Annotated in this window: 101 protein-coding genes, 3 tRNA genes, 4 pseudogenes and 1 riboswitch (2 of these 109 cut by a window edge); of the genes and pseudogenes, 46 read left to right on the forward strand and 62 right to left on the reverse strand. The window is 70.2% G+C overall.

The features are described 5' to 3' along the window. A pseudogene (locus AQJ67_RS11010) lies at window positions 1-3 on the reverse strand (SAM-dependent methyltransferase) (its annotated part extends 408 nt beyond the left edge of the window); the annotation flags it as partial. A 40-nt stretch (window positions 4-43) separates the two neighbouring features. Between AQJ67_RS11010 and AQJ67_RS11015 the strand changes: the two are divergent. Next, window positions 44-1573: a recombinase family protein gene (locus AQJ67_RS11015; protein WP_107122862.1), complete on the forward strand. Its 1530-nt coding sequence runs from the start codon at window positions 44-46 to the stop codon at window positions 1571-1573. Between the two features lie 519 nt (window positions 1574-2092). Here the strand turns inward: AQJ67_RS11015 and AQJ67_RS11020 are convergent. After that, window positions 2093-3544, reverse strand: a complete 1452-nt coding sequence (locus AQJ67_RS11020; protein ID WP_062717951.1) for a replication initiator — start codon at window positions 3542-3544, stop codon at window positions 2093-2095. Window positions 3545-3807: 263 nt separating this feature from the next. Between AQJ67_RS11020 and AQJ67_RS11025 the strand changes: the two genes are divergently transcribed. Next, window positions 3808-4611 (forward strand): GntR family transcriptional regulator, encoded by an 804-nt coding sequence (locus AQJ67_RS11025; RefSeq protein WP_062717953.1) that lies wholly within the window; start codon window positions 3808-3810, stop codon window positions 4609-4611. A gap of 533 nt (window positions 4612-5144) precedes the next feature. Here AQJ67_RS11025 and AQJ67_RS47590 read toward each other — a convergent pair. Then, window positions 5145-5261: transfer RNA gene (locus AQJ67_RS47590), tRNA-OTHER, on the reverse strand. Between the two features lie 1476 nt (window positions 5262-6737). Here AQJ67_RS47590 and AQJ67_RS11035 point away from each other — a divergent pair. Next, window positions 6738-7601, forward strand: a complete 864-nt coding sequence (locus AQJ67_RS11035) for a helix-turn-helix domain-containing protein (protein WP_062717957.1) — start codon at window positions 6738-6740, stop codon at window positions 7599-7601. Further along, window positions 7598-7807 carry a DUF397 domain-containing protein gene (locus tag AQJ67_RS11040; protein ID WP_062717960.1) on the forward strand — a complete coding sequence of 70 codons (210 nt, stop codon included), beginning with the start codon at window positions 7598-7600 and terminating at the stop codon, window positions 7805-7807. The genes AQJ67_RS11035 and AQJ67_RS11040 overlap by 4 nt, the downstream gene beginning before the upstream one ends. Before the next feature lie 142 nt (window positions 7808-7949). Here the strand turns inward: AQJ67_RS11040 and AQJ67_RS11045 are convergent. Then, window positions 7950-8333 (reverse strand): annotated as a pseudogene (locus tag AQJ67_RS11045) (class I SAM-dependent methyltransferase); the annotation flags it as partial. A gap of 100 nt (window positions 8334-8433) precedes the next feature. Between AQJ67_RS11045 and AQJ67_RS11050 the strand changes: the two are divergent. Then, window positions 8434-9063 (forward strand): CGNR zinc finger domain-containing protein, encoded by a 630-nt coding sequence (locus AQJ67_RS11050; RefSeq protein WP_062717962.1) that lies wholly within the window; start codon window positions 8434-8436, stop codon window positions 9061-9063. On the opposite strand, the gene sodX is transcribed toward AQJ67_RS11050, so the two are convergent. Beyond that, window positions 8967-9401, reverse strand: coding sequence for a nickel-type superoxide dismutase maturation protease (gene sodX, locus AQJ67_RS11055; protein WP_062718547.1), 435 nt, complete (start codon window positions 9399-9401; stop codon window positions 8967-8969). The genes AQJ67_RS11050 and sodX overlap by 97 nt on opposite strands. Window positions 9402-9546: 145 nt before the next feature. Here sodX and sodN point away from each other — a divergent pair, with 145 nt between their 5' ends. From sodN to AQJ67_RS11070, 3 genes are all read left to right on the forward strand, one after another. After that, a complete protein-coding gene (gene sodN, locus AQJ67_RS11060; protein ID WP_030928916.1) occupies window positions 9547-9942 on the forward strand; it encodes a superoxide dismutase, Ni in 396 nt (131 codons plus the stop codon). A 238-nt stretch (window positions 9943-10180) separates the two neighbouring features. Further along, a complete protein-coding gene (locus tag AQJ67_RS11065; RefSeq protein ID WP_062717964.1) occupies window positions 10181-10783 on the forward strand; it encodes a class I SAM-dependent methyltransferase in 603 nt (200 codons plus the stop codon). A 282-nt stretch (window positions 10784-11065) separates the two neighbouring features. Next, on the forward strand, window positions 11066-12514 hold the full coding sequence (locus AQJ67_RS11070; protein ID WP_062717966.1) for a glycosyltransferase family 39 protein: 1449 nt from the start codon (window positions 11066-11068) through the stop codon (window positions 12512-12514). Window positions 12515-12583: 69 nt separating this feature from the next. On the opposite strand, the gene AQJ67_RS11075 is transcribed toward AQJ67_RS11070, so the two are convergent. Next, on the reverse strand, window positions 12584-12817 hold the full coding sequence (locus AQJ67_RS11075; RefSeq protein WP_062717968.1) for a hypothetical protein: 234 nt from the start codon (window positions 12815-12817) through the stop codon (window positions 12584-12586). Window positions 12818-12933: 116 nt separating this feature from the next. Further along, on the reverse strand, window positions 12934-14088 hold the full coding sequence (locus tag AQJ67_RS11080; protein WP_062717970.1) for an inorganic phosphate transporter: 1155 nt from the start codon (window positions 14086-14088) through the stop codon (window positions 12934-12936). A 131-nt stretch (window positions 14089-14219) separates the two neighbouring features. Between AQJ67_RS11080 and AQJ67_RS11085 the strand changes: the two genes are divergently transcribed. Next, complete coding sequence (locus AQJ67_RS11085) at window positions 14220-14999, forward strand: VOC family protein (protein ID WP_062717972.1); 780 nt, start codon at window positions 14220-14222, stop codon at window positions 14997-14999. On the opposite strand, the gene AQJ67_RS11090 is transcribed toward AQJ67_RS11085, so the two are convergent. The 6 genes from AQJ67_RS11090 to AQJ67_RS11115 all read right to left on the reverse strand — a co-directional run bounded on the left by AQJ67_RS11090 (window position 14986) and on the right by AQJ67_RS11115 (window position 18225). Then, window positions 14986-15198, reverse strand: coding sequence for a hypothetical protein (locus tag AQJ67_RS11090; protein ID WP_079055922.1), 213 nt, complete (start codon window positions 15196-15198; stop codon window positions 14986-14988). The two genes, AQJ67_RS11085 and AQJ67_RS11090, sit on opposite strands and share 14 nt — an antisense overlap. A gap of 26 nt (window positions 15199-15224) precedes the next feature. Then, window positions 15225-15557: a DUF952 domain-containing protein gene (locus AQJ67_RS49200; protein WP_062717976.1), complete on the reverse strand. Its 333-nt coding sequence runs from the start codon at window positions 15555-15557 to the stop codon at window positions 15225-15227. Between the two features lie 9 nt (window positions 15558-15566). Beyond that, window positions 15567-16793: an RNA polymerase sigma factor gene (locus tag AQJ67_RS11100; RefSeq protein ID WP_062717978.1), complete on the reverse strand. Its 1227-nt coding sequence runs from the start codon at window positions 16791-16793 to the stop codon at window positions 15567-15569. A gap of 50 nt (window positions 16794-16843) precedes the next feature. Continuing rightward, a complete protein-coding gene (locus tag AQJ67_RS11105) occupies window positions 16844-17257 on the reverse strand; it encodes a YciI family protein (protein WP_062717980.1) in 414 nt (137 codons plus the stop codon). Between the two features lie 93 nt (window positions 17258-17350). Continuing rightward, a complete protein-coding gene (locus tag AQJ67_RS11110) occupies window positions 17351-17614 on the reverse strand; it encodes a hypothetical protein (RefSeq protein WP_062717982.1) in 264 nt (87 codons plus the stop codon). Window positions 17615-17640: 26 nt separating this feature from the next. Continuing rightward, complete coding sequence (locus AQJ67_RS11115; RefSeq protein WP_062717984.1) at window positions 17641-18225, reverse strand: dihydrofolate reductase family protein; 585 nt, start codon at window positions 18223-18225, stop codon at window positions 17641-17643. Between the two features lie 124 nt (window positions 18226-18349). Between AQJ67_RS11115 and AQJ67_RS11120 the strand changes: the two genes are divergently transcribed. Continuing rightward, window positions 18350-18940, forward strand: a complete 591-nt coding sequence (locus AQJ67_RS11120; RefSeq protein WP_062717987.1) for a TetR/AcrR family transcriptional regulator — start codon at window positions 18350-18352, stop codon at window positions 18938-18940. Between the two features lie 16 nt (window positions 18941-18956). On the opposite strand, the gene AQJ67_RS11125 is transcribed toward AQJ67_RS11120, so the two are convergent. The 3 genes from AQJ67_RS11125 to AQJ67_RS11135 all read right to left on the reverse strand — a co-directional run bounded on the left by AQJ67_RS11125 (window position 18957) and on the right by AQJ67_RS11135 (window position 22506). Continuing rightward, the gene (locus AQJ67_RS11125; RefSeq protein WP_062717989.1) at window positions 18957-19550 is read right to left on the reverse strand and encodes a GNAT family N-acetyltransferase; all 594 of its coding nucleotides are present in this window, start codon (window positions 19548-19550) and stop codon (window positions 18957-18959) included. A 268-nt stretch (window positions 19551-19818) separates the two neighbouring features. After that, window positions 19819-20946, reverse strand: coding sequence for a family 2 encapsulin nanocompartment cargo protein polyprenyl transferase (locus AQJ67_RS11130; RefSeq protein ID WP_244190429.1), 1128 nt, complete (start codon window positions 20944-20946; stop codon window positions 19819-19821). A 153-nt stretch (window positions 20947-21099) separates the two neighbouring features. Continuing rightward, entirely contained in the window at window positions 21100-22506 is a 1407-nt protein-coding gene (locus AQJ67_RS11135; protein WP_062717993.1) for a family 2B encapsulin nanocompartment shell protein, read from the reverse strand. Between the two features lie 330 nt (window positions 22507-22836). Here AQJ67_RS11135 and AQJ67_RS11140 point away from each other — a divergent pair, with 330 nt between their 5' ends. Both AQJ67_RS11140 and AQJ67_RS11145 read left to right on the forward strand, forming a co-directional pair. After that, complete coding sequence (locus tag AQJ67_RS11140; protein ID WP_208614942.1) at window positions 22837-23427, forward strand: N-acetylmuramoyl-L-alanine amidase; 591 nt, start codon at window positions 22837-22839, stop codon at window positions 23425-23427. A gap of 20 nt (window positions 23428-23447) precedes the next feature. After that, window positions 23448-24374 carry a 1-aminocyclopropane-1-carboxylate deaminase/D-cysteine desulfhydrase gene (locus AQJ67_RS11145; protein ID WP_062717995.1) on the forward strand — a complete coding sequence of 309 codons (927 nt, stop codon included), beginning with the start codon at window positions 23448-23450 and terminating at the stop codon, window positions 24372-24374. On the opposite strand, the gene AQJ67_RS11150 is transcribed toward AQJ67_RS11145, so the two are convergent. Continuing rightward, window positions 24356-25951: a Na+/H+ antiporter gene (locus AQJ67_RS11150; RefSeq protein WP_062717997.1), complete on the reverse strand. Its 1596-nt coding sequence runs from the start codon at window positions 25949-25951 to the stop codon at window positions 24356-24358. The two genes, AQJ67_RS11145 and AQJ67_RS11150, sit on opposite strands and share 19 nt — an antisense overlap. A gap of 63 nt (window positions 25952-26014) precedes the next feature. Between AQJ67_RS11150 and AQJ67_RS11155 the strand changes: the two genes are divergently transcribed. The 3 genes from AQJ67_RS11155 (at window position 26015) to AQJ67_RS11165 (ending at window position 28086) form a co-directional block, all read left to right on the forward strand. Further along, entirely contained in the window at window positions 26015-26275 is a 261-nt protein-coding gene (locus AQJ67_RS11155; RefSeq protein ID WP_062717999.1) for a UBP-type zinc finger domain-containing protein, read from the forward strand. Between the two features lie 249 nt (window positions 26276-26524). After that, window positions 26525-26938 carry an ATP-binding protein gene (locus AQJ67_RS11160; protein ID WP_004925829.1) on the forward strand — a complete coding sequence of 138 codons (414 nt, stop codon included), beginning with the start codon at window positions 26525-26527 and terminating at the stop codon, window positions 26936-26938. Between the two features lie 17 nt (window positions 26939-26955). Then, a complete protein-coding gene (locus AQJ67_RS11165; RefSeq protein WP_079055923.1) occupies window positions 26956-28086 on the forward strand; it encodes an RNA polymerase sigma factor SigF in 1131 nt (376 codons plus the stop codon). A gap of 10 nt (window positions 28087-28096) precedes the next feature. Here the strand turns inward: AQJ67_RS11165 and AQJ67_RS11170 are convergent, their stop codons facing one another. After that, window positions 28097-28543 carry a hypothetical protein gene (locus tag AQJ67_RS11170; RefSeq protein ID WP_062718003.1) on the reverse strand — a complete coding sequence of 149 codons (447 nt, stop codon included), beginning with the start codon at window positions 28541-28543 and terminating at the stop codon, window positions 28097-28099. Between the two features lie 295 nt (window positions 28544-28838). Between AQJ67_RS11170 and AQJ67_RS11175 the strand changes: the two genes are divergently transcribed. Together AQJ67_RS11175 and AQJ67_RS11180 are read left to right on the forward strand one after the other, a co-directional pair. After that, window positions 28839-29807: a diacylglycerol/lipid kinase family protein gene (locus tag AQJ67_RS11175; RefSeq protein WP_062718005.1), complete on the forward strand. Its 969-nt coding sequence runs from the start codon at window positions 28839-28841 to the stop codon at window positions 29805-29807. Between the two features lie 320 nt (window positions 29808-30127). Then, window positions 30128-30385, forward strand: a complete 258-nt coding sequence (locus AQJ67_RS11180) for a WhiB family transcriptional regulator (protein WP_016639615.1) — start codon at window positions 30128-30130, stop codon at window positions 30383-30385. Between the two features lie 189 nt (window positions 30386-30574). On the opposite strand, the gene AQJ67_RS11185 is transcribed toward AQJ67_RS11180, so the two are convergent. Continuing rightward, window positions 30575-32041 (reverse strand): sensor histidine kinase, encoded by a 1467-nt coding sequence (locus AQJ67_RS11185; protein ID WP_062718007.1) that lies wholly within the window; start codon window positions 32039-32041, stop codon window positions 30575-30577. A gap of 528 nt (window positions 32042-32569) precedes the next feature. Continuing rightward, complete coding sequence (locus tag AQJ67_RS11190; protein WP_062718009.1) at window positions 32570-33658, reverse strand: SIS domain-containing protein; 1089 nt, start codon at window positions 33656-33658, stop codon at window positions 32570-32572. A 239-nt stretch (window positions 33659-33897) separates the two neighbouring features. Between AQJ67_RS11190 and nagB the strand changes: the two genes are divergently transcribed. Continuing rightward, window positions 33898-34683, forward strand: coding sequence for a glucosamine-6-phosphate deaminase (gene nagB, locus AQJ67_RS11195; RefSeq protein ID WP_062718011.1), 786 nt, complete (start codon window positions 33898-33900; stop codon window positions 34681-34683). Between the two features lie 44 nt (window positions 34684-34727). Here nagB and AQJ67_RS11200 read toward each other — a convergent pair whose 3' ends face one another. The 6 genes from AQJ67_RS11200 to AQJ67_RS11225 form a co-directional block, all read right to left on the reverse strand. Further along, on the reverse strand, window positions 34728-35264 hold the full coding sequence (locus AQJ67_RS11200; RefSeq protein WP_062718013.1) for a hypothetical protein: 537 nt from the start codon (window positions 35262-35264) through the stop codon (window positions 34728-34730). Continuing rightward, window positions 35261-35509 carry a helix-turn-helix transcriptional regulator gene (locus AQJ67_RS11205; RefSeq protein WP_031479464.1) on the reverse strand — a complete coding sequence of 83 codons (249 nt, stop codon included), beginning with the start codon at window positions 35507-35509 and terminating at the stop codon, window positions 35261-35263. Before AQJ67_RS11205 ends, AQJ67_RS11200 begins: the two co-directional genes overlap by 4 nt. Before the next feature lie 79 nt (window positions 35510-35588). Beyond that, window positions 35589-37103, reverse strand: coding sequence for a glycoside hydrolase family 3 protein (locus tag AQJ67_RS11210; RefSeq protein WP_062718015.1), 1515 nt, complete (start codon window positions 37101-37103; stop codon window positions 35589-35591). A gap of 8 nt (window positions 37104-37111) precedes the next feature. After that, a complete protein-coding gene (locus AQJ67_RS11215; RefSeq protein ID WP_062718017.1) occupies window positions 37112-37942 on the reverse strand; it encodes a carbohydrate ABC transporter permease in 831 nt (276 codons plus the stop codon). Then, complete coding sequence (locus AQJ67_RS11220; protein WP_062718019.1) at window positions 37939-38925, reverse strand: carbohydrate ABC transporter permease; 987 nt, start codon at window positions 38923-38925, stop codon at window positions 37939-37941. The genes AQJ67_RS11215 and AQJ67_RS11220 overlap by 4 nt, the downstream gene beginning before the upstream one ends. A 116-nt stretch (window positions 38926-39041) precedes the next feature. After that, the gene (locus AQJ67_RS11225; RefSeq protein ID WP_062718021.1) at window positions 39042-40328 is read right to left on the reverse strand and encodes an extracellular solute-binding protein; all 1287 of its coding nucleotides are present in this window, start codon (window positions 40326-40328) and stop codon (window positions 39042-39044) included. Between the two features lie 309 nt (window positions 40329-40637). On the opposite strand from AQJ67_RS11225, the gene AQJ67_RS11230 reads away from it, so the two are divergent. The 3 genes from AQJ67_RS11230 (at window position 40638) to mctP (ending at window position 43508) form a co-directional block, all read left to right on the forward strand. Continuing rightward, window positions 40638-41402, forward strand: coding sequence for a GntR family transcriptional regulator (locus AQJ67_RS11230; RefSeq protein ID WP_062718023.1), 765 nt, complete (start codon window positions 40638-40640; stop codon window positions 41400-41402). A gap of 217 nt (window positions 41403-41619) precedes the next feature. Next, window positions 41620-41883, forward strand: a complete 264-nt coding sequence (locus AQJ67_RS11235; RefSeq protein ID WP_062718025.1) for a DUF3311 domain-containing protein — start codon at window positions 41620-41622, stop codon at window positions 41881-41883. Further along, window positions 41880-43508, forward strand: a complete 1629-nt coding sequence (mctP, locus tag AQJ67_RS11240) for a monocarboxylate uptake permease MctP (RefSeq protein WP_062718027.1) — start codon at window positions 41880-41882, stop codon at window positions 43506-43508. The genes AQJ67_RS11235 and mctP overlap by 4 nt, the downstream gene beginning before the upstream one ends. Window positions 43509-43609: 101 nt before the next feature. Here mctP and AQJ67_RS11245 read toward each other — a convergent pair whose 3' ends face one another. Beyond that, window positions 43610-47224 (reverse strand): NACHT domain-containing protein, encoded by a 3615-nt coding sequence (locus AQJ67_RS11245; protein ID WP_062718029.1) that lies wholly within the window; start codon window positions 47222-47224, stop codon window positions 43610-43612. 203 nt (window positions 47225-47427) lie between these two features. Here AQJ67_RS11245 and AQJ67_RS11250 point away from each other — a divergent pair, with 203 nt between their 5' ends. The 3 genes from AQJ67_RS11250 to AQJ67_RS11260 all read left to right on the forward strand — a co-directional run bounded on the left by AQJ67_RS11250 (window position 47428) and on the right by AQJ67_RS11260 (window position 51639). Further along, window positions 47428-47934 (forward strand): GNAT family N-acetyltransferase, encoded by a 507-nt coding sequence (locus AQJ67_RS11250; RefSeq protein WP_062718552.1) that lies wholly within the window; start codon window positions 47428-47430, stop codon window positions 47932-47934. Between the two features lie 52 nt (window positions 47935-47986). Then, window positions 47987-48122, forward strand: a riboswitch (cobalamin riboswitch). A gap of 125 nt (window positions 48123-48247) precedes the next feature. Further along, window positions 48248-50623 (forward strand): ribonucleoside-diphosphate reductase subunit alpha, encoded by a 2376-nt coding sequence (locus AQJ67_RS11255; RefSeq protein ID WP_062718031.1) that lies wholly within the window; start codon window positions 48248-48250, stop codon window positions 50621-50623. Continuing rightward, window positions 50623-51639, forward strand: a complete 1017-nt coding sequence (locus AQJ67_RS11260) for a ribonucleotide-diphosphate reductase subunit beta (RefSeq protein ID WP_062718033.1) — start codon at window positions 50623-50625, stop codon at window positions 51637-51639. The genes AQJ67_RS11255 and AQJ67_RS11260 overlap by 1 nt, the downstream gene beginning before the upstream one ends. Here the strand turns inward: AQJ67_RS11260 and AQJ67_RS44970 are convergent. Continuing rightward, on the reverse strand, window positions 51552-51806 hold the full coding sequence (locus AQJ67_RS44970; protein ID WP_079055883.1) for a hypothetical protein: 255 nt from the start codon (window positions 51804-51806) through the stop codon (window positions 51552-51554). The genes AQJ67_RS11260 and AQJ67_RS44970 overlap by 88 nt on opposite strands. Window positions 51807-51898: 92 nt before the next feature. On the opposite strand from AQJ67_RS44970, the gene AQJ67_RS11265 reads away from it, so the two are divergent. Beyond that, complete coding sequence (locus tag AQJ67_RS11265) at window positions 51899-52864, forward strand: helix-turn-helix domain-containing protein (RefSeq protein ID WP_062718035.1); 966 nt, start codon at window positions 51899-51901, stop codon at window positions 52862-52864. 1 nt (window position 52865) lies between these two features. Here the strand turns inward: AQJ67_RS11265 and AQJ67_RS11270 are convergent, their stop codons facing one another. The 9 genes from AQJ67_RS11270 to AQJ67_RS11310 form a co-directional block, all read right to left on the reverse strand. Then, complete coding sequence (locus AQJ67_RS11270; RefSeq protein WP_062718037.1) at window positions 52866-54251, reverse strand: bifunctional albaflavenone monooxygenase/terpene synthase; 1386 nt, start codon at window positions 54249-54251, stop codon at window positions 52866-52868. Next, complete coding sequence (cyc1, locus tag AQJ67_RS11275) at window positions 54248-55333, reverse strand: epi-isozizaene synthase (RefSeq protein ID WP_107122844.1); 1086 nt, start codon at window positions 55331-55333, stop codon at window positions 54248-54250. The genes AQJ67_RS11270 and cyc1 overlap by 4 nt, the downstream gene beginning before the upstream one ends. A 298-nt stretch (window positions 55334-55631) precedes the next feature. Next, window positions 55632-56282 carry a peptide deformylase gene (def, locus tag AQJ67_RS11280; RefSeq protein ID WP_062718040.1) on the reverse strand — a complete coding sequence of 217 codons (651 nt, stop codon included), beginning with the start codon at window positions 56280-56282 and terminating at the stop codon, window positions 55632-55634. A gap of 168 nt (window positions 56283-56450) precedes the next feature. Next, window positions 56451-57431, reverse strand: a complete 981-nt coding sequence (locus tag AQJ67_RS11285) for a tetratricopeptide repeat protein (protein WP_062718042.1) — start codon at window positions 57429-57431, stop codon at window positions 56451-56453. 109 nt (window positions 57432-57540) lie between these two features. After that, entirely contained in the window at window positions 57541-58782 is a 1242-nt protein-coding gene (locus AQJ67_RS11290; RefSeq protein ID WP_062718554.1) for an HD-GYP domain-containing protein, read from the reverse strand. Continuing rightward, complete coding sequence (locus AQJ67_RS11295; RefSeq protein ID WP_062718044.1) at window positions 58779-60080, reverse strand: HD-GYP domain-containing protein; 1302 nt, start codon at window positions 60078-60080, stop codon at window positions 58779-58781. Before AQJ67_RS11295 ends, AQJ67_RS11290 begins: the two co-directional genes overlap by 4 nt. A 107-nt stretch (window positions 60081-60187) precedes the next feature. After that, window positions 60188-60490 (reverse strand): mycothiol system anti-sigma-R factor, encoded by a 303-nt coding sequence (gene rsrA / locus AQJ67_RS11300; RefSeq protein WP_030052446.1) that lies wholly within the window; start codon window positions 60488-60490, stop codon window positions 60188-60190. Then, on the reverse strand, window positions 60487-61182 hold the full coding sequence (gene sigR, locus AQJ67_RS11305; protein WP_062718046.1) for an RNA polymerase sigma factor SigR: 696 nt from the start codon (window positions 61180-61182) through the stop codon (window positions 60487-60489). Before sigR ends, rsrA begins: the two co-directional genes overlap by 4 nt. A 257-nt stretch (window positions 61183-61439) precedes the next feature. Next, on the reverse strand, window positions 61440-62069 hold the full coding sequence (locus AQJ67_RS11310; protein WP_062718047.1) for an alpha/beta hydrolase family protein: 630 nt from the start codon (window positions 62067-62069) through the stop codon (window positions 61440-61442). 130 nt (window positions 62070-62199) lie between these two features. Between AQJ67_RS11310 and AQJ67_RS50960 the strand changes: the two genes are divergently transcribed. Continuing rightward, window positions 62200-63264 carry a helix-turn-helix transcriptional regulator gene (locus AQJ67_RS50960; RefSeq protein ID WP_482258141.1) on the forward strand — a complete coding sequence of 355 codons (1065 nt, stop codon included), beginning with the start codon at window positions 62200-62202 and terminating at the stop codon, window positions 63262-63264. Window positions 63265-63276: 12 nt separating this feature from the next. Here AQJ67_RS50960 and AQJ67_RS11320 read toward each other — a convergent pair. After that, window positions 63277-64356 (reverse strand): annotated as a pseudogene (locus AQJ67_RS11320) (benzoate/H(+) symporter BenE family transporter); the annotation flags it as partial. A 253-nt stretch (window positions 64357-64609) separates the two neighbouring features. Between AQJ67_RS11320 and AQJ67_RS11325 the strand changes: the two are divergent. Genes AQJ67_RS11325 through cuyB form a run of 3 tightly spaced genes read left to right on the forward strand, consistent with a single transcriptional unit; the run spans window position 64610 to window position 67107 of the window. Continuing rightward, window positions 64610-65632, forward strand: coding sequence for a TauD/TfdA family dioxygenase (locus tag AQJ67_RS11325; protein ID WP_062718049.1), 1023 nt, complete (start codon window positions 64610-64612; stop codon window positions 65630-65632). After that, window positions 65625-66401, forward strand: coding sequence for a sulfite exporter TauE/SafE family protein (locus AQJ67_RS11330; RefSeq protein WP_062718052.1), 777 nt, complete (start codon window positions 65625-65627; stop codon window positions 66399-66401). Before AQJ67_RS11325 ends, AQJ67_RS11330 begins: the two co-directional genes overlap by 8 nt. A gap of 1 nt (window position 66402) precedes the next feature. Beyond that, complete coding sequence (gene cuyB, locus AQJ67_RS11335) at window positions 66403-67107, forward strand: cysteate racemase (RefSeq protein WP_062718054.1); 705 nt, start codon at window positions 66403-66405, stop codon at window positions 67105-67107. 100 nt (window positions 67108-67207) lie between these two features. On the opposite strand, the gene AQJ67_RS11340 is transcribed toward cuyB, so the two are convergent. Beyond that, the gene (locus tag AQJ67_RS11340) at window positions 67208-68023 is read right to left on the reverse strand and encodes an SOS response-associated peptidase (protein ID WP_062718056.1); all 816 of its coding nucleotides are present in this window, start codon (window positions 68021-68023) and stop codon (window positions 67208-67210) included. 50 nt (window positions 68024-68073) lie between these two features. On the opposite strand from AQJ67_RS11340, the gene AQJ67_RS11345 reads away from it, so the two are divergent. The 4 genes from AQJ67_RS11345 (at window position 68074) to AQJ67_RS11360 (ending at window position 71698) form a co-directional block, all read left to right on the forward strand. Next, window positions 68074-68796, forward strand: a complete 723-nt coding sequence (locus AQJ67_RS11345; RefSeq protein WP_062718058.1) for a M50 family metallopeptidase — start codon at window positions 68074-68076, stop codon at window positions 68794-68796. A 120-nt stretch (window positions 68797-68916) separates the two neighbouring features. Continuing rightward, on the forward strand, window positions 68917-70236 hold the full coding sequence (gene aroA / locus AQJ67_RS11350; RefSeq protein WP_062718060.1) for a 3-phosphoshikimate 1-carboxyvinyltransferase: 1320 nt from the start codon (window positions 68917-68919) through the stop codon (window positions 70234-70236). 18 nt (window positions 70237-70254) lie between these two features. After that, the gene (rsgA, locus tag AQJ67_RS11355; RefSeq protein ID WP_062718062.1) at window positions 70255-71265 is read left to right on the forward strand and encodes a ribosome small subunit-dependent GTPase A; all 1011 of its coding nucleotides are present in this window, start codon (window positions 70255-70257) and stop codon (window positions 71263-71265) included. Window positions 71266-71374: 109 nt separating this feature from the next. Further along, window positions 71375-71698 carry a DMT family transporter gene (locus AQJ67_RS11360; RefSeq protein ID WP_062718064.1) on the forward strand — a complete coding sequence of 108 codons (324 nt, stop codon included), beginning with the start codon at window positions 71375-71377 and terminating at the stop codon, window positions 71696-71698. A gap of 26 nt (window positions 71699-71724) precedes the next feature. On the opposite strand, the gene AQJ67_RS11365 is transcribed toward AQJ67_RS11360, so the two are convergent. Then, complete coding sequence (locus AQJ67_RS11365; RefSeq protein ID WP_062718065.1) at window positions 71725-72324, reverse strand: TetR/AcrR family transcriptional regulator; 600 nt, start codon at window positions 72322-72324, stop codon at window positions 71725-71727. A gap of 551 nt (window positions 72325-72875) precedes the next feature. Here AQJ67_RS11365 and hisN point away from each other — a divergent pair. The 3 genes from hisN to AQJ67_RS11375 all read left to right on the forward strand — a co-directional run bounded on the left by hisN (window position 72876) and on the right by AQJ67_RS11375 (window position 75580). Beyond that, window positions 72876-73676 (forward strand): histidinol-phosphatase, encoded by an 801-nt coding sequence (hisN, locus tag AQJ67_RS11370; RefSeq protein WP_062718067.1) that lies wholly within the window; start codon window positions 72876-72878, stop codon window positions 73674-73676. A gap of 266 nt (window positions 73677-73942) precedes the next feature. After that, complete coding sequence (locus tag AQJ67_RS47600) at window positions 73943-74689, forward strand: hypothetical protein (protein WP_159058754.1); 747 nt, start codon at window positions 73943-73945, stop codon at window positions 74687-74689. 498 nt (window positions 74690-75187) lie between these two features. Then, window positions 75188-75580, forward strand: a complete 393-nt coding sequence (locus tag AQJ67_RS11375; RefSeq protein WP_062718069.1) for a CBS domain-containing protein — start codon at window positions 75188-75190, stop codon at window positions 75578-75580. Between the two features lie 70 nt (window positions 75581-75650). On the opposite strand, the pseudogene AQJ67_RS11380 reads toward AQJ67_RS11375, so the two are convergent. Next, window positions 75651-76933: pseudogene (locus tag AQJ67_RS11380) on the reverse strand (catalase). Between the two features lie 136 nt (window positions 76934-77069). Between AQJ67_RS11380 and AQJ67_RS11385 the strand changes: the two are divergent. From AQJ67_RS11385 to AQJ67_RS11400, 4 genes are all read left to right on the forward strand, one after another. Further along, a complete protein-coding gene (locus AQJ67_RS11385) occupies window positions 77070-77486 on the forward strand; it encodes a Fur family transcriptional regulator (protein ID WP_048582111.1) in 417 nt (138 codons plus the stop codon). Between the two features lie 262 nt (window positions 77487-77748). Then, window positions 77749-78516, forward strand: a complete 768-nt coding sequence (locus AQJ67_RS11390; protein WP_062718071.1) for an ABC transporter ATP-binding protein — start codon at window positions 77749-77751, stop codon at window positions 78514-78516. Then, window positions 78513-79343 carry an ABC transporter permease gene (locus AQJ67_RS11395; RefSeq protein WP_062718073.1) on the forward strand — a complete coding sequence of 277 codons (831 nt, stop codon included), beginning with the start codon at window positions 78513-78515 and terminating at the stop codon, window positions 79341-79343. Before AQJ67_RS11390 ends, AQJ67_RS11395 begins: the two co-directional genes overlap by 4 nt. Window positions 79344-79393: 50 nt before the next feature. Next, window positions 79394-80569, forward strand: coding sequence for an ABC transporter substrate-binding protein (locus tag AQJ67_RS11400; RefSeq protein WP_062718075.1), 1176 nt, complete (start codon window positions 79394-79396; stop codon window positions 80567-80569). 72 nt (window positions 80570-80641) lie between these two features. On the opposite strand, the gene AQJ67_RS11405 is transcribed toward AQJ67_RS11400, so the two are convergent. From AQJ67_RS11405 to AQJ67_RS11420, 4 genes are all read right to left on the reverse strand, one after another. After that, window positions 80642-80715, reverse strand: a tRNA-Met gene (locus AQJ67_RS11405). A 217-nt stretch (window positions 80716-80932) separates the two neighbouring features. After that, the gene (locus AQJ67_RS11410) at window positions 80933-82852 is read right to left on the reverse strand and encodes a tetratricopeptide repeat protein (protein WP_062718077.1); all 1920 of its coding nucleotides are present in this window, start codon (window positions 82850-82852) and stop codon (window positions 80933-80935) included. Window positions 82853-83080: 228 nt separating this feature from the next. After that, window positions 83081-83154 (reverse strand) — tRNA-Met (locus AQJ67_RS11415). A gap of 57 nt (window positions 83155-83211) precedes the next feature. Beyond that, the gene (locus AQJ67_RS11420) at window positions 83212-86196 is read right to left on the reverse strand and encodes a UPF0182 family membrane protein (RefSeq protein ID WP_062718079.1); all 2985 of its coding nucleotides are present in this window, start codon (window positions 86194-86196) and stop codon (window positions 83212-83214) included. Window positions 86197-86360: 164 nt separating this feature from the next. Between AQJ67_RS11420 and AQJ67_RS11425 the strand changes: the two genes are divergently transcribed. Beyond that, a complete protein-coding gene (locus AQJ67_RS11425; RefSeq protein WP_062718556.1) occupies window positions 86361-86903 on the forward strand; it encodes a PPA1309 family protein in 543 nt (180 codons plus the stop codon). Between the two features lie 106 nt (window positions 86904-87009). Here the strand turns inward: AQJ67_RS11425 and AQJ67_RS11430 are convergent, their stop codons facing one another. From AQJ67_RS11430 to AQJ67_RS11440, 4 genes are all read right to left on the reverse strand, one after another. After that, a complete protein-coding gene (locus AQJ67_RS11430; RefSeq protein ID WP_062718081.1) occupies window positions 87010-88107 on the reverse strand; it encodes a YlbL family protein in 1098 nt (365 codons plus the stop codon). A gap of 87 nt (window positions 88108-88194) precedes the next feature. Next, window positions 88195-88359, reverse strand: a complete 165-nt coding sequence (locus AQJ67_RS48185; RefSeq protein ID WP_167366200.1) for a hypothetical protein — start codon at window positions 88357-88359, stop codon at window positions 88195-88197. Window positions 88360-88512: 153 nt separating this feature from the next. Beyond that, on the reverse strand, window positions 88513-88974 hold the full coding sequence (locus AQJ67_RS11435) for a molybdenum cofactor biosynthesis protein MoaE (protein ID WP_062718084.1): 462 nt from the start codon (window positions 88972-88974) through the stop codon (window positions 88513-88515). A gap of 131 nt (window positions 88975-89105) precedes the next feature. Then, complete coding sequence (locus AQJ67_RS11440) at window positions 89106-90224, reverse strand: SDR family oxidoreductase (RefSeq protein ID WP_062718086.1); 1119 nt, start codon at window positions 90222-90224, stop codon at window positions 89106-89108. A gap of 192 nt (window positions 90225-90416) precedes the next feature. Between AQJ67_RS11440 and AQJ67_RS11445 the strand changes: the two genes are divergently transcribed. Further along, window positions 90417-91868: a zinc-dependent metalloprotease gene (locus AQJ67_RS11445; protein WP_062718088.1), complete on the forward strand. Its 1452-nt coding sequence runs from the start codon at window positions 90417-90419 to the stop codon at window positions 91866-91868. After that, window positions 91865-92380 carry an NUDIX hydrolase gene (locus tag AQJ67_RS11450; RefSeq protein WP_062718090.1) on the forward strand — a complete coding sequence of 172 codons (516 nt, stop codon included), beginning with the start codon at window positions 91865-91867 and terminating at the stop codon, window positions 92378-92380. The genes AQJ67_RS11445 and AQJ67_RS11450 overlap by 4 nt, the downstream gene beginning before the upstream one ends. Window positions 92381-92445: 65 nt before the next feature. Here AQJ67_RS11450 and AQJ67_RS11455 read toward each other — a convergent pair whose 3' ends face one another. The 4 genes from AQJ67_RS11455 to AQJ67_RS11470 form a co-directional block, all read right to left on the reverse strand. Beyond that, on the reverse strand, window positions 92446-93201 hold the full coding sequence (locus tag AQJ67_RS11455; RefSeq protein WP_062718092.1) for an AIM24 family protein: 756 nt from the start codon (window positions 93199-93201) through the stop codon (window positions 92446-92448). Between the two features lie 17 nt (window positions 93202-93218). After that, window positions 93219-93899 (reverse strand): AIM24 family protein, encoded by a 681-nt coding sequence (locus tag AQJ67_RS11460; protein WP_062718094.1) that lies wholly within the window; start codon window positions 93897-93899, stop codon window positions 93219-93221. 11 nt (window positions 93900-93910) lie between these two features. Beyond that, a complete protein-coding gene (locus tag AQJ67_RS11465) occupies window positions 93911-95632 on the reverse strand; it encodes a TerD family protein (RefSeq protein ID WP_062718096.1) in 1722 nt (573 codons plus the stop codon). Between the two features lie 128 nt (window positions 95633-95760). Beyond that, complete coding sequence (locus tag AQJ67_RS11470; RefSeq protein WP_062718098.1) at window positions 95761-96357, reverse strand: M48 metallopeptidase family protein; 597 nt, start codon at window positions 96355-96357, stop codon at window positions 95761-95763. A 275-nt stretch (window positions 96358-96632) separates the two neighbouring features. On the opposite strand from AQJ67_RS11470, the gene AQJ67_RS11475 reads away from it, so the two are divergent. Then, entirely contained in the window at window positions 96633-97853 is a 1221-nt protein-coding gene (locus tag AQJ67_RS11475; RefSeq protein WP_062718557.1) for a TOMM precursor leader peptide-binding protein, read from the forward strand. Continuing rightward, window positions 97846-99216 (forward strand): ABC1 kinase family protein, encoded by a 1371-nt coding sequence (locus tag AQJ67_RS11480; RefSeq protein ID WP_062718100.1) that lies wholly within the window; start codon window positions 97846-97848, stop codon window positions 99214-99216. The genes AQJ67_RS11475 and AQJ67_RS11480 overlap by 8 nt, the downstream gene beginning before the upstream one ends. A 5-nt stretch (window positions 99217-99221) precedes the next feature. On the opposite strand, the gene AQJ67_RS44975 is transcribed toward AQJ67_RS11480, so the two are convergent. The 5 genes from AQJ67_RS44975 to AQJ67_RS11500 all read right to left on the reverse strand — a co-directional run bounded on the left by AQJ67_RS44975 (window position 99222) and on the right by AQJ67_RS11500 (window position 103177). Continuing rightward, window positions 99222-99431 (reverse strand): hypothetical protein, encoded by a 210-nt coding sequence (locus tag AQJ67_RS44975; RefSeq protein ID WP_079055886.1) that lies wholly within the window; start codon window positions 99429-99431, stop codon window positions 99222-99224. A 137-nt stretch (window positions 99432-99568) separates the two neighbouring features. After that, a complete protein-coding gene (locus AQJ67_RS11485) occupies window positions 99569-99892 on the reverse strand; it encodes a hypothetical protein (protein ID WP_062718102.1) in 324 nt (107 codons plus the stop codon). Then, window positions 99889-100257 (reverse strand): WhiB family transcriptional regulator, encoded by a 369-nt coding sequence (locus tag AQJ67_RS11490; RefSeq protein WP_062718104.1) that lies wholly within the window; start codon window positions 100255-100257, stop codon window positions 99889-99891. Before AQJ67_RS11490 ends, AQJ67_RS11485 begins: the two co-directional genes overlap by 4 nt. A 175-nt stretch (window positions 100258-100432) precedes the next feature. Beyond that, on the reverse strand, window positions 100433-100759 hold the full coding sequence (locus AQJ67_RS11495; RefSeq protein WP_062718106.1) for a hypothetical protein: 327 nt from the start codon (window positions 100757-100759) through the stop codon (window positions 100433-100435). 165 nt (window positions 100760-100924) lie between these two features. Beyond that, a complete protein-coding gene (locus AQJ67_RS11500; RefSeq protein ID WP_244190431.1) occupies window positions 100925-103177 on the reverse strand; it encodes an ATP-dependent DNA helicase UvrD2 in 2253 nt (750 codons plus the stop codon). Window positions 103178-103304: 127 nt separating this feature from the next. Between AQJ67_RS11500 and AQJ67_RS11505 the strand changes: the two genes are divergently transcribed. Continuing rightward, window positions 103305-103547 (forward strand): mycoredoxin, encoded by a 243-nt coding sequence (locus tag AQJ67_RS11505; protein ID WP_037886733.1) that lies wholly within the window; start codon window positions 103305-103307, stop codon window positions 103545-103547. A 61-nt stretch (window positions 103548-103608) separates the two neighbouring features. Here the strand turns inward: AQJ67_RS11505 and nudC are convergent, their stop codons facing one another. The 4 genes from nudC to AQJ67_RS11525 form a co-directional block, all read right to left on the reverse strand. Next, window positions 103609-104550, reverse strand: coding sequence for an NAD(+) diphosphatase (nudC, locus tag AQJ67_RS11510; RefSeq protein WP_062718110.1), 942 nt, complete (start codon window positions 104548-104550; stop codon window positions 103609-103611). A 156-nt stretch (window positions 104551-104706) separates the two neighbouring features. Then, the gene (locus tag AQJ67_RS11515) at window positions 104707-106110 is read right to left on the reverse strand and encodes a dipeptidase (RefSeq protein ID WP_062718559.1); all 1404 of its coding nucleotides are present in this window, start codon (window positions 106108-106110) and stop codon (window positions 104707-104709) included. Window positions 106111-106120: 10 nt separating this feature from the next. Further along, window positions 106121-109672 carry an ATP-dependent DNA helicase gene (locus AQJ67_RS11520; protein WP_062718112.1) on the reverse strand — a complete coding sequence of 1184 codons (3552 nt, stop codon included), beginning with the start codon at window positions 109670-109672 and terminating at the stop codon, window positions 106121-106123. A gap of 116 nt (window positions 109673-109788) precedes the next feature. Beyond that, on the reverse strand, window positions 109789-111829 hold the 3' portion of the coding sequence (locus tag AQJ67_RS11525) for an ATP-dependent helicase (protein WP_079055888.1). 1367 nt of this gene lie beyond the right edge of the window; only the last 2041 of its 3408 coding nucleotides appear in the window; the start codon falls outside the window, past its right edge — the gene reads right to left on this strand; its stop codon occupies window positions 109789-109791.

Below are 111829 nucleotides of genomic sequence, written 5' to 3' on the forward strand. Positions count from 1 at the left end.
CGCTCCCTAAACGCACATGCGTGCGGAACGGAGAGCGGTCATCATGGATCAGGTGATCACCACCGACTATGACGGATGCGGGAAGTGCCTGGTAGGCGTACGGCGGCTCTCGCGGATGAAGGACGCGAGCAACAGCCCCGAGAAGCAGCTGAACCAGGTTCTGAGCGCGGCTGAGTCCGTCGGCGGTCACATCATCACGTGGGCCGATGACTGGGAAGTCTCGGGCGCTACAGACCCCCTCACGCGCCCGGGGCTCGGCCCGTGGCTCCGGGGCGAGGCAGGCCCGTACTCAGGGATCGTGGGCGCCGCCGTCGACCGGATCGGCCGCAACCAGCGGGACGTGTTGAACACCGCCTACACGATCCACGAGTCCGGCCGCCTGCTGATCACGCACGGGCATGACGGGCCGTGGGATCTGGACGACCCCACCGACGAGATGCGCCTTTCCATGGAATCCTTCGGCGCACAACTGGAGTTGAGGGCGGCTCAGAAGCGCAATCGAGAGGAAACAGAGCGAGCGCGCGCCAACGGAACACCGAAGCAGAAGAACCAATACGGCTACCGCTACGTGCGACTCACCCCCGACGGGAAGGTCGATCACGTAGAGGTCGACACTGTTCCGGCTGACATTCTCCGAACTGCCGCCGAACGCATCCTTGTCGACGAAACAGGAGAGATCACGGTGCACACTGAGGCGGCACGCCTCAGCCGGGAAGGCGTACCGACCCCGGAGGATTACCGCGCCATTCAGAAGGGCCGAAAGCCCAAGGGATTCCGATGGAATGCAAAGACCCTAAAAAGGCTTCTCGTCAGCGAGGGGTCCTTGGGGTACTTGATGCACAAAGGCCGCCCGGTAATCGGGCCAGACGGCCACCCCAGGCGCCTAGCTGATCCATTGTGGGACCGAGCGACTCGGGACGCCCTGATCAAAAAGACGGCCCCTAAGCGCGAAGTAACCGAAGCGCAGCGCCGAGCCCCGAGGACAACTTATCTCGCCTCCGGCCGTAGCTATTGCGGAAACTGTGGACAACCCCTACACATTCTGTCCCGAACGACCCAGCACAACGCTTACGGTTGCGATGGGCGCGTTCTCGGCGTTGTCGCTTCAAAGGACTGCTCACCCGCACCGACCATGTCCATTCCGAAGCTCGACAAAATTCTGACCGCCTGGTTCCTGGAGAGGTACGGAAACGGTCAGGTCATGAAGCGCCAATACGACCCCGGCACCGGCTATGCCGCACGAATTGCCGAACTAGAGGCAGATCGAAAGCGTCTCCGGGACGACCGTTCAGCAGGCCTCTACGATTCCGAGGACGATGCGGAATGGTACCGGGAAGAGTACGCCCGCATGGGACGGGAAATTGTCGAGCTCAAGAAGCTCCCGGAGCGCCCCGCCGGAATGCGAATGGTACCCACCGGAAAGACCGTGAAGGATGAGTGGGCAGCAGCCCTCGACGACGCGGCCCGTCGTGAGCTTCTGAGCGGATTCAACGTACGCGTGACCCTGTTCCCCGCAGCGGTCAAGGAACGAGTCCGGATTACGGGAGTCGACCTTTGGAGCCAAGCCGCCTAATACCTCACAACCCATAAGATCACGAGTGATCCCCAGCGAGGACACCAACTCGCCGGGGCTCACTTGCACCCAAAAGACCTTAAACACCCGAGGTCAGCAATTCGATTGAAGGCAAAATATAGAGAACCGTTAGGCCCGTTCGCGTTTCGAATTCGACAGGCTTTAGCTTTAGTTCACATCGCACGGAATAGGGTTCCCCGGTAATCGACAACTGGGATATCTCTTCAGGATTCCACATGGCAGAACTAAAGAAGAACGACCCGATATCGATTTCTTCGGATAGAAAGAAGGTAATGCCCCCCGTCGACAGCATCGCTAACCAGAATCTCAACAGCAGGGGACTGCGTCAGCACTTCCCATTGACCATTATGGGAATCTTCGGCTCTCTGCACGTCGCCACCCAGTCGCCGAGCTGCCGCCTGTGCCGCGTTCCGGGAATCTGTCGTTACCCGCCATTCGCGCAGAATATCAGTCCGGCCGTTTATTGGACGATCCAAATGGAAGCACCCTGCGTGGCCCTTACGCGGCATACTTCCACCCCTCGGCGATCATGTCTCTTCTGATTTCACGGAGGGCGGCGAGATCTTCGGCTATGCCGACTGCGACGTCGGATTCGGCCGGGGAGTGTCCGGAGCCGATGTAGCGCCAGGCGGATTCGGTGACGGTGTCACTGTCTTCCAGGACGAGGGGGCCGCCGCCACTCTGGTGTTCCGCGCGGACGGCGCGGAGTGCTCCGTATGTGGTGGAGTACTGGCGGGATTTGGTGAGGACGTGGCCCCGGTAGCCGAGCGTGTGTGCCCAGGCCCGGAGCCTGAGTTCCTCCAGTTCCACCAGGCCGCCCAGGCGCCAGCAGGCAGCCATCAGGGCGCGTAGGTGGGCGTTGACCGGGGCGAGGCGGATGCTGTCGAAGTCTCGTATGCGGTAGTCGATGCCGCCAGCGTCGCCGACGCTCTTGGAGACGTATTTCGCGACGTAGGCCGCAACGGCGTTGTCCGTCACTGCCGATGATTCGGTGAATGCGTCGCTGCGGATCGGGTGGACGTCGAGCTGTTTCCCCCACTTGACGGCCCGCTCGCCGGTTGCCGGGGAGTAGGGCGTGTTCACCTCTACCAGGTCGGCAGCCGACCGCACGGCGCCTTCAAGGAGTTCGGTCGTGGCCCACGGTGGCGGAGGCGAGGAAGGGCCGTCAGGCCCGTCGAGCCGGATCACCGCATGGAAGTGCACGGCCCCGCGCTTCTGGTATTCGGCGACCTTCGCGAAGGACACCGTCAGGTGTTCACGCAGACGGGTTTGCGTGATCCCTGCGGCGGTCGCCAGATGCCGCCTGAGCATGTGGCAATAGCGGTTCCACAAGGTGCCGGCCGAAGCGTGCCACAGGACGTGTCCGGCGTAGTCGTAGCAGTCCGGGCAGAGCGGCTGGCCCACCGCGGAATCGGCGTCAGCGTGCTGGTGGCCACAGCCCAGGGGCCGCCCGTGTTCGCACATGCCGCCGTCTCGTCGAGGGCGACACACGGCCGTATCAGGGCCGCTGACGCGGTGCACGGCGCCGAACGAGGGGGCGGTGAGGGTGACGAAGAGCCGGGGGTGACGCTGCACGTCGTCTGTGACGCCCTTGCCGCCCAGGAGGCCGGAGCGGACCAGGTGGAACGTATCGCCCGCATGCAGATACGAGCACGGCTCACAGCGCGTCTCCCTGCGGTTGCGGCAGCGCACCGGCATACGACCTCCAGGTTCGTCCCTGGTGTCGTAGTGCCGCAGTACCTCACCCGTGACCGCGTCATGGGTGGTGGTGTGTCCGGCGAGGTAGATCGGGTGCGCGCACCCGCCAATGGACTTGATCTGTTCCAGCCAGCGCGGGAAACCAGGTTCGTGGACGAGCCGGATGAGATCACGCTCGGTGGGTGACAGACGGCGCAGGCGCTCAGCCTCGCCGAGGACTGAGCGCCGCGCCTCGTTCGACAGCGGATACACAGCAAGGCCCCCTTTCGCGAGGGACAGGCACAGCGGACACAGACCAACCCACACCCGGGCCAGCCACTCATCCGGATGAGTTGGGCGGCCATCGTCACCCGGACATCACTTTTGAGTCAACCACTTATCCGGATGAGTGGGGCGGCAGGTCAGAGGGCGACCACATATCCTCATGAGTGGCCGCACCCGTCCACAGCACCGACAGCACCGACAGCACCGACAGCAGCGCGGCACACCGACGCCACCCAAGGAGGGCATGAGCCATGGCAGTGCGAGAGCACATCGAACGCGCCCCGTCCATGTACATGCAGGTGGCTCAGCGCATGGCCGAGGACATCCGCAAGGGCCGCTACCAGCCCGGAGACCTCCTGCCGTCCGAGAGCCAGATGGTCGAGATGTACGGAGTCGGCAAGCACACCGCGCGCAGCGCCGTGGCCGAGTTGCGTCGTATGGGGCTGGTCGAGTCGCAGCAGGGCAAGGGCAGCATCGTCCTTGCCGGTAGGGGGGATCTTCCGGTCACCCGCCTGGATCGCTCCATCCGCCGTACAGCAAAGGGGAGTTGGAGCCTGCCAGGGATGACGGAGACGGAAGCGCCCACTGTCAGCAGGACGACGCTGGACGGGCCGCCCGCAGTGCTGTTGGAGCAGCAGGACCAGGACGCGATCAGCGTCGACCGCACGCTGTACGACCTGGCGACCGGCGCCCGCATGGCACACCGTGTGCTGATCCCGCTTGCCACCGCAGCCGACGTTCCCACGCTCGCAGAGCAGCCCGACGCCGAGGTCGCCGACTTGTACCGGCAGCTGGCCGAAGCCGGACTCACCCTTGCGTTCACCGAGCATGTCACCGCCCGCACCCCCTACCCGGACGAGCGCACAGCCCTCGGGCTCGGCGACGCAAGCCCCCTGCTGATCACCTATCGCGTGACCGCCGATGCGGACCAGGAGCGCCCGCTGTTGTGTGAGGAGCTGAAGGCCCCCGCCGCTACCTGTCAGCTCACCTTTCCCGTGACGCCGACGAAGGCAGCCGCCCAGCGCAGCACCCGGCGCCGATCCCGATCGGAGTGACTTCTCTTTACTTGTTCAAGGGCGCGCCTTCGGCGCGCCGGGCGGCCTTGGCCGCCTCGGCCGGGCATGCGGCCTTCGGCCGGTCCCGTCCGGACGGCCAACCGCCCGACACCCCCAGTCCGACCCGGACCAAGCAGAGAAACCCCTGCGTGATCGTCGCGAGTGTGACTAGCCGTCTGTCCCGTCAGTCACCGGGAAGGCGAGCAACACGACCGACACGGCCCACGCTCTACGGCACGGGCGCCAGCTCCGCTCGCTCACACGCTGGGTTCTCCAAGGGATGCCAGCCCCGCCCACCGTCCTGCACAAGGCCAGGACAAACATCCATCAGGCCGGTGGTACCAGGGACGCTATAGCGCGCCCCTGGACCCCGCCCAGCGTGGCAACCTCACGCGCGAATGCGAGTTTCGTCGTAGCTGATGTCCGTGCGCGCGTGAGGTCACCACGCACGTGACCTGCACCTTTCCCTCGTCGAGGGGTACTGATTCGGCCGCCCGCCATGCGCCGGCGAACGCTCGTCCAGGGCGCCGCAGTCCCCTTGCCCGGACTCGAACCGGGGTCTCTCCCGGGCGCTGCGGTGGTCTCGCGCGCCAGCGACGTTAAGTCGCCTCAAGGAGCAAGGAGGCTCTTCCTGACTGAGCTACAAGGGGATGGTGCCCGTGTCCGGGTTCGGACCGGATGGCAGCCGACGCGGCCGTTGGATGTTCGCGATTCGACTGCGGTTCACGGGCCCTCCATCGGTCAACGAGAGACCCTGGTTGGGGATCGCCCACCAGGACCACCGACAGAGGAAGTGGAACCCGCTCCGACCGGAGATGGGGGGAAGGGGATCATCCGGCCAGAGCGGGGGCCTACGGGGACCTGGTGCCACTCACGATGGCCGACACGATGACGGTGACTGCGGACCCCCAGATCACCAGAAGCAGCACCCCGCCCCAGAAAGGGCCGTCGGCGCTGAAGCGCCAGGTTCGTAACCGGCGATGGGTACCGGTCGTCCGGTAGTCGAGTTGCGGAGGCCACTTGGTCATCGCTCAGCCGCCTTTCCTGAGGTCTGCGCGGAGGCCGCGCGTTGCGTCCGCCGGTCGTCCGGGTGGCCATGGATCATGTGTGCGTGTGCGGCACGCACGACGTTGCCCGCTGCCTGCGGATCACCCAGCAGAACGGCCGCCCCCAGCACCTCGCGGAGCCCTGCACACAGCGGGCAGCTTTGGGGGTCCACCAAGCCAGGGCGAGGGGTCTTCAGGTCAGTGGTCACGCGCACCACTCCCAGGTGTGGCGGCCACGATGAGCGTCAGGCAGCCAACACAGCGCGTCAGACAACGGGACCCCTCCATCCGACGAGCGGAATGACTGGCAGTAGGTGATGGGCCGAACCTTGATGTCGCCGCCCTCCCACGTGACCCACACGGCCCCGTCGAACAACTCCCGCAAACGCGCGGTGTGCTCCCCGTGCTCGTGCTGGCCGAGTTCACATGTGGCCGAGTCCGGCAACGGCGCCTCATCGGGCAACCCGCCCGGGAAGTCCAGAGCCGTCGCACGCATCCCTTCGGACACATCCAGGCACTCACCGCACGTCATCACTCCCCCTCTCTCTTTGCATCGCTCGCAGTCCGGGAAGCGGCACGGCGGAAGCGATCCGGGCGGGAAAGAGACGACGCCGGAACCCTGGTCCACTGCCCCGCCGTACTTCACCCACCAGCCTCGCGAGCCGTCCTCACCAGTCACTTCCGCCTCAGCTCTGCCAAGTGCGCCTCAATCCGCGCCCCGAGCCTCTCCACCTCGGCGGCCAGCCCTTCCTGAGTCGGCTGTCCCTGCGACGCCTCAGACTTCCCTTGCGGATCAGTCGGCGCCGCCGCCGGAGACTCCGCGCCCGAGCTCACAGACACCGCCTCAATGCAGCCTCAACATCACGCAGTTGAAGGGCAGTTGGCGCCGCATAACCACTACGAGGCACCCATGCCGGGGCGAGCCGCCAAAACTCCCGCCTGAGCCCTTCCCGCTCCGCCACATCGTCAGCCAGGGGCGGAGCCGACCACTGATCAGACACGACTGTTCCTCTCCGTAGCGCCTCCACTACCAAGCAGGTTCAGCGTGGCCCGGTCCGGGGAACCGTTCAACTTGTTGGAATGGAACGGAAGGATCGTGAACAGCCCTTGAACCGCAACGAGTTGAACCCGGACGCCTCACCCCAGGCGGCCTACGGGGCGCGTTTACGCAGCCTGCGAGAAGCACGCGGCTGGACTCAGGAGGATCTTGCCGAGCAGACGGAATATTCCAGTGTGCATATTTCAGCCGTTGAAAACGGTCGGAAGCCTCCAACCCTCCGTTTCTCGCGTAGCGCGGACGGAGCCTTCGGTATCGAGGGCACGGCAGACTCGTTCGAGCGCGAGTATCGCGAGATCAAACACGGCAGCCTGTTGGAAGGTTTCCCGGAGTACGTCGGGTACGAGGGCAGGGCAGTAGAGATCCGGTTGTTTGAGATCGGTCTGATCCCTGGCCTGTTGCAGACGCCGGAGTACGCGCGGACCGTCGCGGACGGTGACGTACAGCGAGGGGCTATCACTCCCGAACAAGCTGAGGAGCGTGTCTCCTTCCTTGCCGAGAGGCAAGCAGCCCTAGTACGACCTCGACCACCCATGGTGCTTGTGGTGATGGATGAAAGCTGTCTCCGCCATGAAGTCGGTAGTGCCGAGGTCAGGGAAGGCCAACTCCGACGCCTGATCGAAGTTGCTTCCCTCCCCAACTGGGTGCTTCAAGTGGCACCCTTCGACATAGGAGCACGGCGACCGTTCAACCTGCCGGTCAACCTCCTGACTCTGGCTGACCGATCCGTTGTCGCGTATGCCGAGTCCCAGGCGCGGGGGCGCCTGGAGCGCGAAGGCACCGCCGTGTTCCCCATGATGACGGCATACCATCAGTTGCAGGCCGAGGCGTTGTCGCAGGCAACGTCTGTGGCCATGATCGAGAAGTTGCGAAAGGGCATCCCGTGACGACCGAGTCCCCCCGCTGGTTCAAGTCCTCGTACAGCAGCAACGGCGGCAATTGCGTCGAGGTTGCCGCCAACCTTGCCGCCTCGCGCGGCACGGTCCCCGTCCGTGACTCCAAGAACCTGAACGGTCCGGTCGTGGACGTACCCGCCAACGCTTTCGCGTCGTTCGTGGCGGGCATCAAGACCGGAAAGCTTGGCACCCACTGAGCCCCGTGCAGGCCCGCAAGGGCCAACCAACTACCAAGCCCCGTCCGGCACTTGCCGGGCGGGGCTTGATTCTTTGTTGATGCGACCAGCTACCACGTCAGCCAGGCTTCCAGAGGGGGCACGCGATACAGTGTGGTTAACGAGCGCTCCTGGTCAGGACCGCGTCGTAGGAGTCGTACGGCAGCTTCGCCCGCCAGTCGGGGTCCTTGAGGTCGGCGGTGACGAAGGAGACCCGGTCGTCGTCCGCGAAGGTGCCCTCGGCGATGGCGAGGAGGGCGGGGTCGAGGTCGACGCCGGTGCTGGTGGCCCCCGGGAACCGGGCGAAGAGCCGGGCCGTGATACTTCCCGTGCCGCACGCGAGATCGAGCACGCGCGGGGCGGGGCCGACCAGGGCCTCGACCATGTCGAGCATGATCCGGAAGCGTTCCTCGCGGTCGGGCATGTACCACTCCTGCTGGCGGTCCCAGCTCTGCTGCCAGGCCGCCCAGTCGGTTCCGGCCGTGGTGGTGATGTCCGTGTCCGTCATCGAAACCCCTCCGTCGCGCAACATCACGTAATACCCTGGAAGCACGATCAGCTGTTACCGACCGCAACACGACGATAGAACGCCTCCGTAAGGACTACAAGTGGAACTGGCCTATTACTCGGATTACGCCGTACGCCTCGTCAACAGCGAGGACCCGGCCCGGGGCAAGGACTCGCTGACCTCGGTCGAGGCCGTCCGCGATCTGTTCGGCGGCAGCCAGGAGGCGGCCCGCCGCGCCACCGACGGGGACGTCACCCGCTTCCGCTCGGTGCGCGCGCGGCTCAGGGCGGTCTTCGAGGCGGCCGACCAGGGCGACGAGGCGCTGGCGGTGAACCTGCTGAACGCGCTCCTTCTGGAGTTCCCGGTGAGCCCGCAGATCTCCGGCCATGACTTCCGGGACGACGACGGCCGCCCCCTGTGGCACATGCACCTCGCGGACCACCCGTCCAACGCGACCGCCGGCTACGCGGCCATCGCGGCGATGGGCCTGGCCTTCCACCTCACCGAGTACGGCGTGGACCGCCTGGGCCTGTGCGAGGCGTCCCCGTGCCGCAACGCCTACCTCGACACGTCCACCAACCGCTCACGGCGCTACTGCTCGGACCGCTGCGCGACCCGCGCCAACGTGGCCGCCTACCGCGCCCGCAAGCGCCTGGAGGCCGACCGGTCGGCGAAGACGGGCCGCACGGCCGACAGCGCCCAGCGCGCCACCGCGAACGGCGAGCGCTGACCCGGCTTGCGCGGCCGGTAGCGCAGCCGGACCCGGCCCAGGATCAGCTCGTCGGGCACGACGCCGTAGTCGGTGCTGTCCCCGCCGGCGTACGCGTTGTCGCCGAGCACCCACCAGCCGCCCTCGCGCCGCTCCGCCGCCCGCTTGACGACGAGCAGGTCCTGCTGGAAGGGATGCCGCAGCACCACCACGGCCCCCGGCCTGATCCGACCCCGGTGCCACACCACGAGCAGGTCGCCGTGATAAAGCGTGGGCACCATCGACGGTCCCGTCACCTCGGCCCACCCGAAGGGCTGAGCGGCCCGCCCGCGCTCGGCGTCCTGCGACAACTCCGGCATCCCCGGCACCTCCCCGGTACTGTCCTCCACCAGTCTCAGTCTGACCCTGGACTTTTGTCCTAAGCCCATGGGGGCACTCGCGAAAACCCGTCTCGCAGGGAGTAATGTCCAACCTGAGAAGACGATCACGAGGAAGGAATGCTCCATGCTTTCCCGCCTGTTTGCCCCCAAGGTCAAGGTCAGCGCACACTGCGACCTGCCCTGCGGTGTGTACGACCCGGCCCAGGCCCGCATCGAGGCGGAGTCGGTGAAGGCCGTCCAGGAAAAGATGGCCGGCAACGACGACCCGCACTTCCAGGCGCGCGCCACCGTCATCAAGGAGCAGCGCGCCGAGCTCGCCAAGCACCACGTCTCGGTGCTCTGGAGCGACTACTTCAAGCCCCCGCACTTCGAGAAGTACCCGGAGCTGCACCAGCTGGTCAACGACGCCCTGAAGGCCCTCTCGGCCGCCAAGGGCTCGACCGACCCGGCCACCGGTCAGAAGGCTCTGGACTACATCGCCCAGATCGACAAGATCTTCTGGGAGACCAAGAAGGCCTGACCCCGGTCAAGCCCCCTTGGACCCGCGATCTCTTCGATCGCCGCTCCACCTCCCGCACCCGGCCCGCAGGCCGCCGAGAACGGCGGTCGTGACGGTCCGGGTGCGGTCTGGTTCGAGGGCCCCGACCAGCGGACTCAAGTCTCCCGCGGGGGGAGACACGAAGGTGGGGTCATGCGTGACGGCACCCTCATCGACTGGGCCGTCACGGCGCTGCGCGCCCGCGCGGCAGGATGACCGCATGACGGAGAAGAACGGCAGGCGATGGAACCACAACATCCACTACCACCCCCGCATCCTCCGCGCGGTCCCGGGCGGAGCCCAGCGCGCCCTGGACGTCGGCTGCGGTGAGGGCATGCTCGCCCGCGCGCTGCGGCGGACCGTCCCGCACGTCACCGCCATCGACCTCGACGCGCCCAGCATCGACCAAGGGCGCCGGTACCCGGACGAGGTCGACTACGTCCTCGGCGACTTCCTCAACCACCCCTTCGAGCCCGCCTCGTTCGACGTCGTCGCGTCGGTGGCCACGCTGCACCACATGGACGCCGCGACCGGGCTGGCCCGCATGCGCGACCTGCTGCGCCCCGGCGGCGTCCTGGCCGTCGTCGGCCTCGCCCGTGACACGCTGCCCCGTGATCTGCCGTACGTGCTCTCCGCCATCGCCGTAGGCGCTGCCCACCGGGCCGTGAAAGGGGAATGGCAGCACCCCTCCCCCGTCGTGTGGCCGCCGCCGGTGACCTACCCGGAGATGCGCGCACTGGCCGCCGAGATCCTGCCCGGCTCCCGGTACCGCCGTCACATCCTGTGGCGCTACAGCATCATCTGGCGCAAACCGCGGGACTGAGCACCCGCACGGACCCTTCGATTACGGGTCGTGCGGGGCAAATTGGCCACCCGGCTCCCCCACGGTTCCCTGTCTTGGCGGTGATTGTGTTCACGCACCGGACACTGGCCCCGCATCCTCCATGTCCCGTAAATTCTTGCTGAATTCACAGGGGGAGTGAGCAGCGCTCCGACCCCGTCTCGGCCCGTGGCCGAGGCGGGGTTTTTCGTGCTCTGCGACGAGCGGGCGAGTGGGGCCCCGACAGGGGACCGGTCACCCGGCGGCCTGGCCGGCCCCCGCCGGATGGAACGCCGACCCCGGGAGAACCCCCTGCGCCGCCGCCTGCCTCTCTGGCCGATCCCGTTGCTGTGGACGCTCGCGCTCGGCCTGTGGGGGCTGTCCCGGCAGCACAGTGTGTGGCGGGACGAGGCGGCGACCTGGCAGGTGGCGCGGCGGCCGGTCGCCGACATCTGGCACATGCTGGGGCAGGTCGACGCCGTGCACGGGCTCTACTACCTGCTGATGCACGGCGTGTTCGCCTGTTTCGGCGCCGGTACCGCGCCCCTGCGCCTGCCGTCCGTGCTGGCCATGGCGGTGGCGGCGGCCTGTGTGACGGTCATCGGGCAACGGCTGGCCGGGGTCTGGGCGGGCCTGGCGGGAGGGCTGGCGTTCGGGCTGCTTCCGGCCGTGCAGTTCTACCTCCAGGAGGGCCGCCCGTACGCGCTGGTCGCGGCCGGCGCCGGGATCGCGACCCTGTTGCTGGTGACCGCCCTGGAGGGACGTGGGCGCGCGGCGCACTGGGTCGCGTACGCCGGCACGGTCGCGGTGTGCGGGCTGCTGAACTGGCTGTCGCTGCTGATCCTGCCGGCCCATCTGGCCACCCTGCTCTGGGTACGGGCACCCCGCCGCATCTGGAGGTGCTGGTTACCGGCCGCGACGCTCGCCCTGGCGGCCGTACTGCCGTTGATCCTGTTCAGCCGGCACCAGTCCGCCCAGGTGTCCTGGATCCCGCCGCTGACCTGGCACATGCTGATCGGTCCCGCGGTCCTGCTGACGATCGGGGCTCTCGCGGCCCTGCTGGACCGGCCGTGTGCGGGACGGCTGTCGGTGGCGGCGGTCGGGCTGCCGCTGCTGGCCGTGCCGCAACTCGGCCTCCTCGGGCTCTCCCTGGTCAGACCGCTCTTCCTGGACCGCTATGTGCTGTTCAGCATGCTCGGGCTGGCCCTGCTGATCGGCACGGCGCTGGGGACGGCCGTACGGGCGAGCAGGCCGCGGTTTCCGAGAGCGGCGCCCTGGCTCGTCCCGTTCGCGGTCACCGTGGCGGTCGTCGCCCTGTTGCCGCAGTCGCTGGCCAAGCGGTCCCCGGCGAGCCGGGTGGACGACGTCCTGGCGGTGGCGGCCGACGTACGGCGGCTGAAGCAGGACGGGGACGCGGTGGTCTTCGTGCCGGCGGCCCGGCGCGACACCGCGCTGGTCTGCCCCGACGAGTTCGCCGGGCTGCGGGACATAGCGCTGGCGGTGGGCCCGGTCGAGTCGGGGACGTTGAAGGGCGAGGAGGCGGGTCCGGCCCGGATACGGGACGCGATGCTGGCGCAGCGGCGCATACTGCTGGTCACCGACGTGCCCGCGGTGGCGCGGCCCGTCTCCGCCGAGCGGGACAGGACGAAGACCGCGGTGCTGAAGGAGCACTTCACCGTGGTGGCGGACGTACAGGTCCGTGGGCGACGCGTGACGGCTTACGAACGGCTCTGAGCAGGGATCAGCAGCGAGCGGGGCCCGGCCGTTCCCCCGGCCGGGCCCCGCCCTGAATGTCGGCATCCGTCAGTGGAACTGCGGCACGATCAGATAGATCCCGTACGCCACCACCGCCGCGCAGGCGACGAAGCACAGCCCGGCCTGTGTGAGGCCGAGGGCGGAGGTGCCGCCGGCCTCCTCGCGCGCCCCTTCGTGGCGGGCCAGGCCCAGCACGCCGAGGGCGAAGACGGCGACCACGGCCACGGTCACGGCCAGGCTCACCGCGGCGACCTGACCGAGTGCGGTCCAGTCGAGCTTCATGATGGGAACTCCCCTTGTCTCGTACGGCCTTGTCTCGTACGGCCTTGTCTCGTACGGCCTTGTCTCGTACGGCCATATCTCGTACGGCGGCCGTCTCTCAGGCGGCCATGGCTGTCTCAGGCGGCCGTACCGACCTTGGTCGGCTCGGTGCCGCTGATCGTGACCTCGTGGGCGTCGTTCACGTTGTGCGCGGACACCGGGTTGCGCCGGGAGACGAGCACGATGCCGGCGGCCACGGCCGCGCCGACCAGGGCGACCACGGCCGTACCGAGGTTGCCGCCGTGCTTGACCGCGCTCGCCGAGACGCCGCCGACGAGGGCGGCGGCGGGCAGGGTGACCATCCAGGCCACGACCATGCGCCCGGCGACGCCCCAGCGGACCTCCGCCAGACGCCGGCCGAGGCCCGCGCCGAGGATGCTGCCCGAGGCGACCTGCGTGGTGGACAGGGCGAAGCCCAGGTGGGCCGAGGTGAGGATGACCGTCGTGGAGGCCGTCTCGGCGGCGAAGCCCTGCGGGGACTGGATCTCCGTGAGGCCCTTGCCCATGGTGCGGATGATCCGCCAGCCACCGAGGTAGGTGCCCAGGCCGATCGCCAGACCGGCCGAGGCGATCACCCACAGGGGCGGGCCCGCGTCGTGGCCCAGGGCGCCCGCCGAGATCAGGGTCAGCGTGATGACGCCCATCGTCTTCTGCGCGTCGTTGGTGCCGTGCGCCAGGGAGACGAGCGAGGCCGAGGCGATCTGCCCGACCCGGAAGCCCTTGGTGACGGACTGGCTGCGGGCGCGAGCGGTGAGCTTGTAGGCCAGGAACGTGGCCAGCAGCGCCGCGACCCCCGCGACGATCGGCGAGGCCACCGCCGGGATCAGCACCTTCTCGACAACCTTGTCAAAGTGCACGCCGTGCGACCCCGCGCCCACCCAGACGGCGCCGATCAGCCCGCCGAACAGCGCGTGCGACGAACTGGACGGCAGCCCGACCAGCCAGGTGAGCAAATTCCACAGAATGGCCCCGACGAGCCCGGCGAAGATCATGCCCGGACTGACGAGTGTGTCGTCCACGATGCCGCCGGAGATCGTCTTGGCGACCTCGGTGGAGAGGAAGGCACCGACGACGTTCAGGACGCCGCTGATGAGCACGGCCGTCCTCGGTTTGAGCGCCCCCGTGGCGATGGAGGTGGCCATCGCGTTCGCCGTGTCGTGGAATCCGTTGGTGAAGTCGAAAGCGAGGGCCGTCACAATGACGACCGCCACCAGGAACGTGATGTGGTCCATTCCCCAATGCAAACAAGCTCGGGCCAATTCGCGGCGAACCGCTGGCAAAGCGTGTCCCAGGAGTCGGCGCGCTGTTGGTAAGGGTCCTGCGAAGCCGCGGTGGTGACCGCGCCGGATCTACGATCGCCCCCATGAGCATCCGCTGGACGTACGCCTTCGTCGACCGCCCCGTCGCGTCCTTCGCCCGGGCCCACGCGTTCTGGACCGCGGTGACGGACACGCGGCTGTCCGGGTTCCGGGGCGATCAGGGGGAGTTCGTGACGCTGCTGCCCGGCTCCGGCGCCGACGCCTGTGTGAAGGTCCAGGGGGTCGACTCGGGTTCCGGTGGCGCGCATCTCGACTTCGCGGTGGACGACGTTGCGGGGTTCGTGGGGTCGGCGCTTCAGCGGGGCGCGGGGATCGCCGCCGAGCACGAGGGGTGGGCCGTACTGCGCTCGCCCGCCGGGCAGTTCTTCTGTGCCGTGCCCTGGCACGGGGAGTCGCTACGGCCGCCCGTGGTGCACGGCAGTCGGCTCGACCAGGTCTGCGTCGACGTACCGCTCTCGCTGTACGAGGCCGAAGTCGGCTTCTGGAGCGACCTGTTGGCCGACTGGACGTCGGCGCCCGGCTCCCGCCCGGAGTTCCATGTGCTCAGGCCGCCGGCCGGGCTGCCGGTCCGCATCCTGCTCCAGCGGCTCGGCGAGAAGCGGGGTGGCAAGGAACGGCTGGGTGAACAACGGGCCAACTCCGCCCACCTGGACCTCGCCTGCGCGGACATCGCGGCGACCCGCGCCCGGCACGAGGAGCTGGGCGCGGCCTTCGTCGCCCAGGGTGCCCACTGGACGGTGATGCGGGATCCGGCGGGCGGCGTCTACTGCCTGACGGGGCGGGATCCGGAGACGGGCGGTCTGCCTGGCGCTAGCGCGAGCTGAAGACGCAGAGCCTGTCCACCGGGCCGTCCTCGTTCGGCGTGGGCGTCGTGCACGCCGATTCCCACCCCTCCGGGGGCGACGGCACTGCAGTGGTGGGGCCGGCCCGCTCCCAGACGTAGGGACCCCGCGGCTCCGCCGCGTCCCGCAGCCACAGCGTCAGCCCGCCCGCGACGGCCACGAGAACCACCCACACGGCCACGGCCCACCGCCATAACCGGCGTGCCGTCACCCCCACGCCTCCACGTCCACCACCGCGTCCACCGGAACGGGCCCGTACACATGGGGGAACGCCTCTCCCCCCGGCTCCGGCGCCTCGTACTTCAGCGGCGCGTCGAGCCGCGCGGGGTCCACGACCAGGACCACGAGTTCGTCGGGGCCGTCGTAGGAGCCGTACAGGAAGTCGGCCACGGCCGGGAGTTGCGCGCGGGTCGAGCAGTGGATGAAGCCCTCCTCCTGGAGGGTGCGGCCGCGCGTCGACATCTCGTACGCGCCGCGCTCGCGGGCCGCGTCCCACAGGGAGCGCTCGGTGATGTGGAGGATGAACGTCTGTTCGGGCATGTGTCCACGCTACGGCTTCAGCCGGGCCGCCCGCGCGTGCAAATAGCGCTGCTCCGGCAGGCTCAGGGTCCTGGCGGCAGCGGCCTCGTAGGCGGCACGTGCCTCGTCGTGCGCGCCCGCCCGCTCCAGCAGATGACCGCGGACCGCGTCCAGCCGGTGCCCCGCACCCAACTCGCCCTCCAGTTCCGCCAGTTCGTCCAGCCCCGCGCGCGGCCCCTGGACCATGGCCACGGCGACGGCGCGGTTGAGACGCTCGACGGGCCCGGGGACGAGGCGTACGAGGATGTCGTAGAGGCCGAGGATCTCCTCCCAGTCGGTGGCCTGGGCGGAGGGTGCCTCGTCGTGGACGGCGGCGATGGCGGCGCGCAGCTGGTACGGGCCGGCGCGCCCTTGGGAGAGGGCGCCGGTGACCAGGGCGACGCCCTCGTCGATCGCGGCCTTGTCCCAGCGGTCGCGGTCCTGTTCGTCGAGCGGGACGAGTTCGCCGTGCGGGCCGGTGCGCGCGTCGCGGCGGGCGTCGGTGAGCAGCATCAGGGCGAGCAGCCCGGCCGCCTCGCCGTGGCCGGGGAGGAGACGGTGGACCTCGCGGGCCAGCCGGATCGCCTCGCCGGCGAGTTCCCGCCGCTGCAGGGCGGTACCCGAGGTGGCCGTATAGCCCTCGTTGAAGATCAGGTACAGGGTCTGGAGGACCGCGGGCAGCTGCTCCTCCCCGCTGTCGGGGCGCGCGAAGCGGACGCCGCGGACCTTCTGCTTGGCCCGGCTGATGCGCTGGGCCATGGTCGTCTCGGGGACCAGGTAGGCGCGGGCGATCTCCGCCGTGGTCAGACCGCCGACGGCGCGCAGGGTGAGGGCGATCTGGGCGGGCGGGGTCAGGTCGGGGTGGCAGCACAGGAACAGCAGGGTGAGGGTGTCGTCCTCGCGGGGAGCGCGGTCCGCGCCGGGCGGCGGTGCGGTGAAGGCGTCGCGGGGCGACAGCGCCGCGACCTTCTCCTCGCGGGCCCGGCGAGCCTCCTCCGCGCGCAGGGCGTCGGTCAGCCGGCGCGCGCCGACCTTGATCAGCCAGCCGCGCGGATTGTCGGGGACGCCGGTGCGCGGCCACTGTTCGGCGGCGGCGAGCAGTGCCTCCTGCACGGCGTCCTCGGCGGTGTCGAAGTGGCCGTACCGTCGCACCAGCGCGCCGAGGACCTGCGGCGCGTGACGGCGCAGCAGGTCCTCGGTCTCGGGCGTGACGCTCATGTCGGGTCGGGCGCTCCCGGGGCTTGTACGGCTCGTACGCCTCGGACGGCTCAGACGTCCCCGGAGCCGTCGTCGATGGGCCGGATCACCACGGGGTACGTGGGTGCCCCGGCGGGCTGGGGGCACTGCAGGACGCGCTCGGCGATCTCCGTGGCCCGTTCCAGGCTCGCGCAGTCCAGCACCCAGTACCCGGCCAGCAGCTCCTTGGTCTCGCTGTACGGCCCGTCGGTGATCGCCGCCTTGCCGTCGTCGCCCAGGGTGACGTGCCGGGTCTTCGCGGGCTCGGCCAGCCCGTGTCCGTCGACCATCTCGCCGCTCTCGGCGAGGTCGTTGTTGAGGTCGCCCATGAAGGCGTACATCGCCTGGACGTCCTCCTGGCTCCAGGCCACGGAGTTCTCGGACCCCTTGCCCTGCATCGCCTCGTAGTCCTCCTGCGTGCCCTGCACCATGACCAGGTACTTCATCAGTCCGCTCCTTCGCTTTCCGTCGGCTCGGGCCACCGTTTCGGCGGCTCTCACAGGGGACGTCGGAGCCGGTCCGGGATTCTCGACAGGGGTTCAGGAATTCTTCGCGGAAGGTTCCTCGGGCTGCTCGGGCCGCTCGGGCCGCTCGGGCTGCTCGGGCTGCTCGGGCTGCTGGTGGTGGTGCGCGTGGTGCTCTTCGTGCTCGGCGCCGCTCTCGGCGTACGCGCCGCACTCGGGGTTCCGGCACGGGCCGGCCACCCATGTGGGGACCCAGGCGCCCAGCGTCTTGTGGCGCCGGACGACCGTGTCGACGGGCTGTCCGCAGTCGGGACAGTGGTGCTCTGCGCTGCTGCCCATGCCCTCAGAGTAGGGCGGGAGAGGGCTCAGCGCTTCCTGCTGTACGTACGAACCACGGCGCCGTTGCCGAACGAGCGGACCTCGCCGAGGGTGAACTCGGTGACGGCGAAGTCCGAGCCGAACATCGGCATGCCCGTGCCGTACACGACGGGGTAGGTCTTGATGACGAGTTCGTCGATCTCGTCGAGCAGCGCGCCGGCGAGCTGCGAGCCGCCGCACAGGTAGATCCCGAACTCGCTGTCCTCGGCCTTGAGTTCGCGGACCTTGGCGACCAGGTCGTCGCCGACGATCTCGACGTTCGGGTGGGGCGACTCGGTCAGGGTGCGCGAGGCGACGTACTCCCGCATATGGGCGTACGGGCTGGTCATGCCGTCCTTCAGTGCCAGGTCGTAGCTCCCGCGGCCCTGGATGACCGTGTCGAACCTGCGGTTCGGGAAGTCGTCGGTGCCGATGGCCCGGCGGACGATGACCGGATTGGTCTCCGGGTACTCCGCCTTGAGGAACTCCAGGAACTCCTCGTCGACGAACGGGTACATCGTCGTGGCGTCACCGTCCGGGCCGCCGATGAAACCGTCGATCGAACAGGCGATGAAGTAGGTGAGCTTTCGCAAGCCGGTCTCTTTTCGTAGGGTGTCAAACAACCACTCCGGTTGTAGTGCTTCAGTTGTAGTACTTCGCTTGTAGTGGTTGCAAGGACATTTAGGGACCGAGTGAAAGTGAGAAAGGGGATTCCGTATGGCGGGCAATCCGGAGCGTCGTGCCGCCCTCGTCGACGCGGGCGTCGAGGTGCTCGCCCGTGAGGGCGCACGCGGGCTGACCTTCCGCGCGGTGGACACCGAGGCCGGGGTGCCGGTGGGCACCTCCTCCAACTACTTCACCGGCCGCGACGACCTGCTCCGCCAGATCGACGCCCGCCTGCACGTACGGCTGGCGCCCGACCCCGCGGTGATCACCGAGCTGCTGGCCCGGCCCAAGGACCGCGCCCTGGTCACCGCGTTCATGCATGACCTGATGGGCCGCGCGACCCGCGACCGGACGGGCTATCTGGCCCTGCTGGAGATGCGCCTGGAGGCCACCCGCCGTCCCGAGCTGCGCTCCTCCTTCACCCGGACCGTGCGCGGCGACCTCGACGAGGCCATGCAGTTCCACCGCGACGCCGGGCTGCCCGGGGGCGACGAGGTCGTCACCGTGCTCTATCTCGCGATGCTCGGGCTGCTCCTGGAGCATCTGACACTGCCGGACGTGCTGGAAGGCGTCCTGCCCGGGGTGGGTGTGCCGGAAGGGCTGGTGGAGCGGATCGCGGCGACGATCGTGCCCGCGAAGTAGGCCGAGCCCCCTGGACTCAGCCCCGCGGCTCGCGCCACATCGGCCACATCCGGGGGCCGTCCGGGAGGTCGAGGGGGCGGCCCTGCCGGGCGAAGCCGAGGCGTTCGTACAGTTTCCGGCTGCGCCCGCTGCTCGCCTCCAGATACGCGGCCAGGCCCTCCCGGTCGCAGCGGTCGAGGACCGAGTTGAGGAGGGCGGTACCGAGTCCCTCGCCCTGGCGTTCGGGGGCCGTGGCGATCATCCACAGGTATTCGTGCGCACGACCCGTCGGGTGGATGCCGTCCGTCAGGCGGCCGATCAGCTCGACGCGCTCGTTCTGCGGATCGACGGCCTCGCGCAGCCGCGCGGGTCCTTCCTCGTCGTGGTCCGGCTCGTCGGCCGGTACGGATATCCACAGGGCGCACGCCGTGCCGTCCTCGGTGACGTCGATCCGGCCGACGGCGAGCACGATGTCGGTGAACGCGGCCATGAGCCGGGGGTGGGCGGCACGTCGGTGCTCCTCGCCCGGGAACACCCAGCCGCTGACCGGATCGTCCTGGAAGGCCGCGTCCAGCAGCCGAGCCACCAACTCCCGGTCCCCTTCGCCCGCCGTCCGGATCGCCACGCCCATGTCTTCCCGCCCCTTCGCGTCAACTGCCGTTGATCGTAGGGCGATGCGGACGCGTGTGCCGTCCGCGGGCGGAGTCTGTCGAGATCCGCACGGTCCACGGATCCGTACGGTACGCAGAGGCGGGCCCCGCACACCGTGGGGATGTGCGGGACCCGCCGGGCCGGAGCCGCTCGGCGGCCGTACGGGGTCAGGAACCGTACGGTCCCGGGGCTCCGGGGTCCTCACGACCGCCGGCCGCCGCGGCCTCGGTCACCGGCTCGTCGCTGTGTCAGTTGTTGCGCCGCGTCACGAACTCCGCCAGAGCCAGCAGTCCGCCCGCCTCCTCCGGGTCGGGCACCGCACGGGCCAGTTCCTGCATGGCGCGGGCCATCCGCTCGGCGGCCTGGGCCTGCGCCCAGTCACGGCCACCCGCCCGCTCCACGGCGAGCGCGGTCCGCTGGAGGTCCTCCTCGTCGTACGGCACCTCGTACAGCGCGGCCAGCTCCGCCGCCGCCGGACCACCGGAGGTCAGCGCGGCGACCACCGGCAGGGACTTCTTGCGGGCGGCGAGGTCCGCGCCGGCCGGCTTGCCGGTGTGACACGGGTCGCCCCATATGCCGATCACGTCGTCGATGAGCTGGAAGGCGAGCCCGGCCTCCCGGCCGAACGCGTCCAGCGCCACCACGTCCTCGTCCGCCGCGCCCGCGTACAGCGCCCCGAGGGCACACGCGCACCCCAGCAGCGCCCCGGTCTTGGCCTCGGCCATGGCGAGCACCTCGTCCAGCCCGACCTCGCCCGGCCCCCGCTTCTCCAACGCCGTGTCGGCCTGCTGGCCGGCGCACAGTTCGACGACGCAGTCCGCGAGCCTGGCGCCGGCCGCCGCGGACGCGGGATGCGGGTCCTCGGCGAGCAGCCGCAGGGCCAGGGCCTGCAGGGCGTCCCCGGCGAGGATCGCGTCGGCGTCGCCGAACACGGTCCAGGCGGTGGCCCGGTGCCTGCGGGTGGCGTCCCGGTCCATCACGTCGTCGTGCAACAGCGTGAAGTTGTGAACCAGTTCCACCGCCACCGCCGCCCGAAGGGCCGCCGCCCGGGCCCGTGGGCCGCCGAGCGCGGCGGCCGCGGTGAGGACGAGGGCGGGCCGGATCGCCTTGCCGGCGTTGCCTGCCGCCGGGGTGCCGTCCGCGTGCTCCCAGCCGAAGTGGTAGCGCGTGATCCGGCGCAGGGAGGTGGGCAACGCCTCGACGGCGGCGCGCAGTTCGGGGTCGACCGTCGCCCGGACCCGCTCCAGGATCGCCGCCGCCTCGGGCCCGTCGAGCGGACCCGGACCGTCGTCCCTGTCGGTCGCGATGGAACCCCGCCTTTCGAGCGTCTCCGTGGACGGCCGCACCCCGGCGGGGCGCGTGTGCGTCTCCGTCATGAACTCACCCATGGCATCGCCTCGGAGAGTCGGCGGGCAGTGGCATTTCCGCTACGGCTGGGCGCCTACCCGGAGGGTCCACCCGCGCGGGGGCCACCGGACACGGCGGGCCCCCGACGAGGGTCCGGGCGGCGGAGAACCGGGCGGGCAGGGTCACCGCCAGCGCCCGATCTCGACGTTCTCCAGCACACCGAGGGCGTCCGGCACCAGGACCGCGGCCGAGTAGTAGGCCGTGACCAGGTACTTGATGATGGCCTGTTCGTTGATGCCCATGAAGCGGCAGGACAGGCTCGGCTCGATCTCGTCCGGGATGCCCGCCTGCTGGAGCCCGATGACGCCCTGATCCGACTCGCCCGTACGCATGGCGATGATCGAGGTCGTACGGGCGTCGGTGACCGGGATCTTGTTGCACGGGAAGATCGGCACCCCGCGCCAGGTGGGGATGCGGTTGCCGCCCACCTCGATCGTCTCGGGAACCAGTCCGCGCTTGTTCAGCTCACGCCCGAACGCGGAGATCGCGCGCGGGTGGGCGAGGAACAGCTTGGTGCCGCGCCGCCGGCAGAGCAGCTCGTCCATGTCGTCGGGGCTGGGCACGCCGTCGTGCGGCTGGAGCCGCTGGTCGTACTCGCAGTTGTGGAGCAGGCCGAACTCGCGGTTGTTGACGAGCTCGTGCTCCTGGCGCTCCTTCAGCGCCTCGACCGTCAGCCGCAACTGCTGCTCGGTCTGGTTCATCGGCTGGTTGTACAGGTCGGCCACGCGCGAGTGGATGCGCAGCACGGTCTGCGCGATGCTCAGTTCGTACTCACGGGGCCTGGCCTCGTAGTCGACGAAGGTGTGCGGGATGTCCGGCTCACCGCTGTGGCCGGCCGCGAGGTCGACCTCCTTCTCGCCGTACTTGTTGGTGCGCTGTGAGGGGGTCGCCCGCAGCCGCTCCAGGTGCCCGCTCAGCGACTCGGCGCGCTCCGCGACCCGCTCGACCTCCTGGCGGGGCAGGACCAGCACCGTGCACGCGGTGACCGCGCGGACCGTGTACTCCCAGATGGCGTCGGAGTCGAGCAGCGCCTGCTCACCGAGGTAGGCGCCGTCGGCGAGGACGCCGAGGGACTCGTCCTCGCCGTAGGGTCCGGTGCCGAGCTTTTCCACCCTGCCGTGCGCCAGCAGGTACACCTCGTCGGTCGGACTGCCGAACGAGGCGATCAGCGTCCCTGCCGCGAACTCCCGCTGCTGGCAGCGCTGGGCGAGCTCCGAGAGCACGTCCTCGTCGTCGTACGACCGCAACGCCGGCAGTTCCGTCAGCTCGGCCGGGATGACCTCGACGCGGTCTCCGGTCTTCACGAACGTGATGCGTCCGTCCCCGACGGCGTACGTCAGGCGCCGGTTCACCCGGTACGTGCCGCCCTGCACATTCACCCAGGGCAGCATGCGCAGCAGCCAGCGGGAGCTGATCTCCTGCATCTGGGGTGCGGACTTGGTCGTGGTGGCCAGGTTCCGCGCGGCCGCAGTGCCGAGACTCTGCTGCGGCTGGCCCTGCTCCGTGCGGACCTCTTCGCCTACCGACATAAGGAATTGCCCTCCCGGTCGTGCACCGGCACCGCTCTGGCGCCACGCATCGCGATCTCCATGTCCGAGCCTTGCATCACGGAGGGTGCCGGTGCTATTACCCGAAAGAGCGGGAATGGATCACCGTCCGCCTGGGCAAATAGGGGGACCTTGTCCAGTCGCGACGCTCTCTCGCGCGGTCACGACGGTCGTCCCGAACCCGCCACGCCACGTGTCCGAAACACATCGCACACCGTGCGAGGCGAGGAGTCCCGTCTGCCCGTTCTCGGTAAAGCACCGAAACGAGACGGCCGCGAACGGCGGCCGGCGTTCGGCGTGAAGGAGGCGGCCGTGGCCACACCCATGTCCGCGAGCAGATTCCTGGAGAGACTCAGGGCCGAGGGCGCGACGGTCGTCGAGGTCGGCGACTGGGAGCACCACAACCGCAACCATGTGGGCCCGTGGGGTCCCATGCACGGAGTGATGATCCACCACACCGTGACCAAGGGCAGCGCGCACACGGTGGACCTGTGCCGCAACGGCTACGAGGGGCTGCCGGGCCCGCTCTGCCACGGCGTCATCACCAAGGACGGCCGGGTCCACCTGGTCGGCTACGGCCGCGCCAACCACGCCGGCCTCGGCGACGACGACGTCCTGCGCGCGGTCATCGCCGAAACGGCGCTGCCGCCCGACAACGAGGCCAACACCGACGGCAACCGGCACTTCTACGGCTTCGAGTGCGAGAACCTGGGCGACGGACAGGACCCGTGGCCACAGCCCCAGCTGGAGGCGATCGAACGGGTCTCGGCGGCCGTCTGCCGTCATCACGGGTGGACGGAGCGCTCGGTGATCGGGCATCTGGAGTGGCAGCCCGGGAAGGTTGACCCGCGCGGGTTCACGATGGCGTGGATGCGGGAGCGGATCCGGGAGCGGTTGACGTAGGGCCGGGCGACAATGACCGGGTGACCAGCCCCGACCTCACCGCCCTCCACCCCCGGCTCCCCTCCCCCGCACAGGAGTCGGCGGACGAGCGGTTCACGCGGCGGGGCGTGCGGCTGCTCCTCAAGCGCGACGACCTGATCCACCCGGAACTGATCGGCAACAAGTGGCGCAAGCTCGCGCCGAACCTGGCGGCCGCCGCGGGCCGTACGGTCGTCACGTTCGGCGGCGCCTACTCCAACCATCTGCGCGCCACCGCCGCCGCCGGCCGCCTCCTCGGCCTGCGCACGGTCGGCGTGGTCCGCGGCCAGGAACTGGCCGACCGCCCCCTCAACCCGTCCCTCGCGCGCTGCGCGGCCGACGGTATGCGGCTGCACTTCGTCGACAGGTCGACGTACCGCCGCAAGACCGAGCCGCAGACGCTGGCGGCCGTCCTGCGCGCGGCGGACGCGGAGGGGGCGTACGTCGTCCCGGAAGGCGGCAGCAACGCCCTTGCCGTACGCGGATGCCGGGCGCTCGGCGAGGAGCTGCGCGGGCGGGCCGACGTGGTCGCGGTGGCGTGCGGGACGGGCGGCACGATGGCGGGCCTGGCGGCCGGTCTCGGTCCCGGGCAACGGGCCCTGGGCGTCCCCGTCCTCAAGGGCGGGTTCCTGGCCGACGACATACGGGAGCTGCAGGCAGAGGCGTTCGGCGGCCCGCGGGGCGACTGGCGGCTCGACGAGCGGTTCCACTTCGGCGGATACGCCCGTACGACACCGGAACTCGACGCCTTCGCCGAGGACTTCGAGGCACGGCACGGAATGGCTGTCGAGCGTCTCTATGTCGCCAAGTTGCTGTACGGACTTGTCGCCCTGGCCGAGGAGGGCGCCTTTCCGCCCGGGTCGACGGTGGCGGCCGTGGTCACCGGGTCACCGTGGCCCGCGGCGGCCGCTCACTCCGCCTCCCGGTAGGCCGCCGCCTCCTCCAGGTCGAGCCTGCGCAGCAGCGTCCGCAGCATCTCGTCGTCGATGTACCGACCGTCGCGCAGCTTCACGAACACCGTGCGTTCGGCGCCGATCACCTCGCGGGACAGCCGGCGGTAGGTGTCGTCGACGGACTCGCCGGTGACGGGGTTGGCCTGGCCCAGGCGCTCCCAGACGGAGTTGCGGCGGCGTTCCAGGACCGCCCGCAGTCGGTTGGCCAGCGGGTCGGGAAGCGCGTTGCGCTCGTCGGAGAGGAGTTCCTCCAGGCGTCGTTCCGCGGCCCGGGATGCCTGCGCCTGGGCGTTGGCCTCGGCGAGGGTCTCGGCCTGCGCGTCCCGGCCGGGGAGTTTCAGCAGGTGGATCAGGGGCGGCAGGGTCACGCCCTGGACGACCAGGGTGCCGATGACGGTGGTGAAGGTGAGGAAGAGGATCAGGTTACGCTCGGGGAACGGCTCGCCGCCGTGCATCGTGAGCGGGATCGAGAAGGCGATGGCCAGCGAGACCACGCCGCGCATCCCGGCCCAGGAGATGACGAACGGCGCCTTCCAGGTCAGGCCGCCCTCGCGGGCTCTGATCCGCGCCGACATCATGCGCGGCAGGAACGTCGCCGGATAGACCCATACGAACCGCGAGACGACGACCACGAGGAAGACGGCGACCGCGTACCAGGCGGCGGGGCCGCCCTCGTACTCCCCGAGGCCCTTCAGGACCACCGGCAGTTGCAGTCCGATCAGCGCGAACACGGCCGACTCCAGCACGAACGCGACCATCTTCCACACCGCCTCCTCCTGGAGCCGGGTGGCGAAGTCGACCTCCCACGCGCGGTGTCCCAGGTACAGCGCGACGACCACCACCGCCAGCACTCCGGAGGCGTGCACCTGCTCGGCGGCCGCGTAGGCGACGAACGGGATCAGCAGCGAGAGCGTGTTCTGCAGCAGCGCTTCCTTCACGTGCGTGCGCAGCCAGTGGATCGGCACCATCAGCACCAGCCCGACCCCGATGCCGCCGAACGCCGCCAGCAGGAAGTCGCCGATGCCGCCGGCCCAGCTCGCGCCCTCGCCGACGGCCGCCGCGAGGGCGACCCGGTAGGCGGTGATCGCGGTGGCGTCGTTCACCAGGGACTCGCCCTGCAGGATCGTGGTGATCCGGGACGGCAGCCCCACCCGGCGTGCCACGGCCGTGGCGGCGACCGCGTCCGGCGGCGCCACGACCGCGCCCAGCACCAGGGCCGCCGTCAGCGGCAGATCCGGTACGACGAGATAGGCCGCCCAGCCGACGGCGAAGGTCGCGAAGAGCACGTACCCGACCGACAGCAGCATCACGGGCCGCATCTGCGCCCGCAGATCCAGGTAGGAGCTGTCCGTCGCCGCGCTGTGCAGCAGCGGGGGCAGCACCAGGGGCAGGACGATGTGCGGGTCGAGCGTGTACTCGGGCACCCCCGGCAGATACGACACGGCGAGCCCCGCGGCGACCAGCAGCAGCGGCGCCGGCACGGGCGAGCGCCGAGCGGCCGCGGCCACGGCGGCGCTCCCCGCCACCAGCAACAGCAGCGGCATCACATCCATGGTTCTCGCCCGCCCTCGTTTTTCCCGCGCGGCCATCGTCGCGGCCGTCGTAACCTGGCAATCATGAAACAGTGCACGCACGCCGACGCGCTGCCGCACCCGGAACCCGAGGCGCTGAACGAGACGTGCCCGGAGTGCCTGGCGGAAGGCATGCACCCCGTACAACTGCGGCTCTGTCTCAGCTGCGGGCACGTCGGCTGCTGCGACTCGTCGCCGGGGAGGCATGCGACAGAACACCACAAGGAGTCCGGTCACCCGGTGATGCGGACCTTCGAGCCGGGCGAGGAATGGCGTTGGTGCTTCGTCGACCACGTACTCGTGTGACCCTGGATCCGGACGGTTCGACCGTCTGACGTCTGGGTACGTCAACCCGGCGCGCGCTCTTCCCAATTGGAGCCGCAGACCCCTAGACACGGAGCGTATCCACAGGTTTACTGTGAGTGACGGCAAGGGGTTGGGGTCCTGGGGACAGGAAAGTTCAGGGCGCGATAGCGTCACCGCTGAACCACACATCGCGTTACCCCGGGGGGCGACCCTCGGCCCCGAGAAGCTTGTACCACCTTGGAGGTGAGGGTGTCCCAGATCGCAGGCGAGCCCGCGACCCAGGACTTCGTGGAAGTCCGGCTGCCGGCCGCGGGTGCCTACCTGTCGGTGCTACGTACGGCGACTGCCGGCCTCGCGGCCCGTTTGGACTTCACGCTCGACGAGATCGAGGACCTGCGCATCGCGGTGGACGAGGCCTGCGCGATCCTGCTCCAGCAGGCCGTGCCCGGCTCGGTGCTCAGCTGTGTCTTCCGACTCGTCGACGACTCGCTCGAGGTCACCGTCTCGGCCCCGACCACGGACGGCCACGCCCCCTCCAGGGACACCTTCGCCTGGACCGTCCTGTCGGCGCTCGCGGGCAAGGTCTCCTCCGCCGTGGACGAGGACAAAACCGTTTCGATCAGCCTCTACAAACAGCGCGGCGCGGGACCCGGGCCGGCGTGAGGAACGGGGACGGGCCGGTGCGGGACGAAGAGCGCGGCACACGGGAGCTGTCGGACGGCACTGCCCCCTTCTCGGAAGCAGCCGAGAGCCCGGGGGCGGGCCCGAGCGGTCCGAGCGGTTCCCGACGCATGGCGGACGGCATCGACGGCATCCCCGAGCAGGCCCGGCCGCACCCGGAGGACGACTCCGCGGAGGTGGGCCTCCTGGCCGAGGGACGGGATGACGAAGGTGCCGTGCAGGGCGCGCCTCTGGGCGGGCGGATGGGGGTCTCCCCGGTCCGAGTAGAGGCGAGGGCTCGGGAGAGGGCAACGGGCGGGACGATGAGCGAGCACCAGCGAAACGCCGAGGACGAGGCGACGAGCACGCACAGCGTGCAGGCCACGCGGCACGACCCTCAGGACCGCAGCGGGGCGCGCGCCATGTTCATCGAGCTGCGCAAGCTGCAGGACGGCAGCGCCGAGTACGCGGAACTGCGCAACCGGCTGGTCCGTATGCACCTGCCGCTCGTCGAGCACCTCGCGCGTCGCTTCCGCAACCGCGGCGAGCCGCTCGACGATCTCACCCAGGTCGCCACCATCGGGCTGATCAAGTCGGTCGACCGGTTCGACCCGGAGCGCGGCGTCGAGTTCTCGACGTACGCGACGCCGACGGTGGTCGGCGAGATCAAGCGGCACTTCCGCGACAAGGGCTGGGCGGTCCGCGTTCCGCGCCGGCTCCAGGAGCTGCGCCTCGCCCTGACGACCGCCACGGCCGAGTTGTCCCAGCAGCACGGGCGCTCCCCCACGGTCCATGAGCTCGCCGAGAAGCTGGCGATCTCGGAGGAGGAGGTCCTGGAGGGCCTGGAGTCCGCCAACGCGTACTCCACGCTGTCCCTGGACGTCCCCGACACGGACGACGAGTCCCCGGCGGTCGCGGACACCCTCGGCGCGGAGGACGAGGCGCTGGAGGGCGTCGAGTACCGCGAGTCCCTCAAGCCGCTGCTGGAAGACCTTCCGCCGCGCGAGAAGCGGATCCTGCTGCTGCGTTTCTTCGGCAACATGACCCAGTCGCAGATCGCGCAGGAGGTCGGGATCTCCCAGATGCACGTGTCCCGCCTGCTGGCGCGCACACTGGCGCAGCTGCGGGAGAAGCTGTTGGTGGAGGAGTGACGGCGGTCGGCTACTTCTGATCCGGCGTGTTGCCGGGCCCCCGGATCCCGAGGGCCTCGGTGGTCGCCGGATTGACCAGAAGGACGAGCGTGGCAATCGCGCTCGCGGCGATCACGATGCCCGCCGGGATGGCGATGCTGTCCGCCTGCAACAGGCTGTAGGCCACCGGCAGCGCCAGGATCTGCGTGATGATGGACGGCCCTCGGCTCCAGCTGCGCCGGCCGAAAAGCCCCCGCGCGGCGAGCAGCGGCAGCAGCGCGAGAGCGACCAGAGTCACCCCCAGTGTGACGGCCTGCTGCCTGTCGTCCGGATCCCCGGCGAGCCCCAGCACCAGCACCCACACGCCCCCGACGGCAAGGCCCACGCCTTCCAGCGCGGTCAGCACGGCCGCATACGTCAGCCGCCGCGGACGCGGCTCGGCGGTTTCCGGGGTGGCGGGGTTCTGCTCCTTGGTCACCCCTGAAGGGTAGCCCTCCGCGATATCGCCTTCCCGCCTGCACCTGGCTGACTTCGGTCAACGCTTTTCAGCCCGTCCGGCGTTTGAGGACGAGGCCCGCAGGGCCGATGCGGGGGTCTGGGGGCGGCAGCCCCCAGCAGCCCGAGCCCCCAACGCCCCTCATTTCGCAGCGAGCGGCACCCCATAGCCCGGCCCAACCGGCGGAGCCCCCCGGTGTCGAGGCTCACGCCTCATCTCTTACTGGATCCCCACCTCGACCTGTGCCCGGTACCCCCCAGTAGGTACGCTGCAACCCATGCGTGCACTTCTCGTGGTCAATCCGGCAGCAACCACCACAAGCGCACGTACGCGCGATGTCCTGATCCATGCGCTCGCCAGCGAGATGAAACTCGAGGCCGTCACCACCGAGTACCGCGGCCATGCCCGCGACCTGGGCCGACAGGCGGCGGACAGCGACGATGTCGACCTGGTGGTCGCCCTCGGCGGCGACGGCACGGTGAACGAGGTCGTCAACGGACTGTTGCACAACGGCCCCGACCCGGAGCGCCTCCCCCGCCTCGCCGTCGTCCCCGGCGGCTCCACCAACGTCTTCGCCCGCGCCCTCGGTCTGCCCAACGACGCCGTGGAGGCGACCGGCGCCCTGCTCGACGCCCTGCGCGAGGGCAGCGAACGTACGGTCGGCATGGGCATAGCCGCGGGCACGCCGGGTACCGAGGACGAGGCGGTTCCGGCCAGATGGTTCACCTTCTGCGCCGGGCTCGGCTTCGACGCGGGTGTCGTCGGCCGGGTCGAGCAGCAGCGCGAACAGGGCAAGAAATCCACACACGCCCTTTACCTGCGCCAGGTGGTCCGCCAGTTCCTCCAGGAGCCCAACCGCCGACACGGCACGATCACGCTGGAGCGGCCGGGTCAGGACCCGGTGACCGATTTGGTGCTGTCCATAGTCTGCAATACCGCTCCGTGGACGTATCTGGGTAATCGCCCGGTGTACGCGGCCCCTAAGGCCTCGTTCGATACCGGGCTCGACGTACTCGGTCTCAGCCGTATGTCCACGGTCGCGGTTGCCCGGTATGCCACCCAGTTGCTCACTTCGTCCCCCGAGCGCGGGGCCCGTGGCAAGCATGCGGTCACACTGCACGACCTGGACCAGTTCACCTTGCATTCGAAGGTGCCGTTGCCCCTTCAGATGGACGGCGACCACCTCGGACTGCGTACGAGCGTGACGTTCACAGGCGTACGCCGTGCACTGCGTGTGATTGTGTGAGCGGAACGGGCTAAAGTCCTTTCACTCGAACGTTTAGGCCAGGATCCACCCCATGGAAGTACGGCTGTGACCTAGTCGACACCGAGGAATCAAAAAAAACTTTCCGGAAGGGGTTGTATCCGTCGCTGAGGTTTGCGAGTCTCTACGTGGCGATCGGGACGGCCCGCAATACCGGCCTCCACTGATCACCGGAATCCCCCTTCAAATCACAGGACCCACGCCAGGGAACCTGGCGGTCGGCCCTTCACTTGTTGAGGGATTCGTGAAAGCGTTCACATTCACAAGCAATCAGCACGTAATACCAAGGAGAGGTAGCAGCCATGGACTGGCGTCACAACGCCGTTTGCCGCGAGGAAGACCCCGAGCTCTTCTTCCCCATCGGCAACACCGGTCCTGCGCTGCTGCAGATCGAGGAAGCCAAGGCCGTCTGCCGTCGCTGCCCGGTTATGGAGCAGTGTCTGCAGTGGGCGCTCGAGTCCGGCCAGGACTCCGGCGTCTGGGGTGGTCTCAGCGAGGACGAGCGCCGCGCCATGAAGCGCCGCGCCGCCCGCAACCGGGCCCGTCAGGCCTCCGCCTGACAACACCCGCCCCGCAAACAGCCTGAGCTTGGCGGCGCGTACAGCGAGTACGCATCTCCCGCCCCCGAGCCGCAGCGCGCAGTACCCCCGATGCGCAGCAAACGCTGGCAACGAGCATGTTGAGCCCCAGCCCCCTGAACGGGCTGGGGCTCTTTGCTGTCCGCAACGCGCCGTAGTGCGACGGCAGGTCTACTTGTGCGCCCGCACCGGGATGTCGAGGATCACCCTCGTCCCCCGCTCCGGCGCCGGGACCATGTCGAACGTGCCGCCCAACTCGCCCTCCACCAGGGTCCGTACGATCTGGAGGCCGAGGTTGCCGGCGGTGTGCGGGTCGAAGCCGTCGGGCAGACCCACGCCGTCGTCCTGGACGGTGACCAGGAGGCGGGCCTGCTTGGTCGTGCCGCCGCGGACGGCCGAGACCTCGACCGCGCCGCTGTCCCCCTCGCGGAAGCCGTGCTCCAGGGCGTTCTGGAGGATCTCGGTCAGGACCATCGACAACGGCGTGGCGACCTCGGCGTCCAGGATGCCGAAGCGGCCGGAGCGGCGGCCGGTGACCTTGCCGGGCGAGATCTCGGCGACCATCGCCAGGACGCGGTCGGCGATCTCGTCGAACTCCACGCGCTCGTCGAGGTTCTGGGAGAGGGTCTCGTGCACGATCGCGATGGAGCCGACCCGCCGTACCGCCTCCTCCAGGGCCTCGCGGCCGCGGTCGGACTCGATGCGCCGGGCCTGGAGGCGGAGCAGGGCGGCCACCGTCTGGAGGTTGTTCTTCACCCGGTGGTGGATCTCCCGGATGGTCGCGTCCTTGGTGATCAACTCGCGCTCGCGACGGCGCAGTTCGGTCACGTCCCTCAGCAGCACCAGCGAACCGATGCGTGTGCCCTTGGGCTTGAGCGGGATCGCCCGGAACTGGATGACGCCGTCGCCCGACTCGATCTCGAACTCGCGGGGGGCCCAGCCGCTGGCGACCTTGGCGAGGGCCTCGTCCACCGGCCCGTGGGTCGGTGCGAGTTCGGCGGTGGTCATGCCCAGGTGGTGGCCGACGAGGTCGGCGGCGAGGCCGAGGCGGTGGTACGCGGAGAGCGCGTTCGGGGAGGCGTACTGGACGATGCCGTCGGCGTCGACGCGGATCAGGCCGTCGCCGACGCGCGGCGAGGCGTCCATGTCGACCTGCTGGTTGGCGAACGGGAAGGAGCCGGCCGCGATCATCTGCGCGAGGTCCGAGGCGCTCTGGAGGTACGTCAGCTCCAGGCGGCTCGGGGTGCGGACGGTCAGCAGGTTGGTGTTGCGGGCGATGACGCCCAGGACGCGCCCGTCCCGGCGTACCGGAATCGACTCGACGCGGACCGGTACCTCCTCGCGCCACTCGGGGTCGCCCTCGCGCACGATCCGGCCCTCGTCGAGCGCGGCGTCGAGCATCGGGCGGCGGCCGCGCGGGACGAGATGGCCGACCATGTCGTCCTGGTAGGAGGTCGGGCCGGTGTTGGGCCGCATCTGGGCGACGGAGACATAGCGGGTGCCGTCGCTGGTGGGGACCCACAGGACGAGATCGGCGAAGGAGAGGTCGGAGAGCAGCTGCCACTCCGAGACCAGCAGGTGGAGCCACTCGAGGTCGGAGTCGTCGAGGGCCGTGTGCTGGCGTACGAGTTCGTTCATGGAGGGCACGTGGCCGAGCGTACCTGGCGGTACGGACATGGTTCGAAACCAGCCACCGCGGAGGCGATCCAGCCGATGGAAGGCCCTCGGAAACACCCGCGGGCCGCGGCGCCTGAGAGGGACCCTCAACCCTCCCGGCACCGCAGCCCGGAGCAACATCGGCCGTGGGGTGTGCGGTCCCGGTCGGCCGAAGGATGAGGACCCGGGGCAGTCAGGGCAGAGAGCTCCGGTTCCTCGGTCCGTCTTCCTGTGCGGGGAAGACGGAAGTCGGTGCGTTCTCGTACTACGCACTCCTCCGCAATTGTGGACTAGACCACTCTGATGTGTCCATGCGTTGGAGCCTGTTTGCTGTTGACGCTTCTTCGCGGGGTCCGACCAGTTGGAGGACTAGTGGGACGCCCTGGTATCCACCACGCAGCCTAACCCGTGTGGGTTCATGTGCGGGGCCAGTTGGCCATGGCAATTTCCGCGAGCGCCTCCGGTTCCTCCCGGCTCGCCCCCTCGCGCGCCTGTTGTGACCGGACGTATTCAGCGTGTCTCCGTCACTTTCGCCAGTGCCCGCGGTGCGTCCGGGTCCTGGCCCCGGGCGATGGTGACCTCGTACGCCAGGAGCTGCAGCGGGAGGATCTCCAGGATCGGCTGGAGTTCCTCGGCCACGCCGTCGGTGGGCAGGACGAAGCCCGCGGAGGCCTGCTCGACCTGGTGGCGGGCGCCGACGACGACCAGGTCGGCGCCCCGGCCGCGGAGCCGGTCGAGGACGGGCTGGAGGGCCTCGCCGCCCTTGCCGTCGGTGACGACGGCGATGACCGGGGAGACGTTGTCGACCATGGCGAGCGGGCCGTGCAGGAGGTCGGCGCCGGAGTAGGCGAGGGCCGGGATGTAGCTGGTCTCCATCAGCTTGAGGGCGGCTTCCCTGGCCGTGGGGTAGCCGTAGCCGCGGGAGGTGATCACCATGCGCTCGGCGAAGCGGTAGCGGGCGGCGAGGGCGCGGACCTCGTCCTGCCGGGCGAGCGTCTGCTCGGCGAGGTCGGGGAGCACCTTGGCGGCGGTGCCGTCGCCGCCGCGCAGGCCTTCGACGAAGAGGTACAGGGCGAGGAGGGAGGCCGTGTAGGTCTTGGTCGCGGGGAGGGCGCGCTCGGGTCCGGCCATGATGTCGAGGTGGTACTCGGAGACGGCGGCCAGCGGGGAGTCGGGGTTGTTGGTCACCGCGAGCGTGGTCGCGCCGGCCTCGCGGGCCGCCCGGGTCGAGGCGACGAGGTCGGGGGAGCCGCCGGACTGGCTGACGGTGACGACGAGGACGTCGGTGAGGTCGGGGCGGGCGCCGTAGGCGGTGGTGGTCGACATCGAGGTCAGGCCGCACGGCAGGCCGAGGCGGATCTCCAGGAGGTACTTGGCGTACAGGGCGGCGTTGTCGGAGGTGCCGCGGGCGGTGAGCAGGACGAAGCGGGGTGCGCGGGCGGCGATCTCCTGGGCGACCCGGCGGATGGCGGGGGCGCCGTGGGCGAGGACCCGGCGCAGCACGGCGGGCTGCTCGGCCATCTCGCGGGCCATGATCAGGCCGGGGCGTTCGTTGTGCGGGGCGTGGGGGTCGGGAGGGTACGGGGGCGTGGTGGTCATGGGCCCTTCCTGCTCTCGCGCTCGTCGTGCCGGGCAGGGCGCCCGGCGCTTCGGACGGACAGTCTCCATTCCACTCCCCCACGGGGAATGACGCCTTCCGGCGGACTCCCGAAATGTCCGCGGGACTTCCGTTCACCTGGGCTGCGGGGCTCCACTCTGTTAGATTGGTCTAGATTGGTCTAAACCACATAGCCCTTCAGGGTGCCCTTCGAGTCCCTCTTCAGATCGGCAGGCCCAGCGTGGAAGTTGTCATCGTTCCGGACGCCCAGGCGGGTGGCGAGCTGATAGCCGAGGCCATGGCCCAGCTGCTCGCGCGCAAGCCCGACGCCGTGCTCGGCGTGGCCACCGGGTCGACCCCGCTGCCTGTCTACACGGCGCTCGCGGCCAAGGTGCGCTCCGGTGCCGTGGATACCTCGCGGGCGCGGATCGCGCAGCTGGACGAATACGTGGGGCTGCCCGCCGAGCACCCGGAGTCGTACCGGTCGGTGCTGCGACGGGAGGTGCTGGAGCCGCTCGGGATCGGGATGGACGCGTTCATGGGGCCGGACGGCACGGCCGAGGACGTGCAGGGGGCGTGCCAGGCGTATGACGCGGCGTTGGCCGAGGCGGGGGGTGTCGATCTCCAACTGCTCGGGATCGGGACCGACGGGCACATCGGGTTCAACGAACCCTGTTCCTCGCTGGCCTCGCGGACCCGGATCAAGACGCTGACCGAGCAGACCCGGATCGACAACGCGCGGTTCTTCGACGGGGACATCGAGCAGGTGCCGCACCACGTCATCACGCAGGGGATCGGGACGATCCTGGAGGCGCGGCACCTGGTGCTGCTGGCCACCGGTGAGGGCAAGGCGGACGCGGTCGCCGCGACCGTCGAGGGGCCGGTCGCGGCCGTCTGCCCGGCGTCGGCACTCCAACTGCACCCGCACGCCACGGTCGTCGTCGACGAGGCCGCCGCGTCCAAGCTGAAGCTGGCCGACTACTTCCGGCACACCTACGTCAACAAGCCGGACTGGCAGGGGATCTAGGCGCGCCGCAGCGAACCGGCGCCACGCAGACAGAGCGCGGCGGCTCAGCCCTGGAGGGCGGTCGCCTCGTCGTCGCCCGGTTCGTCCTGGGCGGCCAGGCCCGCCACCCACAGCGGCAGCAGCCAGTGGAGCGTGAGGACGGCGACCAGGACGGGGGCCGCGTAGACCCGGAGGGCGTCGTCGTCGGCCGCGCCCGCCGCCAGCAGGCCGACCACGGAACCGAGCAGCAGCCAGGTCATCAGGCGGTGGGCGCGGGCGAGCACCCGCCTGCGTTCCGCCGACTGGCGTTCGTCCAGGACGTGTTCGCGCAGTTCCATCAGGCCCCGGGTGGCGCCGTTGATCACGCCGGTCGCCACCATCCAGGGCAGCATGAGCACCGCGGCGACGGCGGCGGACCACACCGGCTCGGCACGCGCGAGGCAGAAGTACCCGATCAGCGCGACGATGGCCGCGGTGAGCGTGACATGCGTGGCGACGACCAGTCGGCGGCGGGTGGCCGTGGCGTAGAGCGGGAGCGCTCGGCGGTCGTTCATCAGCCGCAGCATGCTCCGGTCGTGGCGCGTCAGGCGTGTGGTCGTCATGACTGTTTCCTCCCGTAGACCTCGTCCGTGAGCGGGCGGAACGGTTCGAGGGAGAACAGGGCCTCGACCGGCAGATCGAAGAACTTCGCGATCTTCAAAGCCAGGTCGAGGCTCGGGTTGTACTGCCCCCGCTCGATATAGCCGATGGTCTGGTAGTGGGCTCCCACTGCCTCGGCCAGGCTCTGGCGCGACACCTTCCGTTCGGCACGCACCATCGCCAATCTGTTGTGCACCTGCTCGCTCATGTATAAGAAGTACTACATTCGGAGAGAGAGGTGCAACAGCGGGGACAGCCGGCTGCCGGGACGACTGCCCGTGCCGGGCTCAGGTCCCGGCGATGACCTCCGCCGCCGCGCGGCCGCACACGCGGGCCGCGCCGTGGGTGGCGATGTGCAGGGCGCCGCGGGGCTCGGCCTGCGGGACGCCCATTTCGACCACGACGGTGTCGGGGCGGGCGTGCAGCAGGGTGTCGAGGGCCGTGGCCATCCAGGGGTGGCGGTGTTCGTCGCGGACCACGGCCACCACGCGGCGTCCACCGGACGCTTCCAGGGCCGCTCGGCCCGCGTCCGCGCCCGTGTAGCTGCCGGTCTCCGTGCCGGGGAGCAGGCGGGCCAGTTCGGCGGCGACGCCCCAGGGGGTCTCGTCCCCCACCGCGATGTTCGCGACCGGGGTGAAGGCGGCGACGTACGGCGGTTCGGTGAGGGGGGTGAAGGGGCCCGCGCCCTCCGCGCCGGTCACGGTCAACGCGCGCCGGGCCGCGACGAGGCCCACGTCCGGCCGCCGGCCGCCGTCGGCCGCCGGTGCGTCGGCCGACGTCCAGCGGGCCAGTTCGCGTACCCGTTCGGCCGCTTCCGCCAGCCGTTCCTCGGGGAGTTCGCCCGAGCGGACCGCCGCGACCAGGGCGTCGCGCAGACGGCGTACCGTCTCGTCGTCCGCCAGGCCGCCGCCCACGCAGATCGCGTCGGCGCCGGCCGCGACGGCGAGGACGCTGCCGCGTTCGATGCCGTAGGTGGCGGCGATGGCCTGCATCTCCATGCCGTCGGTGACGATCAGGCCGGTGTAGCCGAGCTCGCCGCGCAGGAGGTCGGTGAGGACCGGGCGGGAGAGGGTCGCCGGGTGGTCGGGGTCCAGGGCGGGGACGAGGATGTGCGCGCTCATCACCGCGCGGGTGCCGGCGGCCATCGCCGCGCGGAACGGGGCGAGTTCGCGGTCGGCCAGCACCGAGGCGTCCGCGTCGATGCGCGGGAGCGCGTGGTGGGAGTCGACGGCCGTGTCGCCGTGGCCCGGGAAGTGCTTGGTGCAGGCCGCTACGCCCGCCGCCTGGAGGCCGGTGACGTAGGCCGCGGTGTGGCGGGCCACCAGGGCCGTGTCGGCGCCGAAGGAGCGCACGCCGATCACCGGGTTCGCCGCGTTGGAGTTCACGTCGGCCGACGGGGCCCAGTTGAGGTTCACCCCGCAGGCGGCCAGGCGGCGGCCCAGTTCGAAGGCGACCTCCCGGGTCAGCTCCACGTCGTCCACGGCGCCCAGGGCGTGGTTGCCGGGGAAGCTGGAGCCGGTGCGCACCTCCAGCCGCGTCACATCACCTCCCTCCTCGTCGATCGCGACGAGCACGTCGTCCCGCTCGGCGCGCAACTGGGCGGTCAGCGCGGCCAGTTGTTCGGGCGAGGCGATGTTGCGGCCGAACAGGCCGACGGAGGCGAGGCCCTCGCCGAGGCGGCGGAGCAGCCAGTCGGGGGCGGTGGTGCCGGTGAAGCCCGGCTGGAGCACGGTCAGGGCATCGCGCGTCAGACCATCCTTTTCCGGATTGGACGCGGTGGTGCCGCTGGCGAATGTCGTCATCGGGGGCGTTATCCCTTCACGGCGCCGGCCGTCAGGCCGCTGACAGCCTTGCGCTGCAGGAAGACGAAGAGGATCAGGATCGGGACGGCGAAGAGGGAGGACGCCGCCATCGTGGCGCCCCAGTCGTTGCCGAAGGCGGTCTGGAAGCTGGACAGCCACAGTGGCAGGGTCTGCGCCTCCGCCTCCTTGTTGAGCACCAGGACCAGCGGGAATTCATTCCATGCGGTGATGAAGCCGAACAGGGAGGTGGACATCAGGCCCGGCGCCAGCAGCGGCAGGATGACCTTGCGGAACGCCTGGGCGCGTCCGCAGCCATCGACCATCGCGGCCTCCTCCAGCTCCCGGGGCACCGCGGCGACGAAGCCGCGCAGGGTCAGGATGGTGAAGGGCAGGATCATCATCATGTAGAAGACCGTCAGCGGCACGAGGCTGTTCAGCATGGACGCGTCCCGCACGATCATGTACATCGCGATGATCATGACCTCCCAGGGCGCCATCTGGGCCACCATGAAGCCGATGACGAACCCGCGCCGCCCCTTGAACCGCATTCGGGCCAGCGCGAAGGAGCCCGCGAGCGCGACGGCCAGGGAGAGGCCGACCGCGCACAGGGTGACGATCAGCGAGTTGGTGACGTACGTCCAGAAGTGGTCGACGCCGGTCGCCTTCTTGAAGTGCTCGAAGGTGATGTCGGTCGGGAACCAGACCGGGTTCTCGGAGATGATGTCGCCGGTCGGCTTGAAGGCCGTGGAGAACATCCAGTACACGGGGAAGACGAAGCCGATGAACAGGACGACGGCCGTGACGTTGGGCCACAGGCGGCCGAAGAGCGAGCGCTTCACAGCTCGTCCTCCTCTTGCTTGAGCACGATCCGCAGGTAGTAGGCGGTGAGGCCGAGCAGGATCAGGATGGTCAGGACGGCGATGGCCGCGCCCATGCCGTAGTGCTGGTTGCCGACGCCCTCGATGTAGGCGTAGACGGGCAGGATCTCGGTGAGCCGGTCGGGGCCGCCGCCGTTGATGGTGAAGACCTGCACGAACGCCTTGAAGACCCAGATGATCTCCAGGAACGTCGTTGCGTAGAGGAAGGGCCGCAGGAACGGCAGCGTGACCGTGGTGAAGCTCTTCCAGCCGCCCGCCCCGTCGAGCGACGCGGCCTCGTACAGCTCGCTCGGGATGGTGGTCGTGGCCGCGTAGAGGTTGATCGCGACAAACGGGATCGACATCCAGACGATCAGGACCGTCACCACGAAGAACGTCGACATCTGGCTGCTGGTCCAGCTGTAGTCGGCCATGGAGTGCCAGCCCAGCCTGTCCAGCACCCAGTTGACGACGCCGAAGCGCTGCGCGAACAGCCACTGGTAGACGGTGGTGGCGGCGACCACGGGCATCGCCCAGGCCAGCACGAGCCCGACCAGCAGCAGGACCCGCATCCGCTTGCCGAGGCGGGCGAGCAGCAGGCCGACCAGCGCGCCCGCGACCATGATCAGGGCGACGTTGACCGCCGTGAACAGGATCGAGCGCAGGGTGACGCGCCAGAAGTCCTCGCCGGTGAGGACCTCCTTGTAGTTGTCGACGCCGTTCCACTCGGTGACGTGCTGGATCAGCTGCGCCATGTTGAGGTTCTGGAACGACAGCAGCACGTCCTTCACCAGCGGCCAGCCGAGCAGCAGCACGGTGGCCGCGCAGGCGGGCAGCAGCAGGAGGTACGGGGTGAGCGCGCCGGCGCGGAACGCGGCTCGGGGCCGCGGCCGGGCGGGCCCGCTCTCATCCCTCTTGGTCACGTCCACCGGGCCGGAGGGCGGCCGTTCGGTCTGCACGGTCATGCTCGCGATCTCTCTTCTCGACCTACGTACGTAGACCAGCGTGCGGTCGCCGGGGCAGCGGGACCGCATGCGCGTCCCGCTGCCCCGGCGCGACACCGGCGCCTTGCTGCGGCTGCTTACTGCTGCTGCGACAGACGCTTGTTGAACTCGTCCTCGACCTGCTTGGCGGCCTCGGCCGGGGACTTGCCGTTCAGCACGGCGGTCATGTACGTCTTGACCGGGTTGGGCGCGTTCTCCACGGCGGCCCACTCGGGGATCAGCGGCGTGGTGCCACCGCCCGCGGCGGCCGGCGCGGCGGCCTCGGCGACGACGTTGCCCTTGAGGTTGGTCTGCAGCGACTCCTTGTTCGGGATGACGCCGTTGAGCTTGGCCAGCTCGCCCTCGTACTGGTCGGACAGCGCGATCTTGAGGAACTCCTTGGCCAGCTCCTGCTTCTGGCTGCCCGCGGCGACCGCGAGGTTGGAGCCGCCGAGGAAGACGCCCTCGGGCTTGTCGGCCGTGGCACCCGGGATGGTGAAGTAGCCGATCTCCTTCTCGATCTTCGGGTTGGCCTTGATGGCGATGCCGGCCTCCCAGCCCATGCCGATGAAGGCACCGACGTCGCCCTTGCCGAAGACCTCGCCCTGCTGCGGGGTGGCCTCGTCCTTGTCCTTGGGGGCCTTGGACAGCGCCTGGAACTTCTTGTACGTCTCCATGGCGGCGCCGATCTTCGGGTCGGCGAGGTTGGAGACGTACTTGTCGCCGTCCTTCTTGACCAGCTCGGCGCCCTCGCCGATGGTCAGGCCGACGAAGTGGTACCAGTTCTGGCCCGGCAGGTAGATGGGCTCGGCGTCGGTCTTCTCACCGATCTGCTTGAGGTCGGCGTAGAACTCGTCGCGGGTCTTGGGGGTGTCCTTGATGCCCGCCTCGGCCCAGATCTTCTTGTTGTAGAGGACGACGCGGTTGGCGAAGTACCACGGGGCGGCGTACTGCTTGCCGTCGTAGATGGAGGACTCGTTGAGGGACGCCGTCCAGTCGGCGCCGATCTCGGTCTTGAGGTCGGCGAGGTCGGCGAGGCCGCCGGTCTTGGCGTAGGCCGGGGTCTGGGTGTTGCCGATCTCGAAGACGTCCGGCGGGTTCTCCTCGGACAGGGCGGTGGTCAGCTTCTGCTGGATGCCGTTCCACTGCTGGACCTCGAACTTGACCTTGGCCTTGGTCTTCTTCTCGAACGCCGCCTGGACGTCCTTCTGCCACTGGTCCGGGGAGGAGCCGTCCATCACCCACACCGTGAGCGTCTGGCCCGCGTACCCGTCCGCCCCGGCCTTGTCCCCGCCGTCGCCGTTGTCGCCGTTGTCGCCCCCGCACGCCGCCAGGGAGATCATCATGCCCGCGACACCGATCGCGGATATCAGCTTGCGCTTCACGCCACCCTCCTCAGGGATGCCCACACCTCCCCCGCCCACAGGCCGGGACCTGGACCAATGGTGTAGACCAGTAGGGGGAGCTTGGACCAGACCACGAAGCGTGTCAAGGGTGGCCGAATAGCCTCTGACCAGCCGTTATGGGACCTACATATGCAGGAACCTTTAAGTAAGAAGGCAGCGAAAACAGCCGCGCCGGAGTACTCTCGTCCGCTAGACCACTCGGCGCTGTGGACTAGACCAAAAGAGGCGGCGACGGGTATACAGAAGGGATCACGAGGTGACCCTCCTCCGGAGCCGGGAAGGCAGGCCATGAGTACCGACGTCAGCAGTGCGGAGAACGAGGGTGGGGCAGGCGTACGTACCGCGCGCGTGCCCAAGTACTACCGCCTGAAGAAGCACCTGCTCGACATGACGGAGACGCAGTCGCCCGGCACGCCGGTCCCGCCCGAGCGCACCCTGGCCGCCGAGTTCGACACCTCCCGCACGACCGTGCGCCAGGCCCTCCAGGAGCTGGTCGTCGAGGGGCGTCTGGAACGCATCCAGGGCAAGGGCACGTTCGTCGCCAAGCCGAAGGTCTCGCAGGCCCTGCAACTCACCTCGTACACGGAGGACATGCGCGCCCAGGGCCTGGAGCCCACCTCGCAGCTGCTGGACATCGGCTACATCACCGCCGACGACCGCCTCGCCGACCAGCTCGACATCACGGCCGGTGGCCGGGTGCTGCGCATCGAGCGGCTGCGCATGGCGAACGCCGAGCCGATGGCCATCGAGACGACCCACCTCAGCGCCAAGCGCTTCCCGGCGCTGCGCCGCTCCCTGGTCAAGTACACCTCCCTCTACACCGCGCTCGCCGAGGTCTACGGCGTCCATCTCGCCGAGGCCGAGGAGACCATCGAGACCTCCCTGGCCACCCCGCGCGAGGCCGGCCTGCTCGGCACCGACGTCGGCCTGCCGATGCTGATGCTGTCCCGGCACTCGCTGGACCGGGACGGGCAGCCGGTGGAGTGGGTGCGGTCGGTGTACCGCGGGGACCGCTACAAGTTCGTGGCGAGGCTGAAGCGGCCGCAGGACTAGGGGGTGTTCTGAAAGTTCCGTGCGGCAAGTGCCCCGCGGTGCGCGCGGGGTAGCGCTCCTCCCCTTCCTGTTCTACGTTCCCCCCGTCGCCGTACGGCTGCTGCGCACACCAATCCTCCACATCCGATATGCGGACAGGGTCTTCCGCTGTAGTTGCAGCGTCACCTACATTGCCCGGGCGTTTCACAGGTGATCAGTGAGGGGACGGAGCCGTCAGATGTCAGATGCCCCAGAGGCGAACAGAGGGCTGGTGACACCCGTACGGGTCGTCATCGCGCTCTGCCTCGTCGCGCCCTTCGTGGCGATGTTGTGGGTCGGTTCGTACGCCAAGACGGATCCGGAGCTCGCCGGCATCCCGTTCTTCTACTGGTACCAGATGCTGTGGGTCCTCATCTCCACGCTGCTGACGATGGTCGCGTACAAGCTGTGGCAGCGTGACCAGCGCGCCCGTGCTTCCCAGAAGGGCGGTGCGTCGGAATGAACGACGGCGTGAACGGCGTCGCGCTCGGCGTCTTCATCTTCTTCTTCCTGGCCGTCACGGTCATGGGCTTCCTGGCCGCGCGCTGGCGCAAGGCCGAGAACGAGCACAGCCTCGACGAATGGGGCCTGGGCGGCCGGTCGTTCGGCACCTGGGTGACCTGGTTCCTGCTCGGCGGCGACCTGTACACGGCGTACACCTTCGTGGCGGTCCCGGCGGCGATCTACGCGGCGGGCGCGGCGGGCTTCTTCGCGGTGCCGTACACGATCCTCGTCTACCCCCTGATCTTCACCTTCCTGCCCCGCCTGTGGTCGGTCTCCCACAAGCACGGCTACGTCACGACCTCGGACTTCGTGCGCGGCCGCTTCGGCTCGAAGGGCCTGTCGCTGGCGGTCGCGCTGACCGGCATCCTCGCGACGATGCCGTACATCGCGCTCCAGCTCGTCGGCATCCAGGCCGTGCTCGACGTGATGGGCGTCGGCGGCGGCGAGAACACGAACTGGTTCATCAAGGACCTGCCGCTGCTCATCGCCTTCGGTGTGCTGGCCGCGTACACGTACTCCTCGGGTCTGCGCGCGCCCGCGCTGATCGCGTTCGTGAAGGACACGCTGATCTACATCGTCATCGCGGTGGCGATCATCTACATCCCGATCAAGCTGGGCGGCTTCGACGAGATCTTCGCCAAGGCGAGCGAGGCGTACAGCCAGACCAACCCGGCCACGGGCGCGCCGCGCGGTGCGCTGGTCCCGGCCGAGGCGGGGCAGTGGACGTACGCCACGCTGGCGCTGGGCTCCGCGCTCGCGCTGTTCATGTACCCGCACTCGATCACCGCGACGCTGTCCTCGCGCAGCCGTGAGGTGATCCGCCGCAACACCACGATCCTGCCGCTGTACTCCCTGATGCTGGGTCTGCTGGCCCTGCTGGGCTTCATGGCCATCGCGGCCGGGATCAAGGTGCAGAACGGCCAGTTGGCGATCCCCCAGCTGTTCGAGACGATGTTCCCCGACTGGTTCGCGGGCGTCGCCTTCGCGGCGATCGGCATCGGCGCCCTCGTGCCGGCCGCCATCATGTCCATCGCGGCGGCGAACCTCTTCACCCGCAACATCTACAAGGACTTCATCAAGCCGGACGCGACGCCGGCGCAGGAGACCAAGGTCTCCAAGATCGTGTCCCTGCTGGTGAAGGTGGGCGCGCTGGTCTTCGTGCTGACGATGGACAAGACGGTCGCCATCAACTTCCAGCTCCTGGGCGGTATCTGGATCCTGCAGACCTTCCCGGCCCTGGTCGGCGGCCTCTTCACCCGCTGGTTCCACCGCTGGGCCCTGCTGGCCGGCTGGGCGGTCGGCATGCTCTACGGCACACTCGCCGCGTACGGCGTCGCCTCCCCGACGCAGAAGCACTTCGGCGGCTCCGCGAAGGAGATCCCGGGCATCGGCGAGATCGGCTACATCGGCCTGACCGCCTTCGTCCTGAACGTGGTGGTCACGGTGGTCCTGACCTTCGTCCTGAAGGCCGCGAAGGCCCCCGAGGGCATCGACGAGACCAGCCCGGAGGACTACACGGCGGACGCGGGCGACCCGGGCGTCAAGGTGGAACTGCCGCCGGCGACGGCGGGCTCGTCCCACTGAGTCCCCGGACCTGAGCTGACCCGAACTGACATCGGCGGGCCGTCGGAGAGATCCGGCGGCCCGTCGTCGTCGCGCGGCAGGCGGGAATTTGACGACAGGGCCTAGCTGCGGGTACGCCCGGCCATCTGCTGCCAGAAGCTGTCGAGTTCCGTGACGCGCATGCTGATCCAGTGGGGTGTCTTGCGGCGCAGGCCCCGGGGGAAGTGGCGGCGCACGCGTCCCGGTAGCAGGGCCTGCTGCTGGCGGCAGAACGGCTCCCGGATCTCGCCGCGGGGCACACAGCCCCGGGGCGGGTACGGGCAGAGCTGGAACCTGCAGTCGGGCAGGCAGGTCGAGCCCGGGGCGGGTGGGTCCGAGATGCCGGCCCGCAGGTCGGGCCGGAGCGGACCGCGGTCGCTGCGGATGCACGGCGGGAGCGCCATGTCCGGCTGCTCCACGCGGGCCATCCGCTCCTCGACCTCGTCCGGGTGTCCGTCCCGTTCGACGAGGTTCAGCATCACCAGCACATCGGCGACAAGGCGCTGGGCGCGGGCGTCGAGGGTGCTCCACCCGACCGAGGGCGGAATCCACAGATTGTGCTTGCGGTACCCGTCGGAGTCGCCGGTGCGCGCGCCGATAGTGTCGGCGACGCCCTTCTCGTCGATCCAGAGAAACCGCTCCGGCTGCCCGGTCTCCAGCGCGAGCGCCACCAGGTCGCCCGCCTCGGCGACGAACGGATGCAGCAGCCGCCGGGGTGTGTCGCCGTTCGCCCCCGAGGGGCCGGGCGCGCTGTTCACGGTGCCGGCCATCGACAGCCACCGTTCCACGGTCCGGATGGCGGTCGTCCCGCGCATCGCCCGGGACTGCGGCTCGGCCGCGCCGTCGCGTTCGGCCCTCCCGGACATCGCGTGGGTCTCCTCGTGCTGGACGCCCGGGCTGTCCGGGAGCTCCCACAGGCACAGCGCCTGGAGCAGGATGAGCTGCGCGTACCAGCACCGGGACTGCTGGAGCACGGTCTCCGCCTGCCGGATCAGGTCGGCGCGACCGCCCGAGTAGGCCTGCGGATGCCGTATCCGACGGTTTGCCGCGTACTTGAAGCCCTGGGCCAGCGCGGCCTCAAGAGCGAGCGGCAGGTCGGAGGCGCCGTCGGTGGCGTTCGGGTCGAGGTGGCGCAGCCACTTGGTCAGGCGTTCCCGGGCCTCGTCACGGTGCGCCTCGTCGACGGAGCCCAGCAGCATGGGGACCATCCAGGCCCGCATCACGAACTCGCGGAAGAGATCGACCCGTTGCCTGCGGTAGTCCTGGTTGAGTCGGCGCCGGTCCTGCTGGAGCCGGCCGATCCGCTCGGACCTGGCCTGTGAGGACCCGCCGCCGGCCCGTACCCGAACCATGCGCTCGGCCCATCGCTCGTACGCCTGCCGCTTCCAGGCCTTCAGCTCGCCGAGCCTGTCGTTGTACTCCTTCACGGGGTCGGTGTTCAGCCCGACCCGCCCGCGGATCACGGCGAACGCCGCGTTGCCGCCGGTCCCGAACTCCTGGGCCGCGGCCAGGCGTATGGAGTAGGAAGGTTCCCCCACGCCCATCTCGAAGAGGTCCTCGTAGAGCGGAGTGGTGTCGATCCTGGCGGAGACATCGCGCAACGCCGCGCCGAGCTGTCTGAGCAGCCGCAGTTTGGAGTCCTCCAGGGTGCGCCGGTCTCCCTTGAAGGCGGGCCACTTCCCGCGGACTTCTCCGACGATGTCGCCCAGCAGCCTCGGGGTTTCCTCCACGCTCTCGATCTCCACCGCCGCCGCGTACAGGTCGAGGGTCTTGGGGTCGTCGGTGCGGCGGCGCGCGGCCCGGCAGAGCCGGTGGGCCAGGGTGTGCCCCCGTACGGGTGACCGGCGGAGCAGCTCCTCGATCTCCTTGGTCACCTCGCCCCGGACTCCGTTGCTCGGCGCCCTGAGCGCCGCCGCCCGCCCGCGTGACAACAGCACCAGGGACATGAGCAGTTCGCGGCTGGGGCCGGGGGGCGAGAGCGCCTGCTCGACGAGTTCTCCGGCACGCCGCTCGCCCAGGTGGTTCAGGACGCGGTAGCCGAAGTACGCCTGGATGATGCTGTGCGGGAAGCGGACCTTCCGTTCGAAGCCCTCCACCAGTCCGAGCCGGTCCGCGCTGCGGGCGAGCCGGGCGAGGGCGGCCCGGCACTGGTCCATGTTCCCCCGGCGCAGCCGTCTCGTCTCCTCCTGGCCGAGCCTCTGACAGAGGACGTCCCAGATCTGTTGCCGATGCCACTCGGAGAAGTCGTTGCCCCGCCTGCCGTACCGGTCGAAGGAGCGGCCGCTGGTCCACGCGTGCTCGGCCCGGGCCTGCGCGCGCCGCACCGGACCGGGGTGGACGTCCGTGTCGAGCAACTCCCCGAAGCCGACCTCCAGCTTGTCCTGGAGCAGTCCTACGCAGGCCAGCGCGGAGACCACTTCGAGGGCGTCCCGGCGCTCCCTGCGGTCCAGCGCGACGTCCTTGCGCAGCCGGCCCGCGCACAGCGCCTCGTCCCAGGTCTCCAGCAGCCACAGCCGCAGGGTGCCTCGGTCCCGGCTGTGGCTGTCCAGGTACCGCGGGCCGGCGTCCGGGCCCTCGTGCTCCAGGGCTCCGTGGCGGTGCAGTTCGCGGGCTATCTGCAGATAGACGGGCGACTCGGTCGCCTCCGCCGTCTCCACGATCCAGTCCAGGTGGCGCTCGTCCGGCTCCGGGTCCCGCCCTTGGACGAAGCGCAGGGCTTCCTCCTCGCTGAGCGGTTCCAGCTCCACGATCGCGGCCGGGGTGCTCTCCAGCGGGCTGTGCGGCCGGGAGGCGATGACCAGGGGGAGCTTCTCCTCGTGGGCCCGCTCGATGGCCCGCCGGATGATGTTGTCCCGGTTCTGCTGGACGCCTTCGCCGAGGAGCGCCTCTTCCAGCCCGTCGGCGATGACGACCGGCTTGTCGTCGGCGAGCAGTTGCTGCCAGACCCGTTCGGTCTTGGTGCGCGCGAGGATGCCCCGGGGCGCCTCGTCGGCGAAGCGCTGCCTGGCCATGCGCTCGAAGTTCAGGTCGCCGGTCGCGTCCCGCAGCCGGATCGGCACCGGCACGGCGTTCTGCTCGGCCAGCAGTTCGGTGAGCCGTACGAGTACGGCGGTCTTGCCCACGCCGACTCCGCCGACCAGCAGATAGGGGCGGCGGGTGTCGCGCGCCCGCAGCCGTTCGGCGATGACCTGGGCGATGTCCTCCCGGCCGACGATCTCGGCGGTGTCCGGGCCGGCGGTGAGGACCAGTCGATGGGGGTCGTCCCGTGCCTTGGCGAGGTAGCGCCGCTTGGTCCACCGGTACCACCAGAACAGAAAGAGCGTCGCGGCGATCGATGCCGCGAGCACCGGGCCGACGAAGCGCATGACGGCGTCGAACCCCTCGCTGCCCTGCCGCCACTCCTCGAAGCCGGTGGTGGTGCTCGCGATCAGGATGTACAGCCCCTGCACGGCCCACGCGAGCAGGGCGAGCGCGGCCACCGTCCACACGGCCCGGGTGAGGTTGGTGTAGGAGAGCCAACGGCGCCACTTCCTGGGGCGGGTGGTGCCGCGGCGGGCCTCCAGACGGATCGTCAGCCGGTGCCAGTGGCCCACGGCCCCCCGCTGGACCCAGCTGCCCGCCCGTCTCGGAGCCAGTGTCGCCATCGGCGCGGCGCGCGGCCGGTCCTTGCCGGGCGGGTGACGGACGACCCTCGTCATCGTGCGTCTCCTTCCGAGAAGGCCGTGGAAGGCTCTCGAAAGCTCTCTGGACGGAGGACCGCGGACGCCGACACCTACCTTCCATGGAAGCACTCCCGAACCGCTCCGCAACCCGGCGGACCACCCCGCAACACGGCGGACCGCGGCGGGCCTCGGTGAAAAACCGGGCCGCCGTCGCACCCCCGTCCGGCACACTCACCCCCATGGACTTCGCGATCCGGCGGGCGAACCCCGACGAGTACGACCTCCTCGGCGAGATCACCGCCCAGGCCTACCTCCGGGACGGCCTCCTCGACTTCGGCGAGAGCGACGAGTACCTCGGTGAGCTCAGGGACGTGGCCAAGCGGGCGGCCGCCGCCGAGGTGCTGGTGGCCGTCGAGAACGGCCGCCTGCTGGGCGGTGTGACCTTCGTGCCGGGCGGCGGTCCGATGGCCGACATAGCCGGCGCCGGGGAGGCCGAGATCCGGATGCTCGCCGTCGACCGGGCGGCGCGCGGCCGGGGCGCAGGCGAGGCCCTCGTACGTGCCTGCGTCGACCGCGCACGGGCCACGGAAGCCTGTGTGCGGATCGTCCTGTCGACCCAGCGGACCATGCGCAGCGCCCACCGCATCTACGAACGCCTGGACTTCGTCCGCACTCCCGAGCGGGACTGGAACCCGCTCCCGCACCTGGACGACATCACTCTCCTCACCTACCAGTTGACGCTCTGAAACCAGAGCGACACAACATCTGGGGGTGACACGACAGCTCGGCACAAGATGTATGCTCATGCTCGCTGTCGCCGCAGGGGAATCCGGTGCGAATCCGGAACTGTCCCGCAACGGTGTACTTGTGCACGTCTGTTCCCAGACCGTGCACAGGAGTCAGTCCGAGGACCTGCCGACAGCGCGCCCGGCCACCCGGCCGGTGCGCCCTGACGTCCGGGCCTCGCGGAATGGGCCGGTGGACGCGACGCCGCGTGCGCTCGTGTGCTGCCCCCTGCCCTCCGCAAGGCCCCCGTGCCGAGCGAGGGAGAGCCCCCACGTGACCATCGCGCCAGCAGATCCGGCCTCAACCGTCCCGACCGTCGCCATCGACGAGGACGCCCCCGGAACGGCCTTGCTGCGGACCCTCACCGAGCTGACCGCCGACCTCCCCGACGCCGACCTCGGCCGGGTCGCCGCCGCCGCGCTGCGCGGCCGGTCCGCCCGGGCCGACGAGTCGGAGCTGCGCGAGCTGGCGACGGAGGCCGCCGCCGGTCTGATCTCCGAGGACCCCGCCTACTCCCGGCTGGCCGCCCGGCTGCTCACCATCGGCATCCGCGCGGAGGCCGCCTCGCAGGGCGTCACGTCCTTCACCGAGTCCGTCGCGGTCGGGCATCGCGAGGGCCTCATCGCCGACCGGACCGCCGAGTTCGCGCGGATCCACGGGGCTCGTCTCGACGCGCTCGTCGACACCGGCGCCGACGACCGCTTCGGCTACTTCGGCCTGCGCACCCTGCACAGCCGCTACCTGCTCCGGCACCCGATCACCCGCAAGGTCATCGAGACGCCCCAGCACTTCATGCTCCGGGTGGCCGCCGGCCTGGCCGAGGACGACACTCCCCGCTCCGTCGACGAAGTCGCGGCGCTCTACGGGCTCATGAGCCGCCTCGACTACCTCCCCTCCTCCCCCACCCTCTTCAACTCCGGCACCCGCCACCCCCAGATGTCGTCCTGCTACCTCCTGGACTCCCCGCTGGACGAGCTGGACTCCATCTACGACCGCTACCACCAGGTCGCCCGCCTCTCGAAGCACGCCGGCGGCATCGGCCTGTCGTACTCCCGTATCCGCTCCCGGGGTTCGCTGATCCGGGGCACCAACGGGCACTCCAACGGCATCGTCCCGTTCCTGAAGACGCTCGACGCCTCGGTCGCCGCCGTGAACCAGGGCGGCCGGCGCAAGGGCGCGGCCGCGGTCTACCTGGAGACCTGGCACTCCGACATCGAGGAGTTCCTGGAGCTGCGCGACAACACCGGTGAGGACGCCCGCCGTACGCACAACCTGAACCTCGCGCACTGGGTGCCGGACGAGTTCATGCGCCGGGTGAACGCCGACGGCCTGTGGTCCCTGTTCTCCCCCGCCGACGTGCCCGAGCTGGTCGACCTGTGGGGCGAGGAGTTCGACGCCGCCTACCGCAAGGCCGAGGAGGCGGGCCTGGCGAAGAAGACCATCCCGGCCCGCGACCTGTACGGCCGGATGATGCGCACCCTCGCGCAGACCGGCAACGGCTGGATGACCTTCAAGGACGCCGCCAACCGCACCGCCAACCAGACGGCGCTGCCCGGCCATGTCGTCCACTCCTCCAACCTCTGCACGGAGATCCTGGAGGTCACGGACGACGGGGAGACGGCGGTCTGCAACCTGGGGTCGGTCAACCTCGGCGCGTTCGTCGACACGGCGACCGGCGACATCGACTGGGAGCGGCTGGACGCCACCGTCCGTACCGCCGTCACCTTCCTCGACCGCGTGGTCGACATCAACTTCTACCCGACCGAGCAGGCGGGCCGCTCCAACGCCAGGTGGCGGCCGGTGGGGCTCGGCGCGATGGGGCTCCAGGACGTCTTCTTCAAGCTGCGGCTCCCGTTCGACTCGGCGGAGGCGAAGCAGCTCTCCACCCGGATCGCCGAGCGCATCATGCTGGCCGCCTACGAGGCCTCCGCCGACCTCGCCGAGCGCAGCGGCCCGCTGCCGGCCTGGGAGAAGACCCGGACCGCGCGGGGAGTCCTGCACCCGGACCACTTCCCGGACGCCGCACTCACCTGGCCCGAGCGCTGGGCGGCCCTGCGCGGCCGTATCGCCGCCACCGGTCTGCGCAACTCCCTGCTGCTCGCCATCGCGCCCACCGCGACCATCGCGTCCATCGCCGGTGTCTACGAGTGCATCGAGCCGCAGGTCTCCAACCTGTTCAAGCGCGAGACGCTGTCCGGCGAGTTCCTCCAGGTCAACTCGTACCTGGTCGACGAGCTGAAGGCGCTCGGCGTCTGGGACGCCCGCACCCGTGAGGCGCTGCGCGAGTCGGGCGGCTCGGTGCAGGACTTCGCCTGGATCCCGGCGGACGTACGGGCGCTGTACCGCACGGCGTGGGAGATCCCGCAGCGCGGGCTCATCGACATGGCCGCGGCCCGGACCCCGTTCCTGGACCAGTCGCAGTCCCTGAACCTCTTCATGGAGACGCCGACCATCGGCAAGCTCTCCTCGATGTACGCGTACGCCTGGAAGTCGGGCCTGAAGACGACGTACTACCTGCGCTCGCGCCCGGCGACCCGCATCGCCCGCGCCGCACAGGCCCAAGCCACCATCCCCGTACAGCAGCCGGCGCCCGAAGACGCCGTCGCCTGCTCCCTGGAAAACCCCGAGTCCTGCGAGGCCTGCCAGTAATGTCCACCACCCGCAACGCCAACCTTCTCGACCCGGGCTTCGAGCTGACCCTGCGCCCCATGCGCTACCCGGACTTCTACGAGCGCTACCGGGACGCCATCAAGAACACCTGGACCGTGGAGGAGGTCGACCTCCACTCGGACGTCGCCGACCTCGCGAAGCTGTCCGAGGGCGAGCAGCACATGATCGGCCGGCTGGTCGCGTTCTTCGCGACGGGCGACTCGATCGTGGCGAACAACCTGGTGCTGACCCTGTACAAGCACATCAACTCCCCGGAGGCGCGTCTGTACCTGTCGCGCCAGCTCTTCGAGGAGGCCGTGCACGTCCAGTTCTATCTGACGCTGCTGGACACCTACCTCCCCGACCCGGAGGACAGGGCGGCCGCCTTCGACGCCGTCGAGAACATCCCCTCGATCCGCGAGAAGGCCGAGTTCTGCTTCAGGTGGATCAACGAGGTCGAGAAGCTGGAGAGCCTGCAGACCAAGGCCGACCGGCGCCGCTTCCTGCTGAACCTGATCTGCTTCGCCGCGTGCATCGAGGGCCTGTTCTTCTACGGCGCCTTCGCCTACGTCTACTGGTTCCGCAGCCGGGGTCTGCTGCACGGTCTGGCCACCGGCACCAACTGGGTGTTCCGCGACGAGACCATGCACATGTCCTTCGCCTTCGACGTGGTCGACACCGTCCGCAAGGAGGAGCCGGAGCTCTTCGACGACGAGCTTCAGCAGCAGGTCACCGACATGCTGAGGGAGGCCGTCGAGGCCGAGCTGCAGTTCGCGCGCGACCTGTGCGGTGACGGTCTCCCGGGCATGAACACCGACTCGATGCGGCAGTACCTGGAGTGTGTCGCCGATCAGCGCCTGACGCGCCTCGGCTTCGCTCCGGTGTACGGCTCCGAGAACCCCTTCTCCTTCATGGAGCTCCAGGGTGTTCAGGAGTTGACCAACTTCTTCGAGCGGCGTCCTTCGGCGTACCAGGTGGCGGTGGAGGGCACCGTCGACCTGGACGAGGACTTCTGAGAGCTGGTCTGCCGAGTCCTGGCCTTGTCGCGTTCCTGGGCCTCCCTGATCTGACGGTCGATGCGCCGGTCGTGCACGATCCCGATCACTGACGGGAGGACCAGGAGGACGAACATGCCGAGGACGACGACCATGGCGAGCAGCGTCTGTGTCTGTTCTGCAGTCATGACACCACTGTCGCGCCGGACACTCCTTACGAACAGTGGCAGGACTGCCGCACACCCTCGATTTACTGCCAGCTTCGAGGCACACTGGCAGCATGCTGAAGAACGTCGCCGCCGTCCTCCTCGACGGCGTACATCTCTTTGAAATGGGCGTCGTCTGCGAGGTGTTCGGCATCGACCGCAGCGACGAGGGCCTGCCCACCTACGACTTCGCGGTCGTCTCCGCCGAGGGACCGACGCTCGGCACCCATGTCGGCGGGCTCACCATCTCCACGCCGTACGGCCTGGAGCGGCTGGACGAGGCCGACCTGATCGCCGTACCGGCCGGCAGCGAGTACGTCACCCGCACCTATCCGCCCGAGCTGCTGGACGCCCTGGTCAGGGCGGTGGAGCGGGGCGCGCGGGTGCTCAGTGTGTGCTCCGGCGCCTTCGTGCTGGGCGCGGCCGGACTGCTGGACGGGCGGCGGTGCAGCGTGCACTGGCGGCACGCCGAGGAGCTGGCCCTGCGGCATCCACGGGCGGTCGTCGAGCCCGATGTGCTGTACGTCGACGAAGGGCCGGTGATCACCAGCGCCGGCACCGCCGCCGGAATCGACGCCTGTCTGCACATCGTGCGGCAGGAGCAGGGGCCCGATGTCGCCAACAAGATCGCCCGGCGCATGGTGGTCCCGCCGCACCGGGACGGCGGACAGGCCCAGTACATCGAGCGCCCGCTGCCCCGCTCCCAGTGCGACACGGTCGGCGAGGTGCTGGCCTGGATGGAGCGGCACCTTGACGAGGAGGTCACGGTCGAGCAGCTCGCCGAGCGTGCGCTGATGTCCCCGCGCACCTTCGCCCGCCGCTTCCAGCAGGAGACCGGCACCACCCCCTACCGCTGGATCCTGCGCCAGCGCGTGCTGCTGGCCCAGGAGTTGCTGGAGGTGACGGACGAGACGGTGGACACGATCGCCGGCCGGACCGGGTTCGGTACCGCGGCCGCGCTGCGCCACCAGTTCGTCCGGGCCCTGGGGACGACCCCGAACGCCTACCGAAGGACGTTCCGGGGCCCCGAGGCGGCCTGAGCTACCGCCGCTCCCTCGCCACCGGCGTCAGCAGCAGGGTGTGCGGATGCAGCGTGATCCCCACCCGGGTCGCGTCGTTCGAGCCGGGCACCTGCTCGAAGCGGTACGCGCCGGCCAGAGCCGCCGTGATCAGCGTCAGCATCGCCATGGAGAAGTGGTCGCTCGGGCACTTTCGGTTGCCGACGCCGAACGGGCTCATGGCGTATTTCGGTACGTCCTTGACGCGTTCCGGAAGCCAGCGATCGGGGTCGAAGTCGAGGTTGCGCACGTACGACCGCGGATCGCGCTGGACGGCGTAGGGGCTGTATACGATGTCGGCCCCGGCTGGAATGCGATAGCCACCGAGTGACGTGTCGGTCACCGCCCGTCGCGTCAGAATCCAGATCGCCGGACGTAAACGCATCGCCTCCACGATGACATTGTTGGTGTGCCGCAGCCCGCGGACGTCCTCGAATGCGACGGGCCGGCCGCCGGTGACGGATTCAACCTCCGCGCAGATCCTGTCCGCGTGTTCCGGATGTTCCGCGAGCACATGGAGCAGCCACAGGATCGTGGACGCCACGGTTTCGGCGCCCGCGGTGAATATCGCGACGACCTGATCATGGATCTCCTGCTCCCCGATGGGGTCGCCATTCTCGTCCTCCGCCTGGAGCAATGCCGTCAGCAAATCGTCCGGCTTTTGACCGGATGCCCGGCGTTCGGCGACGACCTCGTCGACCAGGAGATGAAAATCGGCCAGGGCGCCGTTGAAGCGGCGGTTGGCAGGCAGCGGCAGGCGGTAAAGCGGCCCGAGCGGGATCACCATCCGCCGGTACATCCCGCGGAACAGGACGTCGAGGGCGGCGCACAGCCGGTCGGCCCGCTCGTCCATGTAAGCGCCGCGCAGCAGACAGCGGGCGACGATCCGGACGGCGATCCGGAACGACTCGGCGGTGCAGTCGACGGTCGCGCCGGGCCGCCAGCGCTCGGTCAGCGCCCGTGCCTCCTCCGCCATGATCGGCCCGTACCCCGGGATCGCGTCGAGCCGGAAGGCGGGCTGGATGGTGCGCCGCTGCCGTCGGTGCCGGGGGCCGTTGGCCGTGGCCACGCCCTCCTTGCCGAGCAGGGCTTCCAGGGACTCCCACAGCGGCCCGGCGATCTCGAAGTCGGGGCTCAGGGCCAGCGCGCCGGTGAGCTCGGGCGTGGTGACGGCGTACACCGTCTTCGGTCCGAGCCTGATCCGCACGACGTCGCCGTGGTCGCGCAGGGCCGCCATGAAGGCCAGCGGGTCCCGGACCAGCTTCCAGCCGTGGCCGAGAAGCGGAACGCCCCCGCCTGCGAGGGGCGGTTCACCCGGCTGCGGGGTCGCGGGCGGGCCGGCCTCGGGGCGGACGGACTCGACGGTCATAGCTCACCTGCCGCTTCGTTGGTGACGTACGGGGGCGTGGACCGGTCGTCCCAGCTGTCGACGCGGTAGCGACCGGACTCGTGGTGGAACCAGTAGACCGAGCTGAACCAGTTGCGCATATTGCCGACGCAGGCCCGCACGGCGGCGCCGAGTTCCCTTCCCCGCGGCGTGCCGTCGGCGAGGGAGTCGGCGAATTCCAGGACCTCGCACTCGGCCACGAGGAAATCGGCGATACAGTCCTCGACCCGGCGCCTGACTTCCGACACCGTCTCTTCGAGGGTCAGCCCCTTGTGCGTGATGAGACTGATTCCGAGATTGTGGACCTCCGCACCCGCTATTTCCTTCGGGAACGAGCACAGATCGTTGTACCAGGCGGCGAAATCCTGGCTCAGCAGTGCCGCCCGCCGAAAGGCCGGGTGGTTTCTCACGGAGTCCGGCAGTTCCGTTCCGGCACTCGGCTCCAGCAGATCGGTCCAAATCGAGTGCGCGAAGGTGAGCCGACGCAGTTCGAGATATTCCTCCACCGTCGGGATGATCCCCTCGACACGGTTGCGGAATTCCTGGTCGTACGCCTCTATCACCAGGTGGAAATGGCGGGCGAACCGCGCGTTCCAGGTGTCGGGCAGAAATGCGTACAGCCGCCTCACACTGTCCGCGAACCCCGCGACCAGCGGGTCCTCGTGGTGCGGATGGTCCTCGGGGGAGTCCAGCGCCGCGTGCAACCGGAACCTGAGCCGCCGCCAGGCGGCCGGGCGGTGGTGGACGATGTCGCGGTCGTGGCGGTCGTCCCACACGAAGAACCAGGCGCTGAAGTCCCCGATCGCCTGGAGGACATTGTCCGGGGCGCCCAAGTAGTACCCGGCCATGAGGTCGGTGTAGCAAAGACCGTCGGCATATTCCGCGACCTTGTCGGCCGGCATCAGCCGCTTCTCCAGCAGCCAGGCGCGGGTCTTCTCCTGGAGCCGGGGCCAATACGGATGGAGTTGCCTGGGAAACGCCGCTTCGATCACCGGGAGAGAGAGCGACGGTGGAACCGGGGCCGCCGTCGATGTCGCTGTGGTGCTGTCTGAGAAAGCATGCACGGACAAACTCCTCTCAGCCGCCCTTCATGCGGTCGCGCACACCCCTCCCGCTGTGCCGGGCGTGCGCCGTCGCGTATCCCCGCTCTTCCATTCAGCACCATAACTGACCGTTCTGGGAACGGATTTGCTTCTTTCACCACCCCTGGATGCCGCGAGCCTCCCTCTTTATGACTGGTTTTGGATCAGTACCTGCCTGTATGGGCTCGAACACGTGCCGGACATACGAACGGCGCCTGGTCAGGAAGGTGTACCTGAACAGGCGCCGTGCGTAGGTGACTTGTGGGGCCCTTGAGGAGCCTCAGTCGTTCGCGACCACGGGGTAGCGGGGCTCGTTCTCGGCCATCTGCCGCAGCGCGTCCTTGCGCTCCCGCTTGGAGAGACGGTCGATGTAGAGGTAGCCGTAGAGGTGGTCGGTCTCGTGCTGCAAACACCGGGCGAAGTACCCGGTGCCGCGCACCTTGATCGGGTTGCCCTTCTCGTCCTGCCCGGTGACCTCGGCGTAGTCGGGCCGGGCGAGCGGCGCGTACGCGGTCGGCACGGACAGGCAGCCCTCGTTGCTGTCGTCCAGCCGGCGCCGGTCGGCGGGCAGCTCGACGAGCTTCGGGTTGCACACGACACCGACGTGCCGCTTGCCCTCGTCGTCCATGCAGTCGTAGACGAAGACCTTCAGATCGACGCCGATCTGGTTGGCGGCCAGACCGACGCCCTCGGCGGTGCGCTGCGAGGCGAACATGTCCGCCACCAGCTGGTCCAGCTCCGCGCCGAACTCGGTGACGTCCTTGCACTCCTTGTGCAGCACCGGGTTTCCGACGACGGTGATCGGCCGCGAGCCGCCGCGCTCACGCCAGGCGTTCTCGCGCTCCTCCGTGTCCTCGGTGTCGACGACGAACCCCTCGTCGTCCACGGGGAGCACGCCCGCGTGCTGCTGCTCGGTGTCCTGCTGGGCCATGACCGACGTATGCCTTCCTTGCACAAGAACAGAGGGTGTGGTGCTGGTACAGGGTACGGGGAGCGCCCCGTCAGGGGCGCGGGACTGTGTCGATATGCGGCTCCGCCGCGTGGGCGCGACCAGCCCCACACAGCCCGCGGCCTGCGGACGGCCTCGCCCCTACGGCGACTAGCAGACCTCTTCCAAGTCCCGCCAATCCCGCGAATCCGGACTGTCCGCAACCCACCCGTCCAACAACCCCCGCACCAGCGAAGCCGGCGCCGCAAGGCCACACTCCCGCTCCGGCACCCAGAGCTGCCCGTCCGTCCGGTGCCCCAGGGGCCCGGGGTGACCCGGTTCACTGTGGTCGTGGGGATCGAGATGCTCCCCGTCCCCCTCATCGGACGGCATCCGTGACTCCGAGCACATCCGGCACAGCAGCCGCACCGAAGAAGACCAGTCCTCCGCGGCGAACCCGGCGTCCGCGGCGAGCTGCTCCAGCGCGTCCCGGTCGTCCTCCGTGGCGGCCTCCAGCAGCACCACCCACGTCGGCACCGGCGACGGCGCCCACAGCTCGATCTCGTCGAAGACGGGGTAGGCGTGCCCCGCCGACGTGGTCCGCTCGCCGTGCGGCACCCCGTCGTGCAGCACGACCTCGCCCCAGCGCCGCCCGGACGACGGCAGCGGAATGGACAGCACCTCGATCCGGGCGGGGTCCAGCCGCCGCCCCCACACGACCTCGGCCTCCCCCTCCGGGGACAGCCGTACGGCCGCGCTGCCCAGGTCCATCCCGACCGGCTCACCGGAGTCGGTCGCGGCGCCGGGCACCCGCAGCCCGTACGCCTGCCAGGCCCGCCGGGCCAGCGGCCAGTCCTGCAGGGCGGTGGCCGCGATACCGACGTTCCACCAGTCGGGCGCCCCGGTCTCCCGGTCGAGCAGGGCCACCGCCCGCAGCCCGGCCGCGCGGGCCTGCTCCCAGTCGTGCCGGAACTTGTGCAGCAGCGCGAGGTTGAACCAGGACTCCGAAAGCCAGGGCTCCAGATCGGCGGCCCGCGTCAGCAGCGCGCCCGCGTCCTCGTACCGGCCGTCGCCGATGAGCGTGAACGCACGGTCGGTGGCCTGCCGCCAGGAGGCGGAGGGCCGGTGCCGTCCCTTGCCGAAGATCCTCACGATTCCCGCCTGCCAGTTCCGTGGAGTGGGCTGGCTAGTGCTCGCCCCCGGACACACTCTCATTCGCATCCAACCACGTACGGCTGGAAGGGCGCTCATTACCCATGGGTTACCCAACCACAGGGGGTGTAAGACAGTCTCTGGACAGCACCCGTGCGAGCGACCTGACCACCTCCGGCGCATAGTCCCCGGCGGCACCCAGCCGCAGTTCCTCCAGCGCCTTCAGCGGCCCTCCGGGCCCGGCATCGCGCGTCTTCTCCTCGTAGGCGTTGACCGCCCGCACGATCCGCGCGGCGACCGGCTGCTCCAGGCAGGGGTCGGCGAGCCGCTCCACGACCATCGCCACCTGCGGGTTCACCCCGGTCTGCCGTACGACGGCCCCGCCCAGCAGCGCGATCCGGCGCTGCTCCTCGACGGGCAGTACGGCGGTGGCCCCGGCCGGTACCGGGTCGACCAGGCTGAGCTGCCCGATGTCGTGCATCAGGGCCGCGTACTCCAGCACGGTGAGCTCGGCCTCGGAAAGCCCCAGGTCCCGCCCCACCTCCCGGCTGAGTGCGGCCACCCGCCGGGCGTGGCCGGCCGGGGTGTACCCGGCGATCTCGGTGGCCCGGGCGAGGGAGGCGATGGTCTGCCGGTAGGTGGCCCGGACGGCGGCGTACCGGCGCAGGGACATCTGGGTGAGCAGAAGGGGAAGGGAGAAGACGGGCAGCGCCCACAGCCCGGCCACGGCGACCGCGAGCGCCATCACCGCGCCCGTCGCGCAGACGGCCGAACCGATCCCCAGCGTCGCCCGCAGTTCGTCCCGCAGCAGCGGCCCGAACGGCCACCGGGTGCGGGAGTGCGCGAGCGCGGCGGCGAGCAGCGCGTCGCACAGGGCGGTGAGGGTGAGGATGGCGAGCAGCAGCAGGGCGTAGGCGGTGCCCCAGCCGTGGAACGTGCCCTGGTTGTACAGCGGTTGGAAGCAGACGGCCGCGAAGCCGACGGTCAGGACGCGCCGGGCGAGGTGGTCCAGGACGGGGCGGCCGCGCGCGATGTGCGGCACGCTGCCGAGGAGCGAGGCGGCGAGGACGACGCCGATCACCTGGGCGACACCGTGCTGGGTGGACTGTCCGTCGTTCTCCCCCAGCAGGGCGTACGACAGCGCGGCGGCGGCGCCGAGCGGCGCGGCCTCCCGGCTCGCCGCTCCCGTCCAGCGGGCGAGTTCGCCGAGCGCGACGAGGATCCCGAAGGCGAGCGCCGTGCCGCGTTCGACGAGGCCGCTGCCCAGGGTCTCGACCAGGCAGACGGCGACGAGGAGGGCGGCGCCCGCGTGCACGAGACCGAGCAGGAGGCGTGGTCTCGGGGCGCTCATCGGTGCGCGCCCGGGGTGCTGGAGACGGACGGGCGCGGCGGGGGCACGGACGTCTCGTCGGCGGTCACGGCGGGGTGCCATCCCTGCTGGTCCACGGCTCGGACGAGGGCGGTGACCATCCGGGAGTCGAAGTGCGAGCCCGCGCACTTCTCCAGCTCCCGCAGGGCGACCGGTACGGGCCGGGCCCTTGAGTACGACCGGTTGGACGTCATCGCGTCGAAGGCGTCCGCGACCGCCACCACCCGCGCCGACTCCGGGATCTGACTTCCCGCCAGCCCGTAGGGGTACCCGCTCCCGTCCAGCCGCTCGTGGTGGTGCAGTACGGCGGCCCGGGCCTCGCCGAGGAAGGAGATGCCCCGGACCATCTCGTGCCCGTACTCGGGGTGCAGCTCGATCACGCGCCGTTCCTCGGGTGTGAGCGGCCCGTCCTTGCGCAGCAGCCGCGTCGGCACCCCGAGCTTTCCGACGTCGTGCAGGATGCCGGCGAAGCGGAGCACCTCGACGCGCTCGTCGGCCATGCCCAGCTCACGCGCGATCATCATCGTGGCCTGTCCGACCCGCTCGCTGTGGCCGCGGGTGTAGCCGTCCTTGATGTCGACGGCCTGGACCAGCGCACGGATGGTCGCCTGATGGGCCGCGCGTTCCCGGTGGTACTGGGCGAACACCCACCAGGACACGCACATCGGCAGCAGCACGAGCAGCGCGGCGACGGGGCCGTAGGGGCTGCGCCACAGCACGGCCATCATCAGCCCGGCCAGACCGTGCACGGAGATCGGCGCGAGTGAGCGCAGGAACAGCCCCCGCCAGGCACGGCGAGCGGGCACGCGGTCGGCGAGCTTCAGGATCCCGCCGTCGAGCGCCGTCAGGACCAGGCAGAACGCCAGCACCGCGGCCCCGGCGGGCGCGAGCGCGTACGGGAAGTCGGACGCCTGTACGGCGTCGTGCTCGCCGAGCGCCCAGTGCACGCGGGCGGCCACCCACACCGCGATCACGAGCTGCGCCGCCCGCCACAGCCGTCGCAGCAGGTCCGGCCGGCCGGCGACCGGGGCGATCAGCGCCCCCGGCACCGCGACCAGGGCGGCGGCCGACGGAGGCAGCAGGAAGGCGCCGGCGAGGAGCACGGGATAGAACGAGCCGGACAGCCACGCGCCCCCGGCGTACAGCGCGGCGAGCAGGGCCGGCGCCCACCAGGGGGTGGGCGTCGTCGGCAGCGTGTGCAGACAGAACAGGGCGCCGAGGGTGACACAGACGACGTAGCCACGGACCCGTGCGGGTGTCGCCCTGGGTGTCGCCTCCATAACGTCCCTCCCCGGCAACGCGCTTCAAGCACGGCACCCTAGGGCGGGCAGGGGAGGTCCGCAGTCCGGGACAGCGGGATTAGCACGTTCGGGTGACGGCCGTGCGTTCAGGACTCCTGCGGGGTGGCCGTCACGTCGTGGTCGGGCACGGCCTGACCCGAGCGGATGAGGTCGAGCCGTCCCAGGACCTTGGCGCGCAGGTCCGTCGGCACGTCGTCATGTCCGCAGCAGCGCTTGACGAGCTTCTTCACGGCCTCTTCGAGCCCGTACTTCTCCAGGCACGGCGAGCACTCCGTGAAGTGCTGCTTGAACTTGTCGCGGTCGACGTCCGGCATCTCACTGTCGAGGAACTCGTAGAGATGATCGAGTACCTCACTGCAGTCCGTCTCGTGCGGCTCTCCGCAGCTCATGAGCCCGAGCCTTTCGCTTCGTTCGACTCTCCGGCGCCGGCCGGGACCAGCCCGCGCTCACGCGCGTAGTCCTCGAGCATGCCGCGCAGTTGACGGCGGCCCCGGTGCAGCCGGGACATCACCGTACCGATGGGTGTCCCCATGATGTCCGCGATCTCCTTGTACGCAAAGCCCTCTACGTCGGCGAGGTACACGGCGATACGGAATTCCTCGGGGATCGCCTGGAGCGCTTCCTTCACGTCCGAGTCGGGCAGGTGGTCGAGCGCCTGCGACTCGGCGGAGCGCAGACCGGTCGACATGTGCGACTCGGCACGCGCGAGCTGCCAGTCCTCGATCTCCTCGGCCGCGGAGCGCTGGGGTTCACGCTGCTTCTTGCGGTACGAGTTGATGAAGGTGTTGGTGAGGATCCGGTACAGCCACGCCTTCAGGTTGGTGCCCTCGCGGAACTGGTGGAAGGACGCGTACGCCTTGGCGTACGTCTCCTGCACCAGGTCCTCGGCGTCGGCCGGGTTGCGCGTCATGCGCAGCGCGGCCGAGTACATCTGGTCGAGGAATTCGAGCGCGTCCCGCTCGAAGCGCGCGGTGCGCTCGGCGGTCGTCTCCGCGGACGTGTCCACGCTCATGCCCTGGCCCTCGGGCTGCTCCGCCTGGCCGTTGTCGGTCCCTGCGTCGGTACCGGGAACCGGACCCACCTCCTCAAGATTGCGGGCAGGGCCGAAACCGGTCCCACCTGAATCGGAGGATAGACGACCTGCCGTGCCTGCCGCCCCTCGAATAGGAGCGGCCTTGGCCGCGTGCAGCACCGTCCATTCCAGGTCGGCACGGCTGCTGCGGCTCGGGCAGTAGGTCGAACCCATGCGGCGGACTTCCTCTCCTACGGCGTCGGCGCTGGTGCTTCAGCACCCGTGTCCGCCACAACAGAGGCCGGGCCCCCGACATTCCCGGGCCTTTACCCGAGTGACCCGACCCACTTCACGACACCGTCCGTGACGATCGCCACGGCCTCGTCCTGACCGAGGGGCGCGCGCTTGGGCACGGTGAACCCGTGATCGCCGTACGGCACCTCGACCATCTCGAAGTCCCCGGCCGGGAACTCCTCCGGTTTCCCGAAGGGATCGTTCCCGCCCTGTACGACGAGAGTCGGCACCCCGGACCCCAACAGCTCCTCGGCGCGGGACTTCTCGGGCTTGCCCGGCGGGTGGAGCGGGAAGCTGAGGGCGAGGACGGCGTGCGCCCCGAGTTCGACGGCCGTACGGCAGGCGACGCGGGCGCCGGCGCTGCGGCCACCGGAGATCACGGGGAGCCCGGGCGCGGCGAGCGCGGGCCACAGGCCCCGCCAGCCGACGTCGAGGGTCTTCGGCGCGGGCGCCACCTTCTTGCCGGCCACGCGCCAGGGCTGCTCGACGCGTGCGACGGTCACCCCGTGGGCGGGCAGGACCTCGGCCAGCGCGCGCAGGTCCCGGGCCTCGATGCCACCGCCGGCGCCGTGGCTCACCGCCAGCACGAGCCGGGGTTTCGGCGCCGGATGCCAGGTGACGCGGGCGTCCCCCGCGTCCGTGCCAACGATCTCGGTCGTCACATCAGTCACAACAGAAGAGTGTGCCCTCTTCGACGTAGGGTGTCCGACTGTGTGACGAGGCTGTCACTCCCCCGTGCGGGAGGGAGAGGCCTTCCTCGCGACCGGGGGCAGCGTCGACGAGGGGGACCCATTGACCAGGACGACTGCGCTGGAGCACAAGCTCGCGCAGAGTCTCTATGTCATCGCCGTCCAGGACGCCGGCTGGACGCCGACGTCCGTGTGCCGGCGGCTCGGCTGGAGCAGCGAGGAGTACGCGACGGCCATCCACGTCCTGTCCGGGCTGGGTCTGCTGGTGCGGACGACCGCCACGCCCAGCGGGTGGGCCTGCATGTCGTCCGAGTCCGCGCTGGACCACCTGCTCGCCGCCGACGCGCGTCGCGTGGCCGAGCTCGTCGAGCAGACCACCCGCACCCGCGAGGCGATGGTGCGGATGCTCACCGACTTCCACCCCATCCACGCGATGCGCCTGTCCGGCACCCAGGCCCAGCTCGTGGAGGGGACGACCAATATCGCGGCCGCCCTGGAGGACGCCGCCCAGCAGGCCCACGACGAGGTGATCTCGCTGCATCCCGGGCGCGGGGTGCCCGAGCACATGGTGGAGGAGGGTCTGTCGCGCGACCGGCGGGCGCTGCGACGCGGTGTCGCCATGCGCACCGTCCATCTCGCCTCGTCCGCCGCGCAGCCCCATATGGGCGCGTACCTGCGGGAGTTGCAGAAGGCGGGCGGACGGGTCCGTACCGCCGTGACGCTGCCGCACCGGCTCATCGTCGTCGACCAGCACTTGGCGATCGTGCCCGCCACCGGCTCGGACGGGCAGCAGGCGGCCGTCGTCGTCTACGACCCCTACCTGGTCGAGGTGTTCCGCAGCCAGTTCGAGTACGCGTGGGCGCAGGCCGCCGCCTTCGACACGGGGGCGCGCTCCACCGTGGAGGAGGTCCCGGAGGGGCGGCCCGACCGGCGCCAGCGCGCTGTCCTGCGGCTACTCGCGGAGGGTCTGACCGACGAGGCGGTCGCGCGGCGCCTCGGTGTCTCCGACCGCACCGTCCGCCGGATGGTCAACGACCTGACCTCGACGCTCGGTGCCACCAGCCGGTTCCAGGTCGCCGTCCTCGCCGAGCGCGCCGGCTGGCTCGCGCCCGCGGATCTTGAGCAGGACGTGCGCGACGACTCCGGCGAGCAGTCCCCAGAAGGGTGAGCCGATACCGGCGACCGTCACTCCGGAGGCCGTCGCGAGGAAGGTGATCACGGAGGCCTCGCGGTGGCGTTCGTCGGCGACCGTACGGGCCAGGCTGCCGGAGAGCGCCCCGAGCAGCGCCAGGCCGGCCAGGGTCGCCACGAGCGCCGTCGGCAGCCCGGTGAACAGGGCGACGAGCGTCGAGCCGAAGCAGCCCACGACCAGGTAGCCGACGCCGCAGCTCACTCCGGCGATCCATCGCCTGGCGGGATCCCGGTGCGCCTCGGGCCCGGTGCAGATCGCGGCGGTGATGGCCGCCGGGTTGATCGCGTGCGAGCCGAAGGGCGCGAGCAGCGTCGAGACGACACCGGTCGTCGCGCACACCACGCGCTCGTTCGGCCGGTAGCCGTCGGCGCGCAGCACGGCCATCCCCGGCGCGTACTGACCGGCGAGCGTGGCGACGAGCAGCGGCACGCCGATGCCGATGAGCGCCCCCGCCGAGAAGTGCGGTGCCGTGAAGTGCGGTACGGCCAGGCCGGGGCCGGCGAGGTCCGCGCCCAGGCCGCCGCCGGCCCAGGCGGCGGCGAGCCCCGCGGCCAGGGCGCACATCACCGCGTAGGTCGGCCACAGGCGCTTGGCGAGCAGATAGGCGATCACCATCGCGCCCGCGAGCAGCGGGGCCGCGCGCAGCGAGGTGAAGATGGCCGTGCCGAACGAGAAGAGGATCCCGGCGAGCATCGCCGAGACGATTCCCTCCGGGATCCGGGCGAGGACCCGGGTGAACACCCCCGTGGCGGTCAGCACCGTGGCCGCGACGCCCGCGAAGAGGAAGGCGCCGACGGCCTCGGCGTAGTCGTGCTGCGCGAGGGCCGTGACCAGGATGGCCGCGCCCGGCGTGGAGAACGCCGTGATCACCGGCGTACGGCTCCACCAGCTCAGCCCCACACAGGTCAGGCCCGCGCCGACGGATATCGCCCACACCCATGACGAGGTCTGCGCCGGGCTCAGACCGGCCGCGTCGGCGGCGGCCAGGACGAGGGCGAGCGGCCCCGCGTAGGAGACCGCCATCGCCACCACGCCGGCGTTGACCGCGGACAAGGACACCGACCGCATCGATCGCACCGATCATCCCCATATGAAGGAGAACAAGGAAACTTCAGACATGGCGGACACCTCCCCCGTAGACATGGCCGCGCCACCCCACATGCTGCCGCACCGCACGCGGCGGTGACGCGCCGGGACGCGTCCGCATCAGGCCGCGTCCCGTACCGGACAGGTGCGAGGTGTGACCGGTGCGGGTCATGGACGTTTCCGGACGGTCAACTCTCCTGTTCGCAGCCCTTGTTGGGGACGAAAGATCTTCCGCATGACGACTACTGCGGAACCCCGTGCGGACCTCGCCGCGCTCACCCTCGACCCGTCCGACACCAAGCGCCTGGAAGGGTTGGTCCAGGTCGCGGCGCGACTGACGGACCCTCTGGAACAGGCCCTGCAGACCGAGGCGTTCGCCGCGCTCGCCGAGCGGCTGCCGGCCCGGCTGCGCGAGGGCATCGAGTCCTTCCGTGACACGCCGCCGGACCACGGCCTGCTCGTGGTGCGCGGACTGCCCGTCGGCGACATCCCGCCGACCCCGGCGACGTACGGCTCCAACGTCCTCGGCGAGACGCACCCCTCCAGCCTGCTCGTGGCCCTGGTGGCGCACCCGCTGGGCGGGCTGATCGGGTACGAGGACGAGAAGTCCGGGGCGCTCGTGCACGACGTGTACCCGGTCCCCACCGACGCGGCCAAGCCCCTGAACTCCGGCTCCACGCTCTTCGACTTCCACACCGAGAACGTCCACCACCCGGTGCGTCCTTCGCACCTGGGCCTGCTGTGCCTGCGCCCCGACCACGACCGGCGGGCGGCCACCATGGTCGCCTCGGTCCGCGAGGCCGAGCCGCTGCTCTCGGCCGACGACCGCGAGCTGCTGCGCACCGACCGCTACCGCAGCCGCTTCCCGCTCTCCTTCACCCGGGGCCTCGCCGAGGACGAGCGTCCGGTGACCGAGCCGCACCCGGTGCTCACGGACGGCCCGGCCGACGCGCCCGGCACGCGGGTCCGTTTCAACATGCACAACACCTTCGGCACGGACCCCGAGGCCCAGGCGGCCCTGGAGCGCCTCAACCGCGCCATGCACACCGTGCACCGCGCGGTACGCGCCGACCGGGGCGAACTGCTCCTGGTCGACAACCGGATCGTCGTGCACGGCCGCAGCGACTTCACGCCGCGCTACGACGGCGACGACCGCTGGCTGCGCCGGTTCTACCCGTACCCCGGCGAGCTGCGGGCCGACGTGCTGGTCCGGGCCGGCGGCCGGGTGCTCAGCAAGGACAGCTACGCCCGTGCATGACCTGACCCTCACCGCGGCGGTGCTGCTGTGCGTCGCCGCCGCGCTCGCGGGCTGGGTGGACGCGGTGGTCGGCGGTGGCGGGCTCCTCCAGGTGCCCGCCCTGCTGATCGCCTTCCCGCAGCTGGCCCCGGCGTACGCCCTCGGCACCAACAAGGCCGTCGGCGTCGTCGGCACGTCGGCGGCGGCGGTGACGTACGCCCGGCGGGCCGCGATCGACGTGCGGCTCGCGGCCCGGCTCGGCTCGGTCGCGGCCCTGGCCGCGGTGGCCGGGGCGTTCTTCGCGGCCGGCGTGAACAGCGAGGTCCTGCGCCCGGTGATCATGGTGCTGTTGCTCGCGGTCGCCGCCTTCGTCGTCCTGAAGCCGCAGTTCGGGCAGCGGCCGGGCGGCGCCGTGACCCGGCAGCGGGTCCTGGCCGCCGTCGTGGTCGTCGGGGCGGGCATCGGCTTCTACGACGGCCTGCTCGGCCCCGGCACCGGGACGTTCCTGGTGATCGGCCTGGTCGCGGTGCTGTCGATGGACATGGTCACGGCGTCGGCGACCGCGAAGGTCGTCAACGTCGGGACGAACCTGGGCGCGCTCGCGATGTTCACGTACCAGGGGACGGTGCTGTGGGCCCTCGCGCCCTTCATGGCGGTGTTCAACCTCGCGGGCGCCTCGGTGGGAGCCCGCATGGCACTCAAGCGCGGCAGCGGTTTCGTACGGGCGGTGCTGCTCGTCGTCGTGACCGTGCTCGTCGGCAAGCTCGCACTCGACCAATGGGGGACATGAGATGTCCATCGGAATCCTGGGCGGAATGGGCCCGTTGGCCACGGTCGACTTCTACCGGAAGGTCATCGACGCGACCCCGGCCGACGTCGACCAGGACCATCTGCCGGTCGTGGTCTGGGCCGACCCCACGGTCCCGGACCGCTCGGCTGCGCTGATCGGGCACGGTCCCGACCCGACGCCGTGGCTCGTGCGCGGGGCCCACCGGCTCGAGGCCATGGGGGCACGGGTCATCGCGACGCCGTGCAACACCGCGCACGCCTTCCTCGACGAGGTGCGGACCACGGTGCGGGTCCCGATGCTCGACATGATCGCGGAGACCGTCGCCGAGATCCGCGACCACCACCCGGGCGTGGCCTCGGTCGGGCTCCTGGCCACGACCGGCACGGTCCGCGCCGGGCTCTATCAGCGGGCCCTGGAGGCGGCGGGTCTGCGGGTCCTGGTGCCGGGCGAGCTCTCCCAGGGCGAGGCCGTCACGGGCGCCATCCGCCGGGTCAAGGCGGGCGACCTCGGCCCGGCCCCGGCCGCCCTGATCGAGCGGGCGGCCGAGGAGCTGGCGGCCCGGGGGGCGGGCCTGCTGGTGGCGGGCTGCACCGAGCTGCCCCTGCTGCTCGGCGACCGCAGCGTCGGCCTCCCGGTGGTGGACCCCACGGCCGCGCTGGCCCGGGCGACGGTACGGGAGGCCCTGACGCCGGCCGGAGCCGTCTGATCGGCGCTGGTCGGAACGTGGGCCGGGCGATGGTCCGGGCGATGGGTCGGGCGGTGGTCCGGGCGATGGGTCAGGCGATGGTCGGGTCCGAGGAGGGTGCCTAGAAGAGGGTGCCCTCTTCGGGCCCGTCCAGCTCCTTCAGCAGCTCAGGGCCGTTGTTGCGGACGTTGCTGACCAGCGTGGAGACGGGGTAGGCGCGCATCAGACCGGCCGGCGGCGGGTCGAGCAGCGTGCGCAGCTCCTCGGGGTCGGTGCGGGCCGGGTCGAGCCAGGCGTCCCAGCGGTCCGGGGTCAGCATCAGCGGCATCCGGGGGTGGATGTCGGCCAGTGAGTTCGGCCCCTCGGGCGGCGTCACCGCCAACGGCGTCGTCTCCGCCTCCGTCGTGATGACGGAGCAGGTCACCCACCAGGCCTGCGGATGCTCGTCGGGCAGCGTCCTGTCCCGCCAGAACTCGTACAGCCCCGCCATCGCGAAGACGGACCCGTCGGCGGGCAGCACGAAGTACGGCTGCTTGCGCGGCCGCTTGCGTCGGCCCTCCTGCTCCAGGTCCAGCTCCTGCTTGCCCGTGACCCACTCGTAGTAGCCGTCGGCGGGGACGATGCAGCGCCGGGAGGTGAAGGCCCGCCGGTACGAGGGCTTCTCGTGGACCGTCTCCGCGCGCGCGTTGATCATCTTGAAGGCGGTCTCCGGGGTCTTGGACCAGCTGGGCACCAGCCCCCACTTCAGCTTGCGCAGCTGTCGAACCGGCCGCGGGTCCGGCGCGTCTTTCACAGGACGGTCGAGGACGACGTGGACCTCTTTGGTGGGGGCCACGTTGTAGTCGGGCTCCAGGGTCTCCTCCGGCTCCCACTTCTCGATCTCAAAGATTCCTGCGAGATCCTCGGGTCCACGACTGGCTGCATACCGTCCGCACATACGTGCCACACTGCCAGATTCCATCCGACCCAAGGGAGCCGACGCCTTACATGGACAGCCTCGCATCCGCCTCGCTCGCCTCCCTCTGGGACGAGGTCGCCGGCACCCAGCCCGACCCGGATCTGTGGGTGGTGGTCGCCACGCTGGTCGCCGCACTCGTCGTGGTCGTCCCGCACGTCCTGTGGCGCCTCTCGCGCAACGCCATCACCATCGCCCACGAGGGCGGCCACGGCCTGGTCGCCCTGCTGACCGGCCGCACCCTGACCGGCATACGCCTGCACTCCGACACCAGCGGCCTGACCGTCAGCCGCGGCAAGCCGCACGGCATCGGCATGATCCTCACCGCGGCCGCCGGCTACACCGCTCCCCCGCTCCTGGGCCTGGGCGGCGCCGCCCTCCTGGCCTCCGGCCGGATCACCCTGCTCCTCTGGCTGGCGACGGCCCTGCTGGTGGCGATGCTGGTGATGATCCGGAACGCCTACGGGGCACTGACGGTCTTCGTGACGGGCGGCACATTCGTGCTGGTCAGCTGGCTGACGGGCCCGCAGGTTCAGGCGGCTTTCGCGTACGCGGTGGTGTGGTTCCTGTTGCTGGGAGGAGTCAGGCCGGCATTCGAGCTGCAGGCGAAGAGGTCGCGGGGTGGGGCGGGCGACTCGGACGCGGACCAGTTGTCGCGGCTTACGCATGTGCCGGCGGGACTGTGGCTGTTCCTGTTCCACGCCGTCTCGCTGTGCTCATTGATAGGTGGGGGTCGCTGGTTGCTGGAGGTGTGACAGCCGACCCAGGGGCGCGGGGCTGTATCGCTCTGCGGCTCCGCCGCGGGGCGCGACCAGCCCCCACGGCGCCGCACCCGAAGAACGGCCTGCACAACCCCCTCCTTATAAAGTGAACCCATGGCCCAAAACCCCGCCGCCCACACCGCCCTCTGGCCCGCCCCGCACGCGAGCGGAGCCGTCGACGCGACGGTCCACGTGCCGGGGTCCAAGTCCGTCACCAACCGTGCCCTGGTTCTGGCGGCCCTCGCGAGCGAACCCGGCTGGCTGCGCCGCCCCCTGCGCTCCCGCGACACCCTGCTGATGGCCGGCGCGCTGCGGGCGATGGGCGTCGGCATCGAGGAGGGCGTCGGCCCCGAGGGCACCGGCGAGGCGTGGCGGGTGCTCCCCGCGGGCCTGCGCGGACCGGCCACGGTCGACGTCGGCAACGCCGGCACGGTGATGCGCTTCCTGCCGCCGGTGGCCGCGCTGGCCGACGGCCCCATCCGGTTCGACGGCGACCCCAGGTCGTACGAGCGTCCCCTGCACGGCGTGATCGACGCCCTGCGCGCCCTCGGTGCCCGGATCGACGACGACGGCCGGGGGGCGCTGCCGCTGACGGTCCACGGCGGGGGTGCCCTGGACGGCGGCCCGGTGGAGATCGACGCCTCCTCGTCGTCCCAGTTCGTGTCGGCCCTGCTGCTGTCCGGGCCGCGCTTCAACCAGGGCGTCGAGGTCCGGCACATCGGCTCCTCGCTCCCCTCCATGCCGCACATCCGCATGACCGTCGACATGCTGCGCTCGGTCGGCGCCCAGGTCGACACCCCGGAGTCCGGCGGCGAGCCCAACGTCTGGCGGGTCACGCCGGGCGCCCTGCTCGGCCGCGACCTGACCATCGAGCCGGACCTGTCCAACGCCCAGCCGTTCCTGGCGGCAGCTCTGGTGACCGGCGGCAAGATCCTCGTCCCGGACTGGCCGGCCCGCACCACCCAGCCCGGCGACCGGCTGCGCGAGATCTTCACCGAGATGGGCGGCTCCTGCGAACTCACCGAGTACGGGCTCGTGTTCACCGGTTCGGGTGCCATCCACGGCATCGATGTCGACCTGGGCGAGGTCGGCGAACTCACCCCGGGCATCGCGGCGGTCGCCGCCCTGGCCGACTCCCCCTCCACGCTCCGCGGCGTCGCCCACCTGCGTCTGCACGAGACGGACCGGCTGGCCGCGCTGACCAAGGAGATCAACGAACTCGGCGGCGACGTCACCGAGACCGCCGACGGTCTGCACATCCGCCCGCGCCGACTGCACGGCGGCGTCTTCCACACCTACGAGGACCACCGCATGGCGACGGCCGGCGCGATCATCGGCCTCGCGGTCGAGGGCGTACGCATCGAGAACGTGGCGACGACGGCGAAGACCCTCCCGGACTTCCCCGAACTGTGGACCGGAATGCTCGGGGCGTAGGGACGCGGGGAAACAGCCATGCGCCGCTACGGCAAGCACACCGACGAGGACGACATCCGCACCCGCCCGGGCCGCCGGAACACCCGACCCCGTACGAATATCCGGCCCAAGCACGAGGACGCCGCCGAGGGCATGGTCCTCACCGTCGACCGGGGCCGCCTGACCTGCCTCGTCGAGGACCGGGTCGTACTGGCGATGAAGGCCCGCGAACTCGGCCGCAAGGCGGCGGTGGTCGGGGACCGGGTCGCGCTGGTAGGCGACCTGTCCGGCAAGAAGGACACGCTCGCGCGGATCGTACGGATCGAGGAGCGGACGTCGCTGCTGCGCCGTACCGCCGACGACGACGACCCGTACGAGCGCGTGGTCGTGGCGAACGCCGACCAACTCGCCATCGTCACCGCTCTCGCCGACCCCGAGCCGAGGCCCCGGCTGATCGACCGCTGTCTGGTGGCGGCGTTCGACGGCGGCCTGGAACCGCTGCTGGTGATGACGAAGTCGGACCTGGCTCCACCGGACAAGCTCCTTGAGCTGTACGGGGCGTTGGACATCCCGTACGTCGTCACCAGCCGGGAGGAACTGGTGGCCGGGGGCGCGGCGGACCGGGTGCGGGAGCAACTGGAAGGCCGGGTCACGGCGTTCGTCGGTCACTCGGGTGTGGGCAAGACGACGCTGGTGAACGCACTGGTGCCGGAGGAACGCAGGCGTTCGACGGGCCATGTGAACGCGGTGACGGGCCGGGGTCGGCACACGACGACGTCGGCGCTGGCGCTGCCGCTGACGGTGACGGACGGCTGGGTGATCGACACCCCCGGCGTCCGCTCCTTCGGCCTGGCTCATATCGACCCCTCCCGGGTCATCCACGCGTTCCCCGACCTGGAACCGGGAACCGAAGGCTGTCCGCGTGCGTGCAGTCATGACGAACCGGACTGCGCGCTGGACGAATGGGTGGCGGAGGGTCACGCCGATCCCGCCCGGCTGTACTCGCTGCGACGACTGCTGGCGACGCGGGAGCGCACGGAAGGGGACTGACCTCCGCGTTGTTTGTCCCCCTGCGAGTCCGGTAAAGGCATAATCGCACCGAGCCTGATCCAAGCCTGACGAAGCGGTCACAGAACGTGGGCATACGGGAGGACAGCACATGGCGTGGCTGCTGGTCATCGTGGCGGGGCTGCTCGAAACCGGTTTCGCCGTCTGCCTGAAACTGTCACACGGCTTCAGCCGGCTCTGGCCGACGGTCGCCTTCTGCGTCTTCGCCCTCGGCAGTTTCGGCCTGCTGACACTCTCACTGAAGAAACTGGACGTGGGGCCGGCGTACGCGGTGTGGACGGGGATCGGGGCGGCGGGTACGGCGATCTACGGGATGATCTTCCTCGGGGACCTCGTGTCGACGTTGAAGATCGTGTCGATCAGCCTGGTGATCGTGGGGGTCGTGGGCCTGCAGCTGTCGGGCTCGGCACAGTGACTCCACGGCATCGGTCATCCCGCCAACTACCGGTGCAGCGCGCTGCGTACGAGGTCGGCGACGCCGCCTTCGCCGGGTGGGGCGGCGACGCAGGAGAGGGCCAGTCTGACGACGAGTTCGCATGACCGCGCGAGGTCCGCGACGTCGGACTTGTTGATGCCAGGCCCGGAGATGACCACCACGGCCCGGTCCCGGACGAGGGCCACGAAGTCGCCCGGAGACGGGAGCGGGCCGTCGGCGCGGCGCTGTGCCGGTACGGCGGAGGTGGACGGTACGGCGGACAGCGTCGGCGCGGGCAGGCGCTCGCTCCAGCAGCCGGTGAGCATGGCGCGGACGAGGGCGTTGTCGCGGGCGAGCGCGGCGGTCCACTCCGCGGTGGCGGTGAGGCGTTCTCTGGCGTCGCTGTGAGTGGCGAGGGCGCGTTCGACGCCGGCGAGGTAGCCGTCGGCCTCCCTCCTGACGAGTGCGCGGGCAAGCCCTTCCTTGCTCCCGAACTCGTTGTACAGCGTCTGCCGGGACACCCCGGCCGCCGCGGCCACGTCCACCATCCGCACGGCAGACCACGGCCGACGCGCCAGCGCCGTATAAGCGGCGTCCAGCAGGGATTCCCGCGCTGCAGGCATCATCGCCTCCGTGGGACGAGCGGCTCTGCGCCCAGATTTGACGCGCACAGGGTCACTGTCAAGGGTTCGCGAAGGCACGCGGGGGCGCGCGAGCGTTTGCCTGCGGCGGCCTGCTGGTGCCGGGCGCGGTGCGGTGGGTAGGTGGGCCGGGGCCGCGCCGGGAGGTGTCCGTCCTCGGTCCGGTGACGGGCCTTGGCCAGGAGGTGCCGTCCATCGCTTGAGAACAAAACCGTCCCCAGCCCCCACCCACCCACACGGCGCTACACGGCCCCAGACACCCCCAGCCCGCCCGACGCTGGAGAACAAAACCGTCCCCAACCCCACCCACCCGCAGGGGGCGACGCGGCCCCAGGCACCCCCAGCCCGTCCGGCGTTTGAGGACGAGGCCGTTCAGGCCGATGGGGGTCCAGGGGGCGCAGCCCCCTGGCGGGGTCGAAGGGGCGGAGCCCCTGGGGATGGGACGGGTAGGGGCGGCGGGGGCGAGAAGAGGCCGGGGAACTTGATCGGCTGGCCCCTGTAGCCCCACCCCGACCACGACAGATACCGTTCGTTCCATGCCGGACTACCTCGACGACCTCCGCCTCGCCCACGTCCTCGCGGACAACGCCGACGCCGCCACCATGGACCGCTTCAAGGCCCTCGACCTCAAGGTCGAGACCAAGCCGGACATGACCCCGGTGAGCGAGGCCGACAAGTCCGCCGAGGACCTCATCCGCGGCCAGCTGCAACGCGCCCGCCCAAGAGACGCCATCCTCGGCGAGGAGTACGGCATCGAGGGCACCGGCCCCCGCCGCTGGGTCATCGACCCCATCGACGGCACCAAGAACTACGTACGCGGCGTCCCGGTCTGGGCCACCCTCATCGCCCTGATGGAAGCAGGAGAGGGCGGCTACCAGCCAGTCGTAGGCGTCGTCTCCGCCCCCGCCCTCGGCCGCCGCTGGTGGGCAGCCAAGGGCCACGGCGCCTTCACCGGCCGCAGCCTCTCCTCCGCGACCCGCCTGCAGGTCTCCCAGGTCTCGAAGCTGACGGACGCCTCGTTCGCGTACTCCTCCCTCAGCGGCTGGGAGGACAAGGGAAGGCTGGGCGGCTTCCTCGACCTCACCCGCGAGGTGTGGCGCACGCGCGCGTACGGCGACTTCTGGCCGTACATGATGGTCGCCGAGGGCGCCGTGGACATCTGCGCCGAGCCCGAACTCTCCCTGTGGGACATGGCCGCCACCGCGATCGTCGTGACGGAGGCGGGCGGCACCTTCACCGGCCTCGACGGCCGCCCCGGCCCGCACAGCGGCAACGCCGCCGCGTCGAACGGCCTGCTGCACGACGAGCTCCTCGGGTACCTCAACGAGCGCTCCTGAAGCCGCTTATGGCCGGCCCCCGCCCGTGCCCACCGCATGGAGGCCACCTGAGCCGCCGTGAGGCTGCCATCGGCGTACGTGCGTCAATCGTGACCGGATACCCGTTTCCCGGCAGCCACAGCACTACAGCGAGTGAGTGAGGAAGCCAAGAGCACTTCGTTCGGCGCAAACCTTGTTTGTGCTGATGGCACCCACGGGTAGTCAGGGATCTTGACGCAAGAAACCTCCCGCTTCCTTTCCCAGCCAACTCGGCACGGTGCAATTCCATGAAGACGGAGCTGCTTGTGGCAACCCTTTCCGGGGCTGCCGCCCTGGTGAGCGCGGTCTACAGCTCTCAGGCAAACAAGAAAAATTCCCTTCTGGCTGATGACCTGGAAAGACAGAAGGCGGAGCACAATCGCGTCCTGGAGCGCCAAGATGCCATGAGTCGTTTTCGCGACCCACTACTCTGGGCTGCCTTCGATTTTCAGTCCCGCCTCTTCAATATCCTCAGGGGAGGCTTCCTGCGAATTTACTTCACGCAATCTCATGACCGACAGTACGCAGTTCGCAGCACTCTGCATGTACTTGCCGAGTACCTTGGATGGGTCGAGATGCTCAGGCGCCGCATCTACTTCCTTGATCTCGGCAACCAGGAAGCCAATCGCCAGATCGTGGCCCTGTTCACTCGCATCGGCACCGTCCTGAACAGCGATGGCTATCCAGATCGGCATTTTCACTTGCTTCGCAGCGAGCAGAGAGCCATCGGAGAGCTTGTAATGAAGGACGGCAAAGATGACTGCATGGGATACGCGGAGTTCTGTGCACGGCTGGAATCGGACCCAGAGTTCGCAGGATGGTTTGCACGCCTATCTGACAGTATCGCCGAACTTGCTTCACTTCCGGGACGGCATCCACGTTTGGTAGACCTGCAAGTAGCCTTAATGGATTTGATTGACTTCCTCGACCCAGAGCAAGAGCGCTTTCCTCGGAAGCGCCGGTTCAGAACCACAACCGAAGGCCAGTTGTACTGACCGGCCGACAACGGCGAAAGCATCACTACTGACGGCGCTCCGAGCTCGCAACACGAGCTCACGGAGAGAACCGGCCGTCCATCATGGACAACGACTTGTGGGCGCTGATCGAGCCGTTGCCGCAGGTGCTGTGCAACGATGCCAGCCGGCAACTGTTGCCACTGGACTCTGGCTTCGACTCCGGGCGGACCTGCTGGCGCAGGCGGACCCGGTGGTACGAGCCGGGGCCTCCGACCGGACATCGGCTCCAAGCGGGCCACCTTCACCGTGAGGCCCGACACCGACAACTTCCCAACCCTCTTGCGGGTGTGGCGTAGCTTCGCACCCCGCAAGCGCAGTCGATCTCAACGAGCGCTCCTGAACGCCCCCTTGTTGACCCCCTCTTTACCTGTCACTCTGAAAGTCCCCCCGCTTGTGAATTTGTGCACCGTTCAATAGGCGCCTCCGGCGCCGGGCATGAACAACGGTGCGGGGGCACTTCAGGAGGTGGCTCCATCCATGCTCGTACGTGACGCCATGAGCACCGTGGTCCTCACCATCGGCCCCACCCACACCCTTCGCCAGGCCGCCGCGCTGATGTCCGCCCGTCGGATCGGCGCGGCCGTGGTCCACGACCCCGACGCCGGCGGCATCGGCATCCTCACCGAACGCGACATCCTCAACTCCGTCGGCCTCGGCCAGAACCCGGACCACGAACACGCCCACGACCACACCACCAACGACGTCGTGTTCGCCGCCCCGGAATGGACCCTGGAGGAGGCGGCCCGCGCCATGGCGCACGGCGGCTTCCGGCATCTGATCGTCCTGGACCGCGGCGAGCCCGCCGGCATCGTCTCGGTACGCGACATCATCCGCTGCTGGGCACCCGCACGACAGCACGTGCCGGCCTGACCACGCACGACGGGCCGGGCCCCCGAAGGAACCCGGCCCGTCCGCCACGGCAAGCGGTCCAGTGCTGGAGTCAGCCGCGCAGGTCCGAGACCGCGGCCTCCAGCCGCTTGCCGAAGTCGTCGTCCGCCCGGCGGAAGTTGTCGATCGCCCGCTCGACGATGTCCTCGCGCGACACCGGGGCGATGGCACCCGACAGGTTGGCGATCAGCCGCTCCTTCTCGCCCTCCGACATCAGGCGGTAGAGGTTGCCCGCCTGCACGAAGTCGTCGTCCTCGGCGTGGGCGGGCGCCTCGTGATTGCCCGTGCCGGGCGTGAGGCGGTGAAGGGCTGCCACAGGGGGCGGTCCGTCTGGGCCGGGCCGCCGAAGCTGTTCGGCCCGTAGTTCTTCGCGCCTCCGTGGCGGCCGTCGTAAAGGAAGCGTCACGGGAGTTGGTGCGCGCCTCGGTGGCGTGCGGACGGTTCACCGGCAGGTGGTCGGCGTTGATGCCGACGCGGTAGCGATGCGCGTCGCCGTACGCGAAGAGGCGCCCCTGGAGCATCTTGTCGGGCGACGGGCCGATACCCGGCACGAAATGCGCGGGGCTGAAAATGCTCTGCTCGACCTCGGCGAAGAGGTTGATGGGAGTCGAGGTCCTCACCCGCGAGCCTGTTGGCCTCTTCCTGGGTGAGGTTCCTGATGCCCTGGTCGGTCTTGAAGTGGTACTTGACCCAGAAGGCCTCGCCGGCCTCGTTGTTCCACTGGTAGGTGTGCGAGCCGTAGCCGTTCATGTGGCGGTACGACGCCGGGACGCCGCGGTCACCGAACAGCCAGGTCACCTGGTGGGTCGACTCGGGGCTCAGGCTCCAGAAGTCCCAGACGTTGTCCGGCTCGGTGCTGCCCGTGTACGGGTCGCGCTTCTGCGTGTGGATGAAGTCCGGGAACTTGACGGCGTCCTTGATGAAGAACACCGGGGTGTTGTAGCCGACGAGGTCGTAGTTGCCCTCCTCGGTGTAGAACTTCAGCGCCCAGCCCCGCGGGTCGCGCACGGCGTCCGCCGCGCCGAGGTTCCCGGCCACCGTCGAGAAGCGCAGGAACGTCTCCGTCTGCTTGCCGACCTCGGAGAGGAAGGCGGCGCGCGCGTACCGGCTGACATCGGCGGTCACCGTGAACGTGCCGTAGGCGCCGGCGCCGCGCGCGTGCACCACCCGCTCCGGGATGCACTCCCGGTTGAAGTGGGCGAGCTTCTCCAGCAGGAGCTGGTCCTGGACGAGGACCGGGCCGCCGGTGCCCGCGGTCTCGCTGTTCTGGTTGTCGGCGACCGGCGCACCGGCCTCCGTCGTGAGCGGTCCCTGGGTCCCGTGCGCCTCCTGCATAGGTTCGACCACCTCCGGCCACTCCTGTCCAGTGACCAAAGATGACCCGATCCCATACTGGACTTTGTCTAAGTCAAGCTGAGCTCCAAAGTCACACCCGTTCGGAACCTGGTCCTCCTCTGTTAAGGTGTTCTCCATGAGTGACCTTCTGGAACGGCTGCGCGGACGCGGATGGCGGATGACCGCGCAGCGACGCGTCGTGGCCGAGGTCCTCGCCGGCGATCACGTCCACCTGACGGCCGACGAGGTGCACGCGCGAGCCGTGGCCAAGCTGCCCGAGATCTCCCGCGCGACCGTCTACAACACGCTGGGCGAGCTGGTCACCCTCGGCGAGGTGCTCGAGGTCTCCACGGACAAGCGCGCCAAGCGGTACGACCCGAACGCCCACCGGCCCCACCACCACCTGGTGTGCGCCCAGTGCGGCGCGATCCGGGACGTACACCCGACGGGCAACCCGATGGCCGACCTCCCCGACTCCGAGCGCTTCGGCTTCACGGTCTCCGACGTCGAGGTGACCTACCGCGGCACCTGCCCGAACTGCGCGAAGGCCTAGCACCGCCCTTCGAGCCTCGACACCTTCGAGCCCCGGCAGCTTCGAGCCTCGACACCTTCGAGCCCCGGCACCTGCGACCCTCGGCAGCTTCGAGCCCCGGCACTTCGCGTGCCGGGGCTTCGCGTGCCGGGACTTCGCGTACCGGGGCTTCGCGTGCCGGGGCTTCGCGCTGCCCACCCGCGGGCGGGGTTCCCGAATCTGACGGCCCGTCATATGGTCTACGGCACCCACCGTCCGTTCCGCACTCCGCGAGGAGACCGAAGTGGGAGAGCCGTACCCCAAACTGAGAGCGACCCACCTGACGCGCACCTTCGGCCGAACCCCCCACACGGTCCACGCCCTCGGCCCTCTCGACCTGACCGTCACGCACGGCGAGTTCGTCTGTGTCGTCGGCCCCTCCGGCTGCGGCAAGTCCACGCTGCTCCGGATCGCCGCGGGACTGCTCCGCCCGAGCACCGGCACCCTGGAGATCCATACGACCAGTGCGCGGCCGGCCGCCATGATCTTCCAGGACTACGGCATCTACGACTGGAAGACCGTCCGCGCCAACGTCCGTTTCGGTCTGGACATCCAGCGCGTCCCGCGCCGCGAGGCGAACGCCCGTGCCGACGACTGGCTGGCCCGCATGGGCCTGTCGGACTTCGCGGACGCCTACCCGGCCACCCTCTCCGGCGGTATGCGCCAGCGCGTGGCCATCGCCCGGGCGCTGGCCGTGGAGCCCGAACTGCTGCTGATGGACGAACCGTTCGCGGCCCTCGACGCCCAGCTGCGCACGATCCTCCAGGACGAACTCCTGGACCTCACCCAGTCTCTGAGGACGACCACGCTGTTCATCACCCACAGCCTGGAGGAGGCGATCGTCCTCGGCGACCGTGTGCTGGTCATGTCCGCCCGCCCGGGCCGGATCATCGCCGAGCACCGCCCGCCCTTCCCCCGCCCGCGCACCGGCGACATCCGCGCCACCCCCGAGTTCACGGCGTTGAGAAGCGAGCTGTGGGACCTGCTGCGGAAGGAGGCAGTACCGGCATGACGACACTCACGAAACCACCCTCCGGCTCCGTCCTGGTCCGCCGCCCCGGCCCGCGGGAACTCCACCCCGCCCGCACCCACCGCCGCAGGCGCGCCCTGGAGCTGTCCCTGGCGCTCGCCGTGCCCCTCTTCCTCGTCCTCCTGTGGCAACTGGCCGCCGCCCAGGCCTGGATCGACGACCGCGTCTACCCGGCCCCGTCCACGATCCTCGCCGACGGCTGGGACCGTGCCGCGGCCGGCGACCTCTGGCCGGACGTGTGGGCGACGCTGAAGCGCGTCCTCGCCGGATACGCGGCCGGCACGGCGGCGGGCTACGCCCTGGGCCTGCTGATGGGCTCCCTGTCCCTGGTACGAGCGGCCCTGGAACCGCTCCTGGACGCGCTGTACGTCGTACCGAAACTGGCCCTGCTCCCCGTCTTCCTGAACATGTTCGGCCTGGGCGAGGGCCCGCAGGTGGCCCTGGTGGCGGCGACGGTGTTCTTCTTCGTCTGGATCTCCACGATGTCCGCGGTCATGTCCATCCCCGCCGGTCACCGCGACGCGGGCCAGGTCTTCGGCGCCTCGCGGTGGCAGATGTTCCGCCACGTCCTGCTCCCGGCGTCGCTCCCCGGCGTCCTGGTGGGCGCACGGATCGCGGCGGGCGTGGCGGTCCTGGTGATCGTCGCGTCGGAGCAGATCGCCGCGACCGACGGCCTCGGCCATCTGATCTTCGACTCCCGCGCACTCTTCCAGAACGACGTGATGTTCGTCGGCATCGTCTGCGTCGCGGCCCTCGGAGTGCTCTTCTCCGAACTGATCCGCTTCACCGGCCGCCTGCTCACCCCGTAGGCACCGAGGGACCGGGGACGGGGCCAGTCATGAATGGAAGGGCGCCACTCATGAACAAGAGAACCCACGCGTACGGCACGGTGGTCACCGCCGTCACAGCCGCAGCCGCAACCGCAGCCGTACTGCTGGCGTCGGCGGCGTGTTCGTCACCGTCCAGGTCGGACTCCTCCTCGAATGCGGCCGCCGGACAGCGCACGGTCCGCCCGGTGGACGGCTGCGGCGCGAAGTCCTGGACGGACCCGAAGGACCTCTCCCCGACCCGCGCCCCGGCCCGCTGCCTCCCCGGATCCCCTCCCCCACAGCCGCTGTCCGAGCCCCGCAAGCTGACGATCGCCACGGGAACACTGAGCGCCGAGTACGTGGCTCCCCTGCAAGTCGCCCTCGACAAGGGCGAGTTCAAGAAGGAGGGCCTGGACGTCGAGCTGAAGGTCCTCCCCACCCCGGACGCACTGCCCCTCCTGGCCAAGGGAGACATCGACGCCCTGTGGGCGGCCCCGGAGGCGGCTGTCATGAACGGCATCAAGGGCGGCTTCGACATCAAATGGGTCGCGGCCAACTTCTCCCCCGACCCCAGGTCGAAGAGCGGCCTGTGGGTACGCCTGAAGGAGGGCGAGAGCGCGAGCCGCGTCACCATGGCGGGCCGCAGGCTCGGCACGATGATCGGCAAGGGCTCGGTGATCGCGTACCCCATGGAGAAGGCCCTGGAACAGCACGGCGGCGGCCTGGCCGACATCCAGTACCAGCAACTCGGCTCAGCCGACGTCCTCACGGCCCTGCAGAACGGCGGCGTCGACTCCGCCTGGCTCCTGGACCCGGTCTGGCGCAAGGTGGACGCCCGACAGGGCTACGCCTTCCTCGGCGGCCAGCCCCAGGGCGAACCCCTGGGCGGCATGCTCTACGGCCGCACCCTGCTCCAGGACGACATCGACGCCGGCGTCGCACTCCTCAGGGCCTACATCCGCACGGTCAATTCATACTTCGCATCCGACTACAAGAAGAATGCGACCTTTGTCACATACCTGTCCAAACTCCTGAAGTCAGACGCATCCATCCTCCAGTCCACCCCACCCCTCCGCATGGACTGGGAAATCCGCTCCGGCACGACGACTCGACTCCAGTCGGCCTACGAGGCCCAGGGCGTGGCGGAGGGATCCCCACTCCCGGAGTCCCGGACGGTGAACCGCGCCCTGTATGAGGAGGCAGTGGGCCACGCGCCCTCTCGCTAAAACACCAAAACGCCAAAACGCCAAAAACACCTGGGGCCGGAACCCTTTCGGATTCCGGCCCTAGGCCTTCAGTAGCGGGGACAGGATTTGAACCTGCGACCTCTGGGTTATGAGCCCAGCGAGCTACCGAGCTGCTCCACCCCGCGTCGGTGAACGCAACATTACGTCAGCCGTCCGTCCAGAGCAAATCGCTTCCGGTCCAGGCACCCCCAGCCGCATTTTCAGCCCGTCCGGCGTTTGAGGACGAGGCCCGAAGGGCCGACAGCGGGGTCTGGGGCGGCAGCCCCAGCGGGGTTGAAGGGGCAGAGCCCCTTCAACGGATGGGACGGGTAGGGGCGGCGGGGGCGAAACCCGGCGACAACCTCACGCCGACAGTTCCTCCCGCAGAGCGTCCCGCAACCGCGCCGCCCGCTCCGCAACCTCCCGCGGCCCCAACACCACCGCCCGATCAGCCCACCGCTGCCCCTCCGACAACTCCCCACGACGCGCGTAGACCAGAGCGAGCCGCAACGCCGACCGCCCATGCCCGGCATCCGCCGCCCGCGTCCACCACACCGCCGCCTCCGGCTCACTCCCCTCCCGAGCCAGCAGCAGCCCCAGATTGAACGCCCCGTTCCGCGACCCGGCCTCGGCGGCCTTCCGATACCACCGAGCCGCCTCCACCACATCACCCCGCGCCGCCGCGAGCATCCCCACCCGCACCTGCGCACGCCGATGCCCCTGCGAAGCCGCCCGCTCGTACCACTCCTCGCACTCGGTCTTCTCGTGCACCGTCTCCCCGAGCTCATGCGCGGGCTCCGGCGGACGCCGAGCGTCCAGCACGGTCGCCAGCCGATACGCGGCCTCCCCGCTGCCGGCCCCGGCCGCGCGCCGCAGATGCCGCTCGGCGGCATGCTCGTCGCCGTCCCGCAAACGCGCGATCCCGACCTGGAGCGCCGCCTCCGTGTGCCCGGCGGCCGCGGCACGCTCGTACCATCGCAGCGCGGCCCGCTCCTCGCCCCGCCCGGCGTGCAGGATCCCCAGGTTGAACGCGGCGTCGACACTGCCGGCCTCCGCGGCCTTGGAGAACCACGGCTCGGCCCCCGTCGTGTCCCCGCCCTGAAGCAGCAGGATCGCCAACGCGTTCGCCGCCTCCCGATGCCCGGCGTACGCCGCCCGCCGATACCACTGCTCGGCCTGCGCGGTACGCCCCTGCTCGGCGCAGAGCAGCCCGAGGTTGTACGCCCCGTTCACATCGCCGGCGTCCATCGCGGCCCGGTACCAGCGCTCGGCGGTCTGTGTCTCGCCGCGCTCGGCGTGCAGCGCGCCCAGCGCGTTCGCGGCGTTGCCGTCACCGTCCTGCGCGGCCCGCAGCCACCACACGGCCGCGCTCTCGGTGTCCCCGGCGTCACGCAGCAGGAACCCGAGCGCGCAGGCGGCCCGCGCCTCGCCGTCCTTGGCGGACGTCAGATACCAGCGCCCGGCCTCCTTGAGCTCCCCGCGCTTCTCGAGGATCGCCCCGAGGTGCAGCGCGGCCCTGCGGTGCCCGCGCGCGGCGGCCTGGCGGTACCACTGCGCGGCCTCGTCCAGCTTCGACTCGCCCCGCGCGACACCGTTGTCGGATCCCTCCTCGCCCGTGTGCACCGCCTGCCGGTCCAGCGCACGCGCCAGCCGGTACGCCGCCTCCCGGTGCCCGCGCTCGGCCGCGGCCCGCATCCAGTGCTCGGCCCCGTCGTCGCTGCGGTGCTCCAGCAGATCGGCGAGCGCGTACGCGCCCAGCGCGTGTCCCTGCTCGGCGGACTGCCGCAGCCAGTACTCGGCGGCGGGCTCGTCGCCGCGCTCACGGTGGTGGCGTCCCAGCGCGTGCGCGGCCGCGGCCGACCCGGCGACGGCGGCGATCCGCCACCATCCGGCGGCGTCGTCGGCGTATCCGCGCTGGTGAAGAAGGACTCCCAGGTTGTTGGCCGCGGCCCGGTCGCCCGCGGCGGTGGCGGCACGCAGATGGGGCTCGGCCCCGTCGAGGTCACCGCGACGCAGCAGCATGGCCCCGAGGACGCTCATCGCCTCCACGTCACCAGCCTCGGCGGCGAGCAGCTGTCGTGCCTCCTCGGCGGCCGCCCCGGTCTCGTCCGGGTCCGTCGGCCGGTCCAGGGAGAGCTCACCCTCCTGCTGCGGGAAATCGCCCACCGGCTGCGAGGCACCGTCCGTCGGCCGCGCCAAATCGCCCGTCGGCTGCACAAAGTCGGCAGGCTGCACAAACCGCCCTGTCTCCAACAGAGTTGCCTTGTCCCCCATAACGTCCATCGTCGCACCACCTGCAACCTGGGTACACCTGGTATACCGCAGCCAGTGAGGTCACTTCAGCGTTTTGTCGACATGCCCACAGAGAGACAAGTCAAACACAGTTCCCTCAACTCCCCACGGCGGCGCGACCGTCCCCCTGCCCTGCACATGCGTTCGCACACCACGAAGGCCCGGATCCTCTGGAGGATCCGGGCCTTCGCTGTCGTACGAAATGTTCGCCGACTTCAGTAGCGGGGACAGGATTTGAACCTGCGACCTCTGGGTTATGAGCCCAGCGAGCTACCGAGCTGCTCCACCCCGCGCCGTTGTTCTGCAACCGTATCACGGCGCGGGGTGGGCTATTCGATCAACCGCCGTCCCTATCCGCTGGTGGGACTGCCGGACGGGCTCGGACTCGAACTCGGGCTCGAACTCGGGCTCGAACTCGGACTCGCATCGCCGCCGCTTTCGCCGCCGCCGTTGCCTCCCGTCTTGTCCGCCTGAGCCTGGGCGTCCTCGGCCCGCTTCAGTGCGTCCTCCAGGTCCTCCTGAGCCCGTCCGTACGCCTCCCAGTCACCCTTCTTCAGGGCTTCCTGGCCGGCCTCGAAGGCCTTCTGGGCGTCGTTGAGCGCGTCCTGGACGTTCGGGTTGCTGGACGTCGGCGGAGGTGTCGTACCGCCGCCGTCCTCGTCGCCCTCGTCCGGGGGCTCGGTGGCCGGGCCCTCGGCTCCGAAGACCTTGTTGAGCGCCTCGCCGAGGGTGTCCTCGAAGGCGGTGGTGCCGCCGTAGGAGACCAACACCTTCCGCAGCAACGGGTACTTCAGTCCGCCACCACGTACGTAGACCGGCTCCACATAGAGCAGTCCGCCGTCCAGCGGGACCGCCAGCAGATTGCCGTACTCGACCTCCGAGTCGCCGCCTCTCAGCAGCCTGATGGTCTCAGCGATGTTCTGTTCGGAGTTGAACTGGCTCTGGACCTGACTGGGCCCGTTGACCGTGGTGTTGGTCGGCAGTTTCAGAACTCTGATCTTGCCGTAGTCACTGGTGCCCGCCTCGGCGTCGACAGCCATGAAGGCGCTGAGGTTGTCCCGGCCGTTCGGTGTGAACGTCGTCGTCAGCGAGAACGCCTGTGCCTGCTGGTCGGGCATCTTCATGCTCAGGTAGTACGGCGGCACCGCGCTGCCCGACTTGTTGGTCGGGTCGTCCGGCACCTGCCAGACCTCGCTGCCACTGAGGAACGTCGTCGCGTCCTTCACGTGGTAGCGGGTCAGCAGCTCACGCTGGACCTTGAACAGGTCCTGCGGGTAGCGCAGATGGTCCATCAGCGACTTCGAGATCTCGCTCTTCGACTCCACCGTGCCCGGGAACGCCTTCATCCAGGTCTTCAGGACCGGGTCCTTGGTGTCCCACTGGAAGAGCTTGACCTCGCCGGTGTACGCGTCGACGGTGGCCTTCACGGAGTTGCGGATGTAGTTGACCTGGTTCTGCTGGGCCACCACAGCGCGCGAGTCGTTGGTCGCGGTCAGCGAGTCGGCTGTCGTGTCCCCGAGGGTCGTACGGGAGGCGTACGGGTATCCATTGGTGGTCGTGTACGCGTCGACGATCCACTGGATACGACCGTCCACCACCGCCGGGTAGGCGTCGCCGTCGATGGTCAGCCACGGGGCGACCGCCTCGACGCGCTCCTTGGGCGTGCGGTTGTACAGAATGCGCGAACCGTCGCCGATCGCACCGGAGTACAGGATCTGCGGCTCGCCGAACGCCACCGCGTACGCGGCCCGGTTGACCGGGTTGGAGAGGCTGACCCCGCTGTCGGCCTTGTAGCTGTAGGTCTTCTCACCGCTGTCGTCGGAGTAGTCGATCTCCTTCTGGGGACCGCCGACGATCGAGTACATCGTGGTCTTCTCGCCGTAGTAGACCCGCTGCTCATACGTCCCGAGGTCGCCCTTGGACGGCAGGTCGGACTCGGTGAAGTCCGGTCGGCCCTGGGCGTCGGCGCTGGTGCCCTCGGCGGCCACCACGCCGTAGCCATGGGTGTAGCGGAAGTGGTCGTTGATCCAGTTCCGCTTCGGAATGCCGTTGAGATTGATCTCACGCAGACCGATGACCGTGTCCTGGTCCTTGCCGTCCTTGCTGTACCGGTCGACGTCCAGGTTGGTCGGGAACGCGTAGTAGTTCCTGATCTGCTGGAGCTGCTGGAACGTCGGCGACACGATGTTCGGGTCCAAGATGCGGATGCTCGCCGTGGAGTCGACGTCGTCGCGCAGCTGGGTCTTGTCCTCGGTCTTGCTGGTGCCCGGGTACTCGGTGACCTGCGCGCCGTCGATGCCGTAGGCCTCGCGCGTCGCCTTGAGGTTCTTCTCGACGTACGGCGCTTCCTTGGCCTGCTCGTTCGGCTGGACCTGGAACTTCTGCACGATCGCGGGGTACAGGCCGCCGATGAGGATCGCCGAGAGCACCATCAGGCCGAAGCCGATGACGGGCAGCTGCCAGGTGCGCCGCCACAGGGTGGCGAAGAACAGCAGCGCGCAGATGACGGCGATGCAGAACAGGATCGTCTTGGCCGGCAGATAGGCGTTGGCGTCGACGTACCTGAGGCCCGTCCAGTTGTCGGTGGCCTTGAAGTCACTGGACTTCACGGCGAGCCCGTAACGGTCGAGCCAGTAGGCGACCGCCTTGAGGGCGACGAAGATGCCGATCAGGACCGACAGATGGCCGGTGGCCGCGGCGGTGGCGCGGGCGCCCGGGCTGGTGATGCGCAGCCCGCCGTACAGGTAGTGGGTGAGCGCGGCGGCGATCACGGAGAGGATCGCGGCGGCGAAGCCGAAGCCGAGCAGGAACCGGTACCAGGGCAGGTCGAAGGCGTAGAAGCCGACGTCCAGGTGGAACTGGGGGTCCTTCTCGCCGAAGGGCACGCCGTTGACCCACATCAGCCAGGTGCGCCACTGGCCGGAGGCGGAGGCGCCGGCGATCAGGCCGACCAGGGCGGTGATCGCGAGCAGCAGCCACTTCTTGTACGGCGCGATGCCCATGCGGTAGCGGTCGAGGCTCTGCTGCTCCATCGACATGGCGCTCAGCGGCGGGCGCAGCCGGTGCGCCAGCCAGATGTTGAAGCCGACCGCGAGGGCCATCAAAAGACCGAAGACGAAGAAGAGTCCGATCTTCGTCCACAGCGTGGTCGTGAACACCGACGAGTAGTTCACCGACCGGTACCAGAGCCAGTCCGTCCAGAAGCCCGCGAACATGGTGAAGGCCATGCCGAGGACGGCGAGGACGCCCAGTGTCATGAGCAGCGTCCGGACACGCCGGGACGGGCGGCCCACTCTGATCCGTGGCCCGGTCGGGCCTCCGCCGCGGTCCGGCATCTGGAAAGCCAAGGTTCGCACCCCGAGGTTCGCTGTTGATCCGTCAGGCCCGCGTCTTCGTGGACCCTCCGTGGCCCCCCGTGATCGCGGGCCCACACCTATGCAACTTACTCACCGTTTACTCAGTTCCCGATTCCGCCCAGGAACGAGAGAGGATTGTGACCATGTCCAACACTCCCATGGCGGCGAGCCCGCTCACCCGGGCCGTTCTCGAGATCGACGAGTACGCCTCCGGCCTCGGCTGGGACCAGCCCGCCCGCCTTTTCGCCCTCGTAGACACCGCACGGCTGCGGGCCCAGGAACCCGGCCTCGCCGCCCAGCTCGGCCTGGGGGACGAGCAGGAGTCCTCCGGCCTGACCCCGATCGAGCAGGACGAGATTGAAACGGGCAAGGCGCTCGATGAGTTCCTCGGCACCATCGCCTGGCCCGACGCGGTGGTCGGCTGCGCGCTCACCGTCGAGCGGCTCATGCTGCCCCCGTCCGCCGAGGCCCAGGTCCCGCAGGGCCTCAGTGGTGCCAAGCTCACGAAGTGGGTGGCGGACCACCCCGACCGCCAGGAGGTCCGTATGACGGTCGCGGTGCTGCGCGACGGCGCCCGCGAGTCGGCCCTGCGCCTGCGCGAGAAGGACACCCCGACGGAGGTCCTCACCGGCCCGGACCTGATCCCGGGTCTGGCGGAGGCACTGGCGGCGACGTTCGAGGACTGAGGTTTTCCCGTACGGCATCGGAGCTCGTGAGCTCTTCTGGTACGGCAGTGGGGGCGCCCTTGAGATGAAGGGCGCCCCCACTGCCGTGTGCTCGATGCCTGCTCGCTCAGCTCTTGGTCGTGCACTTCGGCAGGCCGGCGGTGTCGCCGGAGCGGATGTCCTTCAGGGCGCCGAGGGCGTCGTCGATGGTGCCGACCTTGACCAGGGTGAGCCCGTCGGGGACGTCCCTGGCGGCGGTCGCGCAGTTCTCGGCCGGCGTGAGGAAGTACTGGGCGCCCTTGTCGCGGGCGGCGATGGTCTTCATCTCGATGCCGCCGATGGGCCCGACCTTGCCGTCGTCGTCGATGGTGCCGGTGCCGGCGACGAACTTGCCGCCGGTGAGGTTGCCCGGGGTGAGCTTGTCGTAGAGACCGAGCGAGAACATCAGGCCGGCGCTGGGGCCGCCGACGTCGGCGAGCTTGATGTCGATGGTGAACGGGAAGGTGTGGTCGGTCCCGGCGGAGATCCCGACGATGGCGCGCTTCTCGCCGCTGTCGTCGGACTGGGCGGTCCTGATGGTGACCTTCTCGGTCTTCGTCGGCGTCCTGCGCTCCTTCTCCGCGGCGGCCTGCTCCTTGGCCGGCACGATCGTGAAGACGACGTCCTGGCCGGGCTTGTGCTTGGTCACCAGCTTGGCGACGTCGCCGGGTTCCTTCACCGTCGTGCCGTCGACGGACTTGATGACGTCACCGGCGTGCAGTTCGCCCTCGGCCGGAGTTCCCTTGACGACGGTCGAGACGATCACCCAGCTCTGCACCGGGATGTCCAGCGCCTCCAGGGCGGCGACCTTGGCGCTCTCCTGGGACTGGCTGAACTCCTCGGCGTTCTCCTGGGTGGACTGCTCCTCGGTCTTGCCGTCCGGGTAGAGGGTGTCGTGCGGGACGACCTTGTTGTCGTGCGCGAGCCATCCGTAGACGGCCTCCACCAGGTTCATCTTGTAGTCGGCGCCGGTGACCCGGACGGTGGTCATGTTGAGGTGCCCGGAGGCCGGGTAGGTCTTGTGTCCGGAGATCTGCAGCACCGGCTCGCCGTCGTGATCGCCGAGCGTGTTCACCGTCGGCCCCGGGGACATCTCCGCGTAGGGCACGGGGATGAAGACTCCCGCGCACAGGAGCGCGATCAGCATCAGGGTGGAGGCGAGCATCGTCGCGGTGCGGCGTGGCATGCCACGACAGTACGTGACAGTCCTGTCAGTGCCCCGTCAGGGCCGTCTGACAGTGTCCCGTCAGAGCCGCGAGCCGGGCCCTCTTGATCATGTATGGGAAGAGGGCTTCTCCATGGCCGCGCGGAAGCGGGCATAGCCGTCGAGCTCGGGGCCGTCGCCCCGTGCCTTCCGGGTCCGGTTGGCCCAACTGCCCCACAGGCCGGCGAAGACCGCAGCCACAAGCGGAATCAGCAACCAGGCGAGCGCCGCCATGCCGACCTCCCATCCCCAAATGAGCGACCGCGAACTGACTGATCAGCAGATTAACCACTGGCACTGACAACGCTCACGCCAGGGGTGCGGTTACGCAACCGGAGTGGGGTGGATGGGGGTGCGGAAGGGCTGTACGAGGCTCGGACGGGTGGTTCAGCAGGCGCCGACCCACTCCTCCGTGCCGTCCGAGAACCTCTGGTGCTTCCAGATGGGCACCTCGTGCTTGAGGTCGTCGATCAGTTTCCGGCAGGCCTCGAAGGCCTCGCCGCGATGGGGACAGGAGACGGCGACGACCACGGCGAGATCCCCGACCTTGAGGTCCCCGACGCGATGCACGGCCGCGAGCGCCCGCACCGGATACTCGGCAACGACCTTCTCGGCGACGCGCCGCATCTCGGCCTCGGCCTGCGGGTGGCACGAGTACCCGAGCTCGTCGACATCGGCACCGCCGTCGTGGTTCCGCACGGTTCCCACGAACAAGGCGGTCCCACCGGCGGCATCGTCCCCGACGGCCCGGAAGACCTCGTCCAGGGAGAGGGCCGTCTCGCGAATGGCGATGAGCTTGACGGGATCCTGAGCGCCCTGCTCACCGGGGTGATCGTTGGAAGGTGCCATGACCCCATCGTGCCCCACACGCGCGAGGGCGGGAAATAGCCTTATCGCCCGGCACACGCGTGTGCGGCTTGGAGCCTCCTACAGTCCGCGAGCGGACGACACCGCGCAGGGGCCGCGGGCCCTGTTCCCCCTCAGATCCGCCGCCTGGCCTTCCGGGCCCGCCGCACCACGGCCGCCGCGCCCAGCAGGGCCACCGTCGCTCCCGCGGCACCGGCCGCCGTGGCGTCCTTGCGGCCGAGCCGCCGTCCGGCGACGGTGTGCCTGCCGGAGACCTCATCCAGCAGCTCCGCGAGCACTTCCTCGTTGGTCCACTGCGGCCGCCAGCCCGCGTCATGGAGCCGGCTCCCGCTCACCACCCAGGGATACATCGTGTAGGCCAGGTCGCCGGCCGGAGAGGGCGTTAGTCCGATCCGGTGCAGCCGGGCCGCAGCGCCCAGCGCGACCGCCGACGGCAGCTCCATGCGCCGGATGCCGCTGAGCTCCTCGACCTCCTCCTGCTCCAGCCACCCGTCGCATCCGACGGCGAGTTCCCCGTCGACCTTCTCCAGGACGGCGTACTCCAGGGCGCTGCACAGATCCTCGACATGGCAGAACTGCCAGGCAGGCCGCGAGCCGGCGACGACAAGCAGCCGAGGTGACTCGAAGTACCTGGTCAGCGCGGTGTCGGTGCCGCCCACGAGCACCGCGGGCCGGACGACGGTGACATTAAGTCCCGGATGGGCCCGGGGCGCCCTGCGCGCGAGGCGCTCGATCTCCAGCAGGTCCCCGACGCCGGTGGCCTCCGCCGTGGCCCGCAGCTCGGCGTCCTCGGACAGCGGCAGCTCGTTGTCCGGCAGCGCCCCGTAGACCATCGCCGAGGTGCACAGCACGACCCGGTGGATCCCGGCCGCCGCCGCGGCCGTCAGCACGGTCTGCGTCCCCCGAACGTTGTATGCCGTCCTGGCGGCGGGATCGGTCTCCAGATCGAGGTCGAGCGCCAGGTGCACGACGACGTCGGCGCCCCGCAGCTTGTCCGCGATGGCCGGATCCCGCACGTCCAGGATGTGCCACTGCGCCGCAGCGCACTCACCGCGCCGCTCGTCGATCGCGATGACCTGCTTGACCTCGTCGGACTCGACGAGCCGCTCCGTGAGCAGCGCGCCGATGCCGGACGCGGCACCGGTCACCGCGACGACGGGACCGCGCACGCCGCGCGCGGACGGGGTTGACTGGTTTCGCGCTGCGCGAACCTGCGGATCAGGGGAACTCACCGGGCGTCTCCAGCGGTTGTCTTCAGTACGAACGTGAGTGACGCGTACGTACCAGGTGGCATCCATCCTGCCGCAGGCGAAGAGCCGGCGAAGCACCGAGGCCCGATCGGCTCGCGGTGTCTACGCTGGGTGGTGTTATCGGGCAGCCGCGCCGCCGGTGCCAGCCGGTGGCCTTACCAGCCGAGGAATCCCGTGAGTGACACCCCATTCGGATTCGGCCTTCCGCCGGAGGAGCCGGACGACGGCGACGAGGGCAAGAAGAAGGACCAGCAGAGCGGTGGTGGTCAGGGTCCGGCCAACCCGTTCGGTTTCGGCGGGCTGCCCGGTGCCGGGGGCATTGGCGGCCCCGGCGCGGACAATCCGTTCGCTGCCATGTTCGGTTCGCTGAACCCCACCGACCTGGGGGCCGCGTTCCAGCAGCTGGGGCAGATGCTCTCGTACGAGGGCGGCCCGGTGAACTGGGACATGGCCAAGCAGATCGCCCGCCAGACGGTCTCCCAGGGCACCGCGGACGGCACGAAGGACGCGAGCGTCGGCCCCGCCGAGCGCACCGCCGTCCAGGAGGCCGTACGCCTGGCCGACCTGTGGCTCGACGACGCGACGTCCCTGCCGTCCGGCGCGGGCTCCGCCGTGGCGTGGTCCCGCGCGGAGTGGGTCGAGGCGACCCTGCCCGCGTGGCAGGAGCTCGTCGACCCGGTCGCCGAGCGCGTCGGCACCGCGATGGGCGACGTCCTGCCGGAGGAGATGCAGGCCATGGCCGGCCCGCTGATCGGCATGATGCGCTCGATGGGCGGCGCCATGTTCGGTACGCAGATCGGGCAGGCCGTCGGCGTGCTCGCGGGCGAGGTGATCGGCTCCACCGACATCGGTCTGCCGCTCGGCCCGGTCGGCAAGGCCGCGCTGCTGCCGGTCAACATCGAGACGTTCGGCAAGGACCTGGGCGTGCCCAAGGAGGAGGTGCGGCTGTACCTCGCCCTGCGCGAGGCCGCCCACCAGCGCCTGTTCGCGCATGTGCCCTGGCTGCGCTCGCACCTGTTCGGCGCGGTCGACGGCTACGCGCGCGGGATCAAGGTCGACACGGCCAAGCTGGAGGACGTGGTCGGCCAGTTCGACCCGCAGAACCCCGAGCAGCTCCAGGACGCCCTCCAGCAGGGCATGTTCCAGCCGGAGGACACCCCGGAACAGAAGGCGGCCCTGGCCCGTCTGGAGACGGCTCTGGCGCTCGTCGAGGGCTGGGTGGACGCGGTGGTGCACGCCGCCGCGAAGCCGCGCCTGTCGTCCGCCGACGCCCTGCGCGAGACGCTGCGGCGGCGCCGCGCCTCGGGCGGGCCCGCGGAGCAGACCTTCGCCACGCTGATCGGCCTGGAGCTGCGCCCGCGCCGCCTGCGGGACGCCTCCCGGCTGTGGGCCTCGCTCACGGACGCGCGCGGTGTCGACGGCCGTGACGCCCTGTGGCACCACCCGGACATGCTGCCGACGGCCACCGACCTGGACGACCCGGACGGTTTCGTGCACCGCGAGCAGATCGATTTCTCCGAGCTGGACAAGATGCTCGGCGAGGCGGCGGGCGGCTCGGCCGGGAAGCCCGACCTGACGAAGGACGACGAGTCCAAGGACGACGGCAAGGGCGACGGCGCGGAGTGAGCCTGTACGACGACGCGGTCCTCGTGCTCAAGGGGTACGAGGACCAGGAAGAGCTGCGCCGGACGTATCTGGAGCACCTGGAGACCCACCCGGACGGCATGTGGAAGGCCTGCGGGGACGGACACATCACGGCGAGCGCGCTGGTGATCGACCCGTCGAGCGAGCGGGTGCTGCTCACGCTCCACAAGAAGCTGCGCATGTGGTTGCAGATGGGCGGCCACTGCGAGCCGGCCGACGACACGCTGGAGGCGGCGGCGCTGCGTGAGGGGAGCGAGGAGTCGGGCATCGCGGGACTGACCCTGCTGCCCGGCGGCCCGGTGCGCCTGGACCGCCATCACACTCCGTGTGCCTGGCACCTCGATGTCCAGTACGCGGCGCTCGCCCCGGCGGGCGCCGTGGAGGCCATCAGCGACGAGTCGCTCGACCTGCGCTGGTTCGCCTACGACGAGGTGGCGGACGTGGCCGACGAGTCGGTCGTACGACTGCTGGAGGCGACGCGAGCGAGGCTCTAGACCTTCGGGCACGCGTAAGGGGCGACCGCCATGGCGGTCGCCCCTTACGTCTGTTTTCCGGACGGTCAGCTCCAGACGTTGCCCTGGTTCTGCCCCCGGGCCCCCTGCTGCCCCATGCCGTACTGCGCGGCGAGGCCGGAGCCGATCTGGGCGTTCTGCGGCGGCAGCAGCTCGCTGGGCTGCACGATCGCGTAACCGCTGCCCATGAAGCTGAGCTCCCAGCCCTCACCGGTGTTGCCGCGGCGCCGCCACACTCCGGAGGAGTGCGTCTGGGCCTGCATCTGCACGCGCAGGCTGGTCGACCAGGCGACGATGGCGTCGGCGTCGCAGTTGACGTACTTGTCGGGCGTCACCTGCATCATCAGCGGCATCCCGGAGGTCATGAGGGCGACCTTGCCGCGGCCGGTGATGTTGAGCTGGTACTTCCCGGAGCCGGAGATGCCGTAGAGGCTGTCCACGGCGATGACCTCGTGGTGCAGCGAGGAGTCCATCGCCAGCACGTAGCTGCTGTCGACGGTCAGCCCGTCCTGCTCCACGTCCACCAAATGCACGTGCTGCTTGAGGTTGGCGAGATAGACCGTGCCCTGCCCGTGGCAGCGCATGAGGTCGAGGCCCTCACCGGTGTGCGCACGCGCGCGTCCCTGCTGGTTGCTCTGGAATTCGGCGTCGAACTCGACCAGGCCCTGGTAGGCGACCATCGTGCCCTTGCGGGCGAGGATGTCGTCGTGGCCCTCCAGGGCCACGCGGAGCATCTGCTTGTTCTGCAGGCTCCAGCGGTCCTGGGTCTGCTGGTCGTTGTAGGCGAAAAGCGGACTCTGCATGGCGTTCTGGCTCCCCCTCAGCCCCGGACCCGGAGACGGTCGGTGCTGTCCTCGCTGGGCTGGACGACGACGATGCCCTGGCCGGAGAAGGCCATCTGGTAGGCCTCGCCGCTGCCCCGGCCGATGAGCGACTGCGCCTTGAAGCTGCGCTTGCCCTTGACCTTGAGGTTGGGCGACCAGGCGACGAGCGCGTCGGGGTCGACGTACGTCTCGTCCTCGCCACCGCCGCAGTCCACGACGATCGGCTTGCCCCGGGAGGTCAGCGCGACCCAGCCCTGCCCGGAGATCTTGGTGTTCCACAGGCCCTGGCCGGCGAACTTCGCCAGGCCCTTCACCCGCTCGACACCCCACGTCAGATGCGCGTCGAAGGCGAGCAGGTTGGTGGCGTTGACGGAGATGCCGTCGCCGTTGAGGTTGATGACGACGACGTTGGCGCCGTAGTCGGCGAGGTAGAGCAGCCCGTCGCCGGTGCACTTCATCAGGGGTGCGCCCTCACCGGTCATCCAGTCCTTGGCGATCTGGCGGACGGCCGGCGGGTTGGGCTCGTACTGGACGAAGCCCTCGTAGGCGACCATCGAGCCCACGCGCGCGAAGAGGTCGTTCCCGGTCTGCATGGCGATCTTCGCCATGTGGTTGCCGTGGTTCTCCATGCGGGCGGTGACGGGTGCGGGGGCGAAGCCCGCGAGTGGCTGGTTCATGACGGGCTCCCTCAGATCTCGTACGGCTGGACGACGATGAAGTTGCCGGGAGCGGCCCGGAACTGGAGGTTGACGCTCTCTCCGGTGTCTCCGGGGTAGGCGTTGCGACGCATCCGCACCTGGCTGGAGACGATCACCTGGGCGGCGGACGACCAGGCGACCACGGCGTTGGCGTCGGCGAACGTCGTGGGCGTGACCGGGAGGACCACGGGCGTGCCGTGCGTCTTCACGACGATCGTGCCGGTGCCGGTGAACTGCATCGTGAACAGCGCGCCGCCGGGGATCCCGTGCCCCTCGATGCGACGGACCTCGTACTGGAGGCTCTCGTCGAAGGCGAGGACGTTCTCCGCGGAGACGCAGATGCCGTCGCCCTGGAGCTCGATGGGGTGCAGCATCGTGGAGTTCTCGGCGAGGAAGACCTGGCCCTGGCCGGTACAGCGCATCAGCTGCATCTCCTGGCCGGTCGCGTTGCCCACGATCCGGCCGGCGAAGCCGGCGCCCTTGTAGCTGAAGTCGACCTTGCCCTGGTAGAGCACCATGCTGCCCTGTCGGGCGAGCACGGGGTGCCCGCCGACGCCGAGGTCGACGCGGACCAGCTTCTTGTTCTGCTGCGTCCAGCGCTGGCCGGTGGGCGTCTCCTTGAACTGCTGGAGAGCCGCGGCCACACCGGGGCCCTGGGGGGCGCCTTGAGGAACGCCCTGAGGCGCGCCCTGCGGGGCTCCGTACGGCGCCTGCTGGGCCGGGACCTGCCCGTAGGGGGGCTGCTGGCCGTAGCCCGGAGGCGGGGTCGGCTGGCCGTAACCGGGCGGCGGGGCGGGGGCCTGGGGCGCCTGCTGTGCCGGCGGTGCCTGGGGGTAGCCGTAGCCGGGAGGCGGCGGTGCGCTGGGCTGGCCGTACGGCTGCTGGTTCGGCTGGCCGTAGGGCGCGGGTGCCGGGGCGGGCGGCGGCGGAGCACCACCGGGCGGTGTCATGGGCGCGACGATGGTCGGCTGCGCGTGCACCGAGGGCGCCGGGCTCGGAGGCGGTGGCGTGGCTCCCGGCGGGGGCGCGAAGCCCTGCGCGGCTGGGGCGGGCGCGGGAGCGGGCGCCGGGGCGGGGGGCTGCGGGGCGGGAGCAGGGGCCCCGGCCGGGGCGCCGAACGCGGGCGGTGCGAAGCCAGGGGCCGCGCCAGCCTGAGCCTGCGGCGCGGCGGCGGGCGTCTCCTCCTCGGCGACCTCGCCGCCGAAGTTCCTCAGCAGCGCCTCGAGGCCGCCGTCGAAGCCCTGGCCGACCGCGGCGAACCGCCAGACGTCCTTGAGGTAGAAGTCGCCCAGCATGACGGCGCGTTCGGTGGAGAACTCCGAGCCGCTGAAGGCGTACCGGGCCACCTCCTCGCCGCCCGCGACGATACGGATGTATCCGGGGTTGACCTGCGACATCTGTCCGTCGCCGTCGATCGTCGCCGTGAAGGACAGCTTGTGGATCTGCGGAGGGATCTTGTCGAGCGTGATCCGGAAGGACTCCGTGTCCCCGGCCTGGGCGCCGAGGAGCTGGATGGACTCCTCGGGGGACTTCGGCTGGTTGAAGAAGACGAAGTAGCGGTCGTCCGAAAGCCGTTCGTCGGCGTCGAGACCGAAGCAGCTGATGTCGAAGGTCAGCCCTGGAGCGGCGATCTGTACCCCTACGTACAGATCTGTGCCCGTGGTGAGGTCACTGATCCTGGCCTTGTGGCCGCGTTGGAATTCCCTGGCCATGCGTAACGACCGTCCCCCATCCCGAATGTGAGTGCGTCGCGCCAGGCTAACGGCAAACTCGGACATCGAGCGAAGCCGGTACAGACCCGGTACACAACCCTCGCCGGGTCAGACAGGGACAGGGCGAGTCATTCGCCGCGCGCGCCGGGCAGATGGGGCAGCCGCTCGGCGGCGACCACGCCCTCCAGGTACCCCTTCGCCCGCTCGGTGCGCGGATACGCCTCCAGCAGCCGCCAGAAGCGGGGCCCGTGACCGGGCACCAGGAGATGCGCGAGTTCGTGCAGAAGGACGTAGTCGACGACGTACTCGGGCATGCCCTGCAGACGGTGCGAGAGACGGATGCTGCCCTCGGCCGGGGTGCACGAGCCCCAGCGCGTGTTCTGGTTGGTGACCCAGCGAACCGAGCTGGGTCGGGCGCGGCCGTCGAAGTACTGTTCCGACAGCCGCTCGGCGCGCTCGGCCAGTTCGGTGTCACCGAGGACCCGCTTGCTCTCCTGGGCGGCCAGCTTGTCGAGCATGACGTTCACCCAGCGCTGCTCCTCCGCCTCGGACATCCGGGCGGGGATGAGCACGACGGTACGGTCGCCCTCGCGGTACGCCGAGACCGTCCGGCGGCGCCGGGCGCTCCTGCGGACCTCGATCGCGCTCGCCCCCGAGCCGCTCGACGGCGGGCTCGTCGTACGGCGCTGCGGCGTTCCGGCGCGGTGCAGTGGGTCGGCGGACACGCCCCGACGTTACCCGCTGCACATGGGGGAAGTCCCGACTCCGGGACGGTTCGATGCCGATCCCCCACCATGCGTTTGATTTGTACGACGAATATCCACCGCCTGTGGACAACTTTCGGCGCCGGACGCCGCGTCGGGGCATGCTGGCAGTCACCGGCGGAGCTGCGACCGAGCTCCACCGGCACACGGGGACGCACCACGAGGGCTACGGGGGCCTGTTCATGCAAGCGACGGTTTCGACGGTTTCAGAGGCTTCGGACGACTCGGCGGCACCGGTGGCTCCGCTGCTGAAGCCCGCGCTCCGGCGGGGTTGGCGGGATCTCAACACCGTTCAGTTCGGGATGACTCCGGCACACGCGCTGACGCTGGGTCCGATGGACACGGCGACGGGCAGCTTCCTCGACCTGCTCAACGGCACCCGCGGTCTGGAGCTGCTGCGCGAAGAGGCCCGCCGCATGGATCTGCCGGACGGTCATGTCGACGGTCTGGTGCGGCGGCTGGCGGGGGCGGGGCTCCTCGACGACGCGAAGGGCGGCGGCCCGGCCGCCGACGCACTGCGCCGCAAGAAGGAGGTCCTGGACCGGCTGCGCCCCGATCTGGCCTCCCTGTCCCTGACCACGTCCGAGCCGGGCGAGGCGATGGGCCGGCTTGCCGCCCGCCGCTCACTGCGAGTGCAGGTGAGGGGGGCCGGCCGGGTGGGTTCGATGGTGGCCTCGCTGCTGTCCGGCGCCGGGGTCGGCGAGGTCGACGTGCGGGACGTCGGCCGTGTCGAGCCGGGGGACGTGGCACCGGGCGGGCTGCCCGCGGAGGCGGTCGGCGAGCGCAGGGACGAGGCGGCGCGGCGGGCCGCTCGCCGCTGCGCACCGGACCGCCCACCGCGCCGCAGCTCCCGGTCAGCCCGCGATCCGGACGGCATCGGCTACTCGCTGGTGATCATCGCGCCGAGGGACGACGTCGCGGTGCACGCCCCCTCCCCGTCCGCCGCCGAACCTCTGATCTCCTCCGGTACGCCCCATCTGTACGCCGGTGTCGTGGAGGCGACCGGCGTGGTCGGCCCGTTCGTCCTGCCCGGCGAGACCGCCTGTGCCGGCTGTCTCCACGAGGGGCGTACCGACCGGGACCCCGTCTGGCCCCGCCTGGTCGCGCAGTGGCGCTCCGGCCTGGGCAGGGCACGCCAGGTGCCGCCCTGCGATCTCACGCTGGCCACCACGATCGCCGGACTGGCCGCGGCGCACGCCCTCGCGTTCCTGGACGGCCGGGTTCCGTCGAGCGCGGGTGCACGCTGGGAGGTGTCCCTGCCCGGTCTCAGCTGGCACGCCCGACCGGTGTGGGCACACCCCGCATGCCCGTGCGGCGCCACGGAAAAAGGTGAGGGAGAACACCCCTCCGAGGACGCGGGGTCACACGAGACAATGGCGGAGCAAGGGCCGTCGAAGAAGTTACGCCGTAAGGCAGACGCGGAGCGGCCGGCTGGGACCAGGAGGGCGCATGTCTGATCTTCCCCGCAAGGCGGTCACCCGTACCGCCAAGCTCGCCGCGCTTCCGCTCGGCTTCGCCGGGCGGGCGACCTGGGGACTCGGCAAGCGGATCGTCGGCGAGTCCGCGGAGATCGTCGGCCGCGAGCTGCAGCAACGCACTGCGGAGCAGTTGTTCAAGGTGCTCGGCGAGCTCAAGGGCGGCGCGATGAAGTTCGGGCAGGCCCTGTCCGTCTTCGAGTCGGCCCTGCCCGAGGAGATCGCCGGCCCCTACCGCGCGGCGCTCACCAAGTTGCAGGAGGCGGCGCCCCCGATGCCGACGCGCACCGTGCACGCGGTGCTGGCGGAGCGACTCGGCGAGGACTGGCACGACCTGTTCCTGGAGTTCGAGGACAAACCCGCCGCGGCGGCCTCGATCGGCCAGGTGCACCGGGGGGTGTGGCACGACGGCCGCGAAGTGGCGGTCAAGGTGCAGTACCCGGGAGCCGGCGAGGCCCTGCTGTCCGACCTTAACCAGTTGAGTCGTTTCGCCCGGCTACTGGGTCCGCTGATTCCCGGCATGGACATCAAGCCGCTGATCGCGGAGCTCAAGGACCGGGTCTCCGAGGAACTGGACTACGCCTTGGAGGCGCAGGCCCAGCAGATGCACGCGGAGGAGTTCGCCGACGACCCGGACGTCGTCGTGCCGGCCGTGGTCCAGCAGTGCGAGCAGGTCCTGGTCACGGAGTGGATCGACGGCATCCCGCTCTCTGAGGTGATCTCGGATGGCACCGAGGAGCAGCGCAGCCGCGCTGGGCAGCTCCTAGCCCGCTTCCTCTTCTCCGGCCCGGCCCGCACCGGGCTCCTGCACGCCGACCCGCACCCGGGCAACTTCCGCCTGCTGCCGGGCGGCCCCGACGGTGCGGACGACTGGCGGCTGGGTGTCCTGGACTTCGGCACGGTGGACCGACTTCCGGGCGGTCTTCCGACGCCGATCGGCGAGTCCCTGCGTATGACCCTGGACGGCGAGGCGGACGCCGTCTACGACCTTCTCCGCGCCGAGGGCTTCGTCAAGGAGTCCATCGACCTGGAGCCGGACGCCGTCCTCGACTACCTCCTGCCGATCATCGAACCGGCCCAGGTCGACGAGTTCACCTTTACCCGCGGCTGGATGCGCAGCCAGGCCGCCCGCGTGGCTGACCCCCGCTCCCCCGCCTACCAGCTGGGCAAGCGGCTCAACCTGCCCCCGGCGTACCTCCTGATCCACCGGGTGACGTTGAGCACGATCGGGGTGCTGTGCCAGCTGGGGGCGACGGTGCGACTGCGCGAGGAACTGGAGGAGTGGCTGCCGGGGTTCGTTCCGCAGGAGATGACGGACGAGGAGGAGCCGGCGGCCGAGGCCTGACCGGTCTACCACCAGGCGGAGTCGAGCCGCCCCTCGATGGCTCTGAGGTTCTGCCGGGAGCAGGTGTCGCAGATGTAGTGGCGGGCGCCGTTCTCCACGGAGCAGGTCCAGGTGGGCTGCGGGGCGTCCGCCTCGGCGCCGCATCGGGCGCACACGAGGGGCTGGGGCTCCGTCGCGGAGCCGCCGTTGGCACTGCCTCCGGAAGGACTCGTCACTCGGCGACGATACCGCCGTACCTCGCTGATCAGCGCGCACAACGCACCGCGGGGGCCGGTCCGTTCGCACGGACCGGCCCCCGCGGGGAGCTACCGCCTCCCCAGGTCGGGAGGCCACCGCTGGGTGGTGTGGTCGGTTACTGCATGACCGCCATGGCGAGCGCGCGGCGCGCGCGCAGCGAGGCACGCTCGGCCCTGCGCTGCATGCGGCGAGCGGTCGCCAGGCGCATGGCCCGGCGTTCCTGCTCGGCCTCGTGGTGTCGCTCGTGCATATGCGCACGTGCCAGGGCTTCTTGGAGGAGTTGCATCTCTCGGTTCCTGTTCTGACGCGAGTCGTTCGCGCCACTGGTGGTGAAGTCTTCAGGCGCGGAGCCTGCAAGTTCGTGGGTGGACGGCTTCATCGGGGCCTGCTTCTGGGGGTCGTGCGTGAGGGGGCGATCGATCGTTCCTGCGGTGTTCATGCCGTGACCGGGTTCTTGCGCGGGCGACCACGCGGCCGCTTCCGGGCGACGACGACACCCTGGACGAACAGCTCGCCACCCCAGACGCCCCAGGGCTCACGCCGCTCCTTGGCGCCGGCGAGGCAGGCCTCGATCAGCGGGCAGGTGCGGCAGAGGGACTTGGCGTACTCGACGTCCGCCGGCGACTCGGCGAAGAAGACCTCCGGGTCGTAGGAGCGGCAGGGGACGGGTACGCCGAGGTTCTCGATGGCGTCGTCGAGCGCGGTGAGCGCGGTGAGGGGGGTCAAGGTGGAGTCCTCCGTGAAGCCGGGCTTGGGGATCGCGTCTGAGGGCGGTACGGACGGGGCGTGCGCTTCGAGTTGCACGGTTCGTCTTCCTCGTCTTTTCGTTCCGGTCCTGTGGGACCGGGTGGCGGCTGGTACCGGGTTGTTCCTTGTCCCGAGGCCCCTTCACTCCGTCATCCCCGTTGGGGGACAAACAGAAGGGCCGCGGATCCCGGATGGGGTTCCGCGGCCCTGAAGGCGCCGGCCTGATCGGCGATCAGGCTGGATCACTCCAGGGTTCTGGCCCACGGAAGGCCCACATCTGGTGGTGCTGCGTCGTCTGCTTCCGGAATCCGGCACCGGTCGCCGTGAAGGCATAGGCCCGCGCCTTTGCCTCTACTGCCGCTTCCAGTGCCTTGGTCGGTCGCTCATTGCCCTCGCGGACAGGGAGACCCGCGAGAGACAGGGCGGACGCCGGACGGTCGGCACGAATGCCGGACAGACCGGTGCCCTGGTTGGAGGCGCCGAGCATGCACAGGGAAGCGACGACCGAGCGATCGGTCATTTTCACGATGCTGATGGAGCTGGTGTTGATGCTGATCACTGGACTCGCCTCCTCTCGGCGTCTAAGGGGACTGGGGTGAGCCAGTCCGACGGGTATGCAAGTAGAACACGGAATTGGGGCCTCCGAGAAGGCCTCCGTTCCCGTGGCTAAGAACCTATGGGGATTGCTGGGGCATGCGCAAACTATTTTTTCGACGAGTTCGTGTCATTCCCCGCCGGCGTCCTCCCCAACCTCCTGGCCTGCGCAGATGGCCAGCACATCGGCTCCGTAGCGCTCGAGCTTGCGCTTGAGGACGCCGGGGATACGGGACAGCTCAACCGGACTGACCGGCTCCGCCTCGGCGATGGCCATCAGGGTTCTGTCCGTGAAGACGCAGAAGTCCGGCTGGCCGCTGAGGCGCGCCTGGACGCCGCGCCACTCGCGGAGTCGTTCGTAGAGGCCCTCGTCCATGTCAGAGGGGCAGGTCTCGCAGCGCATCAGCTTCATCTCACCGGCGTCGGTGAGGGTGCGTCCGCAGACGCGGCAGCGCGCCGGGGTGCGCTGGGTGCGTCTCGGGGCGGTCTCCGGTCTGCTCGTGAAGCCGCGGACCACGCCCCCGGAGCCGCCTGCGGCGGTGCGTCCGGCGGTGGCGGTCGAGCCGGGGCGCAGTCCGTCGAGGAAGCGGCTGGGGCGGCGGTTCGGACGGCCGCCGGGCGCGCGAGTAAGCGCCCAGGAGACATGGAGGTGCCGCCTGGCCCGGGTGACACCGACATAGAGGAGGCGGCGCTCCTCCTCGATCTGCTCGTCGGTCTTTGCGTAGGTGATCGGCATCATGCCCTCGGCTACCCCGACCAGGAAGACGACGTCCCACTCCAGGCCCTTGGCCGAGTGCAGGGAGGCGAGGGTGACGCCCTGGACGGTCGGGGCGTGCTGGGCGTTCGCCCGCTCGTCGAGCTCCGCCACGAGGTCGGCGAGGGTCACGTCGGGTTTGGCGGCGGCGAAGTCCTGGGCGAGATTCACCAGGGCTGCCAGCGACTCCCAGCGCTCTCTGACGGCGCCGGAGCCGGCCGGCGGCTGCGTCGTCCAGCCCTCCCCCGACAGCACGGCACGCACCTGCGAGGGAAGGTCGGGGGCGTCGTCGAGGAGGGAGTCGTTGCCGCCGAAGCGGGCCGCGCCGCGCAGGGCGATACCGGCCTTGCGCACCTCGGGGCGGTCGAAGAACCGCTCAGCGCCCCGCAGCTGATAGGGCACGCCCGCGTCGGCCAGGGCCTGCTCATAGGTCTCGGACTGGGCGTTCGTACGGAACAGGATGGCGATCTCGGCGGCCGGGACGCCGGAGTCCATCAGTTCGCGGATACGGCGGGCGGCGCCTTCGGCCTCGGCGGGTTCGTCGGTGTACTCGGTGTAGACGGGTTCGGGGCCCGCCTCGCGCTGGGAGACCAGTTCCAGGCGGTGGTCGGCGGCGCGGCCCCGGGCCTGGGCGAGCAGGCCGTTGGCGAGGTGGACCACCTGGGGGGTGGAGCGGTAGTCACGGACCAGTTTGACGACGGTGGCGCCGGGGTGGCGGGTGCGGAAGTCGAGCAGATGGTCGGGAGTTGCTCCTGTGAACGAGTAGATCGTCTGGCTGGCGTCGCCGACCACACACAGGTTGTCCCGGTCGCCGAGCCATAGCTCCAGCAGGCGCTGCTGCAGCGGGCTGACGTCCTGGTACTCGTCGACCACGAAGTGCTGGTACTGGGAGCGGACCTGGTCGGCGATGTCGTGCCGGTCCTGGAGGATGGCGACGGTGAGCAGCAGGACGTCCTCGAAGTCGATGAAGGAGCGGTCCCGCTTCAGGTCCTCGTAGACGTTGTAGATCTGGGCGATCTCGGCCGGGTCGCGGGGGGCGTCGCGGCCTGCCTTGGCGATGGCGGGCGGATAGTCGGCGGGGACGGTCTGGGTGACCTTGGACCACTCGATCTCGGCGGTGACGTCCCGCAGCTCGTTCCGGTCGAGGCGGATGCGGCAGGCAGCGGCCGCGTCCGCGACGAGCTGGATCTTGCGGTCGACCAGCCGGGGCAGGGAACCACCGACCGCTTTCGGCCAGAAGTACTGGAGCTGCCGCAGGGCTGCCGAGTGGAAGGTGCGGGCCTGGACCCCGGCGGCGCCGAGCTGGCGCAGCCGTCCGCGCATCTCTCCGGCTGCGCGGTTGGTGAAGGTGACGGCGAGCACGCTGGAGGGCTGGAGGAGGCCGGCGCGCACTCCGTAGGCGATGCGGTGGGTGATCGCCCGGGTCTTGCCCGTGCCGGCGCCCGCGAGCACGCACACCGGACCCTGCAGGGCGGTGGCCACCTCGCGCTGCTCGGGGTCGAGCCCTTCGAGCACCGCGTCGGCAGAGTCCGGTACCTGCGGGAAGAGGGTGGAGTGCGTTGCTGCTGTCACACCGCCATGCTGCCAGGTCGCCGGAGACGGCTGTGCCGGTTGTCCACAGGCAGGCATGGATAGTCGTACTAATGCGGCAGGCGTCACGTGCCGGGCATACCCCGGGTGGGAATGGCGCCCCGGTCGCGTACGTTCCCCCTCTGAACGACCTGTTTCCCCGAGCCATCAGAGGAGCGCGCGAGACATGCAGGGCACTGTGACGATGTACAGCACCACGTGGTGCGGCTACTGCCAGCGGCTGAAGAAGCAGCTGGAGCGTGAGGGCATCGCGTACACCGAGATCAACATCGAGCAGGACCCGGCGTCCGCCGCGTTCGTCGAGAAGGCGAATGGCGGAAACCAGACGGTCCCGACCGTGCTCTTCGCGGACGGCTCGACGCTGACGAACCCGTCGCTGGCCCAGGTGAAGCAGAAGATCGGCGTGTGATCGACACAAACGCGAAGGGTGGCCGGTCCCCCTCAGGGGCGGCCACCCTTCGCGTTTGTGCTCAGACGCTGCGCGTCGGCAGTGGCTTGCCGTACCAGAGCTCGATCAGGCGGGCCGCGATCGAGATGCCGTACGGCGGCATGACCTCGCCGGAGTCGAAGGCGGCGCGCAGTTCCTCACGGGAGAACCAGCGGGCCTCGTGGATCTCGTCCCCGTCGACCTGGATCTCGGTGGAGGTGGCGTGGGCCATGAAGCCCAGCATGAGGCTGGACGGGAAGGGCCACGGCTGACTGGCGACGTACTCGACCTCTCCGACGGTGACGCCGGCCTCCTCGAAGACCTCCCGGCGCACCGCCTGCTCGATGGACTCCCCGGGCTCGACGAAACCGGCGAGCGTCGAGAAGCGGCCTTCGGGCCAGTGGACCTGGCGGCCGAGGAGGATGCGGTCGTCCTCGTCCGTGACGGCCATGATCACGGCGGGGTCGGTGCGCGGGTAGTGCTCGGCGCCGCAGGCGGGGCAGCGGCGGATGTGACCGGCCGCGGCGATCACGGTGCGCTCGCCGCAGCGGGAGCAGAAGCGGTGGGTGCGCTGCCAGTTCTCCAGGCCGACGGCGTGCACCATCAGGCCGGCGTCGCGCGGCGACAGCAGCAGGCCCGCCTCGCGCAGCCCGGCCGCGCGCGCGGACTGGTCGATGCGGCCGGGCAGCGCGTCCTTCTGGAGGGCGAAGTAGCTGACGCCCTCCTCGTCGATGCCGAGGAAGTAGCGGTGTGCCTCGGTGAGGGGGGCCTCGAAGGAGGGGGTCATGACGAGTTCGGTGCCCCCGTCCGCCGTCTCGTCGATGAGGACCTGGCCGCCGGAAACCACGAAGCAGCGGGTCGTGGGGTGGCTCCATGCCGCCGCGAGCCAGGCCTCGTCGAGCCGGTGGTGGGCGGCGCGGTCGATGCCGCTCGGGGCGGTGAGCGAGATGGGTCGGTCGGCGGTGTGGTCGGTCGAGGTGGTCACGGGTGCTTCCAACTCCCCCAGTGGAACGGTGTGCTTCGGCGGGCGTATCGGCGGAACGTGGGACGGGAGGCGACCGGGTGCGGCAGGGCTCGGCGGTGCGGGGCGGCCTTCTCAGTGTGCCCCGCGCGCGATGCCCCTTCGGACGGCCCGGACAGGTCAGGGCTCATGGCGCCAGTTCGCGGCCAGGTCGCCCCAGAGGTAGGCGGTGGTCTCGACGCCTTTGAGGAGCAGGGCGAGCTCGACCTTCTCGTTCGGCGCGTGCCAGCCGTCGGAGGGGACGGAGATGCCGAGGAAGAGCACGGGTGCGCCGAGGACGTCCTGAAGGTCGGCGGCGGGACCGGAGCCGCCCTCACGCGTGAAGCGGACGGGCCCTTCGAAGGCGCGGCCCATGGCTCGCACGAGGGACTGGAGGGCCGGATGGTCCAGCGGCGTCAGGCACGGGCGCGTGGCCCCGCCGAACGTGATCTCGCAGCGGATCCCGGCGGGTACCTGTGCGTCGGCCCAGGCACGGACGGCCTTCTCGACATGGTCGGGGTCCTGTCCCGCGACCAGCCGGAAGGAAAGCTTCAGCATGGCCGAGGACGGGATGATCGTCTTGCTGCCGGGGCCCTGGTAGCCACCGCCGATGCCGTTGACCTCGGCGGTGGGGCGGGCCCAGACGCGCTCCAGGGTGGTGTGACCGGCCTCGCCCTGGGTGGCGTACGACTTGGCGGTGCGCAGCCACTGCTGCTCGTCGAAGGGCAGCTCGGCGAAGAGCTCGCGCTCGCGGTCGGTCAGCTCGACGATGCCGTCGTAGAAGCCCGGGATCGCCACGCGCGCGTGCTCGTCGTGCAGGGCGGCGACCAGGCGGGCGGCCGCGGTCGCGGGGTTGGGCACCGCGCCGCCGAAGGAACCTGAGTGGATGTCCTGGTCGGGGCCGTACAGCCGGATCTCGCACTCGGCGAGGCCGCGCATGCCCGTGCACACCGTCGGGGTGTCCTCGGACCACATGCCGGTGTCGGACACGATCACGGCGTCGGCCGCGAGCCTCTCGGCGTGCTCCTCGACGAGGGCGCGGAAGTTCGGGGAGCCGGACTCCTCCTCACCCTCGATCAGCAGCTTCAGGTGGACGGCCGGGGTGGTGCGGCCGGTGGTGGCCAGGTGGGCGCGGACGCCGAGTGTGTGGAAGAACACCTGGCCCTTGTCGTCGGCCGCCCCGCGCGCGTAGAGGCGTCCGTCCCGGACGACGGGCTCGAAGGGCTCGCTGTCCCAGCCGTCCTCGCGGGCGGCCGGCTGCACGTCGTGGTGCCCGTAGACCAGGATCGTGGGCGCCTCGGGGTCGTCGGAGGGCCACTCGGCGAACACGGCGGGCGCGCCCGGCGTAGCCCAGACCTCCGTGGTCGGGAAGCCGGTCTCCTTGAGCTTCGCGGCGAGCCAGTCGGCGCTGCGGCGTACATCGGGCGCGTGGTCGGGCTGGGCCGACACGGAGGGGATGCGCAGCCACTCGGCGAGGTCGTCGAGGAAGGCGGCGCGATGCTGCTCGATGTACGGGCGGACGGCGCTGTCCGGGGTCTGGCTCATGGTCACGAGCCTATCGGCCCGCACCGACATCCTCGGTGGGCGGTTCCTCACACCCCGCCCCCGGGACCGGCTCCTCGGTCAGCAGCCGCTCCAGCGCGGCCCGGCCCGGCAGGTCGTCCGGGCGTACGACCTCGCCGCTGCGGACGTACAGGAACACGGCGTTGACCGACTCCAGGGGCATCCCCTGCTGCTCGGCCCAGGCAAGCCGGTACAGGGCGAGCTGGAGCGGGTCGGCGGTGTGGGTGCGGTTGGTCTTCCAGTCGACGATCTCGTACGCCGTCGCCCCTTCGGCGTCGACGTCCTTGTACACGGCGTCGATCCGGCCCCGTACGACACGGCCGGCGATCACGAGCTGGAACGGGGCCTCGACCCGGTACGGCGTGCGGTGCGCGTATTCCGTCCGCTCGAAGGCGTCCTTGAGGGCTTCCAGGTCGCGCTCGTCGGCGATCTCGGCCTCGCTGCCGGGCAGGTCCTCCGGCTCCAGCATGGGCAGCGTCAGCTCTTCGAAGCGGGCCTCTACCCAGGCGTGGAATCGGGTGCCTCGACGTGCGGCGGGTTGTGGGGGGCGCGGCATGGGGCGCGCGAGTTCCTGCGCGAACCCGTCCGGGTCGGCGGCCAGCCGCAGCAGCTGCGACGCGCTCAGTGACGCGGGCAAGGGCACGTCCGTGACGCTCGCGCGGGCGCGCAGGAGCTCCCCTGTGAGGGCGTCGAGGTCGCGGTCCCACGAGGCTATGGTGCGGGCTTCCTCCGGGGTGAGCGCCGGTTCGGCGGGGTGGGGGCGAGCGAGGGGGCCGGCGGAGGGCTCCGGGGACGTCGCCTGGTGCGGGACGGTCGGGACGCGCGCGGCTGCCGGGCGGTCCGCGGTCCAGGAGTCCCAGTCGCCCGGGTCCTCCTCGTGCGCGGGGTCCGCCTCGAAGGGATCGCCGTCCTCGGCGAACTCATCGGGGATCGCGTCGGGGAACTCGCCGTCGAACGCTTCGTCGTCCGGTGGCGGAGGCCAATCCGGATCCTCGTAGGTCTGCGGGTCGTGCGTCGCGGCGGGGTGGCCGTCCTCGTGAGAGCCGAGGTTCTCCAGGTGGGCCAGGACCGTCTCGGCAGCCGCGCGGCGTCGGGTCAGGGCGGCGTCGTCGAGGGGCAGGGGCCACACCTGGTCGGCGCTCTCGCGGTGCAGGGCCGGGTTCTCCTCGTCCTCGGCCGGCTCGTCGGCCCACGCCTCGATCTCGCCGTGACCGGCAACGCAGTGGTCGTACAGCTCCTGAAGGAAGTCGGAGGGGCCGCGGGGCTTCTTCTGGCTGGGGCCCCACCAGTGGCCGGAGCCGAGAAGCAGGGAGCGGGGGCGGGTGAAGGTGACATAGCCGAGGCGGAGTTCCTCGGTGTGCTGGTGCTCCTTCATGGCTTCGTGGAAGGCCTTCAGGCCGCGGGAGTCCCAGGAAGCGACGTCGGGGAGCGTGTCGGTGTCGCCGCGCAGCTCGTGCGGGAGGACCTTGCCCTGCGCGGTCCACTTCTCGCGGCCCTGGGTGCTGGGGAAGGTGCCGGTGACCAGGCCGGGGACGGCGACGACGTCCCACTCCAGGCCCTTGGACTTGTGCGCGGTGAGCACCTTGACGGTGTTCTCGCCGCCGGGCAGGGCGTTGTCCAGGCCCTTCTCGTACTGGGCGGCGGTGCGCAGGAAGCCGAGGAAGGCGAGCAGGGTCGCCTCGTGGTCGCCGGCCGCGAACGAGGCGGCGATGTCGAGGAAGTTGGACAGGGTCTCGCGGCGGCGGGCGGCCAGCGCGTGGGGGGACGCCGACAGCTCCACTTCCAGGCCGGTGACGGCGAGGACGCGGTACAGGACGTCCATCAGCGGGTCGGACAGGGAGCGGCGCAGGTCGCGCAGTTCGGTGGCCAGTCGCGCGAACCGCACGCGCGCGTCCGGCGAGAACGGCAGCCTGTCGTCGTCACCGGCGCCGTCCAGCGGCGTCTCCAGGAACGTGTCGAGGGCGTCCGCGAGGGAGATCACCTCGGCGGGGTCGACCCCCTCGACCGCCTCGGCGAGCCGACGGTCCGGGTCGTCGTCGCCGTCCACGCGCGCGTGGGACACCAGCATCCGTGCGCGGCGTCCCAGGAGGGCGAGGTCGCGCGGGCCGATCCGCCAGCGCGGGCCGGTGAGCAGGCGGACCAGGGAGGCGTTGGCGCCGGGGTCCTGGAGGACCTCGCAGACGGCGACCAGGTCGGCGACCTCGGGCAGGTGGAGCAGCCCGGAGAGTCCGACCACCTCGACGGGGACGTCACGGGCGACGAGCGCGCCCTGGATCTCGGCGAAGTCCGTCGCCGTACGGCACAGGACGGCGATCTCGCCGGGTTCCTTGCCGGTGCGGACGAGGTGCGAGACGGAATCGGCGATCCAGTCGATCTCCTCGGCGTGCGTGGGCAGCAGCGCGCAGCGCACCGTGCCGTCACGCTCGGCTCCTGGGGCGGGCCGGAGGGCCTCCACGCCCGCGTGCAGGGCGCGCAGGGGCTCCGCGAGGCCGTTGGCGAGGTCGAGGAGGCGGCCGCCGCTGCGGCGGTTCTCGCTGAGTGCCTGGCGGGTGGCGGGACGGCCGTCGGCGTGGGCGAAGTGCTCGGGGAAGTCGTCCAGGTTGGCGACGGAGGCGCCGCGCCAGCCGTAGATCGCCTGGCAGGGGTCGCCGACGGCGGTCACCGGGTGGCCGGTGCCCTCTCCGAACAGGCCTGCCAGGAGGACGCGTTGGGCGACGGACGTGTCCTGGTACTCGTCCAGGAGGACCACGCGGAACTCGTCGCGCAGGATGCGGCCCACCTCGGGGATGCCGGCGAGCTGTGCCGACAGGGCGATCTGGTCGCCGAAGTCGAGCAGATCGCGCTCCCTCTTGGCGGCGCGGTAGCGGACCACGAGATCGGCGAGTTCCCGGCGCGCGGCGGCCGCCGCGGGGACCTTGCGCAGGTCGGCGTTGCTGAGCTTGGCGCTCTGCAGGCCGAGCAGCAGTTCGGCGTCGTACGCCCGCAGGGCCTCGGGCCTGACGAGGTGCTCGGCGAGTTCGGAGTCGAGGGCGAGCAGGTCGCTGACCAGGTCGGCGAAGGAGCGGGTGAGGGCCGGGTACGGCCCCGGGGCCTCGCGCAGCACGCGCGCGGCGAGCTGGTAGCGGGTAGCGTCGGCGAGCAGACGGGAGGTCGGTTCGAGGCCGATGCGCAGGCCGTGATCGGTCAGCAGACGGCCGGCGAAGGCGTGGTACGTCGAGATCACCGGCTCGCCCGGCGGGTTGTCCGGGTCGATGACGTCGGGGTCGGTGACGCCGGCCTTGACGAGCGCCTTGCGGACGCGCTCGGCGAGTTCACCGGCGGCCTTGTTGGTGAAGGTCAGGCCGAGGACCTGTTCGGGGGCGACCTGGCCGGTGCCGACCAGCCACACCACGCGCGCCGCCATCACCGTGGTCTTGCCCGAGCCGGCTCCGGCCACGATCACCTGCGGGGCGGGCGGCGCGGTGATGCAGGCCGTCTGCTCCGGAGTGAACGGGATGCCGAGGAGCTCCTTGAGCTGCTCGGGATCGGTGATACTTGCGGGCACATCGAAAGAGGCTAGCCGCGGGCACTGACAGTGGGTGCCGGACCGCCCCTCGGGGACGGGAGAAGCGCAGGTCAGCACGGGAGGTGCGATCGGTCACTCCGGTCGCTGACACGGCGTCACTCGACCACGTGCCGCCCCTCCGGCCGCGCGCTGCAGGACGCCCGGAACGCGCAGTGCGTGCAGTGCTGGCCCGCGGTGGGCGTGAACCGTTCGTCGAGGACCTTGCCCGCGGCCGTGGCGAGCAGGTCGCCGACCCACTCCCCCTCGCCGCCGTCCAGAGGCTCCTGCCCCTGCACCTTGGGCAGGGTGTCGCCGCCGTCCCGCTTGGCGGCGCCCTGACGCAGCTGGACGAGTTCGGCACCGCCCGGTTCGGGACGTACTCCGTCGAAGGCCTCGTCGACGGCGCCCTCGTGAACGGCGAGCTGATAGACGGCGAGCTGCGGGTGGCGGGCCACCTCGGCCGCGCTGGGTGCCTGCTTGCCGGTCTTGAAGTCGACGACGTAGGCACGCCCTTCGCCGTCGGCCTCGACTCGGTCCATCTGGCCGCGGACGCGCACCTCGAACTCGCCGGCCTCCAGGGTCACGTCGAAGTCGTGCTCGCTCGCCACCGGCGTACGCCCCGCACGGTCCATCACATGCCACTTGAGGAAGCGTTCGAGCGCCACGCGCGCGTTGTCCTTCTCCTGCGCCGACTTCCACGGCGCGTCGAAGGCGAGCGCGTTCCACACCGAGTCGAGGCGCTCCATGAGGACGGCGAGGTCGGCCGGGGTGTGCCCGGAGGCGACCTCGTCGGCGAGGACGTGCACCACGTTACCGAAGCCCTGGGCGACGGTCGCGGGCGCGTCGGCCTTCACTTCGCGGCCCAGGAACCATTGCAGGGAGCAGGTGTTGGCGAGCTGGTCGAGGGCGCTTCCGGAGAGCACCACGGGCTGGTCGCGGTCGCGCAGCGGCACCTTGGACTCGGTCGGCTCGAACATGCCCCACCAGCGGTAAGGGTGCGCGGAGGGCACCAACGGGCGGCCGTCCTCGTCGGCGAGCGCGGCGAGCCGGGCCAGCCGGCGGGCAGCGGCCTCCCTGAGGGTGTCCGACGCGCGCGGGTCGACCGTCGTCGCCCGCAGCTCGGCGACGAGCGCGGCGACAGCCAGAGGGCGGCGCGGGCGGCCCGTGACGTCCCTCGGTTCGACGCCGAGCTCGGTCAGGAAGCGGGAGGGCTGGTCGCCGTCGTCCGCCGGGGCCTTCACCGCCGTGACGACGAGGCGCTCACGCGCGCGTGTGGCGGCGACGTAGAACAGGCGGCGTTCCTCCGCCAGCAGGGCTCCCGGGGTGAGCGGTTCGGCGAGTCCGTCGCGGCCGATGCGGTCGGCCTCCAGGAGGGAGCCGCGGCGGCGCAGGTCCGGCCACAGGCCCTCCTGGACGCCCGCGACGACGACCAGGCGCCACTCCAGCCCCTTGGAGCGGTGCGCGGTCATCAGGCGCACGGCGTCGGGACGTACGGCACGCCGCGTGAGGGTGTCGGCGGCGATGTCCTCGGCCTCGATCTCCGCCAGGAAGTTCAGGGCACCCCGGCCGCCGGTGCGCTCCTCCGCGCGGGTCGCTGTCGCGAAAAGGGCGCATACGGCGTCCAGGTCACGGTCGGCGTTGCGTCCGGCGGCGCCGCCGCGACGGGCCGCCCGCTCCAGGCGGGTGGGCCAGGGCGTGCCCTCCCACAGGTCCCACAGCGCCTCCTCGGCCGTACCGCCGCCCGCGAGACGCTCACGGGCCTTACGGAGCAGCGCGCCGAGGCGCTGGGCGCCACGCGCGTACGTGGGGTCGTGCACCGCCAGCCGCTCCGGCTCGGCCAGCGCCCGCGCGAGCAGCTCGTCCGAGGGCGGCGGCAAGGGGTTGCCCGCGGCCCGCTCCTCGTCGCGCAGGGCCCGCCCGAGACGGCGCAGGTCGGCGGCGTCCATGGCAGCGAGGGGGGAGGCGAGCAGGGTGAGGGCGGTCTCGGTGTCGAGCCAGGAGGGCTCCGGCTGCTCCGTCGAAGTCTCGGTGTCGAGCCAGGAGGGCTCCGGCTGCTCGGGCGCGGTCTCGGTGTCGAGCCGGGACGGCTCCGGCTCCTCGGTCGCGGTCTCGGCCTCGGCACGTACCGAGGCCTCCGCCGTGGCCACCGCCCGCAAT

The organism is Streptomyces caeruleatus (genome assembly GCF_001514235.1).
Lineage (GTDB): Bacteria > Actinomycetota > Actinomycetes > Streptomycetales > Streptomycetaceae > Streptomyces > Streptomyces caeruleatus.

What these genes read in the sequence shown, in the direction of transcription:
- AQJ67_RS11345 (WP_062718058.1), top strand. Translation starts at nt 68,074, where the DNA reads ATGGACAGCCTCGCATCCGCCTCGCTCGCCTCCCTCTGGGACGAGGTC.
- AQJ67_RS11120 (WP_062717987.1), top strand. Translation starts at nt 18,350, where the DNA reads ATGGCGGGCAATCCGGAGCGTCGTGCCGCCCTCGTCGACGCGGGCGTC.
- AQJ67_RS11340 (WP_062718056.1), bottom strand. Translation starts at nt 68,023, where the DNA reads ATGTGCGGACGGTATGCAGCCAGTCGTGGACCCGAGGATCTCGCAGGA.
- AQJ67_RS11435 (WP_062718084.1), bottom strand. Translation starts at nt 88,974, where the DNA reads ATGGCACCTTCCAACGATCACCCCGGTGAGCAGGGCGCTCAGGATCCC.
- sodX (WP_062718547.1), bottom strand. Translation starts at nt 9,401, where the DNA reads ATGCCGGAGTTGTCGCAGGACGCCGAGCGCGGGCGGGCCGCTCAGCCC.
- AQJ67_RS11295 (WP_062718044.1), bottom strand. Translation starts at nt 60,080, where the DNA reads ATGGAGGCGACACCCAGGGCGACACCCGCACGGGTCCGTGGCTACGTC.
- AQJ67_RS11135 (WP_062717993.1), bottom strand. Translation starts at nt 22,506, where the DNA reads ATGTCGGTAGGCGAAGAGGTCCGCACGGAGCAGGGCCAGCCGCAGCAG.
- AQJ67_RS11250 (WP_062718552.1), top strand. Translation starts at nt 47,428, where the DNA reads ATGGACTTCGCGATCCGGCGGGCGAACCCCGACGAGTACGACCTCCTC.
- AQJ67_RS11485 (WP_062718102.1), bottom strand. Translation starts at nt 99,892, where the DNA reads ATGAACACCGCAGGAACGATCGATCGCCCCCTCACGCACGACCCCCAG.
- AQJ67_RS11220 (WP_062718019.1), bottom strand. Translation starts at nt 38,925, where the DNA reads ATGACCGTGCAGACCGAACGGCCGCCCTCCGGCCCGGTGGACGTGACC.
- AQJ67_RS11395 (WP_062718073.1), top strand. Translation starts at nt 78,513, where the DNA reads ATGACGACACTCACGAAACCACCCTCCGGCTCCGTCCTGGTCCGCCGC.
- AQJ67_RS11385 (WP_048582111.1), top strand. Translation starts at nt 77,070, where the DNA reads ATGAGTGACCTTCTGGAACGGCTGCGCGGACGCGGATGGCGGATGACC.
- AQJ67_RS11150 (WP_062717997.1), bottom strand. Translation starts at nt 25,951, where the DNA reads ATGGATGTGATGCCGCTGCTGTTGCTGGTGGCGGGGAGCGCCGCCGTG.
- cuyB (WP_062718054.1), top strand. Translation starts at nt 66,403, where the DNA reads ATGTCCATCGGAATCCTGGGCGGAATGGGCCCGTTGGCCACGGTCGAC.
- AQJ67_RS11325 (WP_062718049.1), top strand. Translation starts at nt 64,610, where the DNA reads ATGACGACTACTGCGGAACCCCGTGCGGACCTCGCCGCGCTCACCCTC.
- AQJ67_RS11155 (WP_062717999.1), top strand. Translation starts at nt 26,015, where the DNA reads ATGAAACAGTGCACGCACGCCGACGCGCTGCCGCACCCGGAACCCGAG.
- AQJ67_RS11210 (WP_062718015.1), bottom strand. Translation starts at nt 37,103, where the DNA reads ATGACGACATTCGCCAGCGGCACCACCGCGTCCAATCCGGAAAAGGAT.
- AQJ67_RS11360 (WP_062718064.1), top strand. Translation starts at nt 71,375, where the DNA reads ATGGCGTGGCTGCTGGTCATCGTGGCGGGGCTGCTCGAAACCGGTTTC.
- AQJ67_RS11205 (WP_031479464.1), bottom strand. Translation starts at nt 35,509, where the DNA reads ATGAGCGAGCAGGTGCACAACAGATTGGCGATGGTGCGTGCCGAACGG.
- AQJ67_RS44970 (WP_079055883.1), bottom strand. Translation starts at nt 51,806, where the DNA reads ATGACTGCAGAACAGACACAGACGCTGCTCGCCATGGTCGTCGTCCTC.
- AQJ67_RS48185 (WP_167366200.1), bottom strand. Translation starts at nt 88,359, where the DNA reads ATGGCGGCGCTCGCCTGGTTGCTGATTCCGCTTGTGGCTGCGGTCTTC.
- AQJ67_RS11375 (WP_062718069.1), top strand. Translation starts at nt 75,188, where the DNA reads ATGCTCGTACGTGACGCCATGAGCACCGTGGTCCTCACCATCGGCCCC.
- AQJ67_RS11200 (WP_062718013.1), bottom strand. Translation starts at nt 35,264, where the DNA reads ATGACGACCACACGCCTGACGCGCCACGACCGGAGCATGCTGCGGCTG.
- AQJ67_RS11025 (WP_062717953.1), top strand. Translation starts at nt 3,808, where the DNA reads ATGGCAGTGCGAGAGCACATCGAACGCGCCCCGTCCATGTACATGCAG.
- aroA (WP_062718060.1), top strand. Translation starts at nt 68,917, where the DNA reads ATGGCCCAAAACCCCGCCGCCCACACCGCCCTCTGGCCCGCCCCGCAC.
- rsrA (WP_030052446.1), bottom strand. Translation starts at nt 60,490, where the DNA reads ATGAGCTGCGGAGAGCCGCACGAGACGGACTGCAGTGAGGTACTCGAT.
- AQJ67_RS11265 (WP_062718035.1), top strand. Translation starts at nt 51,899, where the DNA reads ATGCTGAAGAACGTCGCCGCCGTCCTCCTCGACGGCGTACATCTCTTT.
- AQJ67_RS11430 (WP_062718081.1), bottom strand. Translation starts at nt 88,107, where the DNA reads ATGCCACGCCGCACCGCGACGATGCTCGCCTCCACCCTGATGCTGATC.
- AQJ67_RS11500 (WP_244190431.1), bottom strand. Translation starts at nt 103,177, where the DNA reads ATGCCTGCCTGTGGACAACCGGCACAGCCGTCTCCGGCGACCTGGCAG.
- AQJ67_RS11180 (WP_016639615.1), top strand. Translation starts at nt 30,128, where the DNA reads ATGGACTGGCGTCACAACGCCGTTTGCCGCGAGGAAGACCCCGAGCTC.
- AQJ67_RS11455 (WP_062718092.1), bottom strand. Translation starts at nt 93,201, where the DNA reads ATGCAGAGTCCGCTTTTCGCCTACAACGACCAGCAGACCCAGGACCGC.
- rsgA (WP_062718062.1), top strand. Translation starts at nt 70,255, where the DNA reads ATGCGCCGCTACGGCAAGCACACCGACGAGGACGACATCCGCACCCGC.
- AQJ67_RS11230 (WP_062718023.1), top strand. Translation starts at nt 40,638, where the DNA reads ATGAGTACCGACGTCAGCAGTGCGGAGAACGAGGGTGGGGCAGGCGTA.
- AQJ67_RS11425 (WP_062718556.1), top strand. Translation starts at nt 86,361, where the DNA reads ATGTCCAACACTCCCATGGCGGCGAGCCCGCTCACCCGGGCCGTTCTC.
- hisN (WP_062718067.1), top strand. Translation starts at nt 72,876, where the DNA reads ATGCCGGACTACCTCGACGACCTCCGCCTCGCCCACGTCCTCGCGGAC.
- AQJ67_RS11035 (WP_062717957.1), top strand. Translation starts at nt 6,738, where the DNA reads ATGGAACGGAAGGATCGTGAACAGCCCTTGAACCGCAACGAGTTGAAC.
- AQJ67_RS47600 (WP_159058754.1), top strand. Translation starts at nt 73,943, where the DNA reads ATGAAGACGGAGCTGCTTGTGGCAACCCTTTCCGGGGCTGCCGCCCTG.
- AQJ67_RS11505 (WP_037886733.1), top strand. Translation starts at nt 103,305, where the DNA reads ATGCAGGGCACTGTGACGATGTACAGCACCACGTGGTGCGGCTACTGC.
- AQJ67_RS11465 (WP_062718096.1), bottom strand. Translation starts at nt 95,632, where the DNA reads ATGGCCAGGGAATTCCAACGCGGCCACAAGGCCAGGATCAGTGACCTC.
- AQJ67_RS11365 (WP_062718065.1), bottom strand. Translation starts at nt 72,324, where the DNA reads ATGATGCCTGCAGCGCGGGAATCCCTGCTGGACGCCGCTTATACGGCG.
- AQJ67_RS11235 (WP_062718025.1), top strand. Translation starts at nt 41,620, where the DNA reads ATGTCAGATGCCCCAGAGGCGAACAGAGGGCTGGTGACACCCGTACGG.
- AQJ67_RS11065 (WP_062717964.1), top strand. Translation starts at nt 10,181, where the DNA reads ATGACGGAGAAGAACGGCAGGCGATGGAACCACAACATCCACTACCAC.
- AQJ67_RS11270 (WP_062718037.1), bottom strand. Translation starts at nt 54,251, where the DNA reads ATGACCGTCGAGTCCGTCCGCCCCGAGGCCGGCCCGCCCGCGACCCCG.
- AQJ67_RS11480 (WP_062718100.1), top strand. Translation starts at nt 97,846, where the DNA reads ATGTCTGATCTTCCCCGCAAGGCGGTCACCCGTACCGCCAAGCTCGCC.
- AQJ67_RS11290 (WP_062718554.1), bottom strand. Translation starts at nt 58,782, where the DNA reads ATGAGCGCCCCGAGACCACGCCTCCTGCTCGGTCTCGTGCACGCGGGC.
- AQJ67_RS11015 (WP_107122862.1), top strand. Translation starts at nt 44, where the DNA reads ATGGATCAGGTGATCACCACCGACTATGACGGATGCGGGAAGTGCCTG.
- AQJ67_RS11400 (WP_062718075.1), top strand. Translation starts at nt 79,394, where the DNA reads ATGAACAAGAGAACCCACGCGTACGGCACGGTGGTCACCGCCGTCACA.
- AQJ67_RS11105 (WP_062717980.1), bottom strand. Translation starts at nt 17,257, where the DNA reads ATGAAGTACCTGGTCATGGTGCAGGGCACGCAGGAGGACTACGAGGCG.
- AQJ67_RS11420 (WP_062718079.1), bottom strand. Translation starts at nt 86,196, where the DNA reads ATGCCGGACCGCGGCGGAGGCCCGACCGGGCCACGGATCAGAGTGGGC.
- def (WP_062718040.1), bottom strand. Translation starts at nt 56,282, where the DNA reads ATGGCCCAGCAGGACACCGAGCAGCAGCACGCGGGCGTGCTCCCCGTG.
- AQJ67_RS11130 (WP_244190429.1), bottom strand. Translation starts at nt 20,946, where the DNA reads ATGACGGAGACGCACACGCGCCCCGCCGGGGTGCGGCCGTCCACGGAG.
- AQJ67_RS11075 (WP_062717968.1), bottom strand. Translation starts at nt 12,817, where the DNA reads ATGAAGCTCGACTGGACCGCACTCGGTCAGGTCGCCGCGGTGAGCCTG.
- AQJ67_RS11175 (WP_062718005.1), top strand. Translation starts at nt 28,839, where the DNA reads ATGCGTGCACTTCTCGTGGTCAATCCGGCAGCAACCACCACAAGCGCA.
- sodN (WP_030928916.1), top strand. Translation starts at nt 9,547, where the DNA reads ATGCTTTCCCGCCTGTTTGCCCCCAAGGTCAAGGTCAGCGCACACTGC.
- AQJ67_RS11100 (WP_062717978.1), bottom strand. Translation starts at nt 16,793, where the DNA reads ATGAGCGTCACGCCCGAGACCGAGGACCTGCTGCGCCGTCACGCGCCG.
- AQJ67_RS11070 (WP_062717966.1), top strand. Translation starts at nt 11,066, where the DNA reads ATGGAACGCCGACCCCGGGAGAACCCCCTGCGCCGCCGCCTGCCTCTC.
- AQJ67_RS11125 (WP_062717989.1), bottom strand. Translation starts at nt 19,550, where the DNA reads ATGGGCGTGGCGATCCGGACGGCGGGCGAAGGGGACCGGGAGTTGGTG.
- AQJ67_RS11085 (WP_062717972.1), top strand. Translation starts at nt 14,220, where the DNA reads ATGAGCATCCGCTGGACGTACGCCTTCGTCGACCGCCCCGTCGCGTCC.
- AQJ67_RS11080 (WP_062717970.1), bottom strand. Translation starts at nt 14,088, where the DNA reads ATGGACCACATCACGTTCCTGGTGGCGGTCGTCATTGTGACGGCCCTC.
- mctP (WP_062718027.1), top strand. Translation starts at nt 41,880, where the DNA reads ATGAACGACGGCGTGAACGGCGTCGCGCTCGGCGTCTTCATCTTCTTC.
- AQJ67_RS11190 (WP_062718009.1), bottom strand. Translation starts at nt 33,658, where the DNA reads ATGACCACCACGCCCCCGTACCCTCCCGACCCCCACGCCCCGCACAAC.
- AQJ67_RS49200 (WP_062717976.1), bottom strand. Translation starts at nt 15,557, where the DNA reads ATGCCCGAACAGACGTTCATCCTCCACATCACCGAGCGCTCCCTGTGG.
- AQJ67_RS11515 (WP_062718559.1), bottom strand. Translation starts at nt 106,110, where the DNA reads ATGAGCCAGACCCCGGACAGCGCCGTCCGCCCGTACATCGAGCAGCAT.
- AQJ67_RS11185 (WP_062718007.1), bottom strand. Translation starts at nt 32,041, where the DNA reads ATGAACGAACTCGTACGCCAGCACACGGCCCTCGACGACTCCGACCTC.
- AQJ67_RS11110 (WP_062717982.1), bottom strand. Translation starts at nt 17,614, where the DNA reads ATGGGCAGCAGCGCAGAGCACCACTGTCCCGACTGCGGACAGCCCGTC.
- AQJ67_RS11245 (WP_062718029.1), bottom strand. Translation starts at nt 47,224, where the DNA reads ATGACGAGGGTCGTCCGTCACCCGCCCGGCAAGGACCGGCCGCGCGCC.
- AQJ67_RS11260 (WP_062718033.1), top strand. Translation starts at nt 50,623, where the DNA reads ATGTCCACCACCCGCAACGCCAACCTTCTCGACCCGGGCTTCGAGCTG.
- AQJ67_RS11460 (WP_062718094.1), bottom strand. Translation starts at nt 93,899, where the DNA reads ATGAACCAGCCACTCGCGGGCTTCGCCCCCGCACCCGTCACCGCCCGC.
- AQJ67_RS11410 (WP_062718077.1), bottom strand. Translation starts at nt 82,852, where the DNA reads ATGGACGTTATGGGGGACAAGGCAACTCTGTTGGAGACAGGGCGGTTT.